Annotated in this window: 100 protein-coding genes, 1 tRNA gene and 1 pseudogene (2 of these 102 running past the window's edge); 13 read left to right on the top strand and 89 right to left on the bottom strand. The window is 48.4% G+C overall.

The features are described from left to right. The 28 genes and pseudogenes from M1D61_RS07785 to M1D61_RS07650 all read right to left on the bottom strand — a co-directional run. On the bottom strand, positions 1–426 hold the 5' portion of the coding sequence (locus M1D61_RS07785; protein ID WP_458121845.1) for an ankyrin repeat domain-containing protein. It extends 96 nt beyond the left edge of the window; the window shows 426 of its 522 coding nt (coding positions 1–426); it begins with the start codon at positions 424–426; its stop codon lies beyond the left edge, outside the window. Between the two features lie 24 nt (positions 427–450). After that, a complete protein-coding gene (locus tag M1D61_RS07780; protein WP_458122594.1) occupies positions 451–705 on the bottom strand; it encodes a hypothetical protein in 255 nt (84 codons plus the stop codon). A gap of 35 nt (positions 706–740) precedes the next feature. Further along, a pseudogene (locus M1D61_RS07775) lies at positions 741–982 on the bottom strand (transposase); the annotation flags it as partial. A gap of 62 nt (positions 983–1,044) precedes the next feature. Beyond that, complete coding sequence (locus tag M1D61_RS07770; RefSeq protein ID WP_458121844.1) at positions 1,045–1,482, bottom strand: hypothetical protein; 438 nt, start codon at positions 1,480–1,482, stop codon at positions 1,045–1,047. A 60-nt stretch (positions 1,483–1,542) separates the two neighbouring features. After that, complete coding sequence (locus M1D61_RS07765; RefSeq protein ID WP_458121843.1) at positions 1,543–1,995, bottom strand: DUF6630 family protein; 453 nt, start codon at positions 1,993–1,995, stop codon at positions 1,543–1,545. Positions 1,996–2,039: 44 nt separating this feature from the next. Beyond that, positions 2,040–3,014, bottom strand: coding sequence for a hypothetical protein (locus M1D61_RS07760; RefSeq protein ID WP_458121842.1), 975 nt, complete (start codon positions 3,012–3,014; stop codon positions 2,040–2,042). A gap of 18 nt (positions 3,015–3,032) precedes the next feature. Next, complete coding sequence (locus M1D61_RS07755) at positions 3,033–6,206, bottom strand: contractile injection system protein, VgrG/Pvc8 family (protein WP_458121841.1); 3,174 nt, start codon at positions 6,204–6,206, stop codon at positions 3,033–3,035. 35 nt (positions 6,207–6,241) lie between these two features. Then, positions 6,242–6,736: a DUF4280 domain-containing protein gene (locus M1D61_RS07750; protein WP_458121840.1), complete on the bottom strand. Its 495-nt coding sequence runs from the start codon at positions 6,734–6,736 to the stop codon at positions 6,242–6,244. Between the two features lie 39 nt (positions 6,737–6,775). Next, the gene (locus M1D61_RS07745) at positions 6,776–7,414 is read right to left on the bottom strand and encodes a hypothetical protein (protein WP_458121839.1); all 639 of its coding nucleotides are present in this window, start codon (positions 7,412–7,414) and stop codon (positions 6,776–6,778) included. 4 nt (positions 7,415–7,418) lie between these two features. Then, on the bottom strand, positions 7,419–7,943 hold the full coding sequence (locus M1D61_RS07740) for a hypothetical protein (RefSeq protein ID WP_458121838.1): 525 nt from the start codon (positions 7,941–7,943) through the stop codon (positions 7,419–7,421). Then, positions 7,909–9,042 (bottom strand): pentapeptide repeat-containing protein, encoded by a 1,134-nt coding sequence (locus tag M1D61_RS07735; RefSeq protein ID WP_458121837.1) that lies wholly within the window; start codon positions 9,040–9,042, stop codon positions 7,909–7,911. The genes M1D61_RS07740 and M1D61_RS07735 overlap by 35 nt, the downstream gene beginning before the upstream one ends. 17 nt (positions 9,043–9,059) lie before the next feature. Further along, the gene (locus M1D61_RS07730; protein WP_458121836.1) at positions 9,060–10,631 is read right to left on the bottom strand and encodes a hypothetical protein; all 1,572 of its coding nucleotides are present in this window, start codon (positions 10,629–10,631) and stop codon (positions 9,060–9,062) included. 146 nt (positions 10,632–10,777) lie between these two features. Continuing rightward, a complete protein-coding gene (locus M1D61_RS07725) occupies positions 10,778–11,554 on the bottom strand; it encodes a DNA and RNA helicase (RefSeq protein ID WP_458121835.1) in 777 nt (258 codons plus the stop codon). A 705-nt stretch (positions 11,555–12,259) separates the two neighbouring features. After that, on the bottom strand, positions 12,260–14,947 hold the full coding sequence (locus M1D61_RS07720) for a molecular chaperone (RefSeq protein WP_458121834.1): 2,688 nt from the start codon (positions 14,945–14,947) through the stop codon (positions 12,260–12,262). A 22-nt stretch (positions 14,948–14,969) separates the two neighbouring features. Beyond that, positions 14,970–15,659: an iron-dependent peroxidase gene (locus M1D61_RS07715; protein WP_458121833.1), complete on the bottom strand. Its 690-nt coding sequence runs from the start codon at positions 15,657–15,659 to the stop codon at positions 14,970–14,972. Further along, positions 15,656–16,981: a normocyte-binding protein gene (locus M1D61_RS07710; RefSeq protein ID WP_458121832.1), complete on the bottom strand. Its 1,326-nt coding sequence runs from the start codon at positions 16,979–16,981 to the stop codon at positions 15,656–15,658. The genes M1D61_RS07715 and M1D61_RS07710 overlap by 4 nt, the downstream gene beginning before the upstream one ends. Positions 16,982–17,030: 49 nt before the next feature. Further along, positions 17,031–18,812 (bottom strand): serine/threonine protein phosphatase, encoded by a 1,782-nt coding sequence (locus M1D61_RS07705; protein ID WP_458121831.1) that lies wholly within the window; start codon positions 18,810–18,812, stop codon positions 17,031–17,033. A gap of 12 nt (positions 18,813–18,824) precedes the next feature. Continuing rightward, positions 18,825–19,688: a PP2C family protein-serine/threonine phosphatase gene (locus M1D61_RS07700; protein ID WP_458121830.1), complete on the bottom strand. Its 864-nt coding sequence runs from the start codon at positions 19,686–19,688 to the stop codon at positions 18,825–18,827. 14 nt (positions 19,689–19,702) lie between these two features. Beyond that, a complete protein-coding gene (locus M1D61_RS07695) occupies positions 19,703–20,239 on the bottom strand; it encodes an FHA domain-containing protein (protein ID WP_017814715.1) in 537 nt (178 codons plus the stop codon). Between the two features lie 19 nt (positions 20,240–20,258). After that, positions 20,259–20,795, bottom strand: coding sequence for an FHA domain-containing protein (locus tag M1D61_RS07690; RefSeq protein ID WP_458121829.1), 537 nt, complete (start codon positions 20,793–20,795; stop codon positions 20,259–20,261). 27 nt (positions 20,796–20,822) lie between these two features. After that, the gene (locus M1D61_RS07685) at positions 20,823–21,272 is read right to left on the bottom strand and encodes a J domain-containing protein (protein WP_458121828.1); all 450 of its coding nucleotides are present in this window, start codon (positions 21,270–21,272) and stop codon (positions 20,823–20,825) included. A 112-nt stretch (positions 21,273–21,384) separates the two neighbouring features. Further along, positions 21,385–21,810 carry a membrane-associated protease 1 gene (locus tag M1D61_RS07680; RefSeq protein ID WP_458121827.1) on the bottom strand — a complete coding sequence of 142 codons (426 nt, stop codon included), beginning with the start codon at positions 21,808–21,810 and terminating at the stop codon, positions 21,385–21,387. Positions 21,811–22,117: 307 nt separating this feature from the next. Beyond that, on the bottom strand, positions 22,118–24,301 hold the full coding sequence (locus M1D61_RS07675) for a transcriptional regulator (RefSeq protein WP_458121826.1): 2,184 nt from the start codon (positions 24,299–24,301) through the stop codon (positions 22,118–22,120). 730 nt (positions 24,302–25,031) lie between these two features. Next, positions 25,032–26,048 (bottom strand): serine/threonine protein kinase, encoded by a 1,017-nt coding sequence (locus M1D61_RS07670; RefSeq protein ID WP_458121825.1) that lies wholly within the window; start codon positions 26,046–26,048, stop codon positions 25,032–25,034. A gap of 445 nt (positions 26,049–26,493) precedes the next feature. Then, complete coding sequence (locus M1D61_RS07665) at positions 26,494–27,099, bottom strand: hypothetical protein (protein ID WP_458121824.1); 606 nt, start codon at positions 27,097–27,099, stop codon at positions 26,494–26,496. 274 nt (positions 27,100–27,373) lie between these two features. Beyond that, positions 27,374–28,714, bottom strand: a complete 1,341-nt coding sequence (locus tag M1D61_RS07660; protein WP_458122441.1) for an L-lactate MFS transporter — start codon at positions 28,712–28,714, stop codon at positions 27,374–27,376. 208 nt (positions 28,715–28,922) lie between these two features. Next, on the bottom strand, positions 28,923–29,792 hold the full coding sequence (locus M1D61_RS07655) for a LytR/AlgR family response regulator transcription factor (protein WP_458121823.1): 870 nt from the start codon (positions 29,790–29,792) through the stop codon (positions 28,923–28,925). Continuing rightward, complete coding sequence (locus M1D61_RS07650; protein ID WP_458122440.1) at positions 29,789–31,435, bottom strand: LytS/YhcK type 5TM receptor domain-containing protein; 1,647 nt, start codon at positions 31,433–31,435, stop codon at positions 29,789–29,791. Before M1D61_RS07650 ends, M1D61_RS07655 begins: the two co-directional genes overlap by 4 nt. Before the next feature lie 222 nt (positions 31,436–31,657). On the opposite strand from M1D61_RS07650, the gene M1D61_RS07645 reads away from it, so the two are divergent. Continuing rightward, a complete protein-coding gene (locus tag M1D61_RS07645) occupies positions 31,658–32,029 on the top strand; it encodes a hypothetical protein (RefSeq protein WP_458121822.1) in 372 nt (123 codons plus the stop codon). 256 nt (positions 32,030–32,285) lie between these two features. Here the strand turns inward: M1D61_RS07645 and recG are convergent, their stop codons facing one another. The 3 genes from recG to M1D61_RS07630 form a co-directional block, all read right to left on the bottom strand. After that, complete coding sequence (recG, locus tag M1D61_RS07640) at positions 32,286–34,337, bottom strand: ATP-dependent DNA helicase RecG (RefSeq protein ID WP_458122439.1); 2,052 nt, start codon at positions 34,335–34,337, stop codon at positions 32,286–32,288. Between the two features lie 13 nt (positions 34,338–34,350). Further along, positions 34,351–35,211: a DegV family protein gene (locus M1D61_RS07635; RefSeq protein ID WP_458121821.1), complete on the bottom strand. Its 861-nt coding sequence runs from the start codon at positions 35,209–35,211 to the stop codon at positions 34,351–34,353. 101 nt (positions 35,212–35,312) lie between these two features. After that, the gene (locus M1D61_RS07630) at positions 35,313–37,115 is read right to left on the bottom strand and encodes a DAK2 domain-containing protein (RefSeq protein WP_458121820.1); all 1,803 of its coding nucleotides are present in this window, start codon (positions 37,113–37,115) and stop codon (positions 35,313–35,315) included. Positions 37,116–37,568: 453 nt separating this feature from the next. Between M1D61_RS07630 and rpmB the strand changes: the two genes are divergently transcribed. Next, entirely contained in the window at positions 37,569–37,757 is a 189-nt protein-coding gene (gene rpmB, locus M1D61_RS07625) for a 50S ribosomal protein L28 (RefSeq protein ID WP_017814700.1), read from the top strand. 242 nt (positions 37,758–37,999) lie between these two features. Here the strand turns inward: rpmB and rpe are convergent, their stop codons facing one another. The 16 genes from rpe to dapF form a co-directional block, all read right to left on the bottom strand. Continuing rightward, on the bottom strand, positions 38,000–38,662 hold the full coding sequence (gene rpe / locus M1D61_RS07620; RefSeq protein ID WP_458121819.1) for a ribulose-phosphate 3-epimerase: 663 nt from the start codon (positions 38,660–38,662) through the stop codon (positions 38,000–38,002). Between the two features lie 2 nt (positions 38,663–38,664). After that, positions 38,665–39,597: a ribosome small subunit-dependent GTPase A gene (gene rsgA / locus M1D61_RS07615; RefSeq protein WP_458121818.1), complete on the bottom strand. Its 933-nt coding sequence runs from the start codon at positions 39,595–39,597 to the stop codon at positions 38,665–38,667. Between the two features lie 47 nt (positions 39,598–39,644). After that, complete coding sequence (gene pknB, locus M1D61_RS07610; protein ID WP_458121817.1) at positions 39,645–41,885, bottom strand: Stk1 family PASTA domain-containing Ser/Thr kinase; 2,241 nt, start codon at positions 41,883–41,885, stop codon at positions 39,645–39,647. Further along, the gene (locus M1D61_RS07605; protein ID WP_458121816.1) at positions 41,882–42,655 is read right to left on the bottom strand and encodes a Stp1/IreP family PP2C-type Ser/Thr phosphatase; all 774 of its coding nucleotides are present in this window, start codon (positions 42,653–42,655) and stop codon (positions 41,882–41,884) included. Before M1D61_RS07605 ends, pknB begins: the two co-directional genes overlap by 4 nt. Before the next feature lie 6 nt (positions 42,656–42,661). Continuing rightward, on the bottom strand, positions 42,662–43,708 hold the full coding sequence (rlmN, locus tag M1D61_RS07600) for a 23S rRNA (adenine(2503)-C(2))-methyltransferase RlmN (RefSeq protein ID WP_458121815.1): 1,047 nt from the start codon (positions 43,706–43,708) through the stop codon (positions 42,662–42,664). Between the two features lie 219 nt (positions 43,709–43,927). Continuing rightward, a complete protein-coding gene (rsmB, locus tag M1D61_RS07595) occupies positions 43,928–45,409 on the bottom strand; it encodes a 16S rRNA (cytosine(967)-C(5))-methyltransferase RsmB (RefSeq protein ID WP_458121814.1) in 1,482 nt (493 codons plus the stop codon). Beyond that, positions 45,406–46,341, bottom strand: coding sequence for a methionyl-tRNA formyltransferase (fmt, locus tag M1D61_RS07590; protein ID WP_458122438.1), 936 nt, complete (start codon positions 46,339–46,341; stop codon positions 45,406–45,408). Before fmt ends, rsmB begins: the two co-directional genes overlap by 4 nt. A 24-nt stretch (positions 46,342–46,365) precedes the next feature. Then, the gene (gene def / locus M1D61_RS07585; protein WP_458121813.1) at positions 46,366–46,845 is read right to left on the bottom strand and encodes a peptide deformylase; all 480 of its coding nucleotides are present in this window, start codon (positions 46,843–46,845) and stop codon (positions 46,366–46,368) included. Positions 46,846–47,060: 215 nt separating this feature from the next. Continuing rightward, positions 47,061–49,616, bottom strand: coding sequence for a primosomal protein N' (gene priA, locus M1D61_RS07580; protein WP_458121812.1), 2,556 nt, complete (start codon positions 49,614–49,616; stop codon positions 47,061–47,063). Then, complete coding sequence (gene coaBC, locus M1D61_RS07575) at positions 49,613–50,842, bottom strand: bifunctional phosphopantothenoylcysteine decarboxylase/phosphopantothenate--cysteine ligase CoaBC (RefSeq protein ID WP_458121811.1); 1,230 nt, start codon at positions 50,840–50,842, stop codon at positions 49,613–49,615. The genes priA and coaBC overlap by 4 nt, the downstream gene beginning before the upstream one ends. A gap of 458 nt (positions 50,843–51,300) precedes the next feature. Next, a complete protein-coding gene (gene rpoZ / locus M1D61_RS07570) occupies positions 51,301–51,534 on the bottom strand; it encodes a DNA-directed RNA polymerase subunit omega (RefSeq protein ID WP_046214854.1) in 234 nt (77 codons plus the stop codon). Between the two features lie 46 nt (positions 51,535–51,580). Continuing rightward, positions 51,581–52,153, bottom strand: a complete 573-nt coding sequence (gmk, locus tag M1D61_RS07565; RefSeq protein ID WP_458121810.1) for a guanylate kinase — start codon at positions 52,151–52,153, stop codon at positions 51,581–51,583. 67 nt (positions 52,154–52,220) lie between these two features. Further along, a complete protein-coding gene (remA, locus tag M1D61_RS07560; protein WP_017814687.1) occupies positions 52,221–52,481 on the bottom strand; it encodes an extracellular matrix/biofilm regulator RemA in 261 nt (86 codons plus the stop codon). Positions 52,482–52,544: 63 nt separating this feature from the next. Beyond that, positions 52,545–53,432, bottom strand: coding sequence for a YicC/YloC family endoribonuclease (locus M1D61_RS07555; protein ID WP_458122437.1), 888 nt, complete (start codon positions 53,430–53,432; stop codon positions 52,545–52,547). A gap of 32 nt (positions 53,433–53,464) precedes the next feature. Then, complete coding sequence (locus tag M1D61_RS07550) at positions 53,465–55,357, bottom strand: bifunctional homocysteine S-methyltransferase/methylenetetrahydrofolate reductase (RefSeq protein WP_458121809.1); 1,893 nt, start codon at positions 55,355–55,357, stop codon at positions 53,465–53,467. A gap of 99 nt (positions 55,358–55,456) precedes the next feature. Then, positions 55,457–56,293: a diaminopimelate epimerase gene (dapF, locus tag M1D61_RS07545; RefSeq protein ID WP_458121808.1), complete on the bottom strand. Its 837-nt coding sequence runs from the start codon at positions 56,291–56,293 to the stop codon at positions 55,457–55,459. Between the two features lie 204 nt (positions 56,294–56,497). On the opposite strand from dapF, the gene M1D61_RS07540 reads away from it, so the two are divergent. Then, complete coding sequence (locus M1D61_RS07540) at positions 56,498–58,327, top strand: Rqc2 family fibronectin-binding protein (RefSeq protein WP_458121807.1); 1,830 nt, start codon at positions 56,498–56,500, stop codon at positions 58,325–58,327. A 201-nt stretch (positions 58,328–58,528) separates the two neighbouring features. On the opposite strand, the gene M1D61_RS07535 is transcribed toward M1D61_RS07540, so the two are convergent. The 6 genes from M1D61_RS07535 to M1D61_RS07510 form a co-directional block, all read right to left on the bottom strand. Further along, complete coding sequence (locus M1D61_RS07535; protein WP_458121806.1) at positions 58,529–59,404, bottom strand: PHP domain-containing protein; 876 nt, start codon at positions 59,402–59,404, stop codon at positions 58,529–58,531. A gap of 38 nt (positions 59,405–59,442) precedes the next feature. Next, complete coding sequence (locus M1D61_RS07530; protein ID WP_458121805.1) at positions 59,443–60,345, bottom strand: selenium metabolism-associated LysR family transcriptional regulator; 903 nt, start codon at positions 60,343–60,345, stop codon at positions 59,443–59,445. A 163-nt stretch (positions 60,346–60,508) separates the two neighbouring features. Then, positions 60,509–60,946 (bottom strand): hypothetical protein, encoded by a 438-nt coding sequence (locus tag M1D61_RS07525; RefSeq protein WP_458121804.1) that lies wholly within the window; start codon positions 60,944–60,946, stop codon positions 60,509–60,511. Positions 60,947–61,381: 435 nt separating this feature from the next. Further along, entirely contained in the window at positions 61,382–61,645 is a 264-nt protein-coding gene (locus M1D61_RS07520; protein ID WP_458122436.1) for a YlbG family protein, read from the bottom strand. Positions 61,646–61,673: 28 nt separating this feature from the next. Beyond that, positions 61,674–62,117, bottom strand: coding sequence for a YlbF family regulator (locus M1D61_RS07515; RefSeq protein WP_458121803.1), 444 nt, complete (start codon positions 62,115–62,117; stop codon positions 61,674–61,676). Positions 62,118–62,268: 151 nt separating this feature from the next. After that, positions 62,269–63,453, bottom strand: coding sequence for a M20 metallopeptidase family protein (locus M1D61_RS07510; RefSeq protein ID WP_458121802.1), 1,185 nt, complete (start codon positions 63,451–63,453; stop codon positions 62,269–62,271). Positions 63,454–63,867: 414 nt separating this feature from the next. Between M1D61_RS07510 and ftsW the strand changes: the two genes are divergently transcribed. Further along, a complete protein-coding gene (gene ftsW / locus M1D61_RS07505) occupies positions 63,868–65,103 on the top strand; it encodes a putative lipid II flippase FtsW (protein WP_458122435.1) in 1,236 nt (411 codons plus the stop codon). Between the two features lie 82 nt (positions 65,104–65,185). Here the strand turns inward: ftsW and M1D61_RS07500 are convergent, their stop codons facing one another. Continuing rightward, positions 65,186–65,578 carry an Asp23/Gls24 family envelope stress response protein gene (locus M1D61_RS07500; protein WP_458121801.1) on the bottom strand — a complete coding sequence of 131 codons (393 nt, stop codon included), beginning with the start codon at positions 65,576–65,578 and terminating at the stop codon, positions 65,186–65,188. 398 nt (positions 65,579–65,976) lie between these two features. Between M1D61_RS07500 and cax the strand changes: the two genes are divergently transcribed. After that, positions 65,977–67,038, top strand: a complete 1,062-nt coding sequence (gene cax, locus M1D61_RS07495; RefSeq protein ID WP_458121800.1) for a calcium/proton exchanger — start codon at positions 65,977–65,979, stop codon at positions 67,036–67,038. A gap of 201 nt (positions 67,039–67,239) precedes the next feature. Here cax and M1D61_RS07490 read toward each other — a convergent pair whose 3' ends face one another. The 4 genes from M1D61_RS07490 to M1D61_RS07475 all read right to left on the bottom strand — a co-directional run bounded on the left by M1D61_RS07490 (position 67,240) and on the right by M1D61_RS07475 (position 71,532). Then, on the bottom strand, positions 67,240–67,539 hold the full coding sequence (locus M1D61_RS07490; RefSeq protein WP_017814671.1) for a YlaN family protein: 300 nt from the start codon (positions 67,537–67,539) through the stop codon (positions 67,240–67,242). Positions 67,540–67,791: 252 nt separating this feature from the next. Next, entirely contained in the window at positions 67,792–68,046 is a 255-nt protein-coding gene (locus M1D61_RS07485; protein ID WP_458121799.1) for an HPr family phosphocarrier protein, read from the bottom strand. A gap of 234 nt (positions 68,047–68,280) precedes the next feature. Then, entirely contained in the window at positions 68,281–69,396 is a 1,116-nt protein-coding gene (locus tag M1D61_RS07480; RefSeq protein WP_458121798.1) for an aminopeptidase, read from the bottom strand. Between the two features lie 153 nt (positions 69,397–69,549). Next, the gene (locus tag M1D61_RS07475) at positions 69,550–71,532 is read right to left on the bottom strand and encodes a sensor domain-containing diguanylate cyclase (protein ID WP_458121797.1); all 1,983 of its coding nucleotides are present in this window, start codon (positions 71,530–71,532) and stop codon (positions 69,550–69,552) included. Between the two features lie 395 nt (positions 71,533–71,927). On the opposite strand from M1D61_RS07475, the gene rpsD reads away from it, so the two are divergent. Further along, the gene (rpsD, locus tag M1D61_RS07470; RefSeq protein ID WP_046214839.1) at positions 71,928–72,527 is read left to right on the top strand and encodes a 30S ribosomal protein S4; all 600 of its coding nucleotides are present in this window, start codon (positions 71,928–71,930) and stop codon (positions 72,525–72,527) included. Positions 72,528–73,029: 502 nt separating this feature from the next. Here rpsD and M1D61_RS07465 read toward each other — a convergent pair. From M1D61_RS07465 to tyrS, 3 genes are all read right to left on the bottom strand, one after another. Next, complete coding sequence (locus M1D61_RS07465; RefSeq protein ID WP_458121796.1) at positions 73,030–75,099, bottom strand: methyl-accepting chemotaxis protein; 2,070 nt, start codon at positions 75,097–75,099, stop codon at positions 73,030–73,032. Positions 75,100–75,380: 281 nt separating this feature from the next. Next, positions 75,381–77,621 carry a methyl-accepting chemotaxis protein gene (locus M1D61_RS07460; protein ID WP_458121795.1) on the bottom strand — a complete coding sequence of 747 codons (2,241 nt, stop codon included), beginning with the start codon at positions 77,619–77,621 and terminating at the stop codon, positions 75,381–75,383. Positions 77,622–77,901: 280 nt separating this feature from the next. Further along, a complete protein-coding gene (gene tyrS, locus M1D61_RS07455; protein ID WP_458121794.1) occupies positions 77,902–79,158 on the bottom strand; it encodes a tyrosine--tRNA ligase in 1,257 nt (418 codons plus the stop codon). Positions 79,159–79,863: 705 nt separating this feature from the next. Between tyrS and M1D61_RS07450 the strand changes: the two genes are divergently transcribed. Beyond that, positions 79,864–82,977, top strand: coding sequence for a transglycosylase domain-containing protein (locus M1D61_RS07450; RefSeq protein ID WP_458121793.1), 3,114 nt, complete (start codon positions 79,864–79,866; stop codon positions 82,975–82,977). Between the two features lie 220 nt (positions 82,978–83,197). Here the strand turns inward: M1D61_RS07450 and ccpA are convergent, their stop codons facing one another. Next, complete coding sequence (ccpA, locus tag M1D61_RS07445) at positions 83,198–84,202, bottom strand: catabolite control protein A (RefSeq protein WP_458121792.1); 1,005 nt, start codon at positions 84,200–84,202, stop codon at positions 83,198–83,200. A 116-nt stretch (positions 84,203–84,318) separates the two neighbouring features. Continuing rightward, the gene (gene ytxJ / locus M1D61_RS07440; protein WP_458121791.1) at positions 84,319–84,660 is read right to left on the bottom strand and encodes a bacillithiol system redox-active protein YtxJ; all 342 of its coding nucleotides are present in this window, start codon (positions 84,658–84,660) and stop codon (positions 84,319–84,321) included. A gap of 359 nt (positions 84,661–85,019) precedes the next feature. Here ytxJ and M1D61_RS07435 point away from each other — a divergent pair, with 359 nt between their 5' ends. Continuing rightward, a complete protein-coding gene (locus M1D61_RS07435; RefSeq protein WP_458122434.1) occupies positions 85,020–85,547 on the top strand; it encodes a type 1 glutamine amidotransferase domain-containing protein in 528 nt (175 codons plus the stop codon). 277 nt (positions 85,548–85,824) lie between these two features. Here M1D61_RS07435 and ptsP read toward each other — a convergent pair whose 3' ends face one another. From ptsP to aroA, 4 genes are all read right to left on the bottom strand, one after another. Next, positions 85,825–87,594, bottom strand: coding sequence for a phosphoenolpyruvate--protein phosphotransferase (gene ptsP / locus M1D61_RS07430; protein WP_458121790.1), 1,770 nt, complete (start codon positions 87,592–87,594; stop codon positions 85,825–85,827). Next, on the bottom strand, positions 87,591–89,471 hold the full coding sequence (locus tag M1D61_RS07425; RefSeq protein ID WP_458121789.1) for a glucose PTS transporter subunit IIA: 1,881 nt from the start codon (positions 89,469–89,471) through the stop codon (positions 87,591–87,593). Before M1D61_RS07425 ends, ptsP begins: the two co-directional genes overlap by 4 nt. Before the next feature lie 460 nt (positions 89,472–89,931). Next, positions 89,932–90,363, bottom strand: coding sequence for a CoA-binding protein (locus tag M1D61_RS07420; protein ID WP_458121788.1), 432 nt, complete (start codon positions 90,361–90,363; stop codon positions 89,932–89,934). A gap of 37 nt (positions 90,364–90,400) precedes the next feature. Next, on the bottom strand, positions 90,401–91,690 hold the full coding sequence (aroA, locus tag M1D61_RS07415) for a 3-phosphoshikimate 1-carboxyvinyltransferase (protein WP_458121787.1): 1,290 nt from the start codon (positions 91,688–91,690) through the stop codon (positions 90,401–90,403). A 168-nt stretch (positions 91,691–91,858) separates the two neighbouring features. Between aroA and M1D61_RS07410 the strand changes: the two genes are divergently transcribed. Further along, a complete protein-coding gene (locus M1D61_RS07410; protein WP_458121786.1) occupies positions 91,859–92,164 on the top strand; it encodes a rhodanese-like domain-containing protein in 306 nt (101 codons plus the stop codon). A gap of 127 nt (positions 92,165–92,291) precedes the next feature. On the opposite strand, the gene M1D61_RS07405 is transcribed toward M1D61_RS07410, so the two are convergent. From M1D61_RS07405 to M1D61_RS07395, 3 genes are all read right to left on the bottom strand, one after another. Continuing rightward, a complete protein-coding gene (locus tag M1D61_RS07405; RefSeq protein ID WP_458121785.1) occupies positions 92,292–92,825 on the bottom strand; it encodes a shikimate kinase in 534 nt (177 codons plus the stop codon). A 337-nt stretch (positions 92,826–93,162) separates the two neighbouring features. Then, complete coding sequence (gndA, locus tag M1D61_RS07400; RefSeq protein ID WP_458121784.1) at positions 93,163–94,578, bottom strand: NADP-dependent phosphogluconate dehydrogenase; 1,416 nt, start codon at positions 94,576–94,578, stop codon at positions 93,163–93,165. A 202-nt stretch (positions 94,579–94,780) separates the two neighbouring features. Beyond that, positions 94,781–95,377: a hypothetical protein gene (locus M1D61_RS07395; RefSeq protein WP_458121783.1), complete on the bottom strand. Its 597-nt coding sequence runs from the start codon at positions 95,375–95,377 to the stop codon at positions 94,781–94,783. 269 nt (positions 95,378–95,646) lie between these two features. Between M1D61_RS07395 and M1D61_RS07390 the strand changes: the two genes are divergently transcribed. Then, positions 95,647–96,282 carry a YktB family protein gene (locus tag M1D61_RS07390; protein WP_458121782.1) on the top strand — a complete coding sequence of 212 codons (636 nt, stop codon included), beginning with the start codon at positions 95,647–95,649 and terminating at the stop codon, positions 96,280–96,282. 149 nt (positions 96,283–96,431) lie between these two features. On the opposite strand, the gene M1D61_RS07385 is transcribed toward M1D61_RS07390, so the two are convergent. Continuing rightward, positions 96,432–97,745 carry an MFS transporter gene (locus M1D61_RS07385; protein WP_458121781.1) on the bottom strand — a complete coding sequence of 438 codons (1,314 nt, stop codon included), beginning with the start codon at positions 97,743–97,745 and terminating at the stop codon, positions 96,432–96,434. A gap of 286 nt (positions 97,746–98,031) precedes the next feature. On the opposite strand from M1D61_RS07385, the gene M1D61_RS07380 reads away from it, so the two are divergent. After that, the gene (locus M1D61_RS07380; protein ID WP_458121780.1) at positions 98,032–99,510 is read left to right on the top strand and encodes an aminotransferase class I/II-fold pyridoxal phosphate-dependent enzyme; all 1,479 of its coding nucleotides are present in this window, start codon (positions 98,032–98,034) and stop codon (positions 99,508–99,510) included. Between the two features lie 250 nt (positions 99,511–99,760). On the opposite strand, the gene M1D61_RS07375 is transcribed toward M1D61_RS07380, so the two are convergent. Then, positions 99,761–100,078 carry a DUF1292 domain-containing protein gene (locus M1D61_RS07375; RefSeq protein ID WP_046215159.1) on the bottom strand — a complete coding sequence of 106 codons (318 nt, stop codon included), beginning with the start codon at positions 100,076–100,078 and terminating at the stop codon, positions 99,761–99,763. Positions 100,079–100,239: 161 nt separating this feature from the next. Continuing rightward, positions 100,240–100,794, bottom strand: coding sequence for a copper amine oxidase (locus M1D61_RS07370; protein WP_458121779.1), 555 nt, complete (start codon positions 100,792–100,794; stop codon positions 100,240–100,242). A 281-nt stretch (positions 100,795–101,075) separates the two neighbouring features. Here M1D61_RS07370 and M1D61_RS07365 point away from each other — a divergent pair, with 281 nt between their 5' ends. Beyond that, the gene (locus M1D61_RS07365; protein WP_458121778.1) at positions 101,076–101,816 is read left to right on the top strand and encodes an MBL fold metallo-hydrolase; all 741 of its coding nucleotides are present in this window, start codon (positions 101,076–101,078) and stop codon (positions 101,814–101,816) included. 262 nt (positions 101,817–102,078) lie between these two features. Here the strand turns inward: M1D61_RS07365 and M1D61_RS07360 are convergent, their stop codons facing one another. After that, complete coding sequence (locus M1D61_RS07360; protein WP_458121777.1) at positions 102,079–102,522, bottom strand: GNAT family N-acetyltransferase; 444 nt, start codon at positions 102,520–102,522, stop codon at positions 102,079–102,081. Positions 102,523–102,737: 215 nt separating this feature from the next. Here M1D61_RS07360 and M1D61_RS07355 point away from each other — a divergent pair, with 215 nt between their 5' ends. Then, positions 102,738–103,202, top strand: a complete 465-nt coding sequence (locus M1D61_RS07355; RefSeq protein WP_458121776.1) for a hypothetical protein — start codon at positions 102,738–102,740, stop codon at positions 103,200–103,202. 340 nt (positions 103,203–103,542) lie between these two features. On the opposite strand, the gene murI is transcribed toward M1D61_RS07355, so the two are convergent. The 15 genes from murI to M1D61_RS07280 form a co-directional block, all read right to left on the bottom strand. After that, positions 103,543–104,313, bottom strand: a complete 771-nt coding sequence (gene murI, locus M1D61_RS07350) for a glutamate racemase (RefSeq protein WP_458121775.1) — start codon at positions 104,311–104,313, stop codon at positions 103,543–103,545. Between the two features lie 110 nt (positions 104,314–104,423). Then, complete coding sequence (locus M1D61_RS07345; protein ID WP_458121774.1) at positions 104,424–105,419, bottom strand: alpha/beta hydrolase; 996 nt, start codon at positions 105,417–105,419, stop codon at positions 104,424–104,426. 273 nt (positions 105,420–105,692) lie between these two features. Beyond that, entirely contained in the window at positions 105,693–106,304 is a 612-nt protein-coding gene (locus M1D61_RS07340; RefSeq protein ID WP_458121773.1) for a YdhK family protein, read from the bottom strand. Between the two features lie 294 nt (positions 106,305–106,598). Continuing rightward, the gene (locus tag M1D61_RS07335; RefSeq protein WP_458121772.1) at positions 106,599–107,168 is read right to left on the bottom strand and encodes a DUF3841 domain-containing protein; all 570 of its coding nucleotides are present in this window, start codon (positions 107,166–107,168) and stop codon (positions 106,599–106,601) included. A gap of 331 nt (positions 107,169–107,499) precedes the next feature. Continuing rightward, positions 107,500–107,658, bottom strand: a complete 159-nt coding sequence (locus tag M1D61_RS07330; protein ID WP_458121771.1) for a hypothetical protein — start codon at positions 107,656–107,658, stop codon at positions 107,500–107,502. Positions 107,659–107,901: 243 nt separating this feature from the next. Further along, entirely contained in the window at positions 107,902–108,210 is a 309-nt protein-coding gene (locus M1D61_RS07325; protein ID WP_458121770.1) for a hypothetical protein, read from the bottom strand. A 114-nt stretch (positions 108,211–108,324) separates the two neighbouring features. After that, positions 108,325–108,567 carry a hypothetical protein gene (locus M1D61_RS07320; RefSeq protein WP_458121769.1) on the bottom strand — a complete coding sequence of 81 codons (243 nt, stop codon included), beginning with the start codon at positions 108,565–108,567 and terminating at the stop codon, positions 108,325–108,327. A gap of 342 nt (positions 108,568–108,909) precedes the next feature. Beyond that, positions 108,910–109,173: a MerR family DNA-binding protein gene (locus M1D61_RS07315; RefSeq protein WP_458121768.1), complete on the bottom strand. Its 264-nt coding sequence runs from the start codon at positions 109,171–109,173 to the stop codon at positions 108,910–108,912. Between the two features lie 239 nt (positions 109,174–109,412). Further along, positions 109,413–109,484, bottom strand: a tRNA-Val gene (locus tag M1D61_RS07310). A 135-nt stretch (positions 109,485–109,619) separates the two neighbouring features. Next, positions 109,620–109,898 (bottom strand): hypothetical protein, encoded by a 279-nt coding sequence (locus M1D61_RS07305; protein WP_458121767.1) that lies wholly within the window; start codon positions 109,896–109,898, stop codon positions 109,620–109,622. A 210-nt stretch (positions 109,899–110,108) separates the two neighbouring features. After that, positions 110,109–111,998 (bottom strand): Ig-like domain-containing protein, encoded by a 1,890-nt coding sequence (locus tag M1D61_RS07300; protein ID WP_458121766.1) that lies wholly within the window; start codon positions 111,996–111,998, stop codon positions 110,109–110,111. A gap of 179 nt (positions 111,999–112,177) precedes the next feature. Next, entirely contained in the window at positions 112,178–112,609 is a 432-nt protein-coding gene (locus tag M1D61_RS07295; protein WP_458121765.1) for a hypothetical protein, read from the bottom strand. Positions 112,610–112,620: 11 nt separating this feature from the next. Then, positions 112,621–113,292: a uracil-DNA glycosylase gene (locus M1D61_RS07290; RefSeq protein ID WP_458121764.1), complete on the bottom strand. Its 672-nt coding sequence runs from the start codon at positions 113,290–113,292 to the stop codon at positions 112,621–112,623. A 491-nt stretch (positions 113,293–113,783) separates the two neighbouring features. Next, positions 113,784–114,887, bottom strand: a complete 1,104-nt coding sequence (locus M1D61_RS07285; protein ID WP_458121763.1) for a Gfo/Idh/MocA family protein — start codon at positions 114,885–114,887, stop codon at positions 113,784–113,786. A gap of 28 nt (positions 114,888–114,915) precedes the next feature. Continuing rightward, positions 114,916–115,343, bottom strand: the 3' portion of a protein-coding gene (locus M1D61_RS07280) for a ThuA domain-containing protein (protein ID WP_458121762.1). The gene runs 232 nt beyond the window's last position; 428 of the gene's 660 nt are visible here — the last part of the coding sequence; its start codon lies beyond the right edge, outside the window; the stop codon is at positions 114,916–114,918.

Here is a 115,343-nt window from a genome sequence, read left to right as displayed (position 1 = left end):
ATTTTTAATATTTTCTCCAGTATATCTAACTGAAAGATCTATACCTTTTTCCACTAATAATTCTACTATATTTTTATGCCCACCATAGATTGCTCCAAATAATGGATTTCTTTTAGCTAAAGTCACGTCTAGTTTTGTCCCTACATCTAATAAATAATTTACTATCTCTAAGTGTCCTGCTCCAGCAGCCAATCTTATAGGAGCAGCATCAAATACATCACCTTTTGCATTTACATCAATCCCTTTCCGCACTAGGTAATCTACTATTTCATAACTTCCTTTTTTTGCTGCCACATGTAACCATGTACCAAATAGTGAGATTGAATAAAGCGACTGTGGATTATTTTCTATTAAACTCATTACCTTTTTCGTATCATTCTGCTTAATAGCGTCTCTGATAGTCTTATTCAAAGTTTTCTCATCCATGACTGTTGCCTCCTATTATATTTATTATCTTACACTAGCTATTTCTCCTAAATCTTCGAGGGCTTCTACAATATCGTCATAGTCGCCACCTATTTCTTCAATAACTTTTAATCGATTTACTACTGTTTCTAATGCATTTAGACTATGTAGAACAATTACAGCATTAAGTGCCCAAAGAAAATTTTCCGGTCCGCTAACACCTGCTATAGTCAGCTTGCTCTGATTCATCCGAGCGCTGATATTCTCTATCATCGCACCAGGCCGCTTGATAGGAACCATAAATGATATGGCTCCAGATTTGGCTTCATCTTTCCGAATATCTGGATCGGTCTAGAGGCATCTCGCCAGATACAAAAGCGGCTGTATACAGTTTTCCTGAGCTATACCTCTCCGCAGGTAAATCGCGCCAAGCAGCGCCACTGCGGGCGATTCAAAGGATCGCATGGAGAGCAGTACGCGAGGAAAGTTGAGGGGGACGTCCTGTACGATAAGAAGGAAATAGATCCTTGATTTGCTCCCATTGTTCATCGCTCAGCTCATATCGCCTTTGAATCATGAGGATCGCTCCAATCCTTTTCTTTAAGCCTACCACAAATTATTCTAGTTTTCAGACACTTCCTAGTAACGAATCGCTTGGTTCCAATCTTTTATCTTGATATCATTCACGGTCAGGGTATCTTCAACAAGATCAATGACAATCTCTGCTCGAATAAAATGTAAAACAAGATTAGGATATTGACCTATCAATTTTTCAAAATATTGCTGTATGCTGCGATATTTGGAATCATGACTTTCTAAAAGATCATAAAAATATCGCGGTCCTCCCTGTTGTTTCCGTACAGCATACGGAAATAAGGTCCAATGGGATACTTTGGTTTCAACTAGAGTCAGTGTGGGCACTTCTCCAGTGGCTAAAAAAGCAGCATCTACTCCAGCACGACCTATTGTAAACCAAGAGCTCACATCTTCCCCCAACGAGTTGCTTTGAGCAAGGATTGGAATAACTTCTTCTCCAAATCGACCTTGTTCATGGGTAAGCTGATAATTAGAATTCATGCGTGCTTTCTTCCCTTCTTACTCTTTTATGCAATGAAGAGTCGATTCGCTTATGAATCACTAGATATAGTAGTCGATATAACGAGTTTCCTCTGGCCGATCTTCATCATCCAATACTTCTACTTGGAGCAGTCTTTCTTTATACTCTAATTTGGCGAGAAATAGCGCACAAAAATCGCCTGGCGTCGGGCACATAAAGAGTCCATATCCTGCTGGAGCCATTATCTGATTCGTCAAACGTACCTTATCAGGTAAATAGTCATATTCGAATTCATCTAGTTCTTCGAGCTGCTCTTCCGAAGCCAGCTCGATATTGCGCTCGAATTCGTAGTCGAGGATATAATTAACAATCTCTCGTCCTTCTTCTCCGTGATAGTCAAGGTAGAGGAGCTTGCGGGAAGCAAATCCGTATTCCAGCATGTACTCATAAGGATCATGGTCCTCCTCCTGGAGAATGGCTTCCACATCTTTTGGATCATCAAAAATGAAAGGTAAAATAGATTCCAATGACATAAGGTTCTTCCTTTCTTGGTTTGTTTTTCTTATCTAAATAACCTTCATTCAAAAAGCGGTCCATGCAGATTAGGAATGTACTGGGAGTAGTTTTTGCGGTAAAAGTCATCCATCATACGCATCATCGGATCCCATTCCGGATACGGTTCTGGTTCGCTCCATGTCATTTTTGCTTCCGGTGTATTCATTAAGAAATCATCCAAAGCGTCTGGAACAAACAGATTTATTTTTTTTCTGACATATAGTAAAAACAGAATTTCCTCTGGATAAAATCCATATCCATAATCACTAAACTCGCTATCGCCTCCCAGATCGGAGACCGAGACCGTATGGTATTCAATCATTTGAGCTATCAAATCATTCATGACAGCGACGTCGGTGGTATCCCAATTCTCTAGCACCTTGTCGTATATACCTAGATGTTCGGGAATAAGTCCATTTTTAATTTCCTTTGTCTGGAATATGGCTTTAATAGATTGGGATAACTTTTTTTGACTTCCTAGCAAGGTTTGATCCCGATATCGTAGATAAATTTCTAACAGAAACCATACATGACACTGATATTCATTTCCCTCCATAATATGTTGACCCATATGCTTTGAAATGAAGTCAAACAGGATCTTTTCTTCTTTTTCCCAGCCCCACATTGTAAAGTGGATTAATGCTCTGACGACATCTTCAAAGGTATATTGAACATGCATTTCTGGATATCGCGTGGTATATAATTCTTGAGCAAAGCAGGACTGAGCAGTCACAATTTGTAGCATTTTAAATGACTCCGTTTGATGACTATCCTGAATTAAGATATGTTGTTTCCATAGTGAAAGATAATAAGTCAAGACAGTACTATAACTATTAAGTAATATATGATCTCTATCCACATCGTTATTTGCGACAATATTATTTACTTTAGCTAATCTTTCATCATAGTCTTCTTTCGTCAATTCTGGGGTAATCCCTTTAGCATAGTTATCTATATATTTTTTATAAGCCATCTTTAGCTTTTTCTCGTTAATCATATAAGCCTCCTACTATAATCATTCTATTTCAGTGTTCCAATCTTTCACTTTTAACGTTTCTACACCAAACCCTACTTTAGTAATATGAACGTCCACTTCAACTCTAATATAGTCAAATGTCAAACCCGGGTTATCATCTAACAACTCCTGATATTTTTTTTTAAAACTTTGATATCGTTTATCTACCTTACCTTTAATCATGCGTTGGAAATAATCTTTCCCTCCCAACTTTTGATGACTCGAATAACTGAACTTGGCGATCTCCGATGTTTTCACTTCAATCATCGTTAATTTAGGCGGTGGTCCTTTAGCCAAAAAGGTTCCGTCTACACCATTTCTACCGACTTGGAACAAACTGGAGATATCTTTCCCTAAATGGTTTTCTGTAGCCAAGACTTTGGCCACTTCCTCTCCAAAATCTCCTTTGTCATGGTCATAGCGTTTGTCTTTCTTATTTGCAATCTTCCGCTCATAGGCTTTAGCAGCCGTAAGATCAAAACGCTGACTAATATCATCAGGGGTTGGAAGCTGATTGGCAAGTTTATTCCGTTTACGTTCTAATTGTTTTTTCTTAGTATCCTTACCAGATTTAGCGGCTTCGGCAATTTGCTTGTTCAAGTCAGCTATTTGTCTTTTGATTTCATCGATTTTTGGAGGACTCAGGCTACCTGGTGTCTGCCCTTTATTCTTGTCTTGTTTAAGATCTTGATTTTTCGGTGTTTTTCCAGAGCTACTGGATGGGGAATCACCATCATGCCGTCTTACATTGGGCCCACTACCCGAATATAATCCATCCTTCAAATCCTGCTTCTGCCGCAGCCGCTCCGGTGTATCCTCCGGGATATGCGAATGCATCCGTATCGGTCCATGATCCAGTCCACCAACGCCTGCTGTAGCCAGCCTATTCTGATTCATTCGGGCGCTGAGGTTCTCCATCATCGCACCAAGCCGCTCAATAGGAACCATAAATGGCATTGCCCCTGGCTTCGCTCCTCCCTGTCCAACTGCTGGACCCAGTCTGGAGTTTGGCATCTTGCCACCTCCGGCAGCACGGGCAGCGGCTTCTGCTCCTTCTTCCGCCGCTTCCTTCGCTCCGGCTTTGGCCATGCCTTTGCCGATTTTACCAGCTTTGGTAGCCAGTTTGGCAGCGCCTTTGGCGATTCCCACCGTATCGATGACGCGCTCCAGGGATTTGACGCCTCCATAACCGACACTATAGTACTCTTCTTTGCTGCTCGTCAGCGGGTTCAGGGTCGACTGCTTGGACGCTTGTTCGAAAGGCTCTAAGTACGTATCGATGGCTGCTCCGGCATCAGACTTGAGCTGGCTACCCGATTTTTGGAATGTTACCGTATCCCAGGCATAGGTGCCTGCTGCTTTGGCCCCTTCAACGGTACCTTTGACCGTCTCGTTGCGTTCCATCAGGGTACCGACCGGCTTACCACTGACCCAGCTGTATAGCGTCTGGGCACCCGCATCTCCCATGAGAGTTGTCGTCGTCAGATCACCGACATCGACGACGAGTCCCCATAAGCCCTTGGCAATTTCCACTCCGGCATCTTTCATTCCATCCATTTGCGCCTGTGCGCTGGCAGATTTGCGTTCCTTCTCAATCGCAGCCAGTCCTTTGCTCTGCAAAGCTTGTTCAAATGGAGAAAGCAAATGATCATGCACACCATGCCGCGAGGCTTCCATTGTAATCTCTGCACTTTTGCTTGAGGCATCCGTCTTAAGCTGCAGCACATCGGTCAGGGTCTGCATCTGCAGCTGGTCCGCTCCAGTCAGGGAAATCTTGCTGGCGTTCAATTCCAGAGAACCACCTGCATGGATGGACACGTTCTGGTTGCCGGTCAGATTAACGCCTTTGGAGATGTGCATGGACAGATACAGAGCACCTTCCTGCGCATTCAGTGCCAGTTCCGATCCGCTCATGCTGACTTCCTTGCCCTGAGGGTTGGCGAATGACTTGGTGCCTGGATCAGACATTTTGCGTTCCATACGGGCTGCCGGACTCTCGGTTGGCACAACTGACGCCATGGGTGCCGGAGCTAATGATGTCGCTGCTGGAGCACCTGTTGACGCCGCGACCGGGGAAGGTTGCGATGCGCTGGTACGGACAGACTGAATGGCCATGGCTCTGTCCTCTTCTGCGCTTGGGAAATAAAGCTTGATCTGCGCTCCTTTTTCCGGCATCAGGTACCAGACCTGATTACCTTCTGCCGAATAAGGAAACCAGCGAGCATGCTGAGGATCCTGTGAATCATCGATATCCAGGTGGATTTTGACCTGGTTTTTGTGAACATCCAGAATCTTGCCCTCAATTGCCGCCCCGGTAATCACCGTATTGCGGATCCGTGTTACTTTAATTCCTTCGGGAAGAGCACATTCATAAGACCAGACCAGCTGCCCTTTTTGCATCTGGGCAGAACGTTTAACGATAACATATTTAATCTCGTGCCGGATAACGGTATCTCCAATATCCAGTATATTATGCCATTCAAATGTGTATCTTGTATAGTCGATAGCCGATGTCTGCTTGCCCTGTGCGGCATCCTTCATATACGGAGCGATAGTGCGTTTATTCCGGAAGGATATATCTTTGAGGTCAATATGTCGACGTGCTTCCGGAAGACCAATCCATATCTGTACCCCATGCATGGTAATATTAGGCAGCAGCATCGCACCGGCATGTGAAGCCAGACGCCGCAGGAAATCCCAATCGGTCTCCTGATATTGCATAATGAATTGTCCGGTTAAACGGTCACCAAATGCTTCATCCAATCTATCCGACCTGGGATAGTCGTCCAGTACACTATCTACAATGTCCATATACGTACAGTCAATCTGCTGAAATGATCTTTCTTTGAGTTTCATATCGAGGTTGAAACTATGAGAGACTATTTCTAATGTGATCTGTAGGTTATTATGTACGCCCTGCAGTTCGATGTTATAGATCTGACCCATGAACAATGGTCTTTTTTGATCATCCTGGGTATACCATAGCTCCACCGGATCCTGACTGGCAGCATGGTTAATAATAGCATTCTCCTGATCTTCACTAATCATGCCGATAATTTGCATCCGTGCATGATGATCCATTTCCTGATACATTTCAATATGATGCAATCGTACATGACCATACGGCCAGATCAGTTCCATATCTTTATAAGTTAATAAGCCGGGAAGCTGCAATGTTCCAATCACCCCTTGTTTTTAGACATCTCCAATTAATCTTGACCATTGGTCTCTATGGTAATGACTCCACCGGATAAGTCCGATGATGGCTTGCTCACTTTGGTATAACTTGCCGTCGTCGTACCCCCGTAAAAGACATATTCATCCGTTACGACAGGTTGACAGGCACATGGCAGTGTCGATCGGGTTAACAAAGCATGCTCACCATCGATCAGTACATTAGTTTGTCCATTACTCCACTTCGTACCGAAGTTGATCACTGGCTTGCAGAGGCTCCCTGTTACTTTGCAAAAACCAAAAGCACCTTCCGAACTGATATTGCCATTGGGTGCACATATGGCATCAGCTACGTTAAGCAGCGGCTTCTCAGGGTCATGTACGTACACTCCATGATCGATAGGCAGATTCAGTACACCTGGGTCCGTCCCTTGACTGCACTTTAGCGTAGCACCTCTGGATACATAAGAATCGTCTCCACCCAGTACATTCATGGCTAGCGCCTGAACCAGCATTCCAAGTCCAAACATACGGAATTCTCCTCTCTATTCATCAATACTTGTTAACGTTTACTCTTCCACCCATCGCATTGAGCAGCAGATCGCTTGAGCCAATGGCTGCCAATACGTCACATCCTCCAGCTTGAACTGCATACTCACGATAAAGGATCGTTCCGCCAGTGTCCGAATAAACAAAATTTGCATAAAAGGATCTGGCTTTAATAAAAAAACTGTTTCATAATAAGGAATATCTGTATCTGCAGCATCCATATACAATATATCTCTTGTCATGATCTCCATATTAGGCTGAGCCTGTTTGGTCTGCTCAAGCATCTGGTCAAGTATCGTATTGATTTGATCTTCGTTCAGCCTCTCCATAATGGGCTTCACACCAATGACAACCTGCTGCTGATTGTCCTGAAACATATAGCTTGGAATAGAATCTGATGATTGGCCTATTCTCATCTGGTGATTCTCTACAAAAGATTCCGGCAAATGAAGGACCAGCCGTCCTTCATACAACCCTTTTGCTGTTATTCGCCATTCCTGATCGTCCTTGCCGGTTAGATGACCGGATGCAATCCCGTGCATGCATTCTTCGACATTCCAGTTCATCCAGGAGTCATCCGTTTCTATGGAGTTCATCTCATCATTTATTATTCTCTGGTTATGGATGTCCAAAAATAATTCATCCCAATATTCCTGCATTCGCTTACCCTCCTATTGACATGTCTACCGGTTGTAATACATATCCTGTCAAATGCCGGCGAAGCAGACTCTCTGCAGCATCCATACTCAAGAAGATATGAGGTTCACGAATCCCTTCCAATTTGAAGAAGTGATGTCCTTCCGCTTGGGAAGCATCCAGCACCAGACGCTTTAACGCTTGATTATGCGGATAAAATTCCGCTTTTACGGATAGTGCATGTATACCAAGCATATTACATACCCAATAGGAATGTGATTCTCCTGTATTCTGGCTCATTAGATAAATCAGTTTGAAAGACGATTTTAGATTGTATTTACTTAAAATATGCTTAAGCGGATCTGAAAATAATACCGTATTACCAATAGACAGATAATCGGTATACTCCGCATCTTTGGGTGCGACTGTATTCCATACTTGTACAGGAGGCATCGCTGCGAAATCTTTTCCATTCGCTAGCGGAGAGAATGGCTGAATTCTGCGCTCTATACGTTCATCATTCTGCAGTAAGTAGTATTGCGGCAGTCTCATTACTCTGTTCACCCTCCACCCACTGAATTGCTTTTCGTTGTTCATCGCTGAAGATGAATTTGTCTCGATCATGCAGGTACATGCGAGTCTGGTTCATGGAAGCTCCCGTAAAATAAGCTTGATCAAAAAAGTGAATGCCCGTTAGATCGGCATGATCCAGATTGGCATACTCAAAATGAAGGCCCATTACTCCTGGCAATCGTTTGCCTTTATGATCCAATCGTTGAGCACTGGCTTGGCAGAAAACTGTATTTTGCAAATCGGCATAACGGAAATCTGCGTCACTAATGACCGAACCTCCAAAATCACATCCTGGCATTACAGCACGATACCAACGCGTTCCAAACAAAAAACATTCCTTGAATCGGGCTGCCCCCAACTGTGCACCAGTGAAATCGCTATACCTCATATCCTGACGCTCCATATACAACCCATGTAAATTAGCATTATGGGCATCGCCATAAGCGAATCCATCCTGATTCTGCAGTATAGACGGCTCAATCACAGACGCTTCCTCATCAACTGCATATATCTGTTCACTCATATCTTTGTATTCACCCACACGTATAGTAACTTTTGTGGATTTACGGATCGATTGATACAAAGAACTTTCTACAAAATCAGGTATAGCAAAACGCACCAAAGCAACAATAAATTGATGGAAATAAGGAAGCGTCTCAAGAGCCGCCATTTCTGCATCTGCTTCATTCAGGATACTCATATACTTTTTGGACTCTTGCTTCAGATTAGCCATCAATAGAGCAAAGCAAGAATACAACCAGGAGACATCATAGGTGAAATGACATTTATTCGGGTCTTCATACCACTCATTTGAATAGGCTTCGATTAGATATACATAGGATCCGGATAAGATCGATGTACGCAGCATGGAAAAGTTAATAAAAGCAATATCTGCTTTCTTCTCTTTATCCTGCATATCCAATACTTGCTGACAAAATTGTTGAAAAGTTGCTATTAAGTCGGCTGTAAGTTCGATATGCCGCTGATTAAATATCTGCTGAACTTCATTCAAACGCTGTTCCAACAACTCCTGTACAATATGTTCTTTAAAATGCAGAAGTGCTTCCTGCTTATTCATTGTGTAAACACTCCGATTTAATTCATTTTGACTTCCGTAGCCATAAAGGTAGTTTTATCATCCAGTCGGATGCTGTTGCCATTCCCCATTAATTCAATCGTACCTGCATTCAATTTCATATCTTTGGAAGACAGTGTCATTTCTGTACCTGCCGTTATGTTGACGTTAGAAGGACTATTAATAATAATGCCCTCGGAATCGCTTATCTTGATATACAGGTTGCTGCCACTTGAAATGACAATTTCGTGTGGGGCAAGCATAATTTCCTTGCCGCTTTTTGTTCTCATCGTCTTGACTGCCGGATCAGACATACGATCCTGAGCCAGACGCGGATCCATTTGTGATTCGATAGTTTTCTGACTCGCAGCTGCAGATGCTGCTGGTGCTGCGGATGCTGTCGGAGATGATGCTCCCCTACCGCCGGATGAATGCGATCCGGAAGCAGTCGGTGCTGGCGCTGCGTGTGCTGCTGACGCAGCTGCTGGCGCCGGCGCGTCCCTTTTCACCGAGCTCATCGCATAACATTCCTCTTCCCGGTAAGACGGGAAATAAATGCGGATATCGTCATTCTCTTCCGGCATGCAGTACCAGCCGGTATTATCTGCCGATGCATAGATGGTCGAATACGGGAACCAGAAGTCGGTACTGGTATCCAGCTGTTCGTCCATTTTGAACTTGATCTGTACTTTGTCCCGGTAGATGCCGACGACTTTACCGTAGATCGAGGCGCCGATGATGGTCCGGTTGTAATTTTTGATCGGGCGGATGCCGCTGCGTGGAGACAGCTTGTACGTATGGGTCAGGATGCTGCCTTTCATCTCGGTCACGGCTTCGCTCACGAGCAGCTTCTGTCCGCGGAATTTCACTTCATAGCCGGGCTCCAGTACTTTGACTGATTCCACTTCATACTGGATAAAGTCCTGATCCTGCACACCGGGAATATGATTCTCGGCAGCACGCTGGTAATCGGCTACACGTTTGTTGACTTTGTAATTGATCGAGTCGATCTCGCCCTTGTCCAGTCCCATCGGCAGTCCAAAGTAAAACTTGGGTACGCCGTAGCCGACAGCCGGGATGAGCGGTGAATAGAAATGGGAAGCGAGGCGCTTCAGGAATTCCCAATCGGTCTCATCATACTGCATGACGAAGGTGCCGATCGCTTGTCCGTCGGTGACCATATCCTGGGCTTCTGCTTTGCCATAAGGTGCGATGATTTTCTGGATCAGTGCATTGTACGATAGGCCCGGATTTTGAAAAGAGCGCTTGTGACGCTTGATATCCAGTTCATACGTATGAGAAATCGCTTCAACGGTAAGGTAATGTACTCCATTGACGACATGCTCTTCCACTTCCATGGCGATCCCGCGGAAGATTGGATGGCGGTTGCCGGCTTCGTCTTTGATAAAGGCTTTGATCTGAGTATCTTCATCCGAAGCCTGTACATACAGCTCCCGCTTCTTCTCGTCGATAATGCCGGTAAATGTCATTCGGGCATGATCGTTGACGGTCTTGGTCACTTTGAAATCATGGAGCCGAACTAGCTTATACGGCATAATCTCAATCTGGTCATATGTTACTACATGCTGCATAAAAGGCCCCTTTCCTGGATGGAACTCATATCTCATTGGTATACTTATTGGCTAAATCTATATATGTGTCTCTAATCGTCTATCTTCTATTTGTCTACCATGCTAATGAACGTAAAGGAGAATAATGGAAAACGAATGCTGGCGGATTAATCCACCAGCATTCGCTGCGGTCCGGAGCGCTGCATACCTGACTTGCCACGGCGTCCGCCGTTCTCGGCCAGTACGCGTTCCAGCGATTGATGAATCTTGGCATTATCCAGCTCTCGGTAAGGGTGACCGAATCGGGCCGACAGATAACTGAGTACAGCTGCACGCTCGATACGCTCCTGATTCAGGCACATCAATGCAAAGGACAGATCCAGCGGGTTCGGGTGGCTCGCTCCCTGGGCGAACAGTTCACGGGCAAACCAGCGGAAAACAAAAGGTGATATCGTCGCTGCTCCGATGCCGCTGTACTGGATATGCACGGTATGAAACGTGTTATACTCCGTCACCAGGTCGGCAAAGTCCACGTATTCCGAACGCAGTACAGCACCATGCTTCAGCTTGAATCGGCCGAGCTCGATTTCACTCTCGCTCACGATCTCTTCTTCCAGCACAATCTCGCCGGTATATCGTTCAAAGTCACGGTCGGATCCATTTTCGTAAAACCGTACTTTCAATATGGTCTCCACACCGGTCGCATCGTATTCAATCTGCTGCTCCTGCTCCAGCACATACAACCGTCCCTGATGCTTGATCAGTCCCGGGGCAATTGTCAGCTCCCGTTCATTGACGGTCACCTGTGCACCTGTAATAATGCCGTCGCTGTACTCATGGTAACGAACATCAACCAGACTGCGAGGATAATCCCTTACACTGGCGAGCATTTCCGTTTTGAGTACGCGTCCTTTTTCGAACCGGGGATAACTGTATTGGAACATGCCGGTTCCTCCCTTCCTTTTCTGCAGTGAACTGTATAGGTTAAATCGTTTGCTTTGTTGGGCATGATGAAATGATGTTTGCCAACCTGACCATTAGATTGCTGCACTCATGCTGCCAAATGCGTGAATCCATGATGATGCGAGGGTTATCTGCATCGGGCAAATGCTCCGCTGCTTCAGAGTGACCCTGTTGCTTCTGCTCTGTGCCTGGGCTTATATTCCGGTGTGATGCTGCTCCAGTAGTAATAACTTATCGAGTATACATGCTGTTAAACTAAGGCGGTTCTTATGGTTATAATAGTTCTGGTGATTCTACCAGTTCTGGTAGCTCTAATAGCTCTGGTAGTTCTCACATTGTCGTATTGCGGGTATTTCTAATACTGCTAATACTGCTTGCTCTTGCTGATATCTCGTGCTGTTGGATACAGGTGCCTACCTGTGATCTCTCAGCAGAGAACCGGCCTTTACCGGCTGATGGATAAGTGGCAGATTCCATATCAAGGAACTGCCTATAGTATGATATCTGGAACAAATGGTATGCCTGGCTGCGTCAATAGTACGGAGAACACAAACGGAGGTAACAGAATCACTCTGAAGAAGCGCAGCAGGCGGAGATGTTCTCCGCTCTGCAGCCTCTTGCATAACCTGCCTGACGATATATCCGATAGATCGCCGGAATAACAATAACAACCAACTACTTGGTGCTTATTTGGTACCGTCGAAGAAATCCAGCTCGGACAGATCATTTTCAAAAGCAAAGAACTGACGATTCGCCACGTACAGCTGCTCATTGTCCCGCAGTACCGGCACGACGTTGAAGCCCCAGCGCTGATCGCCGGCAAAGACGAAGAACTTGGTCTCGCCGTTGCTGATCGAATCCGTCTCGTCCTGAATGATATGATCCCCGTACATCTCGGCAATCTCCTCATATACGACCTGACGGAAGCTTGGTGCCCAGCCTTTGTATACATAACGGTGACGCAGACTGCCGTCGTCGGCCCAGACGAAGAATTCGATCTCGGACGTATGCTGCGGACGGGAGACGTTACCGTACGTATGGTGGCGCTCCAGACTGCGGATCAGCATTTTCTCCTGACGGGTGTGCGTATAGGCGCTGACCGAGTAAGGGATCGCCGGAATCTCATTGGTGAGTACCGGCTTGATCATGCCGATCTTTTTGGCATTGAGATAACGGATAGCGCCGCGCAGACAGGCCAGCTTGAGATCCGGCACCTGGCTGTTTTCTTTGGCCTTTTGACGGAACTCGATACTGCGGCCGGGAACGAATTCCTTGAGTGCTTCGCGGAACACGTCGATCCGGCAGGATTGTCCGGTCAATTTGATAATCGAATAGTCCTGCAGACGACCATCCTGGTAGAATTCGTCCAGGAACTTGCGCACAATTTCATAGATATCCGCTTTGATCAGCTGATTGATCTCGCGAATATTGAAGACCACATCCGGCGGACGATATTCATTACGCAGTCGTCCATCCGGCTCGCTAATGGACAGGAACCAGCGGTCGACCTTGGTAATCTTGATATCGCTGTCCAGAATGGTCTCATTGTCATCCTGGAAACGGCTGCGCAGGATACCGGTTTTGCGGAAAAATTCCTGCTTCATCTGATCGGCCATCGCCCACAGGAAGTAGAAATTGCCGCGTACACGCTGGTATTCATCCCGGCTGTGATGCTCATAATCCCGGTACTTCGTCGGAATAATCTTCTCAGCTTCCAGATAGCGTGCTTCCATACCTTCGTACACAGCCTTGATACCGTATTCGTCCACATACCGGAACAGCTCAGCGCCCGGAATATCGATCAGTGCGTCCATGTCGATCCGGCGCTGCTGGCCGCTGTACCATTCGGCAAATACAATTTTCATCCACTGCATAATCCGGTAGGTAATATTGTTGCCGCCAAAGTTGGTATCACCATTTTCATAACTGGTATGGATATCCAGACCATAGGAAATGCGGCCTTCGTGGATACTGAAGCGGCAGGAACTGAGATCGGTTGTACCGCCGCCGCAGTCGATGACAAGCGCCTGGTATTCTTCCCCGTCGATATAGGTGCCTTTATCAATCTGATCGGCAATGGTGTTGTATAACACTGCCATTCCCTCGTCGAGTGCATCGTTCATCTCGATCCGGTAGTCCGGCAAAATCTGGTTGAACATATCGAGAAACTGGGTTTTGAGCTTGACCGGACTGGAAATATGCAAATGTTCAAATCGGCATTTGAACTGCTGCTCGGCCGTCTCGACCACGTAGGAGATATACCCTTTGAGAATCTCGCTGCGGGACAGATAAGCGGTATTGCCTGCGGCATCCATCAATTCCTCTACCCGTTCATAATCATTCACCCAGCGCTTCATGCCGCGGAATACGGTAGCTCTGCTGTTATGACCATTGCGCTGAATATAAGCAAGCGCATCATAACCATAGACGAGCCGGACATTCTCGGGATCTGCACAATCCGCTGCCGCTGCCAGTGTCGGCAGCAGCTCCAGCCACTGCTCCTGCTTGTCGGTTACATTGGGAAATACGACATAATTGACGGCATCCTGGGTACGATAAGCATTGCTTTCTCCAAGCAGACGATCCGTGCTGCGCACCGGGGAATCTTCCCGCTGGATCATCGATCCATAACCGCTGCCGAGATAAGCACCTGCTGTCGTATTGGATGTACCAAAATCGATTGCCAACACCGTATCGGTCGGCTCCGGCATCCGAATCTCCAGCTCCGCTACCGGTACACGGTAATAATGCAGATTGGCCGGAATCAGCGGACGATCGCTGTAATAGGCATGATACAGATAATCCGAATCCTGACGGCGGGTAAAATACAGACTGTAATTCTGGTTCGATGTCATCCGGTGTTCCCAGTGACTCGGCGCGGTCAGCAAATATTTGCCCGGCTGGTCTTCGATCATCTTGACGTTCAGAATGCCGCACAGTTCTCCATTGCCGTTCAGCAGCAGCACATTCTCACCGATCACCGTGCCGGATTCGATCTTGTACCCGTCCAGTCTGCCAAGGCGTATGCCCTGATACAGAACGATCCGGGCAGGTACTCTAATACTGCCATGATCCGGCTTCTGGGCGTTCAGATAGCGTCCCAGTACCGACTGAATTCGCTCGAACCCGCCTTTGCGAAACTGTTCGATACGCAGGGTATTCTGCATGCCGCGGAACTTGAGAATGGTACGAATCAGTTCCTCACGATCCAGTGTACCTGCGATTCCTTCCACCAGACGCTCCTTGTAACAAATATTGCGCAGCTCAAAGGTGGTCATCTCTTCCAGTTCTTCTCTGGTAAAACGCGCCTGCCCTTTGCTGCTCTGGGGTTCCAGCGGATGATTGTGCAGCCGGTAGGAGTATGTTTTATTCATAGCGGTCATTCCTTTCCCTCAATCAATACATTGCAATCCGGTCCATAATCATCGTCTCTCCCGTGCCAATCAGACCAAAATGATGCGTCCAATACAGCCGCACCTCAAAATGCACAGGCAGGAACAGTGTCAGCAGCAGCTGTACTTTGGCGATATTCGGCGGTGTATCCTGCTTGCCGACATAGATCATTAATTCTTCCTTTTCCTCACGGTTCACATAGATGAGTGAACGCGGGAACCAGTCACGGAACATCCGGCGCAGCAGAGACAGCGGCTCTCCGATCTCATACAGTCTCAGCAGCTGCTCTCCGAGCTGTTCGCGTTCTTCACGGCTGAGCAGTGCCAGCTGACGAACCGCTTCTTCTCCAAATACACCTTCTTCGATATCCCGCAAAATAAAGCGGATATGGTACTCTCTCCGGGTCATCCCCTGATACATATCCATCTGCGCCAGAAAATGGACAATAATATCGAACAAGGTATGTCGGAATTCTTCATCCTCTTCCAGATCGGGATGAAACCAGCTGCCAAACAACTGCTCAAAACGGTAATACGGATTCAGCTCTACATATGTATCCACCGACGTGGCATTCAGATCGTACAGACTGAGCTCCATATACGGTGAATAGTAGCGTGCCGGCCGAAAATGAATCTGCTGCGGCTGCATACCATTATCCTGCGCTTTGATCATCAAATCCCAGATATAGTTCACAACCAGACCCCTTTGCAGCGATATTCCGGGAGCTGACGCTGCAGCTCAGCCGTCAGATAAGCCAGCTGGTCCCCATGCAGAAAAGCAGGCAGGCGATGTTCCGGCAGACGACGGAAAGAAAGTTCCATTACCGGTCGATGAACATCGAGCCGGATGTTGTCCCCGAGAAATGGATTCAGTTCCACGGCCTCCACATCTGCCTGTACAGCAGCGGCTTCCGGTGTATCCTGTCGAACCTGAACATTGTGAAGCTCCACCCCTGCAGAAGCCTGCTGGGCGCGAACGATTCTGGTCAGTTCTCCCATTGTACGCACCGGCAAAATCTGACCGGCTGCATGATGATGCACAAATTGGTCCAGCAGACCGTTGTTAAGCAGCGGATAGGCTGACGAGGTCCAGCGCTGCTCCACAGGGCGGTTTATTTTGATAATATCCCAGAAACCGGAGCGGTCTCCCGGAGAGACGATGACCATCTCACCCGGGCTGCGCTTGATGTAACGAATGTCCGCGGCTGCGCCATCTGCCAGATACCCATGCTCGGTACCGTACTTATGCAGGGAGATAATATGCTCATAATGGATCCGGTCGAGCGCCGGAATCGGGAAACCGCTGTTCTTGATCTTCAGCCGTTGTACATTCCAGACCGGAATCCAGCCCGGGCGCTGATACGGCTCGTATTCTTCCATATCTACAGTGATCGATACGATCGATTCTTCCTGCTGCGGCTTGTCTTCCCAGCTATGTAACATGACGTCTACAAATTTATAAATATAAGGATGATGTACGGTCCGCCAGGCCAATCCATTGACCTGGAAATTGTGATACAGCCGCTCCAGCTCACGCTGGTAATCGGTGCTTGGCCGCAGCTGTACACCGACATGGTACACGCCCGCATCTGTTGTCACCCGTGCTCTGAACATACGACCGCTCCGGGCGAGGGCGAGCACCTGAGCGCTATCCATCTCCAGGAAAAGGCGGAACAGTCTGCTCTTCGGCTCCTGCTCCGCTTCACCTTGTACCAGGAGCAGTTCCGGCAGGCTGAGAACCTGCGGCTGTACATCTTCCGGCAGTACCGGATGCAGAAATTCATGTGCCGCATCCCAGTCTTCCTGACGATATACGGTTGTATGAATATCATACAGACTGCTCACAGTCTTGCTTTCTTCCAGAACCCGCTGCTCCAATTTATCCAGCATCTGTTCCTGGTAATCGACCATATTAACGAGGAATTCATTGACCAGCTGGCGCATCAGCTTGCGGTCTTCCAACTGGCTCAACTTGTGAATTCGGTCCTGCATGAGGGACTCCAGCATTTCTTTCATGGCTCACCCTCTCCTTTCTTTGCTGTCTATTCTGGATATGGATATGTTTTTAATTGGCAACTTTGCTGTCGGTCAATCCATATTGGATGCCTGTCCCTGCACCTGTACCTGCTGCTCCATTTGCATCGGAAGATGCTGTACCGGAACCGATCGCTGACGGGCTGGCGGCACTCATGTCTGCACCTGAAACTGCCGATGTAGGCACCGGCAGACTGCCGTTCATCGCTGCAGATGCTGCTGCTTGTGCGGATGCTGCTGAGGCAGCAGCGGCTGCATCTTTGGCCTCCTGGGCCAACTTATCCTGTTCGGTTTCGGCCTTGCCAATTTTGCGTTCCATTGCCAGAACTTTCTCCAGCTTGTCGATCTCCTGGTAAATGCCCTGTGCCTGACCATATGCATCTACAGCCAGATCATAATTGCCGGCATCCAGCGCCTTGTCGCCGCGTTTCTCCTGCTTCTCCGCCCGTAGTTCCTGGGTCTGCTGCTGAATCTCATCCAGTTTGTTCTGCGTGTCAGTCAGCTTGGCAGCCACATCTTTTTGCGCATCCGTATACGACGCCTGAATGGCTTCCTTGCTGGCCTGTTCGTACAGCTTTTTGGCTGCACTGTATTCGCCGGACTGGAATTTGAGATCCGCCTCCTTGACCGTTTCGTTTACAGCCGCAAATGTCTTGGTCTGCTCCAGCTTTTTCTGGATATCCGCTTCGCTGAAGATCGGATAGTTCTCCGCCTGCTTCTGTGCGCTCTGGTAGCTGATAATCGCTTTATCGTATTCCTGGTTTTTGATGTGACCGTCACCATCGACGAGTGCCTGTGCGATCTTCATTTTGTCGGTCAGTGTAACCTTGTGCAGGCGATCCTTGATCTTGATCGCCGCATTGCGGGCTTCACTGTAGGCTTTGAGTGCTTTGCTGTAATCACCTTGCTGAGTGTACTGGTCGCCGGTCTGCTGGTATTCGACCAGATTGGCCGCTGCTTCCGCCTTTTTCTCGATATTGCGATAGGTCGCCCAGAGCACCCCGCCGCCAAGTACAAAAAATACTAACGCTGCAATCAGAATCCGACGAATAATCCGCCATTTTTTCTTCGGATCATCCTGATATACCTTGTTCATGTAAATGGCAGCTGCCGTGTAATTGTCGTAGTAATAGGACTGCTTGCTGAGCAGAACTTCTTCCAGTGTATCCGTGAATTCCTGCGGACCCTTGGCTTCGGACAGCGAATCCAGAATTTCGGTCAGATCCAGTCCTTTCCATAGACCTGCGCTGCTGAGCAGCAGCACATCGCCATCTACCATACGTGTCTTGCGGACAAAGGACATGCCAAACCCTTCCGGCATGCCGAGATACTGCATTAGATTGCTGCTCTCTTCGTGATGATATACACGGTCCGGCGCCAATTTACCCCGATCCGCCATGATCTGCGCCAGACTCTGGTCATTGCTTTTGAGCAGCAGACGACCATTGCGCAGATGGTGCAGCCGGGTATTCCCGCTCGATGCACACACATACTTGGTATAGTCCGTAACGACAATAAGCAGACTGGCCTTAAGGCGCATCCGGCGGCTCTCGAACTTGAGCGTCTCATGTGCTTCTTTCAACCATCTGCGTATGCGCCATTTGGACATCGTCGGCTTTTCCATAAAGTTTTCCAGAATAATCTTCGCTGCCAGTTCGGCGCTTCGCTGCTGCTGATCTTCATCCAGCCCGTCCGCCAGTACGTAGCAAGCCATATCATCCAGTTCCGTATATGCAAAATAATCACGATTATCGAGCAAAGAGCCTGCTTCCGACACAAAAGCCGTCTTTACATCGCTATTTTCCCTTCTCATCGGTACCCCCGTTTAGCCCTGCTGCATAATGATGACAGTCGCGTTATCCTGATGCTTCAGATTTTTTTGCTCAATACTTTCAATGATCTGATCGGCAGCATCCTGCGGATCATCGGTCGTCGTCAAAATAGCTTCCAATTCTACTTCCGTCAGTGCGTCATGAATCCCATCGCTGCACAGCAGCACTTTATCCCCCGGACGCAGTACAAACGGATAATCACCAATCTCCATACTGTCAAAAGCTTCATAGCCCAGATAATTGACCAGCTGCTTGCGCTGCGGACTGCTCTCCGCCTGCTCCCGGGTCATTTCGCCGGCCAGTACTTTTTGCTGCAGTACCGCACCCAGTGTATGCATGGAGTTCACCGGGATAAAGCTGCTGTTGCGGAACACGGTAATAATGCTGTCGCCCACCGCTCCCCAGTACAGATGATGTCCGCTGATGACCGCAGTTGCCAGCGTTGTGCCACCATGATTGCCTTTGAGCTGCTGTACAATCTCCCGATTGCTCGCATAAGCCGCTTCTTCCATATAATCCGGAATCTGTTGATAACTCTGTACTTCATCATATTCCCGCAGGAAAGTCGTTACTGCCAGCGTGCTCGCCATCCGTCCATTGGCCAGACCACTGATCCCGTCAGCCAGTACAGCGAGTGTACCGGCCGCAGTTGTCTTGCTGGCAAAGTAATCATCCTGTTCGGCGCGTGTCCCAATCGTCTGACCGTTGCCGATCAGTACCTGGGACGCCTCTCTGACGGACTCTCCTGCCAGCGTCACATCTCCATACAGCCCGGCTGTCAGCCGGCGCCGCCAGAAAACAAGGCCGGTCACGGCGATGCAGGCACAGAGCACGATAATATACGGTGTTCCACTCATACGATTTCGTTCTCCTATTCTGCAATCATGGCGTTATTTTCCCATTCGAAGTGGGCGCCGCACAGCGGGATAAAGATAAATTTGCTGTGTCCCAGCTGGATCACATCATAGGCATTCAGCTCTACCGGTGAGTAGACCGCTTCATTGTTGTGATACGCAAGACCGGAAGCATCCCCCGGCAGCAGATAGAAATTGCGCTTTTTCGGATCATAGACGATCACGGCGTGATTGCGTCTGGAAATGGTGTTGTCGCCGATAATGCGGATATGCATCTCTTCCGCACGTCCGATAAAGTTCTTCTCGGCCATAATACGGTAATCCTGGCCCAGCTGTGGTCCTTCAATGCAGACAAGCCATCCGGTTACCGGATGAATACCAACCGTCTCTCCGAGGTAGGGCATTGTCTTATCTTCTTCATCCTGAACGCGTACCGCAGGACGCTGATTCGGATAGGCCGCCTCTGCAGCTACGACAGTATTACAATAAGGGCAAGTGCTTCCGTGTCTTCTCGTGCTGAACATGTGTCCGTTCGGGCATCTTGTCAAACTCATTTGTGCTCATCTCCCAATCTTAATTTACGAGTAGTCTGGTATTGGCAATATATAAAACGTCTCCCGGTCCAATCTGATAGGGACGTCCGATTTCGATTTTATTGGATTTGTTCTGGGCAGCCGAACGAATGCCGGTTCCATTGCTGGAATCCGCATCTTCCACATACCATTCGCCATTGACGCAGTTCAGTACGGCGTGCTGCGAACTGATCAGTGACGCATAATCACTGCCGGACAGATCAATATCCACTTTGTTGTGACGGGTGTTTTTGCCGATCAGCATGCTGGTCTCGCCGACGATATCCCAACCTTTGATTCGCTCACCGAATTCATCGATCAGAATGATCTCCGTTACTTCCTGATAGACAGGCACATCGGTCTGGTTTTTGAAAAAATGGTGGTACGCATACCAGCCAAAGGCAACGACCATGGTCAGAATAGCTATAATTTTCAGCAAAATCGATGGAATTACAAAAATATACACCAGTGTAGACAGCGAGATCAGCGCAATGCCGATATCAATACACCATAGACCTACGGTTCTTTCCGATTTCACTTATGTACAACCTCCATCACTTCACGATCATTTTTTTCGGGGGCCAAAATATTGTTCAAATATCGCTGAGGTATCCAGCGGATTTTTCTTTTTGTCGTCCTTTTTGATAGACGCATCATTGCTTTTCGGATTAAAGCCGAAAAAGCGTTCAAACTGGGTCTGCACATCACGCGGATCAAAATTTTTGTCTCCTGCCGATGCTGCCGAGCTCCGGGTAGTGCGGCTTCCTGCTGCCTGTCCGGTTGGTCCGGTAGAACCTGTGGATGCTCCTGCCAGCTTCTGATCATACTTGTGACGGGCATCTTCATTGCCGAGCGTCTCATAAGCCTGCTGCACCTGCTTGAACTTCTGTTCCGCTTCAGCACTGCCCTGGTTCGTATCGGGATGATACTGCTTGGCGAGCCTGCGGTATGTCTGTTTGATCTCGGCCGGTGTAGCGGTCTGGGATAAACCAAGCACCTGATAATAATTAATCAAGCGATTCTTGCCTCCTTTGTTCATATACAATTCATTTCATGAAATCCATCCACAAAAGTTACCTAAAAGTAAGTTATGGAGCCGCGCAGCTGCACGGCTCCAACTTGGTGGATTAAACTGCGTATCCGCCCTCGATTTTCGCGAGTTCGGTTTTGTCTTTCTTTTGTTTGATGTAGATCGAGAATTGACCTACGCCTTCTACATCGCCGAAGTGCTCTGTGTAATCTACAACAAAAGCGTTCGGGAAGTAGATTTTGCGGATCACTTGATCAGCAGCGATAACTTCCAGTGTTACTTTACGGTAGCAATCTGCTTTCTCAGCAGGTACCAGGGACCATAGAGCCAGTTTCATGGTGTCATCTGCGTTGTCACCATCGGTAGCTGTGATGATTTTACCTGTGATTCTCAGTGTGGAACCAACGTCTGTGGAGCGTGCGTTGGAATCGTTCGGTGTATCTGTGTCATAGATCACCGTTTGGATGTTGTCCATCCCCAGTTCAATTGTTTCTGCGCCTTCTACTTTGAGTGTGAAACCCATTTGTGTTCCTCCTTGATATAAATGCTTTTTTTAATTTATGTAAAAGAGTAGACCCGTAAGGGCACTCCCAACATACAACCTGAGCATCATACCCGAGTACCGGCACAATTACGCTTGCTATGAAGTTCCTGTAATAAGTCCTAAGTAAGCATACTGCCGATCGCTCTATGTATAATGTTTGCGGCTTGTTACCTGATTCTCTGCCTCATTCTCCAGGCAGGGCATCAGGCGAGGCAGGGATTCCAGACGGTCATACCCGTCATCACGTTGCGGAATCCCTGCCGTGTCCTGCTGCAGTTTTTTATGATCAGGCTCTGGCAGCGCTGGTCGCCTTGGTGATGGTGACTTCCAGATTCTTCACGTTGCCATTGAATACCAGATCAATATTGCAAAGATTGTTTTTCTCGTCGATTACATAGTTCAGATCGTCGCCGTCCTGAACGATGGAATTGACAGCGCCTTTGGCACCCAGCCAGCGGCTCTTTTGACTGCTTGGATTGTTGCTGAAAAATTTGACGATGTTCTCGTATTTGAAGTCGCTCGTCTGGAAGCGCAGGATACGCTCCACATAAGTGCTGACCAGTGTTTTGTAAATGGAATCGAATCCATCTTCGGACATCGCCAGGCTTCTTGCTTTGTATACGGTAATTCTGCGGATATCCTTACCCTGCAGCTGCGCATTTTCCGAAGAGAAGACGAAGCCGAAGTTACGGCGGTTAATGGAATCCTTGATACTGTTGGTGAAGCCGGTAATTTCCTTGGCCATTGTCGTTACAAAACGCAGGCTGTTATCGCCGGATTCAATATCAAAGCGTACGCCTGGTGCGTCGCGCTGTACATCCTTGAACATTTCCTTGAGATATTCCGGGCACTGGTAGGCAGAGACGAGGCCGGCAGCCACATAGGCAGCTCCCACATAGACGCCTTCGATCCACAGTTTGAGAATATCTTCTTTTTCCTTGGACAGCTGCACACCGGCTTCGGTCTGCATCATACGGCTATCGATAATGATGCCGGATTTGTCTTTTGGAATAATCGTAAAGTTCGGTACGCAAGGAATCGCGAATTCGCTGTAATCCTGACGCAGCAGTGGAGTACATTTCTCCATGAACTTGTCAATACCAGAAGTAGCCACATGGTTGAATGTCGTCTCTTCACCGGATTCAAAGTTGAAGAACAGCTGTACTTTATAATTTTTGACGATCTGCAGCAGCATCGACATCGACTCCAGTGTGTTGCCTTCCTGCTTGGCCGATTTCTCGGTACCTTTGAAGCGGGCGCGGCTGACACGTACATTTCCTGCTGCTTCCATTTCAATGGATGGTACGATACCGAACCAGATCGTATCGGTAAAGTCATTTTTGGAGTTGACCGTGTTCAGGTAAGTCTCCAGACGCGGTGCATTTGTGCTTTTCACCAGCATATCCAGTTTGGTGTTGGTGATGAGCAGCGTTGGCGCCATGCCGCGGTTTTTGGTCGCATACTGGTCGAAGAACATCTTCACACCAAGCAGTTTCTCGACCAGGGGTTTAACCGCCTTAACGAATTCATCTTTGGCATTTTTGTAGAATTCCAGGTACGTATTGTAATTCTGTACTTCCAGCTCCGTGTTCACTTCGGTGTTTACGGCAGGAAGCGGACAGAAGGTGCGGACCACGAGGTCTTTGACATACATGGAAGGATTCTCGCTGACGCTTTCGTAATCTTCTTCGAATACGGAGATCAGTTCGTTTGTGCCATTATCATCGAGCAGCATCAATTCCGTGGTGTCGGCTTTCGGCGCTTCTACGATCTGCAGTTCGCCGCCTTCACCGATGGTCAGCATACCGATACGGAATTCTTCAGCCGCCTGATCATCCTGAGTGCCTCCCAGCAGCAGACGGGTTTTGATATCTTCAATAGCAAGCGGCAGCATCGCCATTACATTGTTATAGTTCTGGCTCGCTTCTTCGAACATCTGGTTGAGCTTGTCGCCCATTTCCAGCTTTTTCGGATCCGCTTCATCCAGCTGATCGTACTGTCCGTACATATAATGAATTTCTTTACGTACCTGACGGATATCGTCCATCACTTTTTTGGGTGAGATCATATCCAGCAGATTCTCGAATTTGAAGTCAACGTTAGTGATTCCCTGGCTGCGCTTGGTATCGATCAGGGTAAACAGCATTTTCAGGAAATCGTTGTTTTGGTCAATCCGGATCTCGGAAATGCAATCGTCGGCAATTCCTTCCGGCTTTTTGAGTGTATAGACCACTTTCTGATTAGCCGCATTAAAGAAAGAATATACGGTCGGTGTAAATTTGTTCAGAAAATCATCAAAGCTGCGCACCAGCAAATGCTGGCTGATTTCCTTGATTTTATCATCACTGAGGCTATCGATACCTTTAACATCACCAACCAGGGTGATTAGATCGAGCTTTTCCGGGTTAATTTCTTCAAAGAGCATTGTACGGTTCGTTTGATTAATAATATCCAACGCAGTTTCCTCCATTCTGGCCTTCACGCTATGTATACAACGTTCACACCCGGAGCCGGGAAGCAGCTGAGGAAAGTACGAATACGATTAAAACGGTGTTTGCAATTCCCACTTTAGTTCCATGACTTCCGAGTTACAAAATGTATCATACAATACGAATAGTATAGGTTGTCAATTTTTTGAATTCAGTCTTATTTATAGGAAAATACGACTATACATACATAAGAGATATTGTCGAAACTGTCGAATTCATCCTTTCACTAAAAAAATACTGTCGAAAAAATAACAATATAAATTAATTTTTAATACTTTCTTACTTTTAATGAAAATTATACTAATTTTAATGATACTAGGTCTTTGTACCTCGCACGGGAAAACATGTTCGCCTTTTCAATTAAAATATTATTATGTAAGGAATTTGAATTTCCCTTTAGATTACTGGGCGATATTAAAAAGTCAACAATCGACTATTAAGTATCAGTCTTTGATTTTGTTTTTTTTATATTTACTTTATATTATTCACCCAAACTTTTGGCCTATTTTTTGTTTGCATAAATATGATTCCAAAAATAGTCCAAATTTTGTCCATTTTTAAGAATTTATTGCCTACCCTCCATTTCATTTGTAATTATTTTCTATTTTGTAAAATGATTTGAAAGAAAATTTTACATTTATTTAACAAAAAAACCACACAATTGACGTGTGGTTTTCGTTCTGTTGAATTGTTATCTGATGGCATAACCGCTTACTTCAGTGAATGCATGCTTTCTTTCATAAGCTCTTCGGTGTGACTATCGGCGGCTGCCGATGATAGACTGGTCGCTTTCACTCCGTCTATCGCTTTGGTGGAATGATGATTTTTCTGGCTGCGTGTCAGTACCAGATTTCGCTTCCAGAACCGTTCGGCCTGAACGGCAATTTTGAACCATTTGAGCGACGCACAGCGCTTGTCAGCCGATACAGCCAATCCCCAGTGAATCACCCGGGAAAGGATCGGCGAAGCCACTTGCTCGCTTCCCAGCTTCTCCAGCGTATCATTGAACAGGCGCTTGGGTACATCGACGGGGGCCTTGCCCTGGCAGCAGAAATAAAACGTCGCCGCCAGACTGTAAATATCCGATACCGGCCCCTGACAGGAGCGACCGGAGTAAAACTCGATTGGCGAATAACCTGCTGTCGTCAAGATGCTGTGCGTCTTGTTCTCATAACGTACAGCCGAACCAAAGTCCAGCAGTTTGGTCTGCCCGTCTTCCACCAGCATAATATTACTTGGCTTCACATCCCTGTGAATATAACCGTGCTGATGAATATGCTCCAGCGCTTCAATAACGGGCAACAGCCTCGACTGCATAAATGCAGGGTCTGCCTGAGGAGAAGATTGACGGATATAATGGTCCAGCGTAATCCCACGGCAGTATTCCATCACCAGGTACGCGGTATTGTTCTCCTCAAATTCATCCTCATACTTGACGATCCCCGGATGGTTCAGTTCACGCAGAATGCTGCCTTCCTGACGGAAAGTGGACAGCATCTCGGTATATTTAGATTTCAGCCCTGCCTGGGAGCAATGCACTGACCGGCGGTTACGGCTTCTCTCCACAAGTGCACCAGGGAAGAATTCCTTGATTACATGCAGTGTACCCTTCTCCATATGTCTTGCCACATAGACAATAGACAATTCGCTGACGGATAACGTACGGCGAATCTGATATGTATTTGCAAGCTTCTGATTGCGGGTAAGGGCCGGATTGGTCATTTTCATATTCATCGTCCACCTTTTCGCAACTTCCTTCGGGATGGCAGTACCAGCAATGGATACGCCTGCCGGAAAGGAATAAATAGAAAGCCGTACAGATGAGCAGCTGCCGGATAAAGTCGAACAGCCTGATCATGTCATGTATGGCATCATTATAGCCATTTTAGCATGAATTACACAGAATGTGATTCCCTGAATGCATAAATTTGCCCGATTTCGGCAAATTTTCGCTTTTTTCGGGGAATATGCCGCAAAATAAGCTTACAAGGGAATCTTCGACACCTCATTATGGGAGTTGATTCGCTTCAAACGGAAATAAGAGCAAAGATTTCCCTGCAACCTGAATATCCTTTATCAGATATCACATAGAGAACTCTATGCCTAACGGTCATCTATTGCCCTTATTTCCCTGCGTCCATGTTTGGTCATACGTTAGCTGATTACTGCGAATCTAACCCGGTGTCGTTTCCGCTTTCCAATCGCTTTCTCTCATAATGCGAATCGCGCTCTTTGCGATCATGGACACCCGTTCATCGGGATCCCTGTCGGCTGTACGGGTCAGCATTCCCTCAAACTCCGACCAACCGATAAAGCTGGTCGCAAATACAGCCGATTGTCTGACCCGTGCATCCGTATCCTGCATATAAAGGGTAAAAATCTCCAGAATATCCGGCCGCACTTCAAAATAAGAAGCAATACCCAGACGGCAAATGGCATCGATCTTATCCCCCGTGTTATCTGCCTTGGCACACCACTCTATGACTTCCTCTATCGAACCTACCATTCCGGTTTGATACACAAGACGGACAGCTTCCTGGACAGATGGACCCGATAACAACAAATATGGAATGCTGGTAGACTGGTCGATAATGGCATAGACCAGCGTAGACTGATCTTCCATCACAAATGTATAATAACCCGCTTCCGTTGAAAGTTCTTTGTGTTCTCTCGATTCATGATGGACCTTCAGCATGGACAATTTCTTTTCTCGAGATAACGCTTCCAATAGATCTCTGTAAATGACCTGCGGACGCGTACATAATCGGATCTGCGACATACGTCTCACTCCTCCTTTTGGGGTTGGGATAGAGATGGTTATATTCAATATTACTGTATTCCCGGCTCTAAGAATCATTTTTCTGAAATTTGTAATTTATTTTCAGTATTTTATAAGTGCCTGTTTATGAGTAAAAAACCTGTTATCCGGAGTTATAGGCTTGTATCCGGATAACAGGCTGTTTTGTTTCATGGTAATGAGCTGCTTGATCATTTATCTTCATAGTTCATCTAAATGATCCTGTTACCGTCGCTTTTGCTTTATATGCCTACCATTATCCACGAGCCGTATGTGGTTTGGCATTCCATTTAGCTTCCTTGGATGCTTCTTCCTGTACCGCCTGTGGAGTAACCGGAGGTTTGATAAATACGGCAATCAGGAAAGAGATAATGCACATAATCCCGATGACGATAAAGGTTGGCTTGAAGCCGCCCATCCAGGCTGCCACAATGGAACCGGACAGTGCCCCGATACCGAAGCCCTGGTAGATCACACCGTAGTTTTTGCCGTGATTTTTCAGACCGAAGAAGTCACTGACAATGGTAGGAAACACGGTGATATTACCGCCAAAGCAAAACGCAATCGCCGCTACGGAAGCAAAGAAGATACCATAGGTTAGAGGAACAAAGCTCAGCACGGCTACTGCCGCAGCTGTAACGATAAAAGTACCACAGATCACTTTGATCCGGCCTACTTTATCCGACAGGGCGCCCAGAATAATCCGGCCGACCGTATTGAAGATCGCGATCATGGCTACTGCATTGGCTGCTGTAGCAAGGTCAAGACCTGCCAGCTGCACACCGATATCCTTGACGATACCGATTAGATACAATCCACTCATACATGCGGTAAAGAACATGATGAACAGCAGATACGCTTCTTTCGTTTTCAGCATTTCTTTGACCGAGTAGTTATGAGTAACTACTGTCGGACCGGATGGAGACAGATGTTTATGAGCATTTGTACCCTTTTTCACTTGTTGACTGCTGCTTGCCTGCACCGTATCTGTGACGACGGCCTCACGAATAAAGCGGGAGCCGAGCACAATCATCAACAGGACAATAATTCCCCAGTACAGGAACGCCATCGATACACCGGCCGAGCCGATCAGCGAGCCGTTAATGTATTTAAAAATCAGACTGCCTGTTCCGTAAGCGCCGACCGAGATGCCGGAGATCAGTCCTTTACGTTCAGGGAACCATTTGATCAGATTGGAGAGGGAAGTCATATAGGCGGTACCGTCTGCAAAACCGACAACGACACCGGCCAGCAAATACAGCAGAGACAGCGAGGATACCTGCGAACTGAGCATCAACCCTAGCCCGAGCACAATACCGGACATTCCGATCAGGCGGCGAATGCCCCATTTCTCCTGCAATTTACCGGAGAATAAAGTGGCAAATGCCAGTGCAAAGCTGGTAATGGAAAATGTGATGGCAACCGAGCTGAGTTCCCAGCCAAACTTGTCAACTAGCGGCTGATTGAACAGGCTCCAGGTGTAAATGGTACCAAGCCCCATCTGTACAACGACGGTTCCAAGGGCAATCAGCCAGCGGTTTGCCGGTTTGGACATGGTTGTTTTTGAGGACATCGAAGCTTGCGTGTGATTCAACATTTGGCTCATAATGGATGTTCCTTTCCGTAATTACCGCAAAGTATAGTGTGTGTATACAGGTGAAAGGTTCTCAACCTGTGCAGGCTGCTTGGTATTCTGGTGAAGCAGTCCGTTTATCGAGAATTCTCTACACCCCAAGTATACCCCTACCATATAAGCGCTATAACCAATGTGGAATGAAATGCGGTATTTACGGAATGAAATGCCTTTATATATTCATGATCTGCCGGAACTCTTTGGCTTTGCTGCGGCTGACCGGAACTTCATATTCCAGATCATGCAAGCGCAGTAAATAAGTGTTGTTAAACCACGGTACAATTTCGCGGATTTTGCTAATATTGACGATATAGGAACGGTGGCAGCGGAAAAAATATTCCTCTGGCAGCGTCGCCTGAAAATCGCTGATACTCGCACTGACCGTATACTCATCCCGCCGCGTGTACACATGGGTGACCTTCTCGCTCGCTGATGCATAATAGACATCATCCACAGAGATTACCTGGATTTTGTCATTTTTCCAAAGACTGATCTTGCCCTGCAGCGCATGCGCCGTATGAGCAGTCTGGCCAGCTTGATGATGTGCAAAAGCCTTGCTGCTGCCTACCGAGTGTGCAGCAGCTTCTGTACCATCTGCAGACTGCGCGGAAACTGATAAAGGTAAAGAATGTTCGGTCTGGACGCTGCCTCCCCTACCGCCCGTATCCGGCCGATGATCACGTTCATACGTGTTCTCCAGTTTGCGCAGCATGGAAGTGATGCGAGATTCGCTGTATGGCTTGAGGATATAATCGAACGCCTCAATTTCAAATGCCTCTGCGGCATGTTCCTTGTATGCGGTAATGAAGATGATATACGGCTTGCGCGAGAATTTGCTGATATTGTGGGCGAGCAGTACGCCATCCAGCGACGGAATATTGATATCGAGGAATATGGCATCCACCTCATGATTTTGTACATATTTCAGCACATCCAGCCCATCGTCAAAGCTCCCCATAATCTCGATACTGCTGTACGTCTTGATGTAATATTCCAGTTCCTGGCGAGCGAGAAACTCGTCCTCCACTACGATTGCTCTCATACGCGCTCCTTTCTGACTCTAAATTGAATGCGTGTTCCTTTGTCCAACCGCTGAATATGCAGACCTTCTCCATAGATCAGCTTTACCCGCTGATGTACATTGGACAGACCGATCCGGTTTTCCGGCATCTGGCTCGTATATACTTTCTGGATAATTTCGTCGTCAATACCTGTACCCGTATCCTCGACGATAATCTCTACCTGTTCTCCCCGATCCTTGACAGACAGGGTTACCGTACCTGAACCTCTTCCCTGGAGAATGCCATGTACAATCGCATTCTCTACGAGCGGCTGGATGATCAGACTGGGAATCTTCACTTCTACATCTTCGTCAATATCATAAATCACCGTCAATTTACTGCCAAAACGCGCCTTCTCGATCTCCACATAATTAACCACCTGACCGAGTTCTTTGTTGATATCAATCAGCTCGTCGCTCCATTCCAGGCTGTGACGCAAATAACCGGACAGATTAATAATCATCTCCCGTGCATTATCCGGGTCGATACGGATCGAGGAAGCGATGGCATTCAGCGCATTAAACAGAAAGTGCGGATTAATGCTCGTCTGCAGTGCCTTGATCTCGGCTTTGTTCGCCATCTCTTTCATCTGTTCAATCCGCGATACCTCCATGAGCGTGGAGATGATCTGGGACAGACCGACAGCCAGTGTCTGCAGGGAATAGGTAATCTTGTAGGCTTTGCTATAGTAGATTTTCAAGGCTCCGGTGACCACACTCTTCTCCTTGAGCGGAATAATGATCAGCGACTGAATATGGGGAACTTTGCCCTCCGTATCGTCGTTAATAATGACAATCTCTCCGCTGGAGATCGCCTGCTTGGTCGCATCGGTAATAATCTCATTGCCGATATTATAACGATCCTCGCCCACGCCCACATAAGCGAGGATAAAGCGTGTATCGGTAATCGCTACTGCATCTGCCTGAATATCCTCCCGGATAATCGTACATATTTTCCGCAGCGAATCGCTGTTGATCGAACGGAAGTACGGCAGCGTCTTGTTGGCGATATCAAGCGCCAGCTTGGCCTGCCGGGCAGCAATATTTTCCCTTTCTCCTTCCACGCCCTGTACGAACAGGACGATCAATCCGACGCTCACCTCACCAAGAATCATCGGCAGGGCAATGATCGATACAATTTCCTGTCCCAGCTCTGCCGGATTGGCCATCAGCAGAATGAGCAGCATCGTCAGTGCCTCGCAGATCATGCCTGCCGCAATACCGACAATCCAGCGGCGCTTGCGGCTGATCCGGCTGTGGATATACCCGGATAGAATCCCCGCGATAATGCTTGTAATCAGACAGGGAACCGAGGTCACTCCATCGATATCGATCAGATAGCGATGCAGCCCGGAGACCACTCCGGTAATCAATCCCACCGGCCAGCCAAACAGGATTCCTCCCGAGACGACCGCGATAATGCGCACATTGACGAGAGAACCTTCCACATTGATCCCTGTATAGGTTCCTAAGATAGCAAAACCGCTAAAAATAACCGATAAAATAATCCGGTCCTTCATATCCAGTACTTCCTTTTGAAATATCTGCCGGAAGTGGGGCAGTTTGCTCAGTAAAAATAAACAGATCAGCAGCAGTGCCGCCCGCTCGAATAATTGCAGCAATATAATGCCTGTATAGTTCCCGCTCAATGCCAATGCCTCCAGCTTCGTCGTTAAAACCCATAATCTATAGTATAAACGATGTATCCGGTTGGTGTGTGACAGGTTTGCAAAAAGAATAAAAGTTTGCCGGAATTTCATCGGTTTTTAAGTTTGCCTTAACGGACTGTTCATGGAGGAAGGGTACAATGAAAGCAGTATTGTTACAGCAGAGAGGCAGGAAGCAGCATGGATATGAAGCAAATTTTCACCAGCAATTCAATGGCACTCCATTCGGATTCATATACAGAGCCGCACCCTTTTGCAGATCATTCCGACACCGACCCTGCACGTACCCTGACGTATATTCTCGATGGTGCAGCCAGCCTACTGGGACTGACGGCTCTGGAATTAAGACAGTATTTGCAGGATGGCGATAGTATAGAGCATATGGCAGAACATCAGGGTCTTGCTGCTACACAGTTCAACGAGCAGCTGATCGAACACATAAGTATGACCCTTAAGGAAGCCGAAGCTTCCGGACAAATTACACAGCGGCAGTATGAAGATTATTTGCAGATTGCTGCACAGCAGATCCAGCGACTGATTGATATTTGTTGAGTGAATATCCGTAAATAAAAGACCAAATACACCAGCTTACCCATATGAACGTATTGATCCGCATACGGAATGAGTTAAGTCTCTGGATAATAGCTGCTAGCACCGATGTGTGCATGCTCCATCATGCCAGAGAATATCCAATAGCATAATGATCACCAAAAAGGTTGTATTCCTGTTCTGCCAGGCCTTATGGCTCCTGACAGGTGGGAATACAACCTTTTTATTACTTGCCTATTCATTTATACGCTTAGCGCAATCAGTCAATCAGTTCACCCTGAAATACCTGCTGTCTGTTCAAGAATTCGCGCAGTGCTTCATATTCCGGTGACGTCCAGAAGAAATCATTGCTGACCAGACGGGCCGCATCATTACGGGCAACCTCCAGCACTTCGAAGTCGCTGACCATATCGGCGATCTTGAACTCCGGCAGACCGCTCTGCTTGGTTCCAAAAAATTCCCCCGGACCGCGCAATTCCAGGTCACGGCGGGATACTTCAAAGCCGTCATCCGTCTCGGTCATCGCCCGCATCCGCTCCTGCCCGATCTCGGATTTGGGATCGGCGATCAGGATACAGAACGACTCGTGCTTACCCCGGCCAACACGCCCACGCAGCTGATGCAGCTGGGACAGCCCGAACCGGTCCGCATCCATAATGATCATCAGCGTAGCGTTCGGTACATCGACACCGACCTCGACAACGGTCGTGGAGACGAGCAGCTGCATTTCATTACTGTAAAAGGCACGCATCGTCTCTTCCTTTTCGGCTGCGCTCATCCGGCCATGCAGCAGCCCCACCCGATAACCCGGAAAAGCCTGATCCATCTGTACGAACAGATCTATCGCATTTTGCACATCCAGCTTGTCCGATTCTTCGATCAGGGGACAGATCAGATACGCCTGACGCCCCTGATCGATCTCCTTGGAAATAAAACCCGTGACCCGGTCCATCATATTATGCTTCACCCAGTACGTGGCGATCGGCTTGCGACCTTTGGGACGTTCGGAAATGGTCGATACATCCATATCGCCAAACGCTGTAATCGCCAGGGTACGCGGAATCGGCGTAGCGGTCATCGTCAGCACATCCGGGTCGAATCCTTTGCGCCGCAGCACACTGCGCTGATTTACCCCAAAGCGATGCTGCTCATCCGTGACCACAAGACCAAGACTGCGGAAAAAGACATCTTCCTGAATCAGCGCATGGGTACCGACGATAATATCGGTCATCCCCATTTGCAGGGAAGCGATCAGATCCTTGCGCTTGCGTCCGCTGACACTGCTCGTCAGCATCTCCACGGTAATGCCAAACGGCTCAAACATGCGCTTGAGTGAACGCACATGCTGCTCCGCCAGAATCTCGGTAGGTACCATCAACGCTCCCTGATGACCTGAGCGAACGGTAGCAAACAATGCTATCGCTGCGATAACCGTTTTACCGGAGCCCACGTCTCCCTGCAGCAGACGATTCATGCTGTAAGGGGAACGCATATCTTTCAGTATTTCGAGTTCGACCTGCTTCTGCGCATCGGTCAGCTCGAACGGCAGGCTGCGCACAAATTCGCGGATCGTCGCATTGTCGGTCGTGTGCACAATGCCTGTCGTACGCTTGCGGTTCATGCTCCGGTAAGCCTGCAGCTTCAGCTGGAACAGAAACAGTTCTTCATATACCATCCGCCGCCGTGCCTGCTTACCCTCACCCGCATCTGCAGGCTGATGCAGCTGGCGAATCGCCTGTTTGCGCGGCATCAGCTTATACTGCCGGATCAGTTCCTGCGGCAGTACTTCCGGAATCATTTCTCCATATTGATCCAGCGCCTGACCGATCATTTTGCGAATCCATGTCTGGGTAATCTTGCCGCCGATCGAATAGACCGGCTGCAGACTGCCGCTGCGCTGGGTTCCTTTATCCGGAAATTCCGAATCGGTAATGGTCATAGTCGACCGGCGCTGATCCCATTTACCGGTCAGAATAATGGTTCTGCCCGAGGTCAGCTGGTCTTTGAGGAAATGGCGGTTAAACCAGGTGGCGGTCACCATCCAGTCATCCACCATTACTTTACAGGTCAAACGTGATTTTTTGCCATAGCGCTGTAATACCGGCAGACCGACAATCTTGCCTTCGACTGTAATTTTGTCGCCATCCTTGACCTCCTGAAGCGCACGCAGGCGATAATCTTCATACCGGAACGGAAAATATTCCAGCAGATCAAGTACAGTAGAGATGCCAAAGGCGTGAAGCTCCTGTTCCTTGGAAGCACTCACGCCATTGACCTGCCGAACGCCAATCTGATCCAGATTGATATTCATCATCATCCCTCATCTATTCCTCATCCGGCCATGCAAACATGGCAATCGTTCCGGGTCCCGCATGGGTACCGATAACAGGCCCCACTTCTGAGAAGACCAGTTCGCCAATCTCATAATGCTCTCTGATCATCTGCAGCAAGGGTTCACACGATTCCCGGTTCGCCGTATGTCCAAGAGCCAGATTGATTTTACGTACATTCAGATTTTGCCGCATCATCTCGACGATGCGTGACATGGCCTTTTTCTGGCCGCGCACTTTTTCGACCGGATAGATTACTCCGCTGTCATCAATCGAGAGAATCGGTTTGACATTGAGCAGCGTGCCCAGTACGGCCGAAGCTCTGCCAATCCGTCCTCCCTTACGCAGATATTCCAGATCATCGACCATAAAATACAGTTCACGGCGGCTGAGTATATGTGCTACTCCCGCTTCGATCTCGGCGGCACTGCGGCCCTGCTGTGCCAGCCTGGCTGCATGCACTACCGCCAGTCCATACCCGTAGGAAGCGGATTTGGAATCGATTACGGTGATATGGCCGTGCTCATCCAGCATGGAGCGTCCGATTGTCGCGGACTGATACGTACCGCTGAGACCGGAGGACAGATGAATCGATACGATCTCACTGCCTGGATGCTCTGCTGTAAGCTTCTCGTACATGGTTGTATAATCCGCCGGGGAAGGCTGGGACGTGGTAGGCAGCTGCGATGAAGAGGATAGTTTGCTGTAAAATTCAGCAGAGGTGATATCCACTCCATCCGCATAGGTATGTTCTCCAAAAAATAACCTCAGCGGGATAATGCGTATATCATACTTGGATATCAACTCTGCAGGAATGTCTGCTGTGCTCTCTGTCACAATAATGGTATGGGCCATCCCTATCCCTCCTTCTCTCCAAAATAACACAACTGCTATAAAATGCCCAATACAGCTGCAACGGACATTTCACTGTGTTCGATCTATGATATTTCTTCCACTCAGGATTCCACGGAGAACAGATAGTGATACACTGGCTGTCCGCCTTCATGAATCTCCACTTCCGCATCCGGATAAGTCTCGCTGATCCATGCGGCGAGAGCTCTCGTATCCGCATCATCCGCCTCACTGCCAACCAGCACGGTGATGACTTCCTGACCATCTTCGATCATGGAAGACAGCAGTTCCTGACAGGTGCTCAGCAGCGCCGGAGCAGTTGCTACAATTTTGGAATTGTGAATTCCAATATAATGTCCTTCTTTGATATCGATATCTTCCATCGTGGTATCACGTACCGCGATCGTAACCTGACCGGACTTCACATGGCTCAGCGCTTCGGTCATATTGCTTTCGTTCATGTCCACACCCTCATCTTCCTGGAAAGCAAAAGCGGAAGCGATTCCCTGAGGAATACTTTTACTCGGAATAACGGTAATCTGGCGGCTTCCTTCCAGTAGATCACGTGCCTGCTGTGCAGCCAGTACGATATTCGAGTTATTCGGTAAAATAAAGATATGACGTGCAGACATGCTCTCGACCGCTTTGACGAAATCTTCCGTGCTTGGATTCATCGTCTGTCCGCCGGCCAGAATTGTATCGACGCCCAGACTGCGGAAAATCTCTGAGATACCGTCGCCCGAAGAGACGGCGATCAGTCCGTAAGCAGCCACTTCTTCAGCTGGAGGAACCGCAGCCGTCTGGGGATCCAGCGGCGCCTGTGGAATCTCGGCAAACAGCTCCGGCGGCGGGGCAATATCGAGTCCAGCCGACAGCAGATCGCGATGCTGTTCACGCATATTCAGAATATGGATCTGGGTAATCTCCCCATACTGCAGTGCCAGATTGAGCACTTCGCCCGGTGCCTTGGAATGCACATGGACCTTGATTACTTCATCATCGGCAATCACGATAATGGAATCTCCATTGACAGCGAGTGCCTGACGGAACTTCTCTTCTTCAAAACGAGCATTCCGGTTCTGTCCCAGCTGCCGATTGATGAAAAACTCCATATCATACAGGAACTCGATATCTTCGGTCTCCAGACGTGCCTGAGCCGATATCGGTGTATCAAATGCAGGCACCTGGGCTACTGCAGCAGCGGATGCCTGACTGGATGTACCAGTAATGCCCGGCTGCATCGCAGATCGGCTCACTGTCTGTGTCTGTGCACCGGCAGAAATTGCTGTTCCATGCAGCAGATATTCATAGAAACCTTCATAAATGTATACCAGTCCCTGACCACCGGAATCGACGACACCGACCTGCTTCAATATTGGCAGCATTTCCTGCGTCTGTGCCAGCGTCTCCTGGGCACGGCGAAGTATCTCGCCCATCAGTTCCGTAATATCGGTCGTACGTCGTGCATAATAGGATCCATGCTTGGCCGCTTCCTTGGCTACGGTCAGAATGGTACCTTCGACAGGTTTGACGACAGCTTTATACGCTGTCTCCACCCCGTTTTGCAAAGCTGCTGCGAATTGTGCCGCATTCAGCTCCTCACGTGAGGCTGCCGCCCGGCTGAACCCACGAAACAGCTGGGATAAAATAACACCCGAATTCCCCCGTGCGCCCATTAGCAGTCCCTTGGACAGCACCGTAGCGGTCTGACCGATCAACGGAGAACTATTGCGCTTCAATTCGGTAACTCCGGCAGTCATTGTCAGATTCATATTGGTTCCTGTATCGCCATCCGGCACAGGAAATACATTCAGGGAATTGACGTGCTCTGCATGCTGATGCAGACGCTTCGCTCCCGCCAGTACCATAGCGGTAAAATCAGTTCCATTTAAAGAACGCTTACTCAAAGAAAATTCCCCTTCCTCATGTATCCATACCAGCTCTGTCCGGGTTGATATTTGAACAGAACGCATTGTTGAGTTTTCATTTTCAGTAGTCATCTAATTGGTAGTGTAAAAGAGCGTACATGGGTTACTTATACGCTGCTTGTTCTTCACCCGTTCCAAATAATTTAGAACCACGTACTTGTACCAAGTACCAATAATGGGCAAAGCCTTATGTGATGCGGTCTGTACCGCTGCATGCGGACCTCTGGAGAGCCGTATTGCCACCCTTTCAGCCAGCAGATTGCAGCCTGCTGATCATGCAAAAAAAATACATATTGAACTACCTTATATTGTACTATAACCCTGTACAGAAATAAATAAAGTATTTAGAAGTGTTGACGTTGCTTTCTCGATTGTGATAATATGTTATGAGTGTTGTTTTCATGCACTTTTTCGGAAATAGGAGGTGTAACTATGGCTCGTAAATGTTATGTAACTGGTAAAACAGCTGGCAGCGGTAACAACGTATCCCACGCTAACAACCGTAACCGCCGTACTTGGGGCGTGAACGTTCAAAAAGTTCGCATCCTCGTAGACGGTAAACCAAAACGCGTATACGTAAGTACTCGTGCTTTGAAATCCGGTAAAGTTACCCGCGTATAATGATATGTCGATGAAGAAAGCATCTCTACTTACATAGAGATGCTTTTTTGCTGTCTTTTTTGTATTCTCTGATCTTATAATCCTGGAATTATAAGTGCGGAACATATAGCAAAAGCGCCGATACGATGAGGTATCAGCGCTTTTTTTAGCCAGTCAATAACATTGGATTGAAGTTGGTTGGCTTCCAATCCCGTCTGTTTCTAGAATGCTCTGTACAACAAATTCTCATTATGTGATTCTGCTTAGTGCAGGCTGTCACGAATGCTCTGAATCGCTTTGGCACGATCCGGTGTGTTGAATACGGCGCTGCCTGCTACGAGTACATCCGCACCTGCTTCGACAACCTGTTTGGCTGTGGAAGCGGTAATGCCTCCATCCACTTCGATATGCAGAGCCGTATGGCCCATTTCATTGGCCCATTTGCGAATTTCACGGATTTTATTTACGGTACGAGGGATAAATGCCTGTCCGCCAAAGCCCGGATTCACGGTCATGACGAGCACCAGATCGACATCTTCCAGCACTTCACGAATCGCCGCTGCCGGAGTAGCCGGGTTGATCGCCACGCCAGCCTTGATGCCGTGTTCCTTGATCAGATGAATAACGCGATGCAGATGCGTACAAGCTTCGGCATGAACTGTAATCATCTGTGCGCCCGCTTTAACGAAATCTTCCACATAACGATCCGGATTCTCGATCATCAGATGCACGTCCTTGAACAGACCGGTATGGGCTGAAATGGACTGCATGACAGGCGCACCAAAAGTAATATTCGGTACAAAATGACCATCCATTACATCGATATGCACCCAATCCGCTCCGCCGCGCTCGACTTCAGCGACTTCTGCCAGCAGTTTACCAAAATCAGCTGACAAAATGGAAGGGGCTATTTTTATTTTATGCATAATTAATACCTCCGCTTCTCATCTTTCATTTCCTGATAAAATTGCTCATAGTGCTTGTACCGGGTGCTGGCGATCTCACCGTTATCCAGTGCATCCAGAACCTTGCAATCCGGCTCGTGCAGATGGGTACAACCACGGAATTTGCAGCCGCCCGAATAGCGGTTGAATTCACGGAAACATGAGCCGAGATCCTCAACCCCCAGCTGTGTAAAGTTTAACTGGCTGAAACCCGGCGTATCGGCGACAAAACCGCCGCCTTCCAGTTCGATCAGCTCTACATGACGGGTTGTATGCTTACCCCGTCCAAGACGCATACTGATCTCGCTTGTATTGAGATCACTGCCTGGAATGATCTTGTTCAGCAAGGAAGACTTGCCTACACCCGACTGTCCGGCAAACATGCTGATCTTGTTGTTCAGTTCCTGACGGATCTGGTCCGTACCCATATCCAGCTCGGCACTGGTCAGGATTACCTGGTAACCAATATCTTCATACAGCTTTTTGGCCCGTTCTACCGCTTCGCGCATTCCGGTATCTTCTTTATCTTCTGCACGCAGAAGATCCATTTTGGTAAAGCAGATTAACGGTTCCAGCCTCGCATGCTCGATATGTACCAGAAATTTATCCAGCAGGATAAGACTCAGATCAGGTTCCTTGACCGAAAACAGCAGAACGGCCTGACGAATATTAGCTACAGGAGGACGGATCAGTTCCGTCCTCCGTGGCAGTATTTCGTCTACCATGCCTTCTCCATTTTCAGTCAATGAATAGATAACCTGATCGCCTACCAGAGGAGACTCTCCTCTTTTTTTGAAGATTCCGCGGCCGCGGCACTGAATGGTAGCCGGCTGGCCTGTAGGAACTTCATCATCATTCTGCTGAGGTTTCACATAATAATATCCGCTAAGCGCTTTGACGATTAAGCCTTCTGGCATGTAATCCGTCCTCTCATTGATCTTGCATTTTGAATAATGACATCTGTTTATAGGGTACTCGTGTCACTGCCCGTCTCATCCGTATTTCCATTGCCCTGCCCGTTTCCATTTCCCTGACCATTGGCATTTCCATTACCTTGGCCGTTTCCATTACCATTTCCATTACCATTTCCGTTACCTTTACCTTTACCTTCACTGGCAGCCGGATCATCGGTTGGCTGGTCTTCTGGAGGAGTTATCTCCTCGGCTGGTGGAGGCGTAGTCGATGGTGGAGGCGTAACTTCTCCGGTATTCTCCGGTTCCACTACACCTTCTGGGAGTGTACCCTGCTTGGCTTCATTGTAACCAATCGCAAACGTATCCAGAAACTGTCCATTACGGTAGACCTTCACGACACCATTTTGGTTCGGGTCAAGCACCATATTGACCTGAAGCGATTTGCGGGAGTCAATTGTCTTCGTTCCCCAATCACGATCAGCTCCGCGTGCATCCGTATAGACAATATTGATTTTGCTTGTCTTGCCGGCAGTAACCGGTGGTACAGATACCGTATACGTATAATTCAAGGCCTCTGGTGGGTAACCGGTACTTACCCAGATATCAACCGCACTTCCCTTGGTTACCGAACCGCCTGGCTGTGGATTCTGACGGGTTACTTTGCCTTTGTCGACCGTGTAGCTTGCTTCCTGCTGAACACTGCCTGTCTTCAGACCTGCTGAAGAGATTTTGGACTGTGCATCCGATTGACTGATCCCTGCTACAGATGGTACTGAAGTAGTCGATACTCCTTTGCTGACGATCAGCGTGACCGGCTGGGATTCCGGATCGACATCTTCATTAGCACCCGGCTTCTGATCGAATACTACGCCCGCTTCCACGCTTTCATTATTCTCATCCTGTCTTACAATCTGGTCATCCTTGAAGCCCATCTCAATCAATTCCTTGCGGGCATCATCATAGGAGGAATCAGTAAAGTCAGGCATTTTTTTAAGTTCTTTGGCCATGGCGACACTGAGTTTGACCTTAGTGTCTTTTTGAACCATTGCATTTGGCTGCGGGTCCTGTTCATACACGGTACCAGGAGCAATCCCTTCCTGATACTCACGGTGAACTTCTTCCGCAACGTCCAGGCCATATTTCGCCAGTTCCACCCGAGCCTGCTGCTCGGTCATGTTGGTGACGCTTGGCACGGTAATTTCGTCCTCATTCAGCGTCTTATTTACATAAAATACAATGAGGAACATGATTAACAGAACAGCCAGTACCGAAGAGACAATAATGATCGTTTTTTTTCGATTCTGCTGCTTGGAAGCCGCCGTATTTTTGCTTTTGCCTCTGTCTCTCTCCATGCTTCGCACCTCATCATCCGGCAGACCGACCGGGATGGAATTGGGGCGAATCGCCGATACGACCTTGGTCTGCTCGTCATCGTCATTACTTGCAAAGTAGACCCTGGATTCCGTACTGCGTTCTGGCAGCAGACAGGTATCCAGATCCGTCAGCATATCGTGCGCAGAATGATAGCGTTCTGCAGGATTTTTACGCATGGCTTTCAGTATGATATTCTCTACGCTCTGCGGAATCAGTGGATTAATACGTCTCGGATCTTCAAATTCATCCTGAAGATGTTTAAGCGCTACACTGATTGGGCTTTCTCCCTGAAACGGAAGTCTGCCGGTTAGCATCTGGTAAAGAACAATCCCCAGCGAATAGAGATCGGATTTTTCCCCTGTTGTTACACCTTTGGCATGCTCGGGAGAAAAATAATGTACAGAACCGACCACAGAGCCGGTCTGGGTAATGGTAGTTGAAGTAACCGCCCGGGCAATTCCAAAGTCTGTTACCTTGACCCGCCCATTACGGCCAATCAATATATTATGAGGCTTGATATCACGGTGAATAATCTGATTATGATGCGCGTGTTCCAGCGCATCGCAGATTTGCGTAGCAACCCGTACGGCTTCTTCCACCGGCAGCGGAGCACGCTCTTTGATAATTTCGTTCAGGTTGTGTCCATTGACATACTCCATAACAATGTAATGGACATCGTCTTCTTGTCCGACGTCATAGATGCTGACGACGTTAGGGTGAGACAGCGATGCCGCCGATTGTGCTTCACGGCGGAATCTACGGATGAACTCTTCATCATACACAAACTGCTGGCGCAGTACCTTGATCGCCACATGACGATTCAGCAGCACATCCTTGGCCCGGTAGACGAGTGCCATACCACCGCCGCCGATCTCTTCCAGTACTTCATAGCGGCCGCCGAGAATACGTCCTATCATGATGTCCACCCCTTTATATCCGACCCGGGTGCAGAGTCATTGATTTCGAACAAGGCAACCGTGATATTGTCTTCGCCACCAGCTTCCAGGGCGAGTGCGACCAGATGCTTCGCACGATCTTCCAGCGGAATGCCCGCCAATGCAACCGTCTCGATCTGATCACCGGTGACCATATTGGTCAGACCGTCACTGCAGAGCAGCAGAACTTCTCCGGAGGAGAGCTGAATATCATCCAACTCTACGCTGACTTCGGAATCCGTACCGAGTGCTCGGGTCAGCACATTGCGCCTCGGATGGGCCGCAGCCTCTTCCTGGCTGATCTGACCCGTCTTGAGCAGCTCGTTGACGAGGCTGTGATCCTGTGTCAGCAGACGCAGTTCATCCTCACCGACCAGATAGGCACGACTGTCTCCGATATGCCCGATCACGCCCTGATTGCCGCGCAGCAGCACAGCTACTACCGTAGTACCCATGTTATAGTAATCGCTGTTCGTCTTTGCCATATGAAAAACAATATCGTTGGCATGCAAAATAGCGTCATGAAGCGCTGCACGAAAAGCTTCAGCCGACAATCCGGCTTCCAGTCCCTGCAGATCACTAACTATCGTCTGTACGGCCAGCTGGCTGGCAGTATCGCCCGCCCGGTGTCCTCCCATTCCGTCTGCTACAATACCAAGTGTATATTCTTCCTGTATACTGCCGATCCACACCGAATCTTCATTAACCTGCCGAACGCGTCCCTTATCACTCAGTTGCGCTGCTCTAATCAACTCTGCTCACCTCACTGTCGACTCCATATGCTTCGCACGCAGCTGTCCGCAAGCCGCAGCGATATCGTGACCCTGCTCGCGGCGGATGGTTACGTTAACGCCTTTGTCCGCCAGTATACGCTGGAATTCAAAAATATCTTTGCGCGGTGTACGCACGTAGTTACGTTCAGGCACATAGTTGACAGGGATCAGGTTGACGTGGCACATCATATCTTTGAGAACATTCGCCAGTTCTTCGGCATGCTCCGGACGGTCGTTGACGCCACCAATCAACGCGTATTCAAACGTAATCCGGCGACCGGTTTTCTCCATATAGTAATGCAGGGATTTCATCACATCATCAAACGGGAAGCGGCGGTTAACCGGCATCAGCTTGGAACGCAGCTTGTCATTTGGCGCGTGAATGGAGATCGCAAGGTTGATCTGGGTTTCTTCATCTGCAAATTTATAGATATTCGGTACGATACCACTTGTGGATACCGTAATATGACGCTGACCGATATTCAGGCCTTTTTCATGAATCATGATGCGCAGGAACTTCATGGTCGCTTCATAGTTCTCGAACGGTTCGCCGGAACCCATGATAACGATACTGCTGACACGCTCATTGGTCTCATCCAGTATCTTTTGAGCCTGAACAACCTGGGCTACGATCTCGCCGGCTGTCAGGTTACGCTTCAGTCCGCCAAGGGTAGATGCACAGAATGTGCAGCCGATCCGGCAGCCGACCTGTGTCGTTACGCAGATGCTGTTACCATAGTTGTGACGCATAATAACCGTCTCAATCGCATGATCATCATGCAGACCGAACAGGAATTTTACGGTACCATCCTTGGATTGCAGCTTGGTAATCTCGCTCAGTGTCACAAAAGAAAACTGGTCGTTCAGCTTGGCGCGCAGTCCTTTGGAAAGGTTGGTCATTTCCTCGAAAGAAGATACACGCTTCACATACAGCCAGTCAAAAATTTGCCCTGCACGGAAAGCAGGCTCATTATTTTCTTGCACCCATGCCTGGAGATCTTCCAGTGAATAATCATATATAAAGGGTTTCATTGGATTTATCACACCTATTCTTCATATCTTATTTTGTAAATCATTTTGTTCATTTACAATACGGTTTACATCGGGTTTGCATCTTTACTATTTTAGCACAAAAAAAAGAAAGCCTAAAGAGGTACCCGCCAGCTTCTGCTGTTTTAAAGCGAGAGCATCGTCTGACGTACCTGCTGTAGGCCATTATTATTCATCGATCGATTGTGCTAAGACCATATACTAACTCATTCTGCGCAAAGCCGCAATATAAAATCCGTCCGAATGGTAATCCTGCGGCAAAATTTGCAGCCCGATACTGGATTCATTGCTTTTCTTGCCGGAGGAGCCGCGCTGCTGTGCTGCTTCCTTGAGCGGATTCAGCGGTGTATCTGCCGGTTCAAAAGCAGGATTGTGCTCCAGGAAGCGACGCACCACATATTCATTTTCGCTGTACTCAATCGTACAGGTGCTGTAGACCAGAATCCCCCCCGGCTTCAGCAGTGTGGATACCTGCTGGATCAGCTGCTGCTGCAGTTCCGAGATATCCTGAATATCCTGTGGAGATTTGTTCCATTTGAGATCCGGCTTACGGCGAATTACGCCAAGTCCCGAACAAGGAGCATCCAGCAAAATACGATCAAAGGAAGCGGCCGGGTAACGATCCACCAGTGTCAGTGCGTCCCCGATCGCCGTCTCGATCACATTCAGATGCAGACGCTCTGCCTGATCATCGATCAGCTTGCGCTTGTGATCATGGATATCATTGGCGACAATACATCCTTGATCTTTCATTTTCTCTGCCATATGCGCCGTCTTGCCTCCGGGAGCCGCGCAGCAGTCCAGCACGTTCATGCCCGGCTGTGGCTGTACCGCCTCGGCGACCAGCATGGAGCTCTCATCCTGAATCGAGATCAGTCCGTCGCGATACCAGTCTGTCAGTGCCATATTGCCGCTGCCTCCTACCAGTATGCCATCAGGCGCTACTGCAGAGGGCTGTGCATAATAACCGGCTTCATTCAATGTACGCATCATTTCTTCCCGGGAAATGCGGAATGTATTGACCCGTACGCTGACAGCAGGCGGCTCATTGTTAGACATGCAGATCTGCTCTGCTGTCTCTTCCCCATACTGCTTGATCCAGCGTTTTACCATCCACTGGGGATGGGAATACTGCAGGGAAATGCGCTGCGCTGCCGGAAGCCCTTCAGGGATCGCCATTTCATCCAGCTGCCGGATCACACTACGCAGAACGCCATTTACCATGCCGGATACGCCCTGATGCCCACGCTGCTTGGCGATATTAACCGCCTCGTTCACTGCTGCATGTGCAGGGATACGATCCAGATAGTAGAGCTGGTAAAAGCTCATGCGCAGCAAGCTGCGCACCCATGGCTGCAGCTTCTGCACACCCTTGGTGACCAGCTGATCCAAAAAATAGTCAATTGTATTCAGGCGAGCTACCGTACCATAGACAAGCTCGGTAGCCAGTCCGGCATCGGAACGCTCCAGATTGGCCTGGACAAGCGCCTGATTAAGCTTGAGGTTGCTATAAGAGCCTTCCACTTCCACATCGGTCAGTACATTGAGTGCCACGTCACGGGCCGACAGTTTGCGAGTGGAGCTGCCGCTATTGCGGCGAGAATGGGTACTGCGCTTTGCCCCGGCTGATTGACCGGCAGAGTTACCCTGTCCATGGCTGGTGTTGTTCTTCTGATCGCTCACTGGAACACCGTGCCTTTGGTGAGAGACGTACCACGCACAAAGTCCGCTGCACGCAGCGCCTTTTTACCGGCAGGCTGCACTTCAGTCAGTATGATCACACCATCTCCCGTACGGACGATAATGCCTTCCGGCCCCATGTCCACCACCGTTCCCGGAACTGCATCGGCTGCTCCTGCAGGCAGTGAAGCTGACGCATCCGGACGAACGGTTTTCCATACTTTGAATACTTCATCATTCCAGAGCGTGAATCCGCCGGCAAAAGGCACCAGTCCGCGAATCTGGTTATAGATGGCGCGGCTGTCCTTCGCCCAGTCGATTTTCTCGTCATCGCGTGTCAGGTTAGGCGCGTAGGTCGCCTGTTCGTCATCCTGCGGCTCCGCTTCCAGGGGACCTTCCAATAGACGCGGCAGCTCCTGACGCAGCAGTACAGCGCCTGCTTCGCTCATTTTGGCAAATAATGTACCTGAAGTATCTTCATCGGTAATCGGCACTTCCAGGCGGGAGATCATATCGCCCGTATCCAGACCTTCGGCCATATACATCAGCGTAATGCCGGTCACTGTCTCTCCGTTAATGATTGAACGCTGAATCGGCGCTCCGCCGCGGTATTTGGGCAGCAGTGAGCCATGGATATTCACACAACCGAGACGCGGCAGATCAAGCACAGATTTGGGCAGAATCTGTCCATAGGCTGCAGTTACGATCAGATCCGGTTCATAGGCAGCCAGCTCGGCCACCGCTTCGGGACTGCGCATGCGCTGCGGCTGCAGTACAGGCAGACCATGCTCCAGCGCAGCAGCTTTGACCGGTGTAGGCGTTAATATTTTTTTGCGTCCTTGCGGACGGTCCGGCTGCGTCACTACACAGACTACGTTCATGCCTTCTTCCAGCAGTACGTTCAGGCTGGCTACGGCAAATTCGGGTGTTCCCATAAATGCAATTTTAACAGTCAACGCTTATTCTCCTTCCTCGTCCAGTCTGCGGTCATAGACACGCTCGGCAATATCTGTGAACAATACACCATTCAGGTGATCAATCTCATGCTGAAGGGCACGTGCAAGCAGCTCGCGTCCTGTAACAGTAATTTCCTGGCCATTACGATCCAGACCTTTGACGGTTACTTCCATCGCCCGGCGCACTTCTCCGTTCAGCGCCGGAATACTGAGACAGCCTTCCGAACCGAACTGCTCTCCGCTGCTCGCTACAATCTCCGGGTTGATGAGTTCAATCAGCCCGTGCTCATCCCCTACATCGACTACGATCGCGCGTTTGAGTATGCCGACCTGTGGTGCGGCTAGGCCTACACCGTCCGCATCATACATCGTGTCGGCCATATCGGTCAGCAGCTTTTGTACGTTGGGAGTAATTTTGGTAACTTCTTTTGCTTTTTTGTGCAACACTTCATCCGGTTCTTTTACAATAATACGAATTGCCATCGGGCATCCCATCCTTTATCTGTTTTCCATCATCTTGTTGTTTTGCTGCCTCTGCAGCAACTGTTACGATCCGTTACTGCTCTACCTGACGATCGTTCATGCTCGTACGCAGAGCACAGGGCAGCACTTCAACAGCTGCTGCCCTTCACTTCTACCTATCCTGTGCAGGTTACATCGGTTACACCACAGGATGCCGGTAATAATTACCCGGATGATTACATCAATACCTGCGGGTCCACGTCAATGCTAATCTGCAGATCCTTATCACGTACGCTGTCCTGAAGCTGCTCAGAGATCTGTTCTGCCAGCCGGGAAACGTCCATATCTCCACGCCATTTTATCATACATTGGAATCTGTATCTATTTTTTAGCCTTGGAATCGGGGAAGCGACCGGTCCCAGCACGTCCAGCGCTTCAGCAGAGAAGCGTTCCAGACTGCCCAGCCAACCCAGCTTGTGCGCCTGATCCTTGACCATTTGCACATAATTCTCGGCTATCCGCACGAGCAGCGGCAGCTTTTCATGGGAAAAGGTGATCAGTGCCAGCCGGCAGTATGGCGGATAGCTGAGTACCTGGCGATGCTTGAGCTCTTCACGTACAAAAGAAGTATAATCATGCCGGCTCGCATGTACCACCGAGTAATGATCCGGGTTATACGTCTGCACAATTACTTCACCCGGCAAATGATGACGTCCCGCCCGTCCGGCAACCTGGGTCAGCAGCTGGAACGTTTTCTCGGCGGCACGGAAATCGGGCAGATGCAGCGCCGAATCGGCAGCGATGACGCCGACAAGCGTTACATCAGGGAAATCCAGCCCTTTGGCAACCATCTGCGTACCAAGCAGCAGATCGGCCTGCTTGTCCCGGAAACGGTTCAGCAGCTTCTCGTGGGAACCTTTTTGTGTCGTTGTATCCACATCCATCCGTACGACGCGGATGCCGGGAAACAGCTTGGCCAGTTCTTCCTCGACCCGCTGTGTGCCTGTACCAAAGTAGCGGATATGCTCACTATTGCATTCCGGACAGGTCTCCGGCGCCGGCTGGGCATGACCGCAGTAGTGGCAGCGCAGATTATTCGAGCGCTGGTGGAATGTGAGCGAGATGTCGCAGTTCGGACATTCCGCCACATATCCGCATGTACGGCACATTACGAAGGTGGAGTGTCCGCGTCGGTTCAGCAGCAGTACGATCTGCTGCTTTTTCTCCAGTCGGTCTTCAATCGCCTGATGCAGTGGACGGCTGAACATGGAGCGGTTGCCTTCCTTGAGCTCTTCACGCATATCGACGATATGCACCTCGGGCAGTTCACTTCCAAGCGCACGCCCATGAATTTCCAATAGTGCCGGATTGAATTCATTGCCGCTCTGGGAACGGGCTGCATGATAGCTCTCCAGGGAAGGGGTAGCCGAACCAAGAATAACGACTGCTCCATGCTGATGGGCACGGTGTACCGCCACATCGCGGGCATGGTATTTGGGACTCTCTTCCTGCTTGTAGGAAGTCTCATGTTCTTCATCCATAATAATCAGTCCCAGATTGGCAAAAGGAGCAAAAATCGCCGAACGTGCACCGATCGCCACCAGCGCCTGACCTTCGCGGATTTTGCGCCATTCGTCATAACGCTCTCCGCTGGAAAGGCGGCTGTGCATTACTGCCACATGATCGCCAAACCGGCTCTTGAAGCGCTCAACCATCTGCGGGGTCAGGGAAATCTCCGGTACGAGCATAATCGCCTGCCGATCCTGCTCCATAACCCGCTGAATCGATTGCAAATATACCTCTGTCTTACCGCTGCCTGTAATCCCGTGAACCAGAAATTCGCCTTCGGTCCGTGTATTCAGACGCTCAACAATCGCGTTATAGACCATCTGCTGTTCATCCGTCAGCACAAACGGCTGACTCGGCGCAAAGCTGCGGTCTTTGTAAGGGTCCCGGAACACTTCCATATCCCGGATCACAATGTATCCTTTGTCCGCAAGCGACTTGACGGTACCGGCCGTGACGCCGAGTACGGTCATAATGTCTTTGAGCGGAATCTCTCCACCGGTATCCGCGATAAAAGTCAGCACTTCCTTCTGACGCCGCGCTTTGGCCGGGAATTCTTCAATAATGGTGCGAATCTCATCCTCCGGCAAATGCAAGGCAACCGTGCGAACCGTTTTCTTCTGTACTTTGTCGCGGATACTGCGGCTCTCGGATAACACACCGCGCTGCAGCAGCTGCTTGATCACATCCGCCTGACTGGCAAACTTGCGGGTCAGCTGCTCCATACGCACTTCCTGCTGCTTTTGAATATAGGCAACGATCTGGGCTTCGCTATCGGTCAGCTCATCCACCGTCTCGAACAGCACCAATTCTTCCGGATCCTGATGCTGCAGATCGGCTCCCCGTTCCGCCCATTCCGAACGGTCGGTCACCCGGATATAGCGCTCTGCCTTCCCTTTCAGTGCGGCAGGCAGCATCGCCTGCAAAGCCGTAATTCGGTGGCAGGCGTACCGGCCGCTCATCCATTCCGACAATTCCACCAGGTCTTCGGACAATGGCGGCGTCAGATCGAGCAGTTCCTTGATCGGCTTGAGCTTGACCGGCGGGGTATCCGACTCCATGCTCAATCCGACAACGAACCCCTGCAGTGTACGCGGACCAAAAGGAACTCCGACCCGGCTGCCGATCTCGAGCCAGCCTTTCATCGATTCGGGAATAAGGTAATCAAACGGCCGATCTGTCCCGCGGCTGGGCACATCGACAATCACCTGGGCAATTCTGCTCATGAAGCAGACACCCCGTTCAGTCGGCCTGCAGCAATCGATAACAGCCGGAAAGCCACATCATCCTTGCTCATAAGCGGCAGATCCTCGACTAATCCTTGAGCGTCGTAAATCTGCACTTTATTGGTATCGGTACCAAAGCCCGCACCAGCGACAGTCACATCGTTCGCTACCAGCAGATCGCAGTTTTTGCGGATAACTTTACCCATCGCATATTCTGCAACATTATTCGTTTCGGCGGCAAAGCCAATCAGGAACTGATTATTTTTGCGCTGACCGAGACTTTCCAGAATATCGGTCGTTTTTTCCAGTTCGAGTACCAGGTTCTCATCGTTTTTTTTCATTTTGGTTGCATGAACCGTTTTGGGACGATAATCAGCGACGGCGGCAGTCTGAACCATAATATCCGTGTGATTCCATTCTCCGAGCACTGCCTCATACATGTCCTTGGCCGATTGCACCCGCACAGTATCGATTCCTTCTGGCAATGGGACCTGTACCGAACCGGCAATCAGCCGTACTTCCGCTCCCATGGCATGGGCAGCACGGGCAACGGCAATGCCCATTTTGCCGGAAGAATCATTCGTGATATAACGAACCGGATCGATTCGTTCAATCGTACCTCCTGCCGTCACCGTTACTTTTCGTCCAGCCAGCAGATGACGCATCTCCTCACGCTGCTGCTGGGCAGCGAAGAAATCATGAACTACCCGAATAATCGTCTCCGGTTCTTCCAGACGGCCCTTGCCTACATAGCCGCAGGCCAGCATACCTTCACCCGGCTCAATCATGAGTACGCCGCGGCTGACCAGCGTATTCATATTCTGCATAATCGCCGGATGCTGATACATATGCACATTCATCGCCGGAGCGACCATAATAGGAGCCGTCGTCGCCAGCAGCATGGAAGAAAGCATATCGTCTGCCAGACCCAGTGTCATTTTGGAAATGGTATTGGCCGTCGCCGGAGCAATTAGCACAAGATCGGCCAGATCGGCCAGATGAATATGGGTGACCACTTCCGGATTGCGCTCGTCAAATGTATCGATATGAACAGGATTACGGGAAAGCGTCTGCAGCGTCAGCTCTGTAATGAATTTGGATGCCGATTCCGTCATGATGACATGCACGTCTGCTCCCTGCTTTACCAGACCACTGCACAGTGCAGCTGCTTTGTAGGCCGCAATACCGCCGGTAATACCGAGTACGATCTTTTTACCTTTTAGCATCTATTTTCCCTGCTTTCCTGTAGAGTAATGGAGAGTGAAAATGTCCTTCATATATAGTTAGAATATATCGTATGATGATAAATTCGGGCCTGTCTGTAGAGCCATTTTCGCAAAAAAGAGTGAACATTCAGCCCTCTGACAAGATCATGTTCAATCCCTTAATTATACCTCTTTTCCGCAAAAAAAGTAACCGGAAGAAAGAGCTTCTTCCGGTTATATATGCAGTAATTGACGATCTGGTCAGCGCGCTGCCCTCTGCCAATAAAAGCTAACCTGTAACGCTATCTCGGCGGACAGGCAGTACACTCTTCTAAGCCGCTGAGACTTACGATTCTGACATTTTGGGCACAAAAAATAACAACCTCGCGGTTGTTATCCTTGTCTGTCGGCAGATTGCCCGGCAGGTGTATAAATGCACTGCTATCAGCGTCATGTGACTGACGCCTCTGCAGTGAGTTTTAGTTGTTTTCGCGGTCGCTTTGCTCCAGCTCGGCCTCGGTTCTGCGTTCGATCTTGATATTGTCATTGTAGATTTCTTCCAATGCAACACCTACATATTTGTGGGAACGTGCATCATGCAGTTCGCTTTTGCTGCCATCGCGCAGTTGTCTGGCACGGCGGGAAGCTGCTACAACGAGCGAGTACTTGCTGTCTACTTTGTTCATCATTTCATCAATGGAAGGATATAACATGGGTATGCACCTCTTCATCGTGCTGGAAGCTCAGGCTTCCAGCCTCTTATTTGCGGATCTTGCAGTGCTCGGCGATAATAATGCTCTCAATGCGCTGACATGCCAGATCAATCTCGTCATTTACAACGGAATAATCATAATGCTTCATCATTTCAAGCTCATCCGCAGCAACTGTCATACGGTTGTTAATCGTGTCTACCGTCTCGGTACCCCGATTTTGCAGACGATTCTGCAGCTCTTCAAAAGATGGAGGAGTCAGGAAAATAAATACGCCTTCCGGGAACTTCTCCATTACCTTGAGTGCGCCCTGCACTTCAATCTCCAGAAAAATATCATTCCCTGCCTCAAGTGTTCTATCCACAAAATCACGAGGCGTTCCATAATGATTACCCACATATTCCGCATATTCCAGCAGCATATCGTTATCAATCATTTTTTTGAACTCTTCATGCGTTTTGAAGAAATAGTTTACACCTTCGACTTCGCCGGTTCGCGGCTGGCGAGTCGTCGCTGATACGGAATAGATCAATTCGGGCTTGCGGATGCGCAGTTCTGCGCTTACGGTTCCTTTACCCACACCGGACGGACCGGATAATACAAATAATAATCCCTTAGCCATGGTACACTCCAATGTAGGGCTGCCGACGATCGTTGCAGGAGCAAGGAGGCCGACAACCTGTTTTTGTTTATTCGTCGTTATCGTCGTCCTTGAGAGACAGACGATGTGCTACAGTTTCCGGCTGTACAGCCGACAGGATAACATGATCGCTGTCTGTGATGATGACCGCACGGGTACGTCTTCCGTAGGTTGCATCAATCAGCATATGGCGGTCACGCGCTTCCTGGATAATACGTTTGATTGGCGCGGATTCCGGGCTTACGATTGAAATAATCCGATTCGCGGATACAATATTCCCAAAGCCAATATTGATAAGTTTGATTGCCATCTTCAGGTTTTTCCCCCTATACATTTGACTCAATCGCGCCGAAATAAGGTCGCTTGTTGGTCTTTATTCCAAATTGGCGGCTTGTTCACGGATTTTTTCCAGCTCCGCTTTCATCTCGACGACATGGTTAACTAGAGCCAGATGATTAGCTTTGGAACCAATCGTGTTCACTTCCCGGTTCATTTCCTGAAGCAGGAAATCCATTTTGCGTCCGATCGGGTCATCGGCATGCAGCAGATTCCTGAACTGTTCAAAATGACTCGCCAGACGCGTCAATTCCTCGTCAATATTGGAACGATCCGCAAAGATGGCGATTTCCATCCCTACTCGGGATTCATCCCAGTGAAAGCTTCCGTCCTGAAGCTCTGACAGGCGCTGCCGCAGCCGGAGTCGATGTTCTTCCACTACCGTAGGAGCCAGTCGGCGCATCTCGATATAGATCTGATCCAGATGGTCGAGCCGTCCGCGCAGATCTTCCGTCAGATGACGTCCTTCTCTGGCACGCATCTCAAGCAGGCCTGTCAGCGCTTCGCCTAGACCTTGCTCCAGCAGCTCTCTCCACTGCTCCGGATCATCATCGTTCCCATTCTCCTGAACGGTCATGACCCCGGGCAGCGAGAGCAGCTGATTAATATCCAACTGGCCTTCCAGCTCCCCGAGCTGCTGCAGCTCGCGGGCCGCCTGAATATAGGACCGGGCTGCTGCCTGATCAAGCTTCAGTGCTGCCCGCTCGCCGCCATCCTGCTCTTTATTCACAAACACGTCGATCCGTCCCCGCTTGAGCCGGCTCTGTACCAGCCTGCGCAGCGTATTCTCGAGACCGGCCCATTCACGGGGCAATCGGAGCATCACTTCACAGTAGCGGTGATTGACGGATTTGACTTCAATCTGGATTTTGTAGCCGCCATATTGCACGGCGGACTGACCGTATCCGGTCATACTGAATGACATCGGCATCACATCCGTTATCCTATTGTAATTGATTATTTACCATGAAACAAGGGGTTTGGACGCTGCTTTGCTTTTGCCCATACATATTCGGTGAGCTGTGCGCTCATATCATACAGCATAAATGGAGTCATAATATAAATCCCGTTAAAATACTCCAGCGCCACATCCAGCAGTTCCTTGGCAATCGCCACCCCGGTCTGTCTTCCATCCGCGCCTTCCAGTCCGGCCATACGGCCGCGGATATGATCCGGCAGCTGAATGCCCGGCACCTCATTATGCAAATATTCGGCATTGCGCCCGCTTGCCAGCGGCATAATGCCGATAAATACAGGGACACTCAGATGTCTGGTCGCTTCACGCATATCACGAATCAGCTGCTCGTCATAGACCGGCTGGGTCATAATATAATCGGCTCCCGCAGCGATTTTCTTTTCCAGCCGCTGAACGGCTTTATCCAGATGCTTTACATTCGGGTTAAAGGCAGCCCCGACCACAAAGCGCGCACGGTGCTTGAGCACTTTACCGGAGAAAGCAATCCCTTCATTCAGCTGCTTGATCATCTTGATCATATCGAATGAAGTCATATCATATACCGAGCTGGCACCCGGCAGATCGCCGAATTTGGACGGATCACCCGTTACCGCCAGCACATGATCCACCCCCAGCGCATTCAGTCCCATCATATGCGACTGGTTGCCGATCATGTTGCGGTCCCGGCAGGTCACATGTACGAGTGGGCGCAATCCCGTCTCCCGCTGCACCAGATGAGCGAGTGCCATATTGCTCATCCGCGTCACCGCCAGTGAATTGTCGGCCATCGTGACCGCATCAGCGCCGGCTTTTTTGAGCGCTTCCGCGCCGGCCATAAATCCTGTGATATCCAGATCACGCGGCGGATCGAGTTCCACGATCACTGTCGGTCTTTCGTTGACGAGTTCGACCAGCGTGGGCGGCGTATCTTCGCGGTCGGAACCCCAGCCGCCGAGAATGTCCTTCTCCATCGTAATGCTTACCTGCGGCGTGGGAACCTGTACCTTCGAGAAATCAAGCGGAGCTGGCACATAATCCGCCAGTGCACGCGCAATCGCGGCAATATGCTTTGGCGTCGTTCCGCAGCAGCCGCCGATCACTCTCGCACCCAGCTCGGCGAGCCGGATCGAACTTTGACCAAAATAGGACGGCTTTGCCTTGTAGCGGTATTCGCCATCCACATAGCTTGCCACCCCGGCATCCGGATATACGGACAGCGGCAGTGATACTTTGCCGCGCACGTATTCCAGCGCCCGCATCGTTCCGTTGGGGCCTACCCGGCAGTTCAGTCCGACCATGTCCGCCCCTGCCTCGGTTAATATGGCAAAAGCATCCGGCAGGCTGTACCCGTCCAGCGTACGCACCGCATCTTCGACCGTCAACTGGCAGATGACCGGAATATCGGTCAGCTTGCGCACCTGCTTGAGCGCAACAGCCACTTCTTCCAATTCAAAAAAGGTCTCCAGCAAAATGCCGTCCACGCCTTCTTCCAGAATCGCATTCAGCTGCTGTCTGAAATATTTGCGCAGCTCCGGCAGCGGCGTGTTCGAACGCTTGCCTTCCCGGATCGCTCCGACCGAGCCGACCACATAGGCTTGCTCACCAGCAGCCTTGCGGGCAATCCGCACACCGGCACGGTTAATTTCTTCCACTTTATGTTCAAGCCCGTACTTGGCCAGCTTTTCATGATTGGCAGAAAAGGTATTCGTCTCCAGCATCTCTGCCCCTGCATGGACATACTGGCGATGCACATCTTCAATAATATGCGGACTCAGCAGGTTCAGTTCCTCATAGGAAATGCCTACCGGGAAGCCCAGCTGATATAAATACGTTCCCATTGCTCCGTCGCCTACAATGACACCTTCTGTCCATCTTGCTCGCAAATCCGGCTTCATCTGCTACACCTCGCTGTATCAATTTACGCTTAATGTATCACAAAACGTAAGCAAATCCAGGCGAAAATGGCTGATATAGTTAAAAGGTATAACCGGTCCTCAGTCGAACGTCTGTCCGGTGTATACGGTCATTGCCGGACCCGTCATATAGACATGATTACTGCGTTCATCCCACTGTATATACAGGTCGCCGCCTTTGAGCGACACATGGGCACTACGATCGGAATATCCATTCAATACCGAAGCCACCAGCGTGGCACAGGCACCGGTACCACAGGCCAGTGTCGGCCCTGCTCCGCGCTCCCATACCCTCATGTCGATCCGGTCCCGGCTCTGTACCGTCGTGAACTCGACATTCACTTTGCGAGGGAACAGCGGATGGGTCTCCAGCAGCGGCCCCCATTTATGCAGGTCAACATTCACCGCATCGTCGACATAGATGACGCAGTGCGGGTTGCCCATTGATACGGCGGTAAAATGAAATTGCTTCCCCTCCACCTCAATCGGCTGGTTGATGATCGGATTGCCTTCCAGGGCTACCGGGATCAGGGAACCTTCCAATATAGGCTCACCCATATCGACACATACCGTAACCGCTTTGCCATTTTCCGCCTGTACCGTGACTGCCTGTACGCCTGCACCAATCGTCTCGATCTGAATCTCGGTGCTGGATATCAGACCGCGATCAAATACATATTTGGCCACACAGCGGATCGCATTACCGCACTGCTCCGCTTCGGATCCGTCTGCATTGATAATCCGCATCATATAATCCGCACGGGCCGAAGGCAAAATAAACACAAGCCCGTCCGCGCCGATTCCAAAGTACCGGTTGCAATGCCGGATGGCCAGCTCCGCCGCATTGGCGGGCAGAGAAGGCTCACCGTACACCACGATAAAATCATTGCCAAGTCCGTTCATTTTGGTAAATTCCATCGTCATTCTCTCCCCTGTATATGCTGTTCAATCACTTCCTACTGGGTAAGCATACATGATACGACTATAAATTGCGAATGCTTTGTGGCATGATAGAATAGGTGTATTGCGGTACGAATGACAGGATATTTTATGTTATAAAAATTACTTTTTTATTGGATATCGCGTTTGATTAAGCTTAGACGCTAAAGGAGAATAAACGACATGGCACTTGATGGTATTGTAACCCGCGCGATTGTCCAGGATCTGCAGATTCTGGTCGGGTCGCGTATTAATAAGATTTATCAGCCGACCGAAAGTGATATTGTTTTTCAAATTAGGGCACAGCGGGAGAATCGCAAATTGCTGCTCAGTGCGAATCCGACCTATCCACGCGTGCAGTTTACCGAGCAGTCCTTTATGAATCCGCAGGAAGCTCCGATGTTCTGCATGCTGCTGCGCAAGCATTGTGAGAGCGGGATTATCGAAGCGATCGAACAGGTCGGCATGGAGCGTATTATTCATTTCCAGATTCGCCAGCGCGATGAACTGGGCGATGTATCGGTTAAACGGATTATCGTCGAATTGATGGGACGACACAGCAATCTGATTCTGCTTGATCCATCCACCAATACGATTATCGATGGTATTCAACATGTTACTCCCGCCATCAGCAGCTACCGGGTGATCATGCCCGGCTTCAGCTATCAGGAACCGCCGCAGCAGAACAAGCTGAATCCGCTGGAAACGGACCGGGAGCAGTTTATGACAGGCTATGAAGCTCATACGGACACTCCTGCACGCTTCATTCTCGATGCCTTTACAGGTATCAGTCCGCTGATTGCCAGTGAAATTGTGAATCGCACGGTCAGCGCCAGTATGAATTCTGCCAAATCAGAGAACTCAGCAAATCCTGCTCTGGTTGACAGCGGTGCACAGTCGGAATCGGGTTCGTCCGAGCAATCCAATGCCTACGAGTCCGTGGATGCGGGGGCTCTGTGGACACACTTTGATTCCCTGATGGAGCAAGTGCGTCAGGGAGAATTCCATCCGGTGAGCGGGCTCAATGCCAAGGGCAAACTTATTTTCTCGGCCGTACCGCTTACGCTAATCAAGGATGAGGAAAAGCATTACGCATCGATGAGCGAATGTATTGAAGCCTTTTATGGAAATAAGGCGGAACGTGACGCTGTCAAGCAGAAAACAAGCGATCTGCTTCGTTTCCTGCAAAATGAGCGCAGCAAAAATATCAAAAAGCTCGATAACCTGCGCAAAGATCAGCTGGAAGCCGATGATGCCGAGAAATACCGGATTCAAGGTGAGCTGCTGTTCGCTTCCCTGCACCAGATCAGCAAAGGTGACAAGGAAGTCGAACTGATCAATTTCTATGATGAAGAGCAGCGTCCGATCAAGATTCAGCTCGATCCGCAGCTGTCCCCTTCCGACAATGCCCAGCGTTATTTCAAAAAGTATAACAAATACAAAAACAGTCTTGCCGTTATCGAAGAGCAGCTGACCCGCACCCATGAGGAAATCGCTTACCTGGATTCCCTTTTGCAGCAGCTGCAAAGTGCGGCACTGCAGGATATCGATGAGATCCGCGAGGAACTGGCCGAGCAGGGCTATGTGCGCAACCGCAACAAGAAGAACAAAAAGAAAAAGAAAGACAATCGTCCTACCCTTCACATTTATACGTCCAGTGAAGGCATCGAAATGTATGTCGGCAAAAACAACCTGCAAAACGAATACATTACCAATAAAATGGCAAACAATAATGACACCTGGCTGCATACCAAGGATATTCCCGGCTCTCACGTCGTTATCCGCAGCAGCGAGTTTGGCGATGCCACACTCGCTGAAGCAGCCCAGCTCGCGGCCTACTTTAGTCAGGCCAAGGAATCGAGCAGCGTGCCGGTCGATTATACCCAGATCCGCCATGTGCACAAGCCAAGCGGCTCCAAGCCGGGCTTTGTCATTTACGATCATCAGACGACCCTGTTCATCACCCCCGAAGAAGATGTGATCAAGCGTCTGAGCAGCACGATCAAAATGTAACCACTCATTCCGGCAGTCCATTTCTGTATTTACAGCTGAACAGTATGATTGCCTGACCTATACTACTATGCATACAAAAAAAGCGCTCCTACCGTCTGTTTTCGACGTAAAGGAACGCTTTTTTGTATGCATGTATTTACCATTTTGCGTACATGTATTTGCCACGTTGCCGTATAGGTGTATGTTTATTGATCTGCAGTTCTATACCTGGCTCGAAGCCCGCTCAAGCAGCTGGGTCAGCACATCTGCCGGCACTCGTTTGCCACCGAGCGGACCGTGAAAGACCTTGCCCTGACGCTCACCGTGATAATCCGAACCCCCGGTAACGATTAACGAGCGCTGCTCTGCCAGCCTCAAATAACGCTGTTCATCTTCGGAAGAATGGTCCGAGTGATACACTTCCAGTCCGGCGAGTTCGCTCTCATCGAGTATACGGGTGACGAGATTATCGTCTTTATAAATTCCCGGATGGGCCATGACCGGTACACCGCCAGCCTCAATAATCCACTGCGCTGCTTCGTGCGGCCGAATACGCGGCGGGGATACATAGGCGGCTGCATCCTGAGCCAGATATTTGTTGAACGCATCACGCATGTCTTCGGCGTATCCTTTGGCTACGAGCGTATCAGCCATGTGAGGTCGTCCAATGCTCTCATCCGGCAGCAGTTCGCGCCCCAGCTGCTTTAATACATCATCCATCGTAATTTCAATTCCAAGTTCACGCAGTTTTGCCAGAATCATCTCGTTGCGCGCATCCCTGATCCGGCGAAGCCCGGCCAGCCTGTCCAGAAAAACAGCATCTTCGATGTTCATATAATAGCCGAGAATATGAATATCCTTGCCGTCTTCCATTGTACTGATTTCCACCCCGGGAACAATGGTCACTCCATGCTGCTCCCCGGCTGCCAGTGCTTCCGCGACACCGGCTACGGTATCATGATCGGTAACGGCGAGTGCGGTCAGCCCGGCTTCCGCAGCCAGCTGCACATTTTCAGCCGGGGTATTCATTCCGTCCGAAGCCTGTGTATGGCTGTGCAGATCGGCATAGCCCAGATATACAGAATCTGTATGATTCATATGATCTCACTCCTGCCTGTAAATTTTTTAACTATCATTTAGGTTAGTGAATATTCCTGCAAAAACTGCAAAAAGGCAACCGATGGTATGCTCAGCAGCGTTGATTTGAGATGAATCGAGTAGAACTGTCTCTGAAAAGATACACCCTCAATATCCAGCACCTTGAGCAGACCAAGTGCCACTTCATGCTTGACCGAAGACGGAGACAGAATTGTAATGCCAAGACCGGCTTCTACGGCTGATTTAACGGCTCCAGTACTGCCCAGTTCCATTACGGTATTGATGCGATCCAGATCCGTATGATGACGAATAAATTCTTCCTCCATCACCTGTCTTGTACCCGATCCTTTCTCCCGCAGCACAAACGAATAATTCAGCACATCCTCCAGCGTAATCTTCTCCAGGCTCTCCAGCGGATGTCCGGCAGGCACAATTAGCTTCAGTTCATCTTGCATCACCGGCTTGATTGTCATATCCGGATGCTCCACCGGCGCCTCAATTAGACCAAAGTCCAGCTGATTGCGGCTGATCTCCTCCAAAATCTGCGTCGTATTCATCACTTTAAGCATAATTTTCATATCGGGATAGCGCTGGCCGAGCGGTACGAGCAGCCGGGGCAGTACATATTCGCCAATCGTATTGCTGGCGCCCAACAGCAGCCTTCCAGCCATATTGTCGGTAAAACGGGACATCGCCGCATCGGTCTCCCGCATCAGCTCAATCCCCCGGCGAGCAAAAGGCATAAGCGCATGCCCTGCTTCAGACAGCTCGATTCGTTTGGTCGTACGGTTAAACAGTTTGGTTCCGAAATGTTCCTCCAGTGATTGTACCTGCATAGTCACTGCAGGCTGGGTCATATACAGCGCCTGGGCTGCTGCCGAGAAGCTTCCCCGCTCGGCCACCGTATAAAATATATGTAACTGATGAAAGTTAAAAGCCAATGCCGTTCCCCTCCTTGGTCGTACTCTATTGTACCTCAAAAAAAGCCTACAACAAAGGAGCCTGCGATTACAGGCTCCTGGAGTCCGTACCTTTATGGGCAGCCCGCTGATCCGCTCGGGAGCGGCATGTGGGCCATTGCTTGAATGTACCTGTAAAATGCTGTTATTTGCGTTTGCGGCTATTTTTGATGAGTGTCATGCGGCGAGAGTGTCTCAACCATGAATAATAAGACTTCAGATCACGGAGCTCGATCGTTTCGGACATCTTGCCGAGGAAGGTAACAACGATCATTTTGTGAAGCGGATTGCCTGCAAGATCAAACTCACCGGGCAGTTCAGCAAATTCCGCAACAACGACCACATCTTCATCAATCAGATACACATCCTCTTCCTTGCGATAGTAGGAGATGATGCGATCCTGCTTTAGACTATCCCATATAAAGGCAGCGATATCCTCTGTAGGAGTATCTGCTTTGGCGATTCGGTCATTATAACGGCTGATAGCATGATGGGTAATTACCACATCTGCTACTTTCTTCTCACCCAGTGCAACATGAAATGGTTCATAAGTACTCCAGCGCTCCATTACTTTGTCTCTCATTATAATTATTCACTCCCCATCTTCACAGGTCTTTCCGCCTAAGTATTAATGCCTATTGATTGTCATATTATAAATCTAAAGACCTATAAAAGGGCGAGAAAGCTACCAATTGATATATTGTTTTACGGCCCAGACTAAGATACAGTGTCATTTTTATCATATTAATTAACCAACTGTACTACTTCTACAGTTCTTGAGTCCCACTACAAAGTATATCGACAGTTCCCTACTCTCTTTTAACCCATAAAGTCAAAAAGTTAAAAATTATATGATATATTTTACTATTTTATACCAATTTTCACCTATTTATGAAACCGCTTTCTAAAAAAGAATAAAAAAAGCGACCTGCTGGCCGCTGCTATATTCCGATTGGATCTGCTGCAGCACCCTTCAAAAGAGTACTGCCTGCATCTCCATTATTTATAAGCTGCTGAATCAAATACCGTAGAACTGCGTCTGATCCGGTACATTTTTGCTGTATTCGGTCTTTATTTCATTCCGGTAAGAACGTTCGATCTTGCGTACATAAGGCAGTCTGCGCATATTTTTTAATATATCATCCGTTTTCTCGGAGTTCATATACATGACTACATACTGCATACGGCGTGAAATATAATGTATACAACCGTATTTTTCAAGATTGCGAGCCGCTTTTACATCACTGACCCAGATAATATATCCTGTCCGTTCCGGAAAAATGGCTTGTTCCTGTTCCTGGCGCGGATTGTTATCCGCCGCATCCACATGAGCCTCCACTGCCGCATCCGCCTCCTTTTGGTAAAGGATCATTACTTGGAACCTTGATTGTCTCGGAAACCGAATGTGCGATCATCTCCGACATCTCATACAGCATGCGATCCAGGTTGCTCTCAGCTTCAGTGAATCTGCGAACTTCCTCAATACGCTGCATTTCCTCCTGTACCGCTTCGACTTCCTGCATCGCTGCATGATAGTTCGGATGGAAATGACCAAAACGCTGGGTTTCCTCGAAAAGCTCCTTCTTACTGTTCAGCTTGATCACCAAGCGCTGTACTTCCGGATGAATCTGCATCCGTTCTTTCCAATATAGATAATTCGCGACTTCGATAGAATTGTTGATCATATCGCCCAAATCATAGGCGCATGTCAAGACTTCGGCCATATCAACCGTTCTGGTCTCGGTTACGCTCATGAAGTTCATCCCATTCCTGTATATAATGGACAGCAACAGTACGTGTTCATCATACGTGCTGTCCTCCTCATCATATCATAAGGAATTGGCAGATTAGAAGTCTTTTTCCAAAATCGATGGACAGCATGTTACGGATTCTGCCATAAGCGAGTTAGCACAATTCCTTTTTCGGTTCGTTCAGAAAATCTTCAGCCATCGCTGTCAGAATCCGTGCGGCATTCAGCATGGAGGATTCATCGATATCAAATTGGGCATGGTGATGCGGATAAGTGGCCCCGCTGTGCTTATTGCCCGCTCCGACGAAGATAAAGCAGCCCGGTACCTTCTGTACATAATAGGCAAAATCCTCTGCCGGCATCATCGGCGGCGTCTGGAATACCTGTTCCCGACCAAACAACTCGCCAGCTACACGGAAAAAGCGGTCCGTCTCACCCGTATGATTTACCAGTGTCGGATACCCCATCATATACTCAATATCTACTGTCGCACCATTCAGTTCGCACAGCTGACGGCTCACCTCGTCAATCCGCTGACGGATCAGCGTTCGTGTCTCTTCATCAAATGTACGTACGGTTCCGGTAATCCGGCAGTTCTCTGCGATGATATTTTGCGCCGTGCCGCTCTGGAACGTTCCTACCGTCAATACCGCCGGATGAAGCGGATTCACATTGCGGCTGATAATGGACTGCAGCTGGACAACCAGCTGGGCGCCGGTCAGCAGACTGTCTACGGTTACATGCGGAATACCGCCGTGACCACCCTTGCCGGTAATATCGATAAAGAATTCATCGGTAGAAGCCATAACCGGCCCTGGAGCGCTCGCCAGTGTACCCGCGGCAAATGGAGTCCACAGATGAACCCCATAGATCGCATCCACACCTTCCAGAGCGCCTGCTTCAATCATTTTGAGTGCACCGCCGGGACAGACCTCTTCTCCCGGCTGGAAGATCAGACGCACTTCACCGCGCAGTTGGTCCCGCTGTTCGCTAAAATAGCGAGCGACCGCCAGCAGACCCGATATATGACCATCATGACCACAGGCATGCATCACACCAGGAACCTGTGAAGCATACTCGCAATCTTTCTCATCCTGGACCGGAAGAGCGTCCATATCGGCACGCAGCGCTACGGTACGGCCCGGCAGACTGCCCCGGATAATTCCTACTACCCCGGTATCTCCTACACCAGCCTGTGTCTCTACGCCAAAAGAACGCAACCGCTCCGCGATAAATTTCATCGTCTGATGTTCCTGATAGGATAGTTCCGGATGCTGATGAAGATGCCGCCGCCATTCTACCATCTCCGGATATAATGCTTTCCAATTGTAATCCCCCATCTTCAACTCCATCCTTTCCCTTTATAATGAATTGGTTCTCATTTGGCCATATATATGCTTCAATTGCATCATGCAGGTTAAATAGTTGGTTAGGCATTATTTTGAAGCAAAAAGGGTGGTTTGTAAAATAGATTTATCCACACTCTTCCAAAAACGAGCAAAAGCTTGCACCTGCTTTTAAAACGTACTATCATGAAAGATAAACTTAACATAATTGAGTGCTTTTATTTCAAAGGAGGATTTGTGCATGATGAAAATTCGTCTGAACACAGACAACCGTGCTGCAGATTTGTACATATCCGTTCCATTACCGGGGATACATGAATGAATAAAATAAGACAAACTACATCGAGATCTTCTACCAACCAGAGTATTGCAGACCGTTACCGTTCCAAAAATTCCAATGTGCGCAACATGCCGAGACCTGCACAGACACCTCCCAAGGTGATCAAAAAGGGCGCACCGGATTTTCAGCTGCTCGTACTTACTTTTGTCCTGATCGGCTTTGGGATCCTGATGGTATTTAGTGCCAGTTCAAGTCTTGCACTAACCAATGCCAATTATAATAATGATGCATTGTACTTTACGAAGCGTCATATTATGTATGCCATTATTGGTACCATAGCGATGTTTTTTGCCATGAAGGCCCACTACAGCAAATACAAAAAATGGTTTGCTCCATTTTTTCTTGTGACACTTGTGCTGCTGCTGGCCGTTCTGGTTTTTGGCGTTCATTTGAACGGTGCCCGAAGCTGGATTCGTCTTCCCGGCGGTGCTTCCATTCAGCCAGCGGAATTTGCCAAGCTGGCCGTTATCCTTTACCTCTCGGCACTGATTGCCAAAAAAGGAGACCGGCTGCGAGATCTGCGTACCGGCTACATTCCGGTGATGCTGATTGTCGGACTGGTCGCCGGACTGATCATGCTGCAGCCTGACCTTGGTTCCTGTATGATTCTGGTGGCAACAGCCGGACTGATCATTTATGTGGGCGGAGCCAGCATGAAGCATATTCTGGCGTCTGTCATGCTGCTTGCGCTGGGAGCGGCCATCGTATTCGGTGTTAACTCCCTGTTTGACAAAGATGAGCCTACCCAGGGCAATTACAGAGCTGACCGGATTCAGGCTTACATTGACCCCTTCAAGGATGAAAAGGGCGGTGGTTATAACATGATTCAGTCCCTGATCGCGATCGGCGAAGGCGGTGTGACCGGTGCCGGCTTCGGTAAAAGTATCCAAAAGCTGCATTATCTGCCCAATCCATATAATGACTTTATTTTTGCCATTATCGGTGAGGAATTTGGATTGATCGGCACGGTGCTGTTCCTGCTCGTGTATGCCTATTTCATCTGGCGAGGCATTGTCATTTCGTTGAGGTGTCCGGACATTTTCGGTACGCTGGCCGGTGTTGGCATTATGGGGCTATTTGCGATCCAGGCCTTTATCAATATCGGCGGCGTTACCAAGACGATCCCGCTGACCGGTGTACCACTGCCATTTATCAGCTATGGCGGTACATCACTCGTAATCATGATGCTAAGTATGGGCATTATGCTCAGTATCTCGCGTGAGACCAACCGTGCACTTGCTGAAAAGCAGGAGTCCGGCAATGGCTATACACGCCGCCAATCCGTCTCCATGCGCATGAAATAACAAACGAATAGCAATATAAAAAACGGCGGGAGTTCCCCGCCGTTTTTGTATGTGCAATCGTGGTATGCTGTTGTATGGTCTGTTATGATCTGGAACGAACTGGCGGCTCGGTATCGATCATGTCATCCTTGAAAGCTACGCCTTCTACTTTGACATTCACTTCAACCACTTTGAGACCGGTCAGGTTCTCTACTGCTTCACGCACATTTTGCTGGAGCATACGACATACCTCATGAATGGGAGTCTCGTACAGTACAATAATCCGCAGATCAATCGCAGCTTCACTTTGTCCGACTTCAACTGTTACCCCTTTTTGCACATTTTTACCGCTCAGACGTTTGGCGAATCCTTCGGATAACCCGCCGGACATAGCAGCGATGCCTGGTGTCTCCAATGCGGCCATGCCCGCCACTTTTGATACGACGTCATCGGCAATTTTGATTGTGCCCATCTCCAACTGTAATGATTCGGTCATGTCCATCCTCCTCCAAAGCTTGCATCCCTGTTCGCAGTATCACGGTATGGATGCAACTAACCATATTGTTTACCTCTCTATTTTATTGCATATTGCCCAGATATTCAAAAACAATATTTATACCCGCTGTTTGCGGTTCTGAAACGTTCGTTCACTTTCGTTTACATTTGCAATTATTTTGGTTATATTGTTAAAGAATTTACATAGTTGATATGATGTTCTTCCTGTACACAGACCGATATGGCGGCAATCGGTCCCTATCATATTAGACAAATGATTGGTTAATGAATAAGGAAGATTGTGCTGCAGCCTTGTTCATCCTGTTATTCCTTTTTCCCGGAAGCATCAGCAGTATGTAGAAACCCAACCAGAAATCCATTCAAAAGTGAGGTGGCACAATGAAAAAAAATCTATCAACCATTCTGCTTATTATTTTCTTCGTATTCAGTGCAGTCGCTCATTATGCCCATCTGAATCCGATTCTCCAGTTTATCGTATCGGCGATCGCCGTTATACTGGTAGCCGGATTCCTCGGACGTGCAACAGAGAATGTGGCACACTATGCAGGACAGAGGCTGGGCGGCTTCCTGAATGCCACATTCGGTAATGCGGCAGAACTGATCATCGCAATCATGCTGCTGCGCGAAGGGTTGTATGATATGGTCAAAGCTAGTCTGACCGGTTCCATTATCGGGAACCTGCTGCTGGTACTCGGTCTCAGTATTTTCGCAGGCGGAGTGAAGTTCAAAGTCCAGAATTTCAACATCTCCCTCGCCGGCATGAATGGTTCGCTGATGATTGTGGCAGTGATCGCGCTGTTCGTACCGGCGCTGTTCTTGAACACCCACTCGATCACCAGCACCGAGGTAGATACCCTCAGTCTCATTGTCGCCGGGCTGCTGATCCTGTCCTATATCGCCTGGCTGTTCTTCTCCATGTTCACTCACAAGGCTTATCTCGCAGATGTAGCCAGTGAAGGCGGAGATGAACACGAATCACCGGACTGGAGCAAAGGCAGATCCATTCTCTATCTCGTTATCGCCACCGTGATGACGGCATTTGTCAGTGAGTGGCTGGTCGGCACACTGGAGACCTTTACCGAAGACTTTGGCTTCAGTGAACTGTTCGTCGGTGCATTTGTTGTTGCCATCATCGGTAATGCAGCTGAACACAGTGCAGCGATCATGCTCGCCATGAAAAACAAAATCGGTGCTTCTGTTGAAATCGCAGTCGGCAGCAGCCTCCAGATTGCTCTGTTCGTAGCGCCTGTGCTGATCTTTATAAGCTTCTTCCTGGGCAATACGATGGATATCGTCTTCACGACACTCGAGCTGGTAGCCATTATGGTATCGGTCTTTATTGCCAAGTCGATTATTCAGGACGGTTCGACCAACTGGTATGAAGGTACCCTGCTGCTCGTCGTCTACATCATTCTTGGTGTATCCTTCTATCTCGTCTAGAACATACAGTTACGCTAGCAATATGGACCTCATCCGCTTCTCCGCACAGCCAGCGAATGAGGTCTTTTGCCGTTCGAAACACAATTTGATAATACGGCAGATCGATAGTATGTATCCTGCTCTTACGATATCCTGTTTTTGCAGCAAAAAATGCCTGTACCTCATTATCGGGTACAGGCATTTCTATGTCATTCAAGTCTGCTACTCTGCAGACTGTGTCTTATTATTCATCGCTTCATATAATACGGATAAATTGCGCTCCAGATTACTGATGAGCTGCTTGCCTACAGGATCCGACACCAGACCAGCACGTACAGCAAAATCCACTTCTTTGGAAAAACCGTATACCTGGGTATCCAGCACTTCCTCATAGAGAGGACAGTAACGGGTATCTAGATTCTCCATCTGGATTTCAATCAACTTTTCAATTTTATGTGCATCTTCTTGAAGAAGATTTAATGCTTTTATATTCAACTGCTCTTGCAAATCAGATGAAGTCATGTTCTTCCCCCCCATGTTCAAGAACTCTCGGCCATTGCTATTCTTAATATTAGACGAAATTGGAGGGCAATACAAGAACCTCCCTGTAAATCGGGCGGAAATATCTTATATTTAAAATATCTATACCTGCTGCCCGGTAATCCTTCCATTTTCTGCATGTTTGCAGATGAAAGATCTATAAAAAGAAACTGTCTGATCTACAGAAGAATCAAAAATGCCACCGTCGGGTAGACGGCAGCACTCCTGATTTTTTTACTTATCCGCAAGTTTGACACTCAGACCATGCTTTTCAAAAGCAGCGACAACCGCCGCTCTTGCTGCATCTTCATCCGGTCCGTGTACGTGCAGCTCATATTCGTGATTGGCTACCAGCGTAGTGAACAGTCCCAGGATACTTTTGACATCGATGAACTTTGTCTCATATTGCAGTACGATTGAAGAAGTGTACTGACCCGCAGTTTGTGCAATCTCCACTACTGCTGCATTATTCGTGTTACTGGTTGCCATGGGAAACCCTCCTACTTTTGCTTTGAATTTCACTAAACCTCGTTTTCCCTTACATCATAAATGAATACGCTTTCTTATGCAACTTCTTTCTTAGGTCCGTTTTCAGAGAAAAAGAGGTTATATCGTGAAGTCGCCTATCAGGCGTCCTATCCATATATAACCTCTTTTTGACTATTTGATCAAGCTATGAATAACAGTATTTTGCAGAGCTGCTGCAAATTGTCCGAATATTGCCTATTTCAGGTTCTCGGGATTCAGCGCTTCCAGCTCCGGCAGTACGAAGATGCCATCTTTGCGGATCAACACATCATCGAAGTAAATCTCGCCACCACCATATTCCGGACGCTGAATAAATACCAGATCCCAGTGAATGGAAGAACGGTTGCCGTTGTCCGTTTCTTCATAAGCCTGTCCTGGCGTGAAGTGGAAACTGCCGGCAATTTTCTCATCGAACAGAATATCATTCATAGGATGCAGAATATGCGGATTAAAACCAATCGCAAATTCACCGATATAACGAGCACCTTCATCCGAATCCAGAATATTGTTCAGTTTCTCGGTATCATTACTCGAAGCTTCCACGATCTTCCCATTCTCAAAACGGAATGTTACCCGTTCGAAGCTGATGCCGTTATATACAGTCGGCGTATTGTACGTGATCGTACCATTGACCGAATCGCGTACAGGTGCGCTGAATACTTCCCCATCGGGAATATTGCGCTGACCGGAGCACTTTTTGGCACCAATATTCTTGATGGAAAAGGCAAGATCGGTGTCTTTGCCGACCAGACGTACTTTATCCGTACGCTCCATAAGCGCCTGCAGCGCGTCCTGGGCTTTATCCATTTTGGCATAGTCCAGGTTGCAGACATCAAAATAAAAGTCTTCGAAAGCTTCTGTACTCATGCCGGCCAGCTGTGCCATGCTCGCATTCGGATAACGCAGTACGACCCATTTGGTATGCTTCACACGCTGCTCACTATGTACCGTGTGCTGGTAGAGTCGGTTGTACATTTTAATCTTCTCTTCAGGCACGTCGGCCAGATCGTTGATGTTATCACCAGCACGAATACCGATGTAACCCTGCATCTGCTTCATGCGCTCCAGATCAAGTGCAGCCCATGCTGCCAGACCTTCCTCGGTTGCATTCATCAGCATGGCACGCTGTACCTTGCGGTCGGTCAGCTGTACAAACACATTCCCGCCTCTAGCGCCCACCTCATGAATAACCGCATTTAACAGATCACGCTCGCTGCCGATCATTTCGACCAGTACATTCTCGCCTGGCTGTACATCAATGGAATACTGTACCAGATTTCTGGCGAGCACTTTTATTCTAGGATCCTGCATTGTCTCGTCCCCTTTTTCAACTGTTTTTGAACAACGGTTAATTATTCAAAAAACAGTGTACCATGAGCACCCATTTTTTGTCCTCTGCAAAAAAGCACAGCCGGCCCTCCCTTAAGGATAACCCTCTGTGCTGCTTATATGCTCGAAACCGGCTCAGGAACGCATATCCGCATCCATACGAATCTGATTGCGTCCATTATGCTTGGCCTGATATAAAGCCATATCAGCCCGATAAAACAGGGATTCTACACTAACATCCTTGTCCTTCCAGTTCCAGTCGGAGACTCCGCCGGATACGGTCACTCGCGGATCCGTTTCTGCACTTACCGTCTCCCGGATGTTTTCCGCAATATGATAGGCACGGCTTTTATCTATCTGTGGAAAATAGACTGCGAGTTCTTCGCCGCCCCATCGGGCAGCAATATCACCTTCACGGATAAGCCGCTGAATAATTCGGCTCACCTGCTTGAGGATCTCATCACCTACCTGATGTCCATAGGTGTCATTGACAACTTTGAATTTATCAATATCGACCATCAGCAGCGATCCACTGTAGGTAGCCCTCTGATAATTACTGATGGAATCATCCAGATACCGGCGCTGGTACAGTCCGGTCAGCGCATCCCGGCTTGCCATCCGTTGCACTTCCGAATGAAGAGCCGCATTGGATACGGACAATCCGATATGCGTAGTGATCACCTGCAGCAATTTAAAATTATCATAGGAGAAATAGTGGCGCTGCGGATGTCCCAGATAGATGGCTCCATTCACTTCCCCACTGCTCATCAACGGCGAGGCAATCATCGAGCTGGAAGCTGTTGCTTTCATGAATATGGATTCATTGCCTGGATCGCTGCAGTAATCGGACATCATAATCGGCTCCCTGTTCCGGTAAATAAGACCTGTATAACCTTCGTCTTTGCCGACCGAACCGCCTTCCAGAGCAGGCACATTCCCGGATACCACCTCAAACCGATCTGTTTTCGGATTCAGATACAGCACAATCACATGCTCTGCCTTGAACACTTTCAACAGCTCTCCCACTGCAAATTCAAATATTTCCTCCAGTTTCAGGCTCTGGTTCAGCCGCTGGGTAATATTGTTGATCAGACGCAGATCTTCGTTGAGCAGCTGGGACTGTTCATACAATCTCGCATTTTCAAAAGTACGACCTGCCGCTTCGGCAATAACAGCCAGCAGCTCCAGATCTTCTTCCTCCAGCGGATAATCCGAAACCACATGGAAGACACCATAGATGCCCTGCTTGCCCATTAGAGGAATCGCAGCCTCCATTCCATCCGAAGCTCCATCCGTGCCCGGATGAACGGTTACCGATACCTCGCCTGTAGCAAAAGCCCGTACACGCATATCCTCCACCAAAGATTGCAGCATAAGCGGTTTGACGCGTGGATTAAGATTCTGATCTCCCTGGGATACCAGCAGCTCAAAACGCACCAACGGATACATTTGATCCACAATTGCAAACATTTCCGTGATGATGGCATCTACTTCGAATTTGTCATACATGCGCTGGATAATTTGAAACAGCACGGTACGACGCCGGGCCTCGCGCTCCATGACCATCTGGGAACTCAGCATATCCGCGACAAACGTATATTCAAACCGTTTGTAAAACAAGGATCTGTAATGCAGCGCAAGCATCTCCAGGTCATCGGCTGTGATCAGATCTGTTGTCGGAGCAATACAGCCGAGCAGCACGAACAATGTGCCGTTCGTGCGAGTATACAGCGGAACCGTGATTACTTCCTTAGAATCCGTCTCGGTCTGTTCCATGGAAAGATTATCCGCTGTCCGCGGATGCAAATGATGATGGCTCACTATCTGCTGGACCAGAGACTCCTGTCCGGGCAGCAAGCCGATTCCTCCTATATACTTGCGTTCATGATTCAGCAGAAACCAGGCTGAATGCCGGACTTTATAAATAGAGCAATTTTGTTCATACCAGTCTTTGAAAGATTCCTCAAGCAGTGCCTCAATATGCAGAAAATCAGATTCACTGATATCCGCCTTTTGCAGCCAGAATGTGTCATCCGTGACAGGCACTACGGGGTAGGAGGTATGCCCGGCTTCAGCGCGCCAGTTCTGTGCTGACGAATTCCTTGTATGGTCTGGCATAAAATCCTCCTCTTGATACGGCATATTCGGCCGGTAAATTTGAAATATGAATTATTTTCATTTTACAAGCTGTCCTCGCGGATTGCACGTATAATTGCAAACATGGAAAACATAAAAAAACTCGTTGTTTATTGCGTGAAAATGATTGACTTTATGATTGCGTTCAAGATATAATTTATTCTTGATGAAGAATGGATAGATTCTGATTTGGGCGTAACGTTGTTTCACCCTCACGCTTATGATTGCTGACAAGACTGCGGCTGAACATTCCTGTCAGTAGTGTGGTTTTCTATCCTGCCTCACGACAAATCATAAGCGGCAACTTGAATCAAAGACCCAAAGCCCCGAATTATTATTAAAAAACTATACTTTAATTACGAAGGAGCTTGCTATAAATGGCACGTTACACTGGTCCTAAATTTAAATTAAGCCGTCGCGTAGGTATTTCCCTGAGCGGCACTGGTAAAGAATTGAAACGCCCTTTCCCTCCGGGACAACACGGTCCTAACCAACGCAGAAAAATGAGCAACTACGGTATGCAGTTGCAAGAAAAACAAAAACTGCGTTTCATGTACGGTCTGGGTGAAAAACAATTCGCTACTCTGTTCGAAAGAGCACAAAAACTTCCAGGTATCGCTGGTGAGAACTTCATGTTCCTGCTGGAAAGCCGTCTGGACAACCTCGTTTACCGTATCGGCTTCGCAAACAGCCGTCCAGGTGCTCGTCAGCTGGTAGCTCACGGTCACGTGACTGTAAATGGTAAAAAAGTCGATATCGCTTCTTACTCTGTAAAACCAGGCGATGTAATCGGTCTTCGTGAAAAAAGCCGTGGCCTGACTTCTGTTAAAGAAGCTCTGGAAAACCGCACTCATCTGGTAGCTTACGTTGAGTTTAACGAAGGCGCAACAGAAGGTAAATTCATCCGTCTGCCTGAGCGTTCCGAACTGACTCAAGACATCGATGAAAGACAAATCGTTGAGTGGTACAACCGTTAATCTTAACGACCAAAAACCGCCGGAATCTCCGGCGGTTTTTTTATGCTTTCTATCTTCTTGTTCGAGTATCCCAAAAGTGTCAGATCTAATGAACACTTGCATCTTCAAAACCATCCATATATGCAGGTCCACTTTTATACCAACGACATATTTTTTCTGCATGCTAAAAGAACAGCCCGTTAATAGGTATGAAAGTGTTCGTGCCATAGGTGTCGATCAAGTGGTTGTAGAAATTTAAGTAGCGAGGGATGGTTGGTAGCACCGGATTATACAGGTGGTGTCACTATTATAATGAAACTTTTTATATAGAATTATGCTTTGGAATATCTACAGAACTGGAAAAAAATTGTCCTGCTCGGAAAGCAGGACAATTTTTTCGACTAGCTGTATGTGAAGCGTATAACTTCACGCTAAACTAGGGATCAACCTGAGCATGGCGAAGAATTAGCAGATGTTCTCAAATTGATGATGTGCGTACCATGTGCAAAGATATTTTTGAATTTCAGCTTACTTTATCAGACACTTGTACTTTAAACTGTGAAACGACAGAATTCAGTGCATCCGATACCTGATTCAGGGATTGTGCAGACTGATTTAGCTCTTCCAGGGAATACAATTGCTGTTTGGAACGCTCCAGCGCATCAGTCGCACCTATAGAAGAAGATCGAGCGATATTCGCCAGCTGGCTGATTGATGCGCTCACTTCTTCCGAACCGGCAGACATTTGCTCGGAAGTTGAAGAGACTTCCTGCACTTCATCAGCTACCCGCTCGATATCATGGCTAATTGCGATAAATCTGGCTTCGATCTCTTCCAGAACATGCAACCCCTCATTCACCTGCAGACTTCCCTCCTGCATTCCCTGCAAAGCGGCACGGGTTTCTGTCTGCATTGCGCTTACCTGTGTTGTAATCTGTCCTGCAGACGAACTAACATTTTCGGCAAGTTTGCTGATTTCGGAAGCCACTACGGCAAATCCTTTGCCATGTTCCCCTGCACGTGCCGCTTCAATCGAGGCATTGAGTGCCAGCAGCTTCGTCTGTCCGCTGATTTCCTGAATAATATCAATAATGCCGCCAATCTGAATCGAACGTGCATTCAGAGAATTTACGACCATGCCAGCCTGATCCAGTGCACCCTTAGCTGTATGAATCTGCTGATTCAGCTCAGCCAGCTTGGCATTGCCCTGACGGGTTTTATGATCAATTCCCTGCGTAGCCTCCGATACCTGCTGTATCGACTCGGCGACACGCTGAATGCCGACTGCCATCTCTTCCATCGCTGTGGTGCTCTCTGAGGCAGCAACCATCTGAACTTCTGCCCCATGTTTGACTTTCTCCATCTGGTCTACATTTTGCTGGGCTTCATGAGCCGCCTGAGACATACCATCGGACAAATGGCCTGATGTTTTATTTACCGTATCGGATTCCTGGCGCAGTTGACCGATAACAGCGGATGTCGATTGAAGTACACGCTGAAATCCGTTGGACATCTGCCCGAATTCATCTTGTCGATCACTGGTCAGTGCCTGCGAATAATCGCCTTGTGCCATCTGATCACTCAGCTGACGGATCTTGCGGACTTCCTTGACCATGCTGCGGTTGTTCATCCAAAGTGTACTGAGTATAATGATCATCCCAATCACACTGATAACACTGAGCAGAAGCAGCAGATCATTGGTTGGCTTCTGCACCTGTGCCTCGGGTAGTATGATTCCGATTTTCCACCCGGTCTGCTGAATTGTATGGAACAGAAAATGCTGTTCTTCTCCACCGAGGGAGAAATTCACCTGACCGGAATCGCTACTCTGGAGCTGCTGTTCAAATGTAACTCCTGCAGCACTGGACATCGAGGTCCCTGCTTTCAGTGTGGGATTACCGCTTGCCAAAATATTGCCCTGGCGGTCCAGCAGTACAGCTGTCCCCCCCATTCCTATGTTCAGTTGATTAACAATATTCTGAATATTGCTCATATCCAGATCACCGGTAGCTACACCGATCAGTTTATTATCGGGATCGTAAATCCCCTGACCTGCGGTAATCATCGATACATTGAGGGTCTTATCCAGATAAGGGGCCGAGTAATATATCTTTTGCTTGGCTGCTACTGTGCCCGTATACCATGGCTGGTTCAAATAATCATAAGTTGGATCATCGTATTCATATGTCTCGGTAATTTGCTGCCCTTTATGATGAACATACGCGGAACGATATTTCACATCAGGAGCATAAGCCCCCGCTTCAAAAAATATACCCATTCCATAGGTCAGTTCGCTTTGCTCAACATCCTTTTTGATGATATCCACATAGCGGCCAATATTAATATCTGTCCCCAACTGTCCTGCTGTACCGGCGAATGAAGATACGAGCAGCGAGTGACTGGACAGCTGATTCGTAATATTATCGGTTACATTATCCAAAGAGTGACTGACGCTGTTGTTAATCTGTTCGTTCAGCTTTTGCTTGGCAAACTCATAGGAGATTGCACTGATCAGCAGCAGCACAACGAGTATAATAGGCATCACGGTACACATCATTCTTGCCTGGATGCTTTTGAATCGGTATCTGGTCAAGTCTTTCTTCCTTTCCATAGTAAGGTAGCTATATAACACTTTATATCGTCATTTTTGGATAAAATGTATAGAGCAAATCAATAGAGTGATAAAATATGCAGTATTATCTTTCAGATAAAAGACCGCCACTAAACAATAAATGTGTTAGACTTTTGTTATGTGAAGCCTAAATGAAATCGGATGAGTTTTATTATTTCAGGTTATTTATAAATATAACAAAAAGGGAATAGAATCATATTCTATTCCCTACGTATATAGTACATTAACTATTTATCTTCAAATCAGGCAGACCGGGACTCGGACGAAGCAGATTTGGCTTTATCATTGTGATCAATTGCTGCCTCCTTATCCTCTTCAGATGTATTCGATTTGGCCATTTCTCCATCTTTCTTGATGTTCTGTTCATGTTCAACTTCGTCATCCATGGGTACTGCAGTTTCGGATTCATGAGCGGCCTTTTCTAACGGTTCCGTCTGGAACTGGGCGATCAGCTCATTTAGCGTATCCGTGACCGTATGAAGAGACCGGGCTGAAGTTTCCAAACGATCAAGTGCGGTCAGCTGCTCGGCAGAACGTTCATGGGCCTGGCTTGCTTTGGATGATGTATTTTGAGCGATATCCGCCAGATTTTCGAGTGAAGCTGTAATCTGCTGCGCACCTGCCGACATTTCTTCCGAGGCGGAGGATACTTCCTGAATCTCTGCAGACATCTGCTCCACATCGCTTTTGATCGAATCGAACATGCGGCGTGTATCTTCCAGCGAAGTGAGTCCACGGGTGACCCGTACGGCCCCACTTTCCATTCCCATTAGTACAGCAGCGGTTTCTTCCTGCATCGCCACGATCTGGGCAGTGATCATTTTGGTGGAGTCTCCTACACTGGTCGCCAGATTGCTGATCTCGGACGCAACCACACCGAATCCGCGGCCGGCTTCTCCTGCACGTGCCGCTTCGATCGAAGCATTGAGTGCGAGCAGGGTCGTCTGCTTGTTAATGCCCTGAATGACATCAATAATACCGCTGATCTGCTGGGCACGTTCATTCAGGGAACCTGCCATTTTACCGGCTTCATCCATGACCAGCTTGGCGGAATCCATCTGCTTGACCACTTTATGCAGCTGCTGATTGCCTTCTCCGGTTTTTTGTTCCATTTGCTGAGCGGCGCTGGCCACTTCCTGTACCGATTCGGCAATTCGCTGTACACCTGCAGCCATTTCTTCCATGGCTCTTGTACTCTCATCGGTCGCCTGCAGCTGTGTCAGTGATCCCTGTTCCATATCAACCAACTCATCTACATTATGCCGCGCATTTATAGTAGTCTGTCTGGCATCCTCTACCATACAGCCTGCAGTTGTCTGGATCAATGTAGACTGTTCATCCAGCCGCTGGATTACCGTGCCGGTGGCTTCGAGAATATGATTGAATTCCACAGCCATCTGACCAAATTCATCGCGGCGGCTTACTTCGAGACGTTCGGAATAATCACCTGCGGCCATTTTACGACTCACATTCATCATTTTACGAATTTCACGAATCATGCCGAGATTGTTCCATAGGATAGCTCCTGCCAGTACAATCAGGCTGATACCCCCAATAATCAGCAAGGTATGCAGCATTTCGCGAGCAGGTTCCTGAATCTCGGTCTGGGACAATACCATTCCGGTCTTCCAACCAGTTCCTTCGAGTGTCTGGAAATATAAAGTATAGCTCTGTCCATTCAGTTGAATAGAGGTTTTGCCTTTGTTTTGAGACATGACTGCAGCCAGAGCCGCTTTATTTACTCCTTCTGCTCCGATAAATGAAGTGCCTGCCTTGATTTCCTTCTCACTGCTGGCCAGCACATTTCCATTATGGTCAAGCAGCAGGGCATGACCGACTGCACCAATATCCATATTATTCACGTAATCACGAATGCTGTTGATATTTAGATCTGATGTTGCCACTCCCAATGCCTGTCCGGTAGCACTGCGGATCGTCTTGCCCGCTGTAATCATGGTCGTCCCGGTCTTCTCATCGATAAAAGGCTCGGTATAATAAATCCGGTCAAAATTACCCAGTGCACCGGTATACCACGGCTTGCTCAAATAATCGTAGGCCGGATCATCATACTCAAATGTCGCCGAAATATTGTCTCCCTTGCGTGCTGCATAGACAGAATGGTATTTTACCCCATCATCAAATGCATCCGCTGCAAAATAAATTCCGCTGCCATAGGTCATTGAACTGAGCATCGTCCAGCGTTCGGTCAGTTGGGCATAATCTTCCATATTCATCTCTTCATGAATTTGCCCGGCTGCAGCTGCCAGCGAGGAAGCCACGGTAGAATTGTTGGTAATCTGCTCATTGATGCTGGCAGTCACCCCATTCAGGCTGCTTGTCGCCGTATTGTTCATTTCTTCATTGAGCTTTTGCTTGGCGAACTGATAAGAAAGCATACTAATAAGCACCAGCACGATCAACACAATCGGCAGTAAGGTTGCCAAAGTGCGCGCCTGGATACTTTTAAATTGTAAACGTCTCACAATAATCCTGTCTCCTCTATTATGTATTCAAATGATCCCCACAATCTATATATATCGGCTCATATCTTATATAACTTTAGAACTATATTCATACAATTATTGTCAATGCAATGTTTGTATTAAGGATGTGTCTATTAAGGAGGATTACATTACCATATTTATGATTCTATATATAAAAGCACATTCCCTTTTCATCTGTAATCCAGTGAAAAGGGAATGTGCCAGAAGGGTCATTTGCCCCTACTTATAAAGTAAGATCCGCTAATAAAGAATACTTCGATTAGTTGGTTTTCAGCTTGGCAAATTTGCGTTTGCCAACCTGGATGATATCTCCATCTGCCGGTGTAACCATGGCATTGACATCATCGATTTTTTGCTCGTTGATCTTGACCGCTCCCTGCTGTACACTCCGGCGTGCTTCGCTCTTCGAAGAAGCAAAGCCCAAATGGCTGATCAGATCGATTAGACTAATGCTGCCATCGGTGAGCTGAGCCGGCTCCAGCGTCACTTCCTGGATATCATCCGGCAATGCGCGCTGCTGGAATACAGTAATGAAATGATTTTTCGCGGCTTCAGCGGCTTCTGTGTTGTGGTACATGCGGACATAGGTGTACGCCAGATTCATTTTGGCATCGCGCGGATGCACGCTGCCGTCTTCCAGACCTTTGCGCAGCTGGTCCAGATCTTCATTGGATATGTCGGTCGTCAGCTCGTAGTATTTTACCATCAGTTCATCCGGAATGCTCATAGCTTTACCGTAGATTTCGTTCGGCTGTTCATCGATACCGATGTAGTTGCCGAGACTCTTGCTCATCTTCTGCACGCCGTCGAGACCTTCGATCAGCGGCAGCATGATCGCTACCTGCTGCTCTTTGCCGTATTCCTTTTGCAGTGTGCGTCCCATCAGCAGGTTGAACTTCTGATCCGTACCTCCAAGCTCAATGTCGCTCTCCAGAGCTACCGAATCCATACCTTGCATCAGGGGGTAGAAGAATTCATGAACACTGATTGGCTGTCCATTCTGGAAACGTTTTGTAAAGTCATCACGTTCCATCATGCGTGCTACGGTTACTTTCGCAGCCAGATTGACCACCTCGGCAAAGTCCATCGGGCTCAGCCACTCGGAGTTAAAGTACACTTTGGTCTGGGCAGGATCCAGAATTTTACTAATCTGTTTCTGGTAGGTCTCGGCATTATGCTTGACCTGTTCCTCTGTCAGCTGTTTGCGCGCTTCGGATTTGCCGGTAGGATCGCCGATTCGTCCGGTAAAGTCACCGATAATGAGCTGTATCACATGACCAAGTTCCTGGAACTGACGCAGCTTTTGCAGGACAACCGTATGACCGATGTGAATATCCGGTGCAGACGGATCCAGCCCCAGTTTGACCGTCAATGGCTTGCCTGTTGTAATGGATTTGATAATTTTGCGACGCAGCTCGTCCTCCGGTACAATCTCGGTCACTCCCCGGCGAATGACGCTTAGCTGACGTTCTACTTCATTTTGCTGATCTGTGGATAGTTCTTCCCATTTTGTCATTACAATCGCTCCTTCAATACATTTATTTCGATATGGTTTGTCTGTTCCTGACGGGATGAGCAGGCTTGCGATATATATGAACGCAAAAAAGACCTGTCCATCCCTATAAAGGGACGAGCAGGCCTCGCGTTACCACCCTAATTAGAATCCAGGCAATCTACATTCAGCAACCGGCTGCTCTTACAGCAGTACCGATCATGAATGAAGCCAATACGGATTCTCACTTCATTATTCATAACGGAATATTTCATTCCGGTCCTGGCTTCCATCTGCTATATCCGCCCCTCGGGGCGTGTATGCATCTTTCACCGGACGGCTCCAGACCTGTAATTCAAAGGAAGTCCTCTCCGGTTCGCACCAACCACCGGCTCTCTGATTCAGGATATTCTTCACTTCTACTGGATGTCTTTCTCAGCCTTTGCTATATACAATTGTCAGTTATTCATTTGCGTGAATACGCAGATAATCAATCTGCAATATGTCTGTACAGGGTTGCCTTATACAGCTGCTCTGTCATGGCAAGTACATATCTCCGACCGAATAAATCGTTTGGCTGTCAGGATATTACGTTTATATCACACTCATACAAGCAAGTCAACGCTATTGGTTCAGACTTTATGCCTAATCCTGCTTATCGGTCGTAAGAAACTGATTGTACCCACCTGTTTTGTGCTATAATAGTGGCTGGTAAAAGGGGGAAGAATCATGGCTGAAAAGAAGGACAATCGTCCAACAAAAAAAACTGACCATTCCACCGGTACTCATTCTCGAGGCCGCAGGATCTGGACAACCATCAAGTGGATATTAATTGCAGGCTTTACCTTCTGCCTGTTCGCTGGTGGTATTTTGCTGGGCTACGTCTCTTCCATTGTAAAAGATGAACCCGTACGTTCGCGTGCAGAGATTGTAAAGTCGATTGATGAAAATGCGGTAACCGGCTTTGCCTATTTTAGCGATGCTTCTCCAATCGGTCAGCTCAGGACCGAAGAAGATCGGAGACTCGTTACTTTTAAGCAGATTCCGCAATCTGTTATCAATGCTATTATATCCATAGAAGACAACCGGTTTTATGAGCATATGGGTGTCGATATGAACGGTACCCTTCGCGCAGTCAAACAGAAAGTACTCAATGAATCGGTTCAGACTGGCGGCAGTACACTCACCCAGCAATTGGCGAGACGGGTATTTCTGAGTGCGGATAAGACCAATGACCGTAAAATTAAAGAAATGCTGTTATCCATGCGCATCGAACGTTTCTTGACCAAGGATGAAATTTTAACAGCGTATCTGAATAAAATGCCTTTTGGTAAAGGCTCCAGCGGATACAATATTTTTGGAATCAAAGCTGCCGCTAAGGGTATATTCGGCATCAATGATCTGAGTGAAGTCAATATCGCCCAATCCGCTTATATGGCGGGTCTGCCGCAGCTTCCAAGTGCATACTCTGCTTTTAACAGCGGAGGCAGCTTTAATGAAGAGGGATTCAATCGTGCTGTAGAACGTCAACAGCTGGTCCTGAAGCGTATGAAAGATCTCGGCAAAATTACAGATAGTGAATACCGTGAAGCGCTGGCCTTTGATATCAAGGGTGCACTCGCCAAGCCGACAGCCAAAGCGTACTCCACCTATCCCTATCTGATGATGGAAACGGAGCGGCAGGGTGCACAAGTTCTATTGAAACTGAACAACCCGGATCTGGACAAATCCTCGCTCTCTTCCCAGGAATATAATGAACTGCTGGAAGAATCACGGCAAAAATTGCTTACCGGTGGCTATCGGGTGTACACGACAATCAACAAAACCGTCTACAACACTATGCATGAAATTGCCGAAGACAGCAGTAACTTCTCACCGGACAGCAGCAGCAAAGGCCGGGAACAGACCGCCGCGATGATGATCAATCACAAGACCGGCGCGATCCTCGGCATGATCGAAGGCCGCAGCTTCCAGGAAGAGCAGATGAACTATGCGACCCAGATGACCCGCCAGCCAGGTTCGACGATGAAGCCGATCGCAGCCTATCTGCCGGCACTTGATTCCGGAGTCGTTCAGCCGGCGAGTATTCTGGATGATGCTCCGCTGATTATGGAAAATGGCAGTAAGGGTTATCATATCCCCGGTAATGCCAATGGACGCTATCAGGGTCTGGTGACAGCACGTACAGCGCTGAATGAGTCGCTGAACCTGCCTGCACTCAAAGTGTTCAACCAGAAGGTCGGTATTGCCAAAGCCTGGACATTTGCCAAGAAACTCGGCATTACAACGATTACCCAGGATGATTATTCCGCACAGACCGGAGTACTCGGCGGTCTGAAATACGGAGTCACCGTGGAAGAACTGACCAATGCCTATGGCTCGATTCCCAACCAGGGAGTATTCAATGATGCCTATATGATCAGCAAAATTGTGGATCCATATGGCAATGTAGTTTATCAGCACAAACCGGAACCCAAACGTGTCTACTCCAAGCAGACAGCCTATCTGATGACCGATATGCTGCGTACGGTTATCTCGGGTTCCGATGGTACGGGACGTTCTCTGCAGACGCTGTTTAACAAATACGGCAAGATTCCAATTGCGGGTAAAACGGGCTCTACCCAGAACTATGCGGATGTATGGTTTATGGGCTTTACGCCAGATGTGACGCTTGGCGTATGGGCCGGTTATCGTGAGCCGGTAAATACACTGTCCGAAGATGGGAAGAAGCGTGCTCGTGCACTTTGGGCAACCATTATGAACCGGGTAACGGACAGTGATCCGGAATTGTTCAAGACAGAGTCCTTTACCAAACCGGATGGGATTGTCACTCAGACTGTCTCCGGTTACAGCGGCAAGCTGCCGACCAGTGCTACCCGTCGGTCCGGCAAGCTCGTTACGGATATGTTCAATGCCAAGTTTGTACCGAAAGACTTTGATGATGGAGTATCGTACGCCAAGTATATTACCTATAATGGCGTAAACTATATTCCGCAGGATAGCACACCGGATGATATGGTCAACCAGCGTACTGTCGTCAAGCGTGAAATGCCTATTTCACAATTGATCAAAGATCTGCAGCGTGCACTGTCCAGCTCATCGGGTGCCCGCTATTCACTGAGTCATTATCTGCCGGAAGATGCAGGGGCAGATGCACCCACCGCTATTGATCCACGCAGAGACGATGGCAGTGCACCGGCAGCGCCGAGTAATGTACGCATCTCTATCAGCGGCGGTAGTGCCAGCATTACCTTTAATTCCAGTAGCTCTTCGGATGTGGTCGGTTATCGTCTCTACCGTTCAATCGGTGGCGGATCGTATCAGTATCAAAAATCGATCCATCTGGGCAGCAACTACTTTAGCTCCAGTGTACCGGGTAATGGAGCTTCCTCTTTCTATGTAACTGCGGTAGATGTCGGTGGTCATGAATCGTCAGCCAGCGGCGCAGTAAGTTACAGCCCTGTGCCTGAACCGGAAGAAGTTGTTCCGGACGATCAGCCGATGGAGGGAAGCGAACTGGGGGGCGGCTCTGCCGATGAAGAGCCGGAAGAGCAGGATGAACAAAGCGACACAGGAGCGCCGGATACTCCTTCCTCACTTAGCGTGAAGTCAGGCGGCTCCGGCATTGCGAACCTGACCTGGAGAGCTCCATCCAAGACAACGACCGGCTATAAAGTTTACTTTAGCCACTCAATTGGTGGTCCCTATAGTCTGGTTGGCGATGTCAAAGATCCGGTATATCAGTACAATACCGGATCAGCCATCAGAGGATTCTTCTATGTGGTGGCCGTGAACGGCAATCAGTCTTCCAAACCCACCTCTGCAGTAGCTTATAGAGAGTAGAACACACCCAAAAGCGCATGACCTGGAAATCATCTGATTTCGGGAGCATGCGCTTTTTTATTAGCGAATCAAACTTTAGTTACTGCTCACCATTACTGCTACCACCGCCTCATTAATGGGGTACCTATTGAATTGCAGCAACTACCTTCATATGCAAAAGCCTCCTGCTCATAGAGAACAGGAGGTTTTATTTATTTTTATCGAAATAAATTATCCCCAATTAACGCTGGTTCACAGACAGACGCAGAATGGTCTCATGCGGCAGGATGACGCGGGGATTGTCTACGTTTTCCTTTTTCATCAGCTTGGTCAATAAACGCATGGCTACTGCACCCAGATCATACATTGGCTGCGCAACTGTTGTCAGCTGCGGACGCACCATGGAAGCCATACGGATATTGTCGACGGAAATAACGGAGAAATCATCCGGTACTTTGAGTCCTTCATCCTGAATACTGTGAATAGCACCAATAGCCATCTCATCGGTTGCTGCGAAAATCGCTGTCGGACGTTTCTTGAGCCCGATAAAGTACTTCATCGCTTCAACGCCGGATTCGTAACGGTAGTTACCGATGCGCACCCAGTCTTCCTTGTATTCGATATCGGCTGCTTCCAGTGCTTTTTTATATCCCTGAAAACGAGCATATCCATTGGCCGGATCCTGCAACGTACCACTGATCATCGCAATATCACGGTGTCCGTGACGGATCAGGGTATTCACCGCATCAAATGCAGCCTGTTCATGATCGATGTCAACCGAAGGAATGATACCTGCTTCATCGCGTGTTGCACACAGTACGATCGGTACTGCTGCAGTTTGGAACGCCTGCAGATGATCTTCAGTGACTGTTCCGCCCATGAACAACAGGCCATCCACCTGCTTCTCCAGTAGTGTATTGACGACGCGAATTTCTTTTTCTTTTTTCTTGTCGGCATTACAGAGGATAATATTATAATGGTACATGTTTGCGATATCCTCGATACCACGAGCGATTTCTGCAAAGATTGAATTTGAAATATCCGGGATAACAACACCTACGGTTGTTGTCTTCTTGCTTGCCAATCCACGTGCTACGGCATTCGGGCGGTAACCCAGACGTTCAATCGCTTCATAGACCTTTTTACGGGTCTGCGGTTTGACGTTGGGATTATTGTTCACTACCCGGGATACGGTAGCCATGGATACGCCAGCTTCGCGTGCTACATCGTAAATAGTTACTGTCACGTGCCTTCTCTCCATTACCAATAAATTTTCGTTACGTTTTCAACATTTTTCTTAATTTTTCAATTACGTTCATGATACGATAAAACACTATGGTATGCAATCACAGGACATGATGCTTAGGATAGTGCTTCACGTAACGCGCTTGAGGTAATGCTGGAGTGCGATGTATTCCATACCGGTTCTCCGTTTTTAATCAGTATTACCTGTGGGGATTCATGTTTGAGGTCCAGCTTCTCGGCTGCTGCGCTCGAAACATCACGATTCTCCACGACGTAAATCAATCCGTAATCCACCTCTTCGCTGGGACTACCACCAAGGTAAGATTGGAATTCACTATATGCGCCTGCACTAATCGGACAACGGGTACTATGTTTAAACACAAGAAGTGGTCTCTGTGCAGTGTGGTCGAGAGCTTCCTGTAATTGGTCGATCGTTGTCAATTGATTTACATTTGCCATTATCCACACATCCCCTTTTTTGCTATCCAGAATGTAAGAACGTTTTCATGATTAACTATCATAAGTATCTTACCAAAAAACGGCCGGAAAATCTATTTTTTTGTCATTGTTACCGCTTTTTTCAGCTTCTACGCTTGAAAGTCACTTTCATGAACGTTCTCATTTTGATTTCATAGAGTATACATTTACATGCAATTATATCTAATTATCCTTAACATTAGGACTGTGAAACAAGAATAGAACTATAATTTTGATTGCATTTTGTTATTTTGTTACAATATAGCCCATAGCGACAGGCTATCAGGCTGGATCATGATTCTATTTACACTCCACTACAGATTGGTAAAGAAAGGAAGTTCATAATGAGATTAGCAGGCAAAAAGGTAATTGCTCTGGTTGACGAGGAATTTGAAGATCTGGAACTGTGGGTTCCTGTATACCGTGTACGCGAGGAAGGTGCCGAAGTGCATTTGGCCGGTGCGGTAAAAGGCAAAAAATATATCGGTAAATATGGCGTACCTGCCGAAGCAGAGTACAGCTTCGACGAACTGAACAGCGCTGATTATGATGGCATTCTCGTTCCGGGAGGCTGGGCGCCGGACAAGCTGCGCCGCTATCCAAAAGTACTCGAACTGGTGCGGGAAATGAACGAAGCCCGCAAGCCGATCGGTCAGATCTGCCATGCAGGCTGGGTACTGATTTCGGCCAAGATTCTCGAGGGAGTAACGGTCACCTCCACCCCAGGTATTCGTGACGATATGGAAAATGCAGGCGCCATCTGGAAAGATGAAGCCGTTGTAGTCGACGGACATATTATCTCGGCACGCCGCCCGCCGGATCTGCCCCCTTACGGCAAAGCATTCTGCGATGCACTCGCGGGTGAATAATAACATTACCGCCGGCAGCCTGTGTGCACTGCATTTTTCATAGTTGAGGACTCACAGTCTTTCTAAACAGGAGGGCTCTAAACGAGTATGATGTTTGGATATGGGATGTGTCGATGTATGATCTGTGAATATACGGTATTGCGAATCCACCTGATACATTCCTTTTAGGCAACTAGGCACATGTATACAAAATAAGCAGCCGCTCCCATTGAATCGGGAAGCGGCTGTTTGGCTTACTGGTTATTTTATTTATGATTTATAGGTTATATCGGTTCTTTCACGATATAGGAGAGCATAGCAGCTGCTCATCCGCAGCTATTGCCTCATGCAGTGCAGCATTATAGCTGCTCATTCCCTGCTCGATCTCGCCAGCAGTCTTGAGCTTCATCCAGTGCGCGGCTTCCCGTGCAGATTCTGTAGATGAGGTGTGTAAAATAGACTGCTTGATCCGCAGCAGCGATTGTGGAGACATGCTCAGCTGTCTTACCCCGAGATGCATCCAGAACGGCAGGGAACGCTCGTCTCCTGCCATTTCCCCACAGATGCTTACCGGAATGCCGCCGGCACGTGCGGCCTCTACCGTCGCGCGCAGCATCCGCAGTACCGCCGGATGATACGGATTATACATATGAGCAATATGCTCATTCATCCGATCTACTGCAAGTACATACTGTACCAGATCATTACTGCCAATACTGAAAAAGTCGCATTCATCCGCCAGCAAATCGGCGATGGCTACAGCTGCCGGTACCTCGATCATAATCCCGACTTCGATATCCGAATCATAGTCCATCCCGCGCTGATCCAGCTCCTGCTTGGCCTGCTCGAGCACTTCATTCGCCCGGCGCAGCTCTTCCAGTGAAGAAATCATCGGATACATGATTTTGACTGTGCCATAGGCGCTTGCACGCAAAATAGCACGCAGCTGGGTTTTGAACATATCCTGATGATCCAGACAGATCCGGATCGCCCGGTACCCGAGGAACGGATTCTCTTCCTCCGGCAGTTCAAAATAATCCAGCTCCTTGTCGCCGCCGATATCGAGTGTACGGATAACCACGGACTCGTCTTTGCATTTCTCGGCAACCAACCGGTAAATATCAAACTGCTCCTGCTCTTCGGGCAGCGATTTGCGGTCCATATACATGAATTCGGTACGGAACAGACCAACTCCTTCGGCTCCATTTTTCAAGGCGATATCCAGCTCCTTGATCGAGCTGATATTGGCAGATAGACGCATCTTGACGCCATCTGTTGTCACTGGATGAACCGAAGTGAGCAGCTCCAGCTGACGCTTGCGCTGCTGCTGTTCGTTACGCAGACGCTGATAGGACTCTACAATCGCGGTATCGGGCTCAACATACACCCGTCCATGGTCACCGTCTACGACAAGCATTTCACCCGTCTGGATCAATGATTCCAGCTCATTCTCAAGGCCCGATACGAGCGGAATGCCCAGCGCGCGCGCCATGATCGCCGAGTGTGATGTTTTGCCGCCCATCATCGTAACGATTCCAAGCACATGCTGCGGATTCAGATGCACGAGCTGGGAAGGCGGCAGTTCTTTGGCTACCAGGATGTAGGGCTGTGTATCGGTCGGCAGCGTAACTTCCGGTGCACCAAGCAAATGCTTGAGCAGACGATTGCCCACATCCTTGATATCGGCAGCACGTTCTTTCATATATTCATCATCCAGCAGATCGAACATCGTGACAAAATGGTCTGTCGCTTCCTGTACCGCTACTTCTGCCGCTTTGTACTGGCGTTCGATCAGGCCCCGGATTTCATTCATAAACTCGGGGTCTTCCAGAATTGCGATGTGGGCATCAAAAATGCTGGATTCTTCCGGACCCGCAATTTCCTCAAACTCATTTTTCATCGATTCGATCTCATGCTTGGATGTACGTATTCCTTCATATAAACGTTCAAACTCCTGGGTCAGGTCGACGGTATCCAGCTTCTGGTCCGGTACATCCCACTCCCAGGTCGGCAGTACAAATGCTTTTCCAATGGCTACTCCTGCAGCAGCCGCAATTCCTTGAATCATGCTTTTTCCTCCCCACCGTTCTTGTCATGCAATACGACCGACATTACTGTTCCCTGTCCTTTTTTCACTTGTTTAAATGGAGCATAGCTCCAGGATCTTACGCGGTCAGGGTTGGTAATTACCATAGGCGTCGCAAGAGACGGTGCGTTTTTTTGCAAGGTATCGAGATCAAACTTGATTAACAGCTGGCCGGGTTCTATTACATCTCCGGCAGCTACATGAGCTTCAAAACATCCCTTTTGCTGAGATGTATCTATTCCGATATGAAGCAGAATTTCCACCCCTTCTACCGTTCGTATGCCAAGCGCGTGCATGGTCGGATACATATGAATAATCGTACCGGCTACCGGCGCAACCAACTCGCCGCTCTCCGGGATAAAGGCTACACCTTCGCCCACCAGCTTGCCGGCGAAAATCTGATCCGGCACTTCCGCCAGCGGAATCATTTTGCCCTGTACCGGAGCACAGAACTTCACATGAGACAGATCGTGCTCCATCAGCTTGCGTATTTCCTCACGGATCAGCTCCGAATACGTACCGAACACAATCTGTACATTGCCTCCGCCCAGCTTGATCAGACCGGCCGAACCGAGTTCCTTGAGGGCTCTGTTATCGAGCAGACGGTCATTCACCACCGTGAGACGCAACCGGGTAATACAGGCCTCAACCTGTACGATATTGTCCTTGCCGCCAAGCGCCTGCAAAATAAGCGGCGCTTGATAAGGAATATTACCGACCCAGTCGCCGAGCGTGGATGCTTCTTCGCGCCCGGGCGTTGGAATTCGAAACCTTCGTATAGCGAACCGGAAAATGGCATAGTAGACCAGCGCATACACGATACCAATCGGTATGAGCAGCCAGGCATTCGTGGACAGATGATAGTTCAGTACGTAATCGATCACGCCGGCAGAATAGGAAAATCCATGATGGATATCCAGCGCATACGTAATCCACATCGCCAGCCCGGACAGGAAAATATGAATTATAAACAGTCCCGGTGAAGCGAACAAAAACGCAAACTCAATCTGTTCGGACACCCCTGTCAAAAAGCAGACAAGAGCTGCCCGCATAAAGGTTTTACGGACTTTCGGTTTGAGATCCTCTCTCGCTTCATGAATAATCGCCAGTGCCGCAGCCGGCAGCGCAAACATCATTACCGGATACAATCCCGCCATATAGATGCCTGCAGTCGGATCACCACTGAAAAAGCGCGGCAGGTCACCCTGCACGATATCGCCATGCGCTTCATACGAGCCAATCTGAAACCAAACGATATTATTAAGCAGATGATGCAGTCCAAATGCCGATAGTACGCGGTACAATGCCCCATACAAAAACAGCCCCAGACCACCCATCGTAGATAACACCCAGGTTAGCCCGTTTAACACATTTTGAAGCAGCGGAGCCATCCACAGCATCAGACAGGCAAACAAGGATGAGAATAATCCCATAAATAAAAGAACAAAACGCGATCCGCCAAAAAACTGGATCGCTTCAGGAAGCCGCACATTTTTGAACCGCCTGTAGGCCGCTCCGGCGATCACACCCATGATAATGCCGATTAATGTGGAAGGCTGAATTAATTCACTGCTGAAATATCTAGTGACATAGTCGTATAACGCCATACCGGCAAATGCAGCCAGACCGGCAGGACCTTCCTGATTGGCAAGCCCCAGCGCCACGCCTATTGCAAAGATGAAAGGTAGATAATGAAAGATACTCTGTCCTGCTATAGTTGCGACTTCCGAGATCACAGGTGCGCCCCATGCATCCCAGGGTAATCCGCCAACACTGAGCAGTATGGCCGCAGCCGGAAGTACCATCGTTGGCAGCATAATTGCCCTTCCGAACTGCTGCAGGGAACCTAGCCAGTTCAACGCGTCTTCCCCCTTCCTATACCTGATGGTACGCTGTTGATTTGCATTTGTCAAAGCAGTTTCCACTTTTTATGCACCTTAATTTGCATACGCTAATCCATACTCTGAAAAGAGTGGATAATCGGCCGATTTCTACTGTTTTTCACGCAGATGTACAGCCCGGCGAACGGCCTGTATGTATGATGGATTAACGACAGAGGATCGGTATCCATTTTTTTAAACCCTCTCATGTAAAATGCACCCCAAAATGCGCATTGGATGACCTGAAGCAGGTTCCAATGTTCATTTTAAAGGGTGCACTTCCAAATTTATACGACGCATGAAGGTAGCTCTATCCCGGCATCCTGCATTAAGCCGAGAAAGAAATAGCCGAGACAGATCCTGCGTTGAAGTTGAACATTCCGATAGTGGGAGAAAACTGGAAATGTACATATTTCTTTCACTATTCAGACGTCTTGCCCTAGCTTCTCACCGGGCGTAAAATGGCTTCTTCAACTTTGATACAGCGGTCCATGATGATATTCATATCGTGCCGACGCGCAATCTCTGCCGCTTCATCACTGAATACACCCAGCTGCAGCCAGAGCGTACGGGCATGAACTTCTGCCGCTTCACGCGCCACCTCTGCGCAGAATTCACTGCGCCGGAACACATTGACCATATCGACCGGCTCCGGAATATCCCGCAGACTGGCGTAGCAGGTCTCGCCGAGGATCTGCTGACCGGCAGCCATCGGATTGACCGGGATAATGCGGTAGCCGCGGCTTTGCATCGCTCCGGCGACCATATAGGAAGTACGATCGGGCTTGTCCGACAGCCCTACCACCGCGATTGTACCTACATCTTCAAGTATTTTCTTGATTTCTTCCCTGGAAGGATTCTCAAAAGCCATCCTGTCCGCCTCCTTTATGACAATGAACTATTAGACTCTATACCCATTCTACCTTGGCACCAAGCGCCTGGATATGATCAAAGTACTGCGGATAGGATTTGGCCACATGATGGGCATCCTGAATACGAATCGGTGCCTTGGCACGCAGTCCGACGATGGACAGCGCCATAATCACCCGGTGATCATAGTGCGCATCAATGGTCACGCCGCCTTCGACACCTTCCGGACGACCGTGAACGATGATCTCGGCCTGGCGTTCTTCCACGTTGGCTCCAGCTTTGCGCAGTTCGTTCAGATAATCGGTAATCCGGTCACATTCCTTGTACCGCAGATTTTCCACATTATAAAAGCGGGATGTACCTTCGGCAAATACGGCAGCAGCCACCATCGCCAGTACGGCATCGGTAGCGGCATCCCCGTCAAATTCAACAGCCTTCAGCTTGCCATTGCCCTGCACATGCACAATATCATTCTCGTGAGTCAGCGGCACCTGCATCATCTGCAGTACATCCACGACCGCTTTCTCTCCCTGCTTGCTCTCTACCGGCAGACGATGAATGGTCACATCGGATTGGGTGACAGCTGCAGCGGCCAGCACCGCTGCCGAACCGGGATAGTCTCCCTGTACAGTGTATTCCTGGGCTTTGTACTGCTGACGACCAGGTACGCGATAATGCATCAGGTCTTCGCTCGCTTCGATCACGATGCCTGCCTGGGACAGCACTTCCAGTGTCTGTCCAACGACCACTTTGGATTTCAGATCATGCAGCACTGTAATCTCGCTGTCTTCCTCCAGCAGTGGTGTCAGGAACAGTAAAGCGCTCAAATACTGGGAGCTGACACTGCCGGACACCGTTATTTTGCCGCCTTTTGGCTGTCCGCCGCGAATAGTGATCGGCAGGCGTCCATTCTTATGTTCAACCTGTACACCCAGCTGATCGAGCGATTCAATCAGATCATCATGCGGCCGTTTGCCGAGCGAATCCGGGTAGGTATTTACAAAAGTAACTTCCGGGCAGAGTGCTGCAATTGCCATCAGAAAACGCAGTACCGCTCCGGCGTTGCCTACATTCAGCTCCTTGATATCCTTTGGGTTGCTGCCAAAACCGGTGATAACAATCTTCTCTTCATCTTCTTCCAGTACAGCGCCCAGATCACGGATACAGCGGCGCATTGCATCACTGTCTTCACTGTGTGCCGGGAAATGAATTGTACTTGTTCCTTCTGCCAGAGCAGCAACAAGCAGATAGCGTGTTGTATAGTTTTTGGAAGATAATGCTCCAATCTCTCCTTTTAAAATTGGGGTAGGGGTTACAATTACATCCATTTTCCATTCTCCTCAATAATCATATAGTTAGTTCGAACAGACAGCATTCCATTCGTTGCTGACCGATTTTTTGCCTGCTTGCAGCCCTGTATACTTAATTGACAGTCATATCGGTGCTTCGGTATGATGAAGACATCGTTAAAATTTAAAGAATAGAGGTCGAGAATCATGACTCAACATACACAGATTACTACCGATGAACTGCGGAAACGTCTGGCTGCAGGCGAGCAGCTGCAGCTCATCGATGTACGCGAAGACGAAGAAGTCGCTCAGGGCATGATCGAAGGCGCACGCCATATCCCGATGGGCCAGATCCCTGATCGTATGGGAGAGATCGATCCGTCTGCCGAGACAATCCTGATCTGCCGCAGTGGTTACCGCAGCGAACGTGTACGTGAATATTTACAGCAGTTTGGTTACACCAATTGCATCAACATGTCGGGCGGCATGATTGACTGGGTAGACAGCGAATAATCCTCCCTTTTCCCTCTATCGCCCTGCCGGGTTTCCTCCATCAACCTGCCAGGACAGAAATAATTTAATCAACCAGAGTGGCTTGTACATCCTCACTCTGGTTTTTCTTTTCTTTCTCGCCCAAAATCTAAAAAGCTTGAACGCGGTAACGTGCTAAAATATGAGAAGCTACTTCCTCCGGTGTGAGCAGCGAAGTATCCACCGTAACATGTGCAAATCGATACACATCCTTGCGTTCTTCCATGATGGATTGGACCCGCTGCCGTGTATCTCCTGCCAGCAATGGACGATTGTTGTCTCCGGATACCCGGTTCACAATATGATCCGCATCCGCTGTCAGTGCAACGACCAGACCTTTTTCCAGCATGATCGAGCAGTTACCGGCACGCAGCACGCAGCCGCCACCTGTGGAGATAATTTGCCCTTTTCGACTCAGCACTTCTTCCAGTACCTGACTCTCCAGATCACGGAAATAAGGCTCGCCCCTAGTGCGGAAAATCTCCTGCACGGATATCCCTTCCCGCTCTGCAATCAATGTATCCATATCGACCAGCGGATAGTCCAGCATGCCAGCCAGCAATGTACCGACAGTCGTCTTGCCTGTACCCATCATGCCAACCAGAATAATATTGGAATGCTGAATTTCACTTTCCTGATGCAATTGCTACACCTCTTTCAGCATGTGTTTTATTCCACACATCATACCATATGGGGGAAAGTTTAGACAATGGTTTAGAGTGGGATGAGGGATGGATCGCTTTGGATCGTGGGGACCGCTGCGGGAAGGAAAATGCCAGCGGCCTCCGCTTCGTGCGATCTGCAAATATCAAGTCCCTCCTCCAAAGGGCGGGGTAATGGGAATAGAAAAAACCTCTCTTTCTATGGTCGCAGAAAGAGAGGTTTTGGGGTACAGCTGAATTGTAATTAAAAGCTGAGGTACTGCTTATTTACTTATTACCGGACATCTCTTAATTGGAGATACGGGGCTTTGGAATGGATTATTGTTCTTTCATCCACTCGTAGTGGAATGTTCCTTCTTTGTCCACACGTTTGAAGGTGTGAGCGCCGAAGTAATCGCGTTGTGCTTGCAGCAGGTTGGCTGGCAGACGTTCGGTGCGGTAGCTGTCGAAGTAAGCCAGTGCGCTGGAGAAGCCAGGAACCGGGATACCGTATTTTACAGCTGTTGCTACGACTTCACGCCATGCGTCCTGGTAGTTTTCGACGATGTTTTTGAAGTAGTCGTCGAGCAGCAGGTTTTTGAGTCCGCCGTCTTTGTCGTAAGCGTCCTTGATGTTTTGCAGGAAGCGGGAACGGATAATGCAGCCGCCGCGGAAGATCATCGCGATGTTGCCGTATTTCAGATCCCAGCCGTACTCATCAGATGCCGCACGCATTTGGGCGAAACCTTGAGCGTAGGATACGATTTTGGAAGCGTACAGTGCTTTGCGGATCGCTTCGATGAATTCCGCTTTGTCACCGGAGAATGCTTCGGTCTTCGGTCCGCTCAGGATTTTGCTTGCGGCTACGCGCTCTTCCTTGATAGCGGACAGGAAGCGTGCGAATACGGATTCGGTAATCATGGACAATGGTACTCCAAGATCCAGGGCGCTCTGGCTGGTCCATTTACCTGTGCCTTTTTGGCCGGCAGCATCGAGAATGACATCAACCATCGGTTTGCCGGTTTCTTCATCGTATTTGGTAAAGATATCGGTTGTGATTTCGATCAGATAGCTGTCCAGCTCGCCTTTGTTCCACTCATCAAAGATGGAGTGCAGTTCTTTGGTATCTGCACCCAGCACAGAAGTGAGCAGGTTATACGCTTCGCCGATCAGCTGCATGTCGCCGTACTCGATACCGTTGTGGACCATTTTTACATAGTGGCCCGCACCGTCCGGTCCGATATATGTACAGCAAGGGTCGCCGTTTACATGTGCAGAGATGCTTGTAAGAATCGGTTCTACCAGCTTGTAGGCACTTTCCTGTCCGCCCGGCATAATTGCTGGACCTTTCAGTGCGCCTTCTTCACCGCCGGATACGCCGGCTCCGATAAAGCGGAAGCCTTTTTCTTCAAGCTCTTTGCTGCGGCGTTGTGTATCAGGGAAATGGGCGTTACCGCCATCAATAATAATATCGCCTTGATCCAGATGTGGAACCAGCTGTTCAATGGTAGCGTCTGTAGCAGGGCCCGCCTGAACCATGATCAGAATTTTGCGTGGAACTTCCAGAGACTGGACAAATTCCTCGATTGAGAACGTACCAACCATATTTTTGCCTTTGGCTTCTTCCATCAAGTCATGCGTTTTTTGCGGGGAGCGGTTAAATACGGATACGCTGAACCCTTTGCTTTCGATGTTAAGAGCCAAGTTCTTACCCATAACGGCAAGACCAACTACACCAATTTGTTGTTTGGACATTTCTGGTTCTCCATCCTTTACTACAATATTTTTTATTCACTAATCTGTATATTCTCAGTTGAGTCAATTCAACATTTTACATGTTTTATGGTTATAAAGAAAGTCTAAAGGCGTGATCCCATGAAAGTTCATAAAAATGTTGAATTTTTTACGTAAAATTCAAACTATTTTTACGAATCACATGCATATCACGCCTTTAACTTTACTTTTCCAAACATACAAGCTCAAAACGCAGATTTTCCAACACTTTTTTGCATTCTGCTATCTGCTCTGCATCGCCTGCTTTGATCGCTTCATTCAAGCGGTCCAGCGCTTCATCGATCCTGCGCTCGGTCGATTCAATACGCTGCTCGCCTTCGGTCGACATGTAGAGCGCGTTCAGCGATTCGCGGGTTGGCGTGGATTCCTTTTGATACAGAATACGCTGTTCGAATCCGGAAATCTCCACCATCCGTATCACTTCACCAAAAAGGATATTCTCCACCAGGATCTGCTGATCCCGGAACCGCTTCACAATCGCATGCCCTTTGGTATCACCGATCAGCTTTTCCATCCACTCCGCCAGCCGTGCATCGTGGATACGGTAGTCACCGATCAGCTTGTAGCCTTCCTGTGTCTGCTGGAACCGCAGCTTGGTCATGTGATCATCGGTCCGAATCGATACGATAAAAGAATCTTCCGTTTCACGCCAGTACAGTGAATATCCCTCTTTGATCAAATCACGGATCAGATTCTGAATATCACGGCGTTCAAAGCGAAGTTCCAGATTGCAGTATTCCACTTCATAGCTTTTGTTCATGGTAGTCCCTCCTTTTCCCTGTATTATTTATTGGTAAAACTACTCATGTATAAACGATCCATTCTGGATGTTGTGCAATATAAATTGTAGTATGATAAAAGTCTGATGCAGGAATAATTACTGGTTTGACTTGTTTATTTTTACCCGTTTGCCGGATTATCTAAGCAGTTAACATCGGAGACACATATAATCTTCATGAAATATTAGGCAGATCCTGTGCTATAATTCGGCTAGAAGTCGGAACCGTTAGAAAGAGAGGCTTTAAAACAATGAATGCAACTGTTTTTCCAGGATTTAAGACAAGCGATTTTGAAGTATTCTCGATTGACGGGCTGGAACCGCGTATGGAAGCCCTGATCGACCGCGTACGGCCCAAGCTCACCATGCTGGGCGAGATGATCCAGCCGCATCTATCCGCTCTGAGCGGTGAAGAAATGTTTGTGCATGTAGCCAAGCATGCACGCCGTACGGTTAATCCTCCCAAGGATACCTGGGTAGCATGGGCAGCCAACAAACGCGGGTACAAGGCACTGCCGCACTTTGAAGTTGGCATGTTCGGCAGCCATGTATTTGTCGTATTTGCTATCATTTATGAGAGCCCGCGCAAGGTGGACTTTGGCAAAGCCATAGCGTCCCGCCTGCAGGAGATCCGAAAAACCGTGCCGAATCATTTCTACTGGTCGACCGATCATATGTCGCCCCAGGGAACTCTCCAGTCCGAGCTGGAAGATCAGCAGCTGCTGGAGATCGGCAGCAAACTGCAAAATGTCAAAAAATCCGAAGTCATCTGCGGACTGCGTATTGACAAGGATGATCCACTGCTGAGTGACGGCGATGCTTTTGTCAAAACGGTCGAACAGACCTTTGAGCAATTGCTGCCATTGTATAAAATGGCTTTTGCCTGAATAGAGATGTCCATTCAATAAAAAAAGCAATCTTTCCGGCAGCCGGTATAGCTGGAAAGATTGCTTTTTCATTTATATTCATAACTTGTGCGGCATATATGCATGATGCGTGCTGCAGCAATTGATCTTTAAACTCATCAAAACGATTGTTATTTCAAATCGGGACGATCCCGGGTCATCAGCCAATGAATAATGAATAATGACAGCATCGCTGCCGCACTGACGAAAAAGGGCGCCTGTGGACTAACCGCATCCCATAACCGGCCGGATACGAGCGGTCCAATCACCAGACCCGAACCCTGCAGTGTCAGGAACAATCCCCATACCGCCGCTTTTTCTTCACTTGGGACCAGGTTGGCCAGCAAAGCATTCCATGCGGGAAGAATCATCGCATAGCTAAATCCTGCACACAGTACAAACACCCAGATCCAGAACAGCATATGGGTCGAAGCCAGCCCAATTAGTGCGGTGGCTTCGAGCAGGAAACCGGTACGTAGAAATAGACGGCTGCCCAGACGGTCAATCAAACGTCCTGCCGGAATCAGCCCCAGCACGGTAACCACACCGCCTCCGATCAGCAGTGCGTTGAAATAGGCCGGGGTAAGCCCCAGCTCCCTGACCACATACAGCGTAATGATCGGTGTCAGTATGCCCAGCGCAAAAGACTGCATAAACAAAGCCGGATACAGCAGCGGATGAATATGAAGCGACCGGATCAGCCGGGCATAATAACGGATGCGATTCATTCCTGCATCGGCTGCCCGGTTATTCGTTTTGACCATCTGAAGCTCATCGGAACGCCCTTCGTCAATACCATGCTGTTCAGGTGCATGTGCAGCACCTGATAGCTCCTGCTTCCGTCCTCTGCCCGGCAGACAGAGCGCTACAATGATAACTGCGCCCATACACAGCAGCAGCATATCGAATGTAAAATGATAGGAGTCCCGGCTGCTCAGCCAGTTCACGATGACCGGGCCGAGTCCCGCGCCCCCCAGTGAGGCGATCTCGATAATACTCATGGGTGTGCCATAATTGCCATTTCCGCTGGAAAGATCCGTAATTTTCGACATAACACATGGCCAGAGAGGAGCACTGCCAATGCCCATAATGGCGCAGGCTGCAATCAGCCAGCCGGTCTGCTGCACAGTCGCCATAATGAATACGGATATCAGTACGAGGATCATGCCCAGCGTCATCGTCATGCGGAAACCGAGACGCTCGGCCAGCCAACCGGCCGGACTGCGAAGCGCATTGTCTCCTACATATTGAAGTGCAAAAGCCAGGCCGATCGCAAAAGCAGGCAGCCCAAGACGATGTCCCATGTACAGTGGCAGCAAAGTAACGAGCAGCCCGCCCTTCACAAATTCGACAAGGAAAATAAGCAGCCACAGACACACAAAGTTAAACTTGTACCTGTTTTTGCGGTCTTGAAGTTGACGGGAATGATGGATAGTAGCGGACATGACATACTCCCTTCAGGTTGTTAGCAGCAAGCAATCTGCACTGCTTGCTCCGCTGCCTGTACGTTCCGACAGCAGATGGTGGAATGGTATCCGTTAGGAGAATGCCGGTAAAGCAGACCTTCCGTTTCCCCAATTGGCATCTGTATTGTAGCATGCACCTGGCGGCGGACTGCAAGTTTCCCATAAGATAACTATTGCATTCCCCCCTCATTTTGCTATACTCATTTTTGTTTGGTTTTAAAATGTTTACCCATATTCCACCTCTAGAAAGGTTGTGACAGCTTCGATGGATCATACGCAAACTCCGCTTTTCACTGCCCTTAAGCAGCATGCGGCCAGCAATCCCGTGCAATTTCACATTCCGGGACATAAAAAAGGACTCGGCAGTGATCAGGAATTCCGAGAGTTTATTGGCGATAACGCCCTTTCTATAGATCTGATCAACATTGCACCCCTTGATGACCTTCATCAGCCGATGGGTGTGATCGAGCAAGCCCAAAAACTGGCAGCCGACGCATTCGGCGCCGACTATACCTATTTCTCCGTGCAGGGAACGAGCGGCGCGATCATGACGATGATCATGACCGTATGCTCACCGGGCGACAAATTGATTGTCCCTCGCAATGTGCACAAGTCGATCATGTCGGCGATTATTTTTGCCGGAGCCAAGCCGGTATTTGTCTCCCCTGTACGTGATGAGAACCTGGGGATTGACCATGGCATTACGACCTCTTCGGTACGCCGGGCGCTCGATCGTCATCCGGATGCCAAAGGGGTTCTCGTGATTAACCCTACCTACTTCGGTGTATGTGCCGATCTCAAGGAAATCGTCGATCTGGCTCACAGCCGCGGCGTTCCGGTACTCGTCGATGAAGCGCATGGCGTGCTGATCCATTTCCACGAAAAACTGCCGGTATCTGCGATGGCAGCCGGTGCGGACATGGCAGCTACCAGCGTTCACAAGCTCGGCGGCTCCATGACCCAGAGCTCGGTACTGAACGTTAATGTGAAGAATGGTCATGTGAACCCACAGCGGGTGCAGACCATCATCAGTATGCTGACCACTACTTCCACATCTTATATTTTGCTGGCTTCGCTGGATACATCCCGCCGGAATCTGGCCATAAACGGACATGAGATTGCCGAGCGTGTCATCGGATTGGCTCAGGAGACACGCCGCAAGATCAACGATATCGAAGGATTGTACTGCTTTGGCGAAGAACTGCTCGGCGGGGAAGCGACATTCAACTATGATCCAACCAAGCTGACGATTCATATCCGCCATCTGGGTATTACCGGTTACGATGCGGAGAACTGGCTGCGCGACCATTACAATCTGGAAATTGAACTGAGTGATATGTACAATATTCTCTGTCTGGTGACTCCGGGAGATACGCAGGACAGCGTCGACATTCTGATTCGTGCCCTGACCGATATGGCTGCCGCATTTTATGGCAGTGGTCGCGAGATCAAGGAACTGGTCGTCAAAATCCCGGAGATTCCGCAGCTGTCGCTAACACCGCGTGAAGCATTTTACGGGGATACCGAGACGATTGCTTTCGAAGAATCGGCAGGCCGGATTATTGCGGAATTCATTTACGTCTATCCACCGGGTATTCCGATCCTGCTGCCGGGTGAAGTCATCTCACAGGAGAATATCGACTATATTACCGACCATGTCAAAGTCGGGCTGCCTGTCAAAGGTCCGGAAGACCGCAGTGTTCGCAACGTAAAAGTTATTGTGGAGACCGACGCCATTTTCTAGGCTTAACCAGATAGACAAATTGCCATAAACAGTCTTCTATAAAAGCTTTTCCATAAAACAGGAAAACATTTTCCCTAAACAGGTTAAAAAGGCGGTCTGCTGAGCAGATCGCCTTTTTGCCAATCAATATTCGGGTTCCGGTATACACAATTATGGACAAAACAAAAGGAGCCCGGCTCCCGAGCGGAACCGAACTCCTCTGTACTGAATATCGTCGTGCAGACAGTATCAACTATCTGCTATGGGAAGATTACTCTTCGGATTCGGCAACGAGCTCGGCATACGCCTGCTCTACTGCTTTCCATTCCGCTTCGTCTTCGATATTCTCCAGTACCATGCCGTCTTCTTCTTCTTCCAGACGCATAATATAACCGTCTGCTTCCGGGTTGCCGCGCTCCAGCAGCAGCGCATACAGTTTCTCGCCTACATCAAAAGTCTCAACGAGTACCATTTCTACATCGTTGCCTTCTTCGTCGGTCAGACTGAGTACAAACTCATCATGTTCGTGATCGTGCTCATGGTCATGATCGTGGTTGCAGTTCTCGTCGTGTACATGTTTATCGCTCATAGGATAACCCACTTTCGTATCAATTTGGATGATATCTTTACGTTTGATGGACCTGCCAAATCCGGACAGTAGCTCCATACTAAAAATAACACTTGTGTATCGTACCACTTTACATCCTACAGGTCAATTGAACCATGAACACGCAGGTACAGGCATTTTGCTTACTGATTTAACGCCGTAATGACCTTCTCGGAGACGAGCACATAATCGCTCGATTTGGACTTCTTCATATAGAAGCCGACCCTGTATTCTCCGGCTGCCGCAAAGTTGTAGGTGAAGTCATACGTGCGGAACCAGAAATTATCCTTTTGCTGGGTAATGTTCTGACTCTGAATATCCTTTTGGCTGCCGGAAGGATCGGTGATTGCTACCTTGACTGCAGCAATATCAGTCTCCAGATTGTCTACCTGGGTAAATACATTGAATTTGAGTTTGCCCTTGCTGACATTGCCGAAGGCAGTATCCCCTTTGAACAAAAAGATATGTACATTCGGTTTATACAGTTTGACGGTCTTGGCATCATTGTTGTAATCGACCAGTCCGTCCATTTCACGCAGAGGCACATAGGTCTTGCCGTTAATCACATAAGAACCGCCATCCACTTCATTTCCGTTAATCCAGACCCGCACCTGCTGATAAGCGGAATCTGCAAACAGAACCGAGCTTCCCATCAAAAAGAAAGCCAGTGTGCAGGCAGCTACTCTTTTCCACATCATACGTTGCCCCTCCTTCAAAATGTATCCTAATCACTCAGTAACATTCTAATCTTTCATACATGTATACTCCATAAGTTCTTTTCAGTTGCGGTAAAAAAATTGTAACCTTTTCAGCCGCTGCAGAACCGAATTTATGGTAAATTTCAGCACAAAAACACACGTTTCCATTCTACTTACCGCTCATGGTAAAGTGATAACAGAGCCTTGCCATAGCGGCCAGCTGAAACTGCACGTCCGCTAAGCTTGAAATTATCATTTCAACCGGGAACAGGAGGATATATATGTCAATTGAACTACAGATGCTGGGTACTGGCAATGCCTTTGCCAAAAAATATTACAATAATAATGCACTGGTCTCTGCCGGGGATTATACACTGATGATCGACTGCGGAATTACCGCTCCCATGGCTCTGCATGAACTGGGCAAAGAGCTGAATGATATCGACGCAATTCTGATTACGCATATACATGGGGATCATGTCGGCGGACTGGAGGAGCTCGGCTTCCGCGGCAAATTTGTACATAACCGCAAGCCGGTACTCTATATCGCCAGCACGCTGATCCGGCCGCTGTGGGAGCATACGCTCTATGGCGGCATGAGTCAGGAAGGCATTGAGCAGATCGAGGATGTATTCGATGTACAGCCGCTGGTAGCCAATCAATCGGTGCAGCTCGCTGACGGGCTGACAATTGAACTCATTCAGACGCCGCATATCGATGGCAAAAACAGCTATTCCATACTAATTAACAACGAGATTTTCTACAGTGCCGATATGAAATTCCAATCCGATCTGCTGGAACAGCTCGTTCACGACCGCGGCGTTAAGCAGATTCTGCATGACTGCCAGCTGCATCCGCCCGGTATTGTGCATGCCACACTGGATGAACTGATGACACTGCCAGAAGCGGTGCGTTCCCGGGTGAAGCTGATGCATTATAATGATGACAAGGACAATTTTGTCGGGCAAACGGGCGGCATGGAATTTATCGAGCAGCATCGTATCTACCGACTGCCGGAATAGAGGGCAAACCGCCGAATCACCTGCCTGTTCATGGGCTGCTACAGCGGCGTTTATTTCCGAGTGTCTTGGCCGGCTGCTGTACTTGTATTCCGATGTCATGCGTATTGTATTGGCCACAGCAGCTTTTGTACAGTTCTTTTGTATAGTTAATCGCAACCAAGTAACCACACCAAAAAGCTGCTTTCCAGGTCCTGTATCGCTGACCTGAAAAGCAGCTTTTTCCGTACAGCAGAACGTGAAGTATACGCCCCGGCTGTTTTATTTACAAATCTTTGACCATACGCACATGCGGAATGCCGGCATCATCAAATGGCTCTGCAGAGATATTGCGGTAACCGAGACGTGCATAGAATCCCTCTGCATGGCACTGGGCATCCAGTACAGCTCCGGTATAACCGCTGCGCCGCGCGCAATCTTCCATTCCTGCCATTAGAGAGGAACCATATCCGCCTTTGCGATAATCCGCCAGTACGGCAATACGCTGCATTTTAGCGGACCCGTCCGTATAGGTCGTAATGCGTCCTGTGGCCACAGGCTGTCCATCTTCCAGCAGCAGGATATGGCGGGCGCTGCTATCGAGCCGGTCATAATCATCCATCTCGATATGCTCCGGTACCTTCTGCTCTTCAATAAATACTTTGCGCCGGATCGCAAAACATGCCTCCAGCTGCTGCTGTGTATGAACCTCTATCACTTCTCTTGTCATCTCGATCTTCTCCTCCATCCGGTCAAACCACTAAACGGCCGATCCTCTTGTTCTGACTATCCTCATCATTGTACCCGGTAATGAGCTTGCTGACTACCTTTTAACAAAGCGGTCTACCGTAATATATTCTCTATAATAATGGATTGAAAAAGAACGTTTGTTCGTATATAATAAGAATAAATAAGAGAACAAATGTTCTGATTAGAGGGATGATTATGCTAGCCAAACATATTGGAGAACTGCTTGAAATTGTATATATGGACCAGACCGGCAAGCTAACTCAGCGGCGAATCGAGATCAAGCGAATACGCAACGGTCTGGTGTATGCGGACTGTCTCCGCTCCGGGGAACCGCGTACATTCCGTGAGGAAAATATACTGGCCTGGCAGCCTTCCAAGGCAATTCGACCTACCATTTCTGTCAAACAGCTGGCCGCTGCTTCGACCAGCACAACTTCATCCACATCCAGGCCTTCTGAATCGTCGTCAGCAGTATCCATACCTTCCGGTTCAGTCTTATCGACTGCCGCCTCATCGTCCAAGTCCACTGGCTCCGCTGCGTCACTCTCTACTGCTCCAGTCCAACACAGACGTTCTGCCACTTCGTCCAAAGTCTACCGCCAACCTGCCTCCTATACTCCACACACCAAACGCAACAAAGTGGCATCTCACGTGTCGTAAGATGCCACTTTAGTGTACGTCAGTTCCTTGCACTTCAATTCGATTCACCACATTTGAGTTGAATTACTTCATTTGATTCCAGATGTTTCAAATTCCCTCACCCAGCATTCAATCTCCTGTCACTGCGCTGTATAGAAGTAACCAAAATCCAACTGAAATAAATAAAATGGCGGATCCCCTTCTAAAAAGGAAACCGCCATTGTGGTAATAACAACATATATCGTTCATCTGTACGCTCGTCATATCCCGATACCAGAGACGTATCGGAACTTGTCCAACGGGCTGAGTCATTCTGTATCAACAGTTCACTGCTCTAACTCTACCCGATTCTGCATCCTACTCAGGACAACAATCCCAGCAGATGCTTATAATCCATCATTTCTTCCGGACTTTCCGCCTTTTCACCGGATTTGACAAAATTCATCTGACCGGTGCCTTCACCAAGCTGTCCGCGCTCCTGCAGAACATGCTGCAAATGCCGTGCTGTTCCATTGCTTCCATCAATAATATCAACTTCCTCCAGGAAGAAGCGGCGCAGATTGCTGCGGAAATACGGGAAATGTGTACATCCCAGCACTACTGTACCATATTGGCGTAAATCCAGATGACCCAGCGCCTGATTTAAATAAGGCAGTACATCTTCATCCGCAAACTTCCGCTGTTCCGCCAGTTCGATCAGACCGGGCATCGGTACACTTTCCACAATATCGCCGGTATCTATGCTTTTGACCAAGTTATGAAACTTCTCTTCATTCAAAGTAAGCCGGGTCGCCAGCACCAGAACCTTTTTGTGCTTGACGATACTGTTCTGTACAGCAGGCTTGACCGCCGGCTCAATACCGATCACCGGGAAATCATACTTTTGCCGCAGATCGGTCACTGCGATACTGGTCGCTGTATTGCAGGCGATAACGAGTGCCTTGATATCCTGGGCAGCCAGGTAATCCGCAGCTTCCAGCACATACTGCCGAACTTCATCCTTGGGCTTCTCGCCATAAGGCAGGTGCCGGGTATCTGCATAAAACACATAATCTTCGTCCGGCATCAGCTTCATCGCTTCATGCATGACTGTCAAGCCGCCAATACCGGAATCAAAAATCCCTATCTTCACTCCGTTCACTCTTCCCTCTGTGCATTCATCGCATTCATAATATGTCTTGTCATCTATATCTGATTATAGCTTTTTCGATTCCGTTTGAAAATATGATGTACCTTCTCGCCTCAGCCTTCAATAAAGGCTGCAGCTTCCTGAAGCATCTGATTAAAATGAGCCGGATAATCATGTCCCAGCCCGGTCACGTTTTTGAATACATAAGGAATACCTTTGAAATCCAGTGCTTCCACCAGTTCCTGCGCACCCGGCAAACATTCTTCATCCCGTTCGCCGCAAATAATATACAGCTTGACCCCGTGCTCTTTCCAGGCATTCAGTCCCAGCTCCCACTCTTCCCGGTCCGGCATCCAGGGAGCGACGAGAATCAAACCTCTTACACCGGTGGAATATTCGGCGGCTGTATTCATTGCTACCCTAGCTCCGGCAGAGAATCCCGCCAGAACAGGTCTTTTGCCGGAAGGTAGTGCGTTCTCCGGCAGCAGGCAATCCCGAATCTCCAGCTGCGGATTATCGATCCGGGCCAGTTCTTCCATGGACTGCTTGAGTTCGTCCATCCCTGCATCGATATCGACCCAGTCATAAGCACCCGAGAACTGCACCTGCGAAGACTGCAGCAGCGCCAGCTTGTAATTCCGTTCAAGCAGTGAACTCCAATACGGCTGAACGATGTCCATATTTTCCTGTTCGCCATGCAGTACAAAGATGGTATGGAAATCAGATGCCGGTTTTTCCTGATCAGGCAGTACAATATTCAGCTTGGCACTGCTTTCGGTCAGAGCCTGTGCTTCACGTGCCCGGCAGATTCCAATCAGACGTTGGAACTCTGTATCATCCTGCAGCGACTCCAGCGACTCCTCTTCCAGCAAATATTCCGCCGCATACCAGTATTCATGTTCCACTATCGCTTCCTGCAGCAATCGTAGTGCTTCTTCATGCATTCCTGCAGAAGCGGCCAGACTGTAACGCAGATTGTATATTTGGGCCGGATTGCCGGCTCCGTCTTCCTGATGTTCGGTTATAAAATGATATGCCTCTGCACTCCCGTGCTGTTCATAGATTTCCATCGTCCGATTAAGCAACCCTGTATATGTAAACTGAGCCATGGGACCTCCTGTATAAATGTAATGGGTGAACGCTGTGATGCCGTCTGATCTACCGCTGAGCCCCTGCTTATTCTGAACATACGGCCCAAATAAAGCAAGCCTCTCGCAAAAGGCTTGCTTCGTGGATCATCTATATTTATATTAATACACCATGCTCCGAATGAACATAGCTGGCCGGCGATTTGACGGTATCGATATGCTGTATATATTGTATAGCCGTTGTGTGTGCAGTTGAATCAGTGAACTGCATATCTACTGCCTGGCTGCTGACTTTTACATTGCAGTCAGTTCATCTTCGGTGACCCATTTGTGGTTTTTGACCATTTCGCCGCCTGTTGTAGGCATGTAATCGACCATATAGACTGTTGTCTGCTCAGCCGAATCAATAGTTGCCTGCGCGCCTTTCATACCCTGCATATGATCCGCATTCAGTACGACCTCTGTTCCTGGCTTGAGCGGCGGTTCTCCGGCATTCTGAAGTTCTTCATGAATGACCCATTTGTGATCCTTGACCGGGTCGCCGCCTGTCGCTGGTGTATAGGAGACGCTATAGACGGTCGTATCATAGGCAGCTGTAACGGTAGCTTCGGCACCTTTCATGCCTTCCATATGATCTGCACTCATCACGACCTTGCTGCCTACCGGAAATTCAGGACTTTGCGCCGTTTGCAGACCAGCTGGCACTTCGGACGAGCCGGAATGATGCATAGTCCCGCTGTCACCCTCATGCTGCATGGGCATAGAACTGTCATTCATTCCTTCGGTCTGTGACTGGGTCGTTGTACTGCTGCCGGAATCATCCGCTTTCTCTGTATTGGCATTGCTGCTGCAGCCGCTGATTAGGAGCAGCGTAACGACTCCAGCGGAGATTAGACCTTTTTTCATAATGAAACACTCCTTTGATTTTGATATGCTGTTGATTGAAATTAAAACATATACCTTTTCTATATACTATACCCCTGTACTGTATATTGAATAGTAAAAAATATGAATATACTTTGGCATTATAAGAATTTACGGATGCATCTTTTTACAGCAAAAAGCACCCGCACGCAGCAGATGCTTTTCTTGATAGCAGGATGGAGCCTGCATTGATAATATTACCTTGTCAGACAGAGGTGTATCTTTATAGACATGCCGCTTAGATGTCTTTATTATGTAAACCGGTTATACGCTCCATCAGCAGTAATAATATCTTTTAGCCTGGCTCGGTTCAGTCAGATACTCTGCCTTGAGCACCTGCTGCAATCGCACCCGGCCGGTGACGCCCTGCAGACGTCTTTCCTGTGCGCCGGACCAGTCGGTATCCAGGGGGCGGTTAAGATCGAATATGCGCAGCCAGCTCTGTTCCTTGGTCAGCAGCGAGCGACCTGACTGGAACGCATCCCACTCCGCCCGATCCACTGCATTGAACGTATTATTTAACACCGAATGCCACTCCTGAAAATCCGACAGCAGTACATTTAGTGGATTCAGGGACAGGGTAAGACAGACACACTGCTCCCGGCCGGTAAAATGATTCAACTGCAAAAGATCCGGCTTTTCTTTCCATACCCACACCGGGTAACTGCCGTCATAAAGCGGCAGACGCTCCGTCATCTGGGCCATCATCCAGTGGTACGGCTCCGGATAGGCAATATGATCACTATGCCCTTCCAAAAAGCCGTACTGTTGGGCTTGCTCCCAGGCAGACAGCGACTGTATCGTCCAGTATTTGGACTTCGAAGCAGCAGGCGATATTCTCTTCATGGCGGTTGTTCTCCTTCCCTGCACGAACTGCAATACTGCGTAGGGCTAAGCAGTTATCTATATATAAAGTCCGGTCTACAGTTATACATTCAGCTTTCACCGGATGTTCGAAATCAGCTTTTTCATAATCTATGTATCATAACAAAAAAAGCAGCAGAGTTTAAGTATACATCCTCCCGGTTCCAATTTCACACCTAGTATCTGTACGGTATAAATTAAAAACGTGCAGACCGGATATCCATAGATACCCGAGCCTGCACGCCGTCCGTTGCATAGATCATTCATTTCAGAGGAAACTTCCTCCGGATCAATGCTATATTAGATTGTTGGTTTAGTTGGTTTCCATGTACTGGCTGAGGAGTTGAGTCACTTTGCCCCGTACTGCCAGATCCGAGTTATCACGGTTTTTAACGATTTGGCTTACCTGCATCATAAAGGAATCCATTTCGTTCTCTATGTCAAATGCATACTGTTCGTTTCTGTTTTCCACGTTTCTCATGCCTCCAAAATATAATTTCGCTGTCTATCTAATATCACCCTCCAGCTATAAATTTAAAACAGTTATTTGTACATTTTCATTTATTTTTTTGCGAGTTTGTAGTTTCTGTATAGGCGAATATGCAAAAAAAGCCCTTGCTGGACAAGAGCTTTTCTGCATAAATGATAACGAACTCCAATCTCGCCTTTCCTTTTTCCAGAACAGAGTCTGCTAAAAAAACGAGCCTGTACCCTATCAATCCTCCGCAATATCCGCCCGCAGCGCGCTGGCGATTTCGATCATTTTAGGAATAACGGCTTCATTCATACCGGATACGTACAAGTCTCCGTCAAAGTGGCGGAAAGGGATTGTAGCTCCTTCTGTCTCCCAGAGGAAAAAGTCGCCTTCGATCGACATGGTGGCCTCTCCTTTGACTATGAAGACCGGGGTATATACAATATCAGGCTGCAGTTCAAAATAAGCTTTGCATTCTTCCAAAGTAATCGGCTGCCGAGCGCTGCCCTCCTGCTGCATTTCCCGGGTAATTCGGTAACGCTGACCCATATGATGTTGGCTCCTTTACTTTACATTGTGTGCAATTACCTGTGTTCCAAAATTCCATTATACACAAAGCAAAAAGCCCCCGCTACCGGGAGCTGGCAAAATAATTATTCTCCATCAACTCAGTGCATCAATCGCTGCCTGAATATAGGATGGAATCGGATAATTGTCTTTCTCAATCTGCTGCTTGGTATAGATAATGAGCTGCCGTTGATCGGAAACCGGGTAGCCGCCTTCATGCTCACCTCGGTATTCAATCACCCGGCCTCTCGCTTCCCGCTGAGCCAGTGTATAGTCGGTCAGTACATGGAACACCTGTCCAGCAGTCCTGTCAATATACGCGTATGCTTGTTCAGCCATGCAGCTCTCCCTCCTTTGTTTTCTATTATGAAAAGGCATATGTCTGATTGAGTGTCTCGTATTCACCATAATGGTAGCCTACCGCATATTTGCCTTTTTGCTTTATAAATGTATTAAATTCCGTAGGGTCACTGTCTGTTTTCACAAAAAAATAAGCTGCTGCATTTTCTTCGGATAGCAGATTCCAGATCGCTATCATTGTACCTACAAATGAGGAAACAATCGACTGGGTAAATGATCAAACTCCCGAAAAGTATTCGTCCATTTCAGATCATGGTCACGCTGATTTCCTTCTGAAATGATTTCACTGCAAATCAGCTTTTCCTCCGCCTGGTCTTCGAGTCAAATTTCTCCCTGTTTAGCTTCCTGTCCTTCCACAGCATAAGAGCTCGTTTTTTGAAGCACATGCTGAATCTGTTTCAATTTGGTGAGTTCCTGCTCAATATGGGGGATTTTCTTTTCCGCAATATCAATCATATGAGCTGTCGTTCGATGATCCAGATAATCCCGGATATCTTTTAGCGGCATTTTTAGTTCCTTCAAAATATGAATAATCACAAAGATACCCATAGCGCTTGTAAAAAAATTATCATAAAGCGTTTCCAAAAGTAGAGGGAATTCCAATGATTGTTTTATTGTGGAGAGCGAAAAAAGAAGGTATCCATGATTGAAACCAATTATCCCGAACACCGACTGGTGCTGAATATTGAAGAAATTAATCCGACCGCCGATAACCATACTCAGCGAGTCAAACGTAAAGACTTTTATCTGAAAAATGGATATAAGAATGCAATAAATAAAAAGACAAATAAAAAAAGCCCTTGCTACACAAGGACTTTTCGGTATGACCTGTAGTGGGATCGAACCACTGACCCCTACCCTGTCAAGATAGTGCTCTCCCGCTGAGCTAACAGGTCGTATTACAATCACAAGAAGTAATATACCAAATCGGATAAGGGCTGTCAATATCTAACTTGCTGATTCCAGAAAGCCAGACACCTCACAGCAGGCATATACGGATAAATACTATCTGGTATCTAATCCATAGCAGATCAATACTGCGTCCAGTAGGAAGAATCTGTCGCCTGTGAGGTAGTCCGCGGACGCTTCTCCCGGCGCTCCCAGCTTTGGATCATGATAATGGTCGATGGGTCGTTTTTGTTATCCCAATATATGTACTGCCGGTTCTCCAGCGCGGTCAGGGTATGTACCAGTTCATCCGCCGAGCGATATGTCATCGCTGACAGTTCACGCCAGCTCGGCATTCGGCGGTGGCGGGCAAAGAAATTAAATAATACGCGCAGCAGCTTCCTTTCAAAATCATCCAGCATAGTTCTCCTCCTCTGCTGTAAAAGTGTGATACCTTTAAAGAACATATGTTCCTATTCTATATTCTCTATTGCTTTTTGGCAAGAAAACTTTGTCTATTGGCCTGTTTTCATATAAAAAAGAACCTCTGCTTTGCGGCAGAGGTTCCTATCGTCTGTTCATGATCTACAGGCGGTTTATGCTGTTTGGCATGTACCATCCAATCAATGTGCTTACTTCGCAGCTGCTACATCTTTGACAGAAACGCTAACAGAGACGCGTTTGCCGCCAAAGTCAGCTTTGATCGAAGACGATCCTTTGGCTAATGCTGTAATGTTACCTTCTTTTACGGTAGCTACAGTTACTTTGCTGGTCGTCCAGATCGCACCCTTGGTTACATCGACGATTTCACCGGTATCGTACTCGGCTGTCAGGATAACAGTCTTGGCATCACCGGTAGTCATTTTCAGTGATTTCTCGGATACGGTCAGCTTTTTGAGCTTGGAGGTTACATTGACTTTGACAGTTGCTGTCAGACCCTGGTATGAACCCGTTAGTGTAGCAGAACCTACACCAACCGCTTTAACGCTGGCACCTTTGACAGTAGCTACTGCCGGATTGGAAGATACCCAGTTCATTTTGGAAGAAAGTGTTGCTTTTTTACCATCGGCATAAACACCTTTAACCATAATGGATTTGCTTTTGTTCACGTTCAGGTCAATGATCGCCGGTGTCGCCGTGATGGAATTGATTTTGCTTTCCATTTTGATGCCTACACGCACGTTTTTGTTCAGGTAGGTTCCTTTGAGAGACGTGCTGCCTTTGACCAGTGCCTTGATTTTGCCTTCCTGGAGGAGGGCTTTATCGGAGCTCAGTGTCCACTCCACTTCATCGGTTACATCAATGGTATTACCATCTGCAGTGACAGCCTCTACTTTGGGCAGGTTGGCTGTAGATCCAACCACGATGCTCAGACTGGATACGCTCGGTGTCAGTGTCAGCGCTTTGGCTTTGACGCTTACCGGAACGGTTACCGTCATATCGCCGATTTTGCCGACCAGATTGGTGTCGCCTTCGCCTTCGGCTTCCAGTTTGGTAGTGGTTACGGATGCGATGGAGCTATCAATCGTCCAGTCCACCAGTTTGGACAGGTCCTTGGTAGTACCGTCCACTGCTGTACCGGTTACTTTTGGCAGTGCTGCCGATCCGCCGGTTACAAGGTCGATGGAATCCACATTTGCCTGTACTTTGGTCATTGTTTTGTAGACCGTTATTTTGAATGTCTTGGTAAAGTCTTCATATTGAGCCTTGATCGTGGAAGTACCTTCTACCCATGGTGTCAGTACGCCATTCTCGATCGTAGCGTTCAGCGGGTTGGACGATGTCCATGTTACTTTGGAAGTGACATTGGTGGGTACACGACTGGCATCGCCTACTTCAGCTACGATCTGCTTCGGCTGCTGGCCGATGAACATGATCTGATCTTCTTCCGGAGTCAACATCAATCCCTGGAAGGAAGAGCGTACATACAGATCAGTTGCTGCTACGAGACCTGCATACTTTGCCGTAAGAGATGTTGTTCCCTGGGATAGACCGGTTACTTTGCCTTCGACTACTTTGGCTACTTTAATGTCATATGTAGACCATGTAACACTATCGGTTACGTCTACTGTACTTCCGTCTTGCTTGGTAGCTGTTGCTGTGAATTCAACAGGTTCTCCAATCGTTACGTTGGTTCCAGCTGCCGGAGACAGTGTGAGCGCGTTATAAGGTGATGTTACTGTCACTTTCTTGGTTGCAGCAAGGTCGCCATACTTGGCAGTAATCGTCGTTGTACCGACGCTTACCGGTGTGACTTGGCCGGATTTCACGGTAGCTACAGCTGCACTGCTGGTAGACCATGTCGCTTTGTCGGATACGTCTGTCGTATCGCCTGAACCGTCAACGGTGTACACATTCAGTTCCTGTCCATCATCCTCAAGTGACAAGGTCAGCGTATTGTTATCATCGAACTTCAGTGATACCGCAGTAGTATCCGCCGCGAATACTCCGCTTGGAAAGAGCATTGTGCTGACCAATACTAGCGCAAGCATCCATTTCCCCAATTTAGCAGTACGTGTCATTCATTTCTCCCCTTAATATAGTATCGTCTGTATCCAATCCTCTATTAATATCGGAGGAACAGTACACAGAATGAAGCTTTGTATGTAAAAAAGCCATTTAATTTCCAAAATAAGACTATCGTCCTGTATAAAAGACGATAGTCTGTGAACGGTTATGTTTTATTGCACAGTTATACAGCTCAGCATCCCCTGCGTGAGCGTACAACAAACTGATGATCCGCTTTGGTAAAGGTGCGGTGATCATCGAGAATCACCCGCTCCCGGTTATGACGGACCAGCCGCGCAAATGGCTCGATCAGCTGATCGTCTTTCCAGATCATGACTTTGGAGCCGAACAAAATGGCATTATCAAACTGAACCGGCTGCTTCATCAGATAACCGACCGAATTCAGCTCCCAGGCTGCCGAATTAAGATCCTGAGGCAGCATCTTGAGCTCCTTGATATGAAGGATATCATTCAGCAGAATATGAATCGAACCCGGCTGCAGGATGAGCCGATTCTTCTCAATATCCCAGTGCTGTATAGTACCGTACAGTCTGGAATGATACTCATCATCCCGGGTAATTACGACTCTTTTGCCTTCCCAGTGCTTCATCATCTCCACCTCCATCTGCCACCCCCTCAGGATAACTGCGGAATTGTCCAGTCGATTGGCTCGATCTGATGCTTTTCCAGGAATTGATTGGTTTGTGAAAACGGGCGACTGCCGAAAAATCCCTTACGTGCGGCAAATGGACTCGGGTGTGCCGAACGGATCACCAGATGATGCTCCGTATTGATCAGTGTCTGCTTCTCTGCTGCATGATTGCCCCATAGCAGGAACACCATTGGTTCCTTGCGCTCATTCAGCAGTCGGATAATCGTGTCGGTAAATCGCTCCCAGCCCTTGCCCCGGTGGGAAGCCGGCTGTCCGGCCCTTACGGTAAGTGCCGTATTGAGCAGCAGTACGCCATGCTTGCCCCAGCTCACGAGCGAACCGTGATTTGGAATCGGCACTCCGATATCTTCATTTAACTCTATGTAAATATTACGCAGTGAAGGCGGAATTTTAACTCCCGGCTGCACAGAGAAACTGAGTCCTTCAGCCTGACCGGCACCATGATACGGGTCCTGGCCCAAAATGACCGCTTTGACCTCCGCATATGGAGTCAGACGCAGCGCTTGGAACAGCAAGTCCCTGGGCGGGTAGATGGTATGCTCTTCATACTCCGTATCCAGCCAGCTCATCAGTTCCTGGAAATAAGGCTGCTTCATTTCCTCCTTTAGAATATCATCCCAATCATTACCAAACATAATCAACATCCTTTCTGTATCGGCCATCCTGTCAATGGATTATTCCTGTATCCAGCTGCTCGCTGATACCTGTCTCAGTTATTACCCCAAATTCATCATAATGCAATTCGATTTTGGTTTCACCTTTTTTTAGATGACCCGGCGGCTTAATCAATAACACTTAATAAATAACAGATATAAACAAAAATTATAACTTCGCTGATAAGATTGCTGCAGCAGAGGTTTCTATAATAACGAATCCTATTAATATGGAAAAAAATATACATCAAAAAACAGCAGCCATCATACCGGCTGCCGCTTTCGGCAATCATTACTATATGAACAAATGGATTCATATTGATTGATAATATGAAAAGCGAATATTTCTCGGATGGTCAGCAGAAAAGTTCATTTTTGATGAAAAAATTAGCGTACGTCCGATACCGCTGTTGTATCCACATCATTCTCTATACGCTGCTGTCGTTTGCTTCAGTCAGACGCTCTGTTTAGCTTCAGCGCAGATATCCATTTACCAGCCCATAGGAAAGCGGCTGCGGCTGTTCACAGGCAGTCGTCAGTTCGACATAGCGGCGTGACTCTGCACTGCTGTGAAACGCATGCATAATCTCCAGCACATGATTGGTCATCTGCCCATTCGCACGTGGAGTGCCTCCATGGAGAATACAATCCGCCATATCCGAGATACCGATCCCGCGGCTGTTCTCTTCGTATTGATGAACCGCCGGAATCTCCATAAATTCACTGCCCTGGGCAGGTCGCAGACGGATCGGACCGCCAAAGGTATTCGGGTCCGGGACAAGCAGCGTTCCCAGCGTACCATAGATTTCAATATACGGCAGGGTGCTGCTCCATACATCAAAACTGGTGATCACGCTTGCAATCGCACCGCTGCGGAACTGGATCGTACCTGCAATATGCGTCGGCACCTCCACATCAATCACCTGGCCAAACTTCGGTTCACTCGTAATCGTACGCTGGGAAAATGAAGTGCGGGTCATACCGCTTACCAGTTCCGCCGGCCCCAGCAGCGAAATCAGGGCAGTCAGATAATAAGGGCCCATATCGTACATGGGACCGCCGCCCTTTTTGTAGTAAAATTCCGGTGCCGGATGCCAGCTCTCATGCCCATGATTGACCATAAAGGCAGTCGCCGACAGCGGCTCTCCGATAAAGCCGTCATCGATCAGCTTGCGGCAGGTCTGCAGTCCGGCACCGAGGAACGTATCCGGTGCTCCGCCAAGCAGCAGTCCTTTCTCCTCCGCCAGTCTCACCAGTTCACTGCCCTGCTCGGGTAACAGGGACAATGGCTTCTCCACATACACATGCTTGCCGCCCTCCAGCGCCTGACGGCAAATCTCGAAATGATCCTGCGGTGTCGTCAGATTCACTACGATCTGGATCTCTTCGCTTGCTATCATCTCATCTGCTGTCCATATGTGCGGTATACCGTACTTTTCCGCTGCCTGGCTGGCTTTGTCCGGATTGAGATCGGCACAGGCATACACTTCCGTATTGACAAACGTATGCGTCAGATTCTGCAAATAAATATCGCTGATGGTTCCGCAGCCGATCAGACCGATTTTGACTTTATCCATAATGAATAATCTCCTCTCCCTCGTCTAATTAACGTGCTGCCCACAGCAGTCCGCGGCGCATCAGTTCTTTGGCTTCCGGAATATCGAAAATATTGGCCTGGTGACCAAGCGAATTATAATAAACTTTGCCATCGCCCCAGCGCTTCGTATAGACGACCGGCATACGAACTTCGCCATTGGCCGAATGAGGGCTGTCGCTGATCACAAAGGTTGTCGTAGCGAGTACATGTACAGCCGGATCGACATGCAGATAATACTGTTCCGACTTGACGGTAAAGTTGGCAATGCCCTCAATCAGCGGACTGTCCGCCGACTTGACCATGTGCACTTCATACTCGACACCATCATTGAATGGATGGGCGACCCACTGCGATCCGGTCATAAATTGCCAATCGACGCTGTTGCGGAACGAATCGCACATGCCGCCGTGACAGCCGGCCAATCCTACACCGGAAG

It is taken from the genome of Paenibacillus sp. Z6-24 (genome assembly GCF_054161335.1).
The sequence above is the reverse complement of the archived record's forward strand: the minus strand, read 5'-3'. Positions and strand labels throughout refer to the sequence as shown.

What these genes read in the sequence shown, in the direction of transcription:
- M1D61_RS07780 (WP_458122594.1), bottom strand. Translation starts at nt 705, where the DNA reads ATGGTTCCTATCAAGCGGCCTGGTGCGATGATAGAGAATATCAGCGCT.
- M1D61_RS07770 (WP_458121844.1), bottom strand. Translation starts at nt 1,482, where the DNA reads ATGAATTCTAATTATCAGCTTACCCATGAACAAGGTCGATTTGGAGAA.
- M1D61_RS07765 (WP_458121843.1), bottom strand. Translation starts at nt 1,995, where the DNA reads ATGTCATTGGAATCTATTTTACCTTTCATTTTTGATGATCCAAAAGAT.
- M1D61_RS07760 (WP_458121842.1), bottom strand. Translation starts at nt 3,014, where the DNA reads ATGATTAACGAGAAAAAGCTAAAGATGGCTTATAAAAAATATATAGAT.
- M1D61_RS07750 (WP_458121840.1), bottom strand. Translation starts at nt 6,736, where the DNA reads ATGTTTGGACTTGGAATGCTGGTTCAGGCGCTAGCCATGAATGTACTG.
- M1D61_RS07745 (WP_458121839.1), bottom strand. Translation starts at nt 7,414, where the DNA reads ATGCAGGAATATTGGGATGAATTATTTTTGGACATCCATAACCAGAGA.
- M1D61_RS07740 (WP_458121838.1), bottom strand. Translation starts at nt 7,943, where the DNA reads ATGAGACTGCCGCAATACTACTTACTGCAGAATGATGAACGTATAGAG.
- M1D61_RS07735 (WP_458121837.1), bottom strand. Translation starts at nt 9,042, where the DNA reads ATGAATAAGCAGGAAGCACTTCTGCATTTTAAAGAACATATTGTACAG.
- M1D61_RS07730 (WP_458121836.1), bottom strand. Translation starts at nt 10,631, where the DNA reads ATGCAGCATGTAGTAACATATGACCAGATTGAGATTATGCCGTATAAG.
- M1D61_RS07725 (WP_458121835.1), bottom strand. Translation starts at nt 11,554, where the DNA reads ATGTTCCAATACAGTTATCCCCGGTTCGAAAAAGGACGCGTACTCAAA.
- M1D61_RS07720 (WP_458121834.1), bottom strand. Translation starts at nt 14,947, where the DNA reads ATGAATAAAACATACTCCTACCGGCTGCACAATCATCCGCTGGAACCC.
- M1D61_RS07710 (WP_458121832.1), bottom strand. Translation starts at nt 16,981, where the DNA reads ATGAAAGAAATGCTGGAGTCCCTCATGCAGGACCGAATTCACAAGTTG.
- M1D61_RS07705 (WP_458121831.1), bottom strand. Translation starts at nt 18,812, where the DNA reads ATGAGAAGGGAAAATAGCGATGTAAAGACGGCTTTTGTGTCGGAAGCA.
- M1D61_RS07700 (WP_458121830.1), bottom strand. Translation starts at nt 19,688, where the DNA reads ATGAGTGGAACACCGTATATTATCGTGCTCTGTGCCTGCATCGCCGTG.
- M1D61_RS07695 (WP_017814715.1), bottom strand. Translation starts at nt 20,239, where the DNA reads ATGAGTTTGACAAGATGCCCGAACGGACACATGTTCAGCACGAGAAGA.
- M1D61_RS07680 (WP_458121827.1), bottom strand. Translation starts at nt 21,810, where the DNA reads ATGGGTTTCACACTCAAAGTAGAAGGCGCAGAAACAATTGAACTGGGG.
- M1D61_RS07675 (WP_458121826.1), bottom strand. Translation starts at nt 24,301, where the DNA reads ATGGAGGAAACTGCGTTGGATATTATTAATCAAACGAACCGTACAATG.
- M1D61_RS07670 (WP_458121825.1), bottom strand. Translation starts at nt 26,048, where the DNA reads ATGAAAATGACCAATCCGGCCCTTACCCGCAATCAGAAGCTTGCAAAT.
- M1D61_RS07665 (WP_458121824.1), bottom strand. Translation starts at nt 27,099, where the DNA reads ATGTCGCAGATCCGATTATGTACGCGTCCGCAGGTCATTTACAGAGAT.
- M1D61_RS07660 (WP_458122441.1), bottom strand. Translation starts at nt 28,714, where the DNA reads ATGTTGAATCACACGCAAGCTTCGATGTCCTCAAAAACAACCATGTCC.
- M1D61_RS07655 (WP_458121823.1), bottom strand. Translation starts at nt 29,792, where the DNA reads ATGAGAGCAATCGTAGTGGAGGACGAGTTTCTCGCTCGCCAGGAACTG.
- M1D61_RS07645 (WP_458121822.1), top strand. Translation starts at nt 31,658, where the DNA reads ATGGATATGAAGCAAATTTTCACCAGCAATTCAATGGCACTCCATTCG.
- recG (WP_458122439.1), bottom strand. Translation starts at nt 34,337, where the DNA reads ATGAATATCAATCTGGATCAGATTGGCGTTCGGCAGGTCAATGGCGTG.
- M1D61_RS07635 (WP_458121821.1), bottom strand. Translation starts at nt 35,211, where the DNA reads ATGGCCCATACCATTATTGTGACAGAGAGCACAGCAGACATTCCTGCA.
- rpmB (WP_017814700.1), top strand. Translation starts at nt 37,569, where the DNA reads ATGGCTCGTAAATGTTATGTAACTGGTAAAACAGCTGGCAGCGGTAAC.
- rpe (WP_458121819.1), bottom strand. Translation starts at nt 38,662, where the DNA reads ATGCATAAAATAAAAATAGCCCCTTCCATTTTGTCAGCTGATTTTGGT.
- rsgA (WP_458121818.1), bottom strand. Translation starts at nt 39,597, where the DNA reads ATGCCAGAAGGCTTAATCGTCAAAGCGCTTAGCGGATATTATTATGTG.
- pknB (WP_458121817.1), bottom strand. Translation starts at nt 41,885, where the DNA reads ATGATAGGACGTATTCTCGGCGGCCGCTATGAAGTACTGGAAGAGATC.
- rlmN (WP_458121815.1), bottom strand. Translation starts at nt 43,708, where the DNA reads ATGAAACCCTTTATATATGATTATTCACTGGAAGATCTCCAGGCATGG.
- fmt (WP_458122438.1), bottom strand. Translation starts at nt 46,341, where the DNA reads ATGGGAACACCCGAATTTGCCGTAGCCAGCCTGAACGTACTGCTGGAA.
- def (WP_458121813.1), bottom strand. Translation starts at nt 46,845, where the DNA reads ATGGCAATTCGTATTATTGTAAAAGAACCGGATGAAGTGTTGCACAAA.
- priA (WP_458121812.1), bottom strand. Translation starts at nt 49,616, where the DNA reads ATGAGCAGAATTGCCCAGGTGATTGTCGATGTGCCCAGCCGCGGGACA.
- coaBC (WP_458121811.1), bottom strand. Translation starts at nt 50,842, where the DNA reads ATGCTAAAAGGTAAAAAGATCGTACTCGGTATTACCGGCGGTATTGCG.
- rpoZ (WP_046214854.1), bottom strand. Translation starts at nt 51,534, where the DNA reads ATGTTATATCCTTCCATTGATGAAATGATGAACAAAGTAGACAGCAAG.
- gmk (WP_458121810.1), bottom strand. Translation starts at nt 52,153, where the DNA reads ATGGCTAAGGGATTATTATTTGTATTATCCGGTCCGTCCGGTGTGGGT.
- remA (WP_017814687.1), bottom strand. Translation starts at nt 52,481, where the DNA reads ATGGCAATCAAACTTATCAATATTGGCTTTGGGAATATTGTATCCGCG.
- M1D61_RS07555 (WP_458122437.1), bottom strand. Translation starts at nt 53,432, where the DNA reads ATGTCATTCAGTATGACCGGATACGGTCAGTCCGCCGTGCAATATGGC.
- M1D61_RS07550 (WP_458121809.1), bottom strand. Translation starts at nt 55,357, where the DNA reads ATGAAGCCGGATTTGCGAGCAAGATGGACAGAAGGTGTCATTGTAGGC.
- dapF (WP_458121808.1), bottom strand. Translation starts at nt 56,293, where the DNA reads ATGGAATTTACCAAAATGAACGGACTTGGCAATGATTTTATCGTGGTG.
- M1D61_RS07540 (WP_458121807.1), top strand. Translation starts at nt 56,498, where the DNA reads ATGGCACTTGATGGTATTGTAACCCGCGCGATTGTCCAGGATCTGCAG.
- M1D61_RS07535 (WP_458121806.1), bottom strand. Translation starts at nt 59,404, where the DNA reads ATGAATCATACAGATTCTGTATATCTGGGCTATGCCGATCTGCACAGC.
- M1D61_RS07525 (WP_458121804.1), bottom strand. Translation starts at nt 60,946, where the DNA reads ATGAGAGACAAAGTAATGGAGCGCTGGAGTACTTATGAACCATTTCAT.
- M1D61_RS07515 (WP_458121803.1), bottom strand. Translation starts at nt 62,117, where the DNA reads ATGAGCGTAACCGAGACCAGAACGGTTGATATGGCCGAAGTCTTGACA.
- M1D61_RS07510 (WP_458121802.1), bottom strand. Translation starts at nt 63,453, where the DNA reads ATGGGGGATTACAATTGGAAAGCATTATATCCGGAGATGGTAGAATGG.
- ftsW (WP_458122435.1), top strand. Translation starts at nt 63,868, where the DNA reads ATGCCGAGACCTGCACAGACACCTCCCAAGGTGATCAAAAAGGGCGCA.
- M1D61_RS07500 (WP_458121801.1), bottom strand. Translation starts at nt 65,578, where the DNA reads ATGACCGAATCATTACAGTTGGAGATGGGCACAATCAAAATTGCCGAT.
- cax (WP_458121800.1), top strand. Translation starts at nt 65,977, where the DNA reads ATGAAAAAAAATCTATCAACCATTCTGCTTATTATTTTCTTCGTATTC.
- M1D61_RS07490 (WP_017814671.1), bottom strand. Translation starts at nt 67,539, where the DNA reads ATGACTTCATCTGATTTGCAAGAGCAGTTGAATATAAAAGCATTAAAT.
- M1D61_RS07485 (WP_458121799.1), bottom strand. Translation starts at nt 68,046, where the DNA reads ATGGCAACCAGTAACACGAATAATGCAGCAGTAGTGGAGATTGCACAA.
- M1D61_RS07480 (WP_458121798.1), bottom strand. Translation starts at nt 69,396, where the DNA reads ATGCAGGATCCTAGAATAAAAGTGCTCGCCAGAAATCTGGTACAGTAT.
- M1D61_RS07475 (WP_458121797.1), bottom strand. Translation starts at nt 71,532, where the DNA reads ATGCCAGACCATACAAGGAATTCGTCAGCACAGAACTGGCGCGCTGAA.
- rpsD (WP_046214839.1), top strand. Translation starts at nt 71,928, where the DNA reads ATGGCACGTTACACTGGTCCTAAATTTAAATTAAGCCGTCGCGTAGGT.
- tyrS (WP_458121794.1), bottom strand. Translation starts at nt 79,158, where the DNA reads ATGACAAAATGGGAAGAACTATCCACAGATCAGCAAAATGAAGTAGAA.
- M1D61_RS07450 (WP_458121793.1), top strand. Translation starts at nt 79,864, where the DNA reads ATGGCTGAAAAGAAGGACAATCGTCCAACAAAAAAAACTGACCATTCC.
- ytxJ (WP_458121791.1), bottom strand. Translation starts at nt 84,660, where the DNA reads ATGGCAAATGTAAATCAATTGACAACGATCGACCAATTACAGGAAGCT.
- ptsP (WP_458121790.1), bottom strand. Translation starts at nt 87,594, where the DNA reads ATGATTCAAGGAATTGCGGCTGCTGCAGGAGTAGCCATTGGAAAAGCA.
- M1D61_RS07420 (WP_458121788.1), bottom strand. Translation starts at nt 90,363, where the DNA reads ATGGCTTTTGAGAATCCTTCCAGGGAAGAAATCAAGAAAATACTTGAA.
- aroA (WP_458121787.1), bottom strand. Translation starts at nt 91,690, where the DNA reads ATGGATGTAATTGTAACCCCTACCCCAATTTTAAAAGGAGAGATTGGA.
- M1D61_RS07410 (WP_458121786.1), top strand. Translation starts at nt 91,859, where the DNA reads ATGACTCAACATACACAGATTACTACCGATGAACTGCGGAAACGTCTG.
- gndA (WP_458121784.1), bottom strand. Translation starts at nt 94,578, where the DNA reads ATGTCCAAACAACAAATTGGTGTAGTTGGTCTTGCCGTTATGGGTAAG.
- M1D61_RS07395 (WP_458121783.1), bottom strand. Translation starts at nt 95,377, where the DNA reads ATGAACAAAAGCTATGAAGTGGAATACTGCAATCTGGAACTTCGCTTT.
- M1D61_RS07390 (WP_458121782.1), top strand. Translation starts at nt 95,647, where the DNA reads ATGAATGCAACTGTTTTTCCAGGATTTAAGACAAGCGATTTTGAAGTA.
- M1D61_RS07385 (WP_458121781.1), bottom strand. Translation starts at nt 97,745, where the DNA reads ATGTCCGCTACTATCCATCATTCCCGTCAACTTCAAGACCGCAAAAAC.
- M1D61_RS07380 (WP_458121780.1), top strand. Translation starts at nt 98,032, where the DNA reads ATGGATCATACGCAAACTCCGCTTTTCACTGCCCTTAAGCAGCATGCG.
- M1D61_RS07375 (WP_046215159.1), bottom strand. Translation starts at nt 100,078, where the DNA reads ATGAGCGATAAACATGTACACGACGAGAACTGCAACCACGATCATGAC.
- M1D61_RS07370 (WP_458121779.1), bottom strand. Translation starts at nt 100,794, where the DNA reads ATGATGTGGAAAAGAGTAGCTGCCTGCACACTGGCTTTCTTTTTGATG.
- M1D61_RS07365 (WP_458121778.1), top strand. Translation starts at nt 101,076, where the DNA reads ATGTCAATTGAACTACAGATGCTGGGTACTGGCAATGCCTTTGCCAAA.
- M1D61_RS07360 (WP_458121777.1), bottom strand. Translation starts at nt 102,522, where the DNA reads ATGACAAGAGAAGTGATAGAGGTTCATACACAGCAGCAGCTGGAGGCA.
- M1D61_RS07355 (WP_458121776.1), top strand. Translation starts at nt 102,738, where the DNA reads ATGCTAGCCAAACATATTGGAGAACTGCTTGAAATTGTATATATGGAC.
- M1D61_RS07345 (WP_458121774.1), bottom strand. Translation starts at nt 105,419, where the DNA reads ATGGCTCAGTTTACATATACAGGGTTGCTTAATCGGACGATGGAAATC.
- M1D61_RS07340 (WP_458121773.1), bottom strand. Translation starts at nt 106,304, where the DNA reads ATGAAAAAAGGTCTAATCTCCGCTGGAGTCGTTACGCTGCTCCTAATC.
- M1D61_RS07335 (WP_458121772.1), bottom strand. Translation starts at nt 107,168, where the DNA reads ATGAAGAGAATATCGCCTGCTGCTTCGAAGTCCAAATACTGGACGATA.
- M1D61_RS07325 (WP_458121770.1), bottom strand. Translation starts at nt 108,210, where the DNA reads ATGGGTCAGCGTTACCGAATTACCCGGGAAATGCAGCAGGAGGGCAGC.
- M1D61_RS07320 (WP_458121769.1), bottom strand. Translation starts at nt 108,567, where the DNA reads ATGGCTGAACAAGCATACGCGTATATTGACAGGACTGCTGGACAGGTG.
- M1D61_RS07305 (WP_458121767.1), bottom strand. Translation starts at nt 109,898, where the DNA reads ATGCTGGATGATTTTGAAAGGAAGCTGCTGCGCGTATTATTTAATTTC.
- M1D61_RS07300 (WP_458121766.1), bottom strand. Translation starts at nt 111,998, where the DNA reads ATGACACGTACTGCTAAATTGGGGAAATGGATGCTTGCGCTAGTATTG.
- M1D61_RS07295 (WP_458121765.1), bottom strand. Translation starts at nt 112,609, where the DNA reads ATGGAGGTGGAGATGATGAAGCACTGGGAAGGCAAAAGAGTCGTAATT.
- M1D61_RS07290 (WP_458121764.1), bottom strand. Translation starts at nt 113,292, where the DNA reads ATGTTTGGTAATGATTGGGATGATATTCTAAAGGAGGAAATGAAGCAG.
- M1D61_RS07285 (WP_458121763.1), bottom strand. Translation starts at nt 114,887, where the DNA reads ATGGATAAAGTCAAAATCGGTCTGATCGGCTGCGGAACCATCAGCGAT.